At 52.2% G+C, this 115,343-nt stretch carries 107 protein-coding genes (1 of these 107 running past the window's edge); 67 read left to right on the forward strand and 40 right to left on the reverse strand.

All coding sequences use genetic code 11. The features are described from left to right. The 5 genes from ACO0LK_RS07240 to ACO0LK_RS07260 all read right to left on the reverse strand — a co-directional run. Window positions 1-472 (reverse strand): DUF4214 domain-containing protein (locus ACO0LK_RS07240; RefSeq protein WP_422973611.1); only part of this gene is annotated, 472 nt, incomplete at its 3' end. 338 nt (window positions 473-810) lie between these two features. Next, window positions 811-1,551: a LytR/AlgR family response regulator transcription factor gene (locus ACO0LK_RS07245; RefSeq protein ID WP_186945745.1), complete on the reverse strand. Its 741-nt coding sequence runs from the start codon at window positions 1,549-1,551 to the stop codon at window positions 811-813. 35 nt (window positions 1,552-1,586) lie between these two features. Beyond that, complete coding sequence (locus ACO0LK_RS07250; RefSeq protein WP_422973614.1) at window positions 1,587-2,642, reverse strand: sensor histidine kinase; 1,056 nt, start codon at window positions 2,640-2,642, stop codon at window positions 1,587-1,589. Window positions 2,643-2,819: 177 nt separating this feature from the next. Then, complete coding sequence (locus ACO0LK_RS07255) at window positions 2,820-3,320, reverse strand: cupin domain-containing protein (RefSeq protein WP_422973616.1); 501 nt, start codon at window positions 3,318-3,320, stop codon at window positions 2,820-2,822. A 104-nt stretch (window positions 3,321-3,424) separates the two neighbouring features. Further along, a complete protein-coding gene (locus ACO0LK_RS07260) occupies window positions 3,425-3,811 on the reverse strand; it encodes a carboxymuconolactone decarboxylase family protein (protein ID WP_422973618.1) in 387 nt (128 codons plus the stop codon). 391 nt (window positions 3,812-4,202) lie between these two features. On the opposite strand from ACO0LK_RS07260, the gene ACO0LK_RS07265 reads away from it, so the two are divergent. The 5 genes from ACO0LK_RS07265 (at window position 4,203) to ACO0LK_RS07285 (ending at window position 8,514) form a co-directional block, all read left to right on the forward strand. After that, window positions 4,203-4,775: a TlpA family protein disulfide reductase gene (locus ACO0LK_RS07265; protein ID WP_422973620.1), complete on the forward strand. Its 573-nt coding sequence runs from the start codon at window positions 4,203-4,205 to the stop codon at window positions 4,773-4,775. Then, window positions 4,775-5,026, forward strand: a complete 252-nt coding sequence (locus tag ACO0LK_RS07270; RefSeq protein ID WP_422973622.1) for a DUF4266 domain-containing protein — start codon at window positions 4,775-4,777, stop codon at window positions 5,024-5,026. The genes ACO0LK_RS07265 and ACO0LK_RS07270 overlap by 1 nt, the downstream gene beginning before the upstream one ends. 43 nt (window positions 5,027-5,069) lie before the next feature. After that, window positions 5,070-6,209 carry a DUF3570 domain-containing protein gene (locus ACO0LK_RS07275; RefSeq protein WP_422973624.1) on the forward strand — a complete coding sequence of 380 codons (1,140 nt, stop codon included), beginning with the start codon at window positions 5,070-5,072 and terminating at the stop codon, window positions 6,207-6,209. A gap of 77 nt (window positions 6,210-6,286) precedes the next feature. Next, on the forward strand, window positions 6,287-7,204 hold the full coding sequence (locus ACO0LK_RS07280) for an FAD:protein FMN transferase (protein ID WP_422973626.1): 918 nt from the start codon (window positions 6,287-6,289) through the stop codon (window positions 7,202-7,204). Window positions 7,205-7,254: 50 nt separating this feature from the next. Further along, window positions 7,255-8,514, forward strand: a complete 1,260-nt coding sequence (locus tag ACO0LK_RS07285) for a DUF4214 domain-containing protein (protein WP_422973628.1) — start codon at window positions 7,255-7,257, stop codon at window positions 8,512-8,514. 132 nt (window positions 8,515-8,646) lie between these two features. On the opposite strand, the gene ACO0LK_RS07290 is transcribed toward ACO0LK_RS07285, so the two are convergent. The 3 genes from ACO0LK_RS07290 to ACO0LK_RS07300 form a co-directional block, all read right to left on the reverse strand. Next, window positions 8,647-10,476 (reverse strand): AMP-dependent synthetase/ligase, encoded by a 1,830-nt coding sequence (locus ACO0LK_RS07290; protein ID WP_422973630.1) that lies wholly within the window; start codon window positions 10,474-10,476, stop codon window positions 8,647-8,649. Between the two features lie 164 nt (window positions 10,477-10,640). Further along, window positions 10,641-10,892 carry a hypothetical protein gene (locus ACO0LK_RS07295; protein WP_422973632.1) on the reverse strand — a complete coding sequence of 84 codons (252 nt, stop codon included), beginning with the start codon at window positions 10,890-10,892 and terminating at the stop codon, window positions 10,641-10,643. A gap of 109 nt (window positions 10,893-11,001) precedes the next feature. Then, window positions 11,002-11,862 (reverse strand): hypothetical protein, encoded by an 861-nt coding sequence (locus tag ACO0LK_RS07300; protein ID WP_422973634.1) that lies wholly within the window; start codon window positions 11,860-11,862, stop codon window positions 11,002-11,004. A gap of 192 nt (window positions 11,863-12,054) precedes the next feature. Here ACO0LK_RS07300 and ACO0LK_RS07305 point away from each other — a divergent pair, with 192 nt between their 5' ends. Next, entirely contained in the window at window positions 12,055-12,696 is a 642-nt protein-coding gene (locus ACO0LK_RS07305) for a LysE family translocator (RefSeq protein ID WP_422973636.1), read from the forward strand. 166 nt (window positions 12,697-12,862) lie between these two features. On the opposite strand, the gene ACO0LK_RS07310 is transcribed toward ACO0LK_RS07305, so the two are convergent. Next, window positions 12,863-13,321, reverse strand: a complete 459-nt coding sequence (locus tag ACO0LK_RS07310) for an Lrp/AsnC ligand binding domain-containing protein (protein ID WP_110254407.1) — start codon at window positions 13,319-13,321, stop codon at window positions 12,863-12,865. 165 nt (window positions 13,322-13,486) lie between these two features. Here ACO0LK_RS07310 and putA point away from each other — a divergent pair, with 165 nt between their 5' ends. Next, window positions 13,487-17,131 (forward strand): trifunctional transcriptional regulator/proline dehydrogenase/L-glutamate gamma-semialdehyde dehydrogenase, encoded by a 3,645-nt coding sequence (gene putA, locus ACO0LK_RS07315; protein WP_422973639.1) that lies wholly within the window; start codon window positions 13,487-13,489, stop codon window positions 17,129-17,131. A gap of 246 nt (window positions 17,132-17,377) precedes the next feature. Here the strand turns inward: putA and ACO0LK_RS07320 are convergent, their stop codons facing one another. Beyond that, complete coding sequence (locus tag ACO0LK_RS07320; RefSeq protein WP_422973641.1) at window positions 17,378-18,241, reverse strand: helix-turn-helix transcriptional regulator; 864 nt, start codon at window positions 18,239-18,241, stop codon at window positions 17,378-17,380. Window positions 18,242-18,338: 97 nt separating this feature from the next. Between ACO0LK_RS07320 and ACO0LK_RS07325 the strand changes: the two genes are divergently transcribed. Beyond that, on the forward strand, window positions 18,339-19,223 hold the full coding sequence (locus ACO0LK_RS07325; RefSeq protein ID WP_422973643.1) for an SDR family oxidoreductase: 885 nt from the start codon (window positions 18,339-18,341) through the stop codon (window positions 19,221-19,223). 554 nt (window positions 19,224-19,777) lie between these two features. Here the strand turns inward: ACO0LK_RS07325 and ACO0LK_RS07330 are convergent. From ACO0LK_RS07330 to glpK, 7 genes are all read right to left on the reverse strand, one after another. Beyond that, complete coding sequence (locus ACO0LK_RS07330) at window positions 19,778-20,221, reverse strand: hypothetical protein (RefSeq protein ID WP_422973645.1); 444 nt, start codon at window positions 20,219-20,221, stop codon at window positions 19,778-19,780. An 87-nt stretch (window positions 20,222-20,308) separates the two neighbouring features. After that, on the reverse strand, window positions 20,309-20,815 hold the full coding sequence (locus ACO0LK_RS07335) for a DUF2059 domain-containing protein (protein WP_422973647.1): 507 nt from the start codon (window positions 20,813-20,815) through the stop codon (window positions 20,309-20,311). Window positions 20,816-21,822: 1,007 nt separating this feature from the next. Next, window positions 21,823-22,947 (reverse strand): hypothetical protein, encoded by a 1,125-nt coding sequence (locus tag ACO0LK_RS07340; protein ID WP_422973649.1) that lies wholly within the window; start codon window positions 22,945-22,947, stop codon window positions 21,823-21,825. Window positions 22,948-22,956: 9 nt separating this feature from the next. After that, window positions 22,957-24,171: a DUF3419 family protein gene (locus ACO0LK_RS07345; protein ID WP_422973651.1), complete on the reverse strand. Its 1,215-nt coding sequence runs from the start codon at window positions 24,169-24,171 to the stop codon at window positions 22,957-22,959. A 180-nt stretch (window positions 24,172-24,351) separates the two neighbouring features. After that, entirely contained in the window at window positions 24,352-24,735 is a 384-nt protein-coding gene (locus tag ACO0LK_RS07350) for a hypothetical protein (RefSeq protein ID WP_422973653.1), read from the reverse strand. 41 nt (window positions 24,736-24,776) lie between these two features. Then, window positions 24,777-25,310, reverse strand: coding sequence for an SRPBCC family protein (locus ACO0LK_RS07355; RefSeq protein WP_422973655.1), 534 nt, complete (start codon window positions 25,308-25,310; stop codon window positions 24,777-24,779). A 189-nt stretch (window positions 25,311-25,499) separates the two neighbouring features. After that, window positions 25,500-26,969, reverse strand: a complete 1,470-nt coding sequence (glpK, locus tag ACO0LK_RS07360) for a glycerol kinase GlpK (RefSeq protein WP_422973657.1) — start codon at window positions 26,967-26,969, stop codon at window positions 25,500-25,502. A 271-nt stretch (window positions 26,970-27,240) separates the two neighbouring features. Here glpK and ACO0LK_RS07365 point away from each other — a divergent pair, with 271 nt between their 5' ends. Continuing rightward, entirely contained in the window at window positions 27,241-27,495 is a 255-nt protein-coding gene (locus tag ACO0LK_RS07365) for a hypothetical protein (RefSeq protein WP_422973659.1), read from the forward strand. A 37-nt stretch (window positions 27,496-27,532) separates the two neighbouring features. Here the strand turns inward: ACO0LK_RS07365 and ACO0LK_RS07370 are convergent, their stop codons facing one another. From ACO0LK_RS07370 to ACO0LK_RS07385, 4 genes are all read right to left on the reverse strand, one after another. Further along, window positions 27,533-28,012 (reverse strand): FKBP-type peptidyl-prolyl cis-trans isomerase, encoded by a 480-nt coding sequence (locus ACO0LK_RS07370; RefSeq protein ID WP_422973661.1) that lies wholly within the window; start codon window positions 28,010-28,012, stop codon window positions 27,533-27,535. Between the two features lie 77 nt (window positions 28,013-28,089). Continuing rightward, complete coding sequence (locus ACO0LK_RS07375; RefSeq protein ID WP_422973663.1) at window positions 28,090-28,371, reverse strand: hypothetical protein; 282 nt, start codon at window positions 28,369-28,371, stop codon at window positions 28,090-28,092. After that, window positions 28,371-29,099: a substrate-binding periplasmic protein gene (locus ACO0LK_RS07380; RefSeq protein ID WP_422973665.1), complete on the reverse strand. Its 729-nt coding sequence runs from the start codon at window positions 29,097-29,099 to the stop codon at window positions 28,371-28,373. The genes ACO0LK_RS07375 and ACO0LK_RS07380 overlap by 1 nt, the downstream gene beginning before the upstream one ends. A gap of 153 nt (window positions 29,100-29,252) precedes the next feature. Next, window positions 29,253-30,137 (reverse strand): LysR family transcriptional regulator, encoded by an 885-nt coding sequence (locus tag ACO0LK_RS07385; protein WP_422973667.1) that lies wholly within the window; start codon window positions 30,135-30,137, stop codon window positions 29,253-29,255. A 113-nt stretch (window positions 30,138-30,250) separates the two neighbouring features. On the opposite strand from ACO0LK_RS07385, the gene ACO0LK_RS07390 reads away from it, so the two are divergent. The 10 genes from ACO0LK_RS07390 (at window position 30,251) to ACO0LK_RS07435 (ending at window position 42,952) form a co-directional block, all read left to right on the forward strand. After that, the gene (locus tag ACO0LK_RS07390) at window positions 30,251-31,747 is read left to right on the forward strand and encodes a CoA-acylating methylmalonate-semialdehyde dehydrogenase (RefSeq protein ID WP_422973669.1); all 1,497 of its coding nucleotides are present in this window, start codon (window positions 30,251-30,253) and stop codon (window positions 31,745-31,747) included. Window positions 31,748-32,927: 1,180 nt separating this feature from the next. Next, on the forward strand, window positions 32,928-33,968 hold the full coding sequence (locus ACO0LK_RS07395; RefSeq protein ID WP_422973671.1) for an NAD(P)H-dependent flavin oxidoreductase: 1,041 nt from the start codon (window positions 32,928-32,930) through the stop codon (window positions 33,966-33,968). A 17-nt stretch (window positions 33,969-33,985) separates the two neighbouring features. Further along, window positions 33,986-35,605: a GMC family oxidoreductase gene (locus ACO0LK_RS07400; RefSeq protein WP_422974133.1), complete on the forward strand. Its 1,620-nt coding sequence runs from the start codon at window positions 33,986-33,988 to the stop codon at window positions 35,603-35,605. Window positions 35,606-35,801: 196 nt separating this feature from the next. Continuing rightward, entirely contained in the window at window positions 35,802-36,575 is a 774-nt protein-coding gene (locus ACO0LK_RS07405; RefSeq protein ID WP_186945774.1) for an ABC transporter ATP-binding protein, read from the forward strand. Beyond that, window positions 36,572-37,291, forward strand: coding sequence for an ABC transporter ATP-binding protein (locus tag ACO0LK_RS07410; protein WP_422973673.1), 720 nt, complete (start codon window positions 36,572-36,574; stop codon window positions 37,289-37,291). The genes ACO0LK_RS07405 and ACO0LK_RS07410 overlap by 4 nt, the downstream gene beginning before the upstream one ends. An 84-nt stretch (window positions 37,292-37,375) precedes the next feature. Next, entirely contained in the window at window positions 37,376-38,596 is a 1,221-nt protein-coding gene (locus ACO0LK_RS07415; RefSeq protein ID WP_422973675.1) for an ABC transporter substrate-binding protein, read from the forward strand. Between the two features lie 327 nt (window positions 38,597-38,923). Continuing rightward, the gene (locus tag ACO0LK_RS07420; protein WP_186945777.1) at window positions 38,924-39,808 is read left to right on the forward strand and encodes a branched-chain amino acid ABC transporter permease; all 885 of its coding nucleotides are present in this window, start codon (window positions 38,924-38,926) and stop codon (window positions 39,806-39,808) included. Window positions 39,809-39,821: 13 nt separating this feature from the next. Beyond that, on the forward strand, window positions 39,822-40,802 hold the full coding sequence (locus ACO0LK_RS07425; RefSeq protein ID WP_422974135.1) for a branched-chain amino acid ABC transporter permease: 981 nt from the start codon (window positions 39,822-39,824) through the stop codon (window positions 40,800-40,802). Between the two features lie 114 nt (window positions 40,803-40,916). Next, entirely contained in the window at window positions 40,917-42,071 is a 1,155-nt protein-coding gene (locus tag ACO0LK_RS07430) for a hypothetical protein (protein ID WP_422973678.1), read from the forward strand. 212 nt (window positions 42,072-42,283) lie between these two features. Beyond that, the gene (locus ACO0LK_RS07435) at window positions 42,284-42,952 is read left to right on the forward strand and encodes an O-methyltransferase (protein WP_422973680.1); all 669 of its coding nucleotides are present in this window, start codon (window positions 42,284-42,286) and stop codon (window positions 42,950-42,952) included. Window positions 42,953-43,289: 337 nt separating this feature from the next. On the opposite strand, the gene ACO0LK_RS07440 is transcribed toward ACO0LK_RS07435, so the two are convergent. Both ACO0LK_RS07440 and ACO0LK_RS07445 read right to left on the reverse strand, forming a co-directional pair. Then, window positions 43,290-44,447, reverse strand: coding sequence for an iron-containing alcohol dehydrogenase (locus tag ACO0LK_RS07440; RefSeq protein WP_422973682.1), 1,158 nt, complete (start codon window positions 44,445-44,447; stop codon window positions 43,290-43,292). Between the two features lie 81 nt (window positions 44,448-44,528). Beyond that, window positions 44,529-45,404, reverse strand: a complete 876-nt coding sequence (locus ACO0LK_RS07445) for an alpha/beta hydrolase (protein ID WP_422973684.1) — start codon at window positions 45,402-45,404, stop codon at window positions 44,529-44,531. Between the two features lie 261 nt (window positions 45,405-45,665). Between ACO0LK_RS07445 and ACO0LK_RS07450 the strand changes: the two genes are divergently transcribed. The 19 genes from ACO0LK_RS07450 to hemE all read left to right on the forward strand — a co-directional run bounded on the left by ACO0LK_RS07450 (window position 45,666) and on the right by hemE (window position 62,302). Beyond that, entirely contained in the window at window positions 45,666-46,424 is a 759-nt protein-coding gene (locus ACO0LK_RS07450; RefSeq protein WP_422973686.1) for a TSUP family transporter, read from the forward strand. 185 nt (window positions 46,425-46,609) lie between these two features. Next, window positions 46,610-48,553 (forward strand): tRNA uridine-5-carboxymethylaminomethyl(34) synthesis enzyme MnmG, encoded by a 1,944-nt coding sequence (gene mnmG / locus ACO0LK_RS07455; RefSeq protein ID WP_422973688.1) that lies wholly within the window; start codon window positions 46,610-46,612, stop codon window positions 48,551-48,553. Further along, window positions 48,550-49,203 (forward strand): 16S rRNA (guanine(527)-N(7))-methyltransferase RsmG, encoded by a 654-nt coding sequence (rsmG, locus tag ACO0LK_RS07460; protein WP_422973690.1) that lies wholly within the window; start codon window positions 48,550-48,552, stop codon window positions 49,201-49,203. Before mnmG ends, rsmG begins: the two co-directional genes overlap by 4 nt. Before the next feature lie 17 nt (window positions 49,204-49,220). After that, entirely contained in the window at window positions 49,221-49,997 is a 777-nt protein-coding gene (locus ACO0LK_RS07465) for a ParA family protein (protein WP_186945789.1), read from the forward strand. Between the two features lie 2 nt (window positions 49,998-49,999). Then, window positions 50,000-50,893, forward strand: coding sequence for a ParB/RepB/Spo0J family partition protein (locus ACO0LK_RS07470; RefSeq protein WP_422973693.1), 894 nt, complete (start codon window positions 50,000-50,002; stop codon window positions 50,891-50,893). A gap of 13 nt (window positions 50,894-50,906) precedes the next feature. After that, complete coding sequence (locus ACO0LK_RS07475) at window positions 50,907-51,464, forward strand: RBBP9/YdeN family alpha/beta hydrolase (RefSeq protein WP_422973695.1); 558 nt, start codon at window positions 50,907-50,909, stop codon at window positions 51,462-51,464. 302 nt (window positions 51,465-51,766) lie between these two features. Then, window positions 51,767-52,105 (forward strand): ATP synthase subunit I, encoded by a 339-nt coding sequence (locus ACO0LK_RS07480; RefSeq protein WP_422973697.1) that lies wholly within the window; start codon window positions 51,767-51,769, stop codon window positions 52,103-52,105. A 2-nt stretch (window positions 52,106-52,107) separates the two neighbouring features. Further along, a complete protein-coding gene (gene atpB, locus ACO0LK_RS07485; RefSeq protein WP_186945793.1) occupies window positions 52,108-52,938 on the forward strand; it encodes a F0F1 ATP synthase subunit A in 831 nt (276 codons plus the stop codon). 91 nt (window positions 52,939-53,029) lie between these two features. Next, a complete protein-coding gene (gene atpE, locus ACO0LK_RS07490; protein ID WP_110254369.1) occupies window positions 53,030-53,272 on the forward strand; it encodes a F0F1 ATP synthase subunit C in 243 nt (80 codons plus the stop codon). Between the two features lie 65 nt (window positions 53,273-53,337). Then, on the forward strand, window positions 53,338-53,808 hold the full coding sequence (locus ACO0LK_RS07495; protein ID WP_186945794.1) for a F0F1 ATP synthase subunit B: 471 nt from the start codon (window positions 53,338-53,340) through the stop codon (window positions 53,806-53,808). A 2-nt stretch (window positions 53,809-53,810) separates the two neighbouring features. Then, a complete protein-coding gene (locus ACO0LK_RS07500; RefSeq protein ID WP_422973700.1) occupies window positions 53,811-54,344 on the forward strand; it encodes a F0F1 ATP synthase subunit delta in 534 nt (177 codons plus the stop codon). 26 nt (window positions 54,345-54,370) lie between these two features. Next, window positions 54,371-55,912, forward strand: coding sequence for a F0F1 ATP synthase subunit alpha (atpA, locus tag ACO0LK_RS07505; RefSeq protein WP_162044016.1), 1,542 nt, complete (start codon window positions 54,371-54,373; stop codon window positions 55,910-55,912). Between the two features lie 29 nt (window positions 55,913-55,941). Further along, a complete protein-coding gene (gene atpG / locus ACO0LK_RS07510) occupies window positions 55,942-56,811 on the forward strand; it encodes a F0F1 ATP synthase subunit gamma (protein ID WP_422951670.1) in 870 nt (289 codons plus the stop codon). Window positions 56,812-56,841: 30 nt separating this feature from the next. After that, window positions 56,842-58,248, forward strand: a complete 1,407-nt coding sequence (gene atpD / locus ACO0LK_RS07515; RefSeq protein WP_186945797.1) for a F0F1 ATP synthase subunit beta — start codon at window positions 56,842-56,844, stop codon at window positions 58,246-58,248. 73 nt (window positions 58,249-58,321) lie between these two features. Then, entirely contained in the window at window positions 58,322-58,744 is a 423-nt protein-coding gene (locus ACO0LK_RS07520) for a F0F1 ATP synthase subunit epsilon (protein ID WP_422973703.1), read from the forward strand. A gap of 95 nt (window positions 58,745-58,839) precedes the next feature. Then, window positions 58,840-59,256 carry a CoA-binding protein gene (locus ACO0LK_RS07525; RefSeq protein WP_422973705.1) on the forward strand — a complete coding sequence of 139 codons (417 nt, stop codon included), beginning with the start codon at window positions 58,840-58,842 and terminating at the stop codon, window positions 59,254-59,256. Between the two features lie 32 nt (window positions 59,257-59,288). Continuing rightward, on the forward strand, window positions 59,289-60,113 hold the full coding sequence (locus ACO0LK_RS07530; protein WP_422973707.1) for a PPK2 family polyphosphate kinase: 825 nt from the start codon (window positions 59,289-59,291) through the stop codon (window positions 60,111-60,113). Further along, on the forward strand, window positions 60,110-60,883 hold the full coding sequence (locus ACO0LK_RS07535) for an SGNH/GDSL hydrolase family protein (RefSeq protein WP_422973709.1): 774 nt from the start codon (window positions 60,110-60,112) through the stop codon (window positions 60,881-60,883). The genes ACO0LK_RS07530 and ACO0LK_RS07535 overlap by 4 nt, the downstream gene beginning before the upstream one ends. Window positions 60,884-61,213: 330 nt before the next feature. Next, window positions 61,214-62,302, forward strand: a complete 1,089-nt coding sequence (gene hemE / locus ACO0LK_RS07540; protein WP_422973711.1) for a uroporphyrinogen decarboxylase — start codon at window positions 61,214-61,216, stop codon at window positions 62,300-62,302. A gap of 115 nt (window positions 62,303-62,417) precedes the next feature. Here the strand turns inward: hemE and ACO0LK_RS07545 are convergent, their stop codons facing one another. Then, complete coding sequence (locus ACO0LK_RS07545) at window positions 62,418-62,558, reverse strand: hypothetical protein (protein ID WP_422973713.1); 141 nt, start codon at window positions 62,556-62,558, stop codon at window positions 62,418-62,420. Between the two features lie 274 nt (window positions 62,559-62,832). Between ACO0LK_RS07545 and ACO0LK_RS07550 the strand changes: the two genes are divergently transcribed. From ACO0LK_RS07550 to ACO0LK_RS07560, 3 genes are all read left to right on the forward strand, one after another. Beyond that, the gene (locus tag ACO0LK_RS07550) at window positions 62,833-64,869 is read left to right on the forward strand and encodes a primosomal protein N' (RefSeq protein WP_422973715.1); all 2,037 of its coding nucleotides are present in this window, start codon (window positions 62,833-62,835) and stop codon (window positions 64,867-64,869) included. A 112-nt stretch (window positions 64,870-64,981) separates the two neighbouring features. Then, window positions 64,982-65,521 (forward strand): gamma carbonic anhydrase family protein, encoded by a 540-nt coding sequence (locus ACO0LK_RS07555; RefSeq protein ID WP_422973717.1) that lies wholly within the window; start codon window positions 64,982-64,984, stop codon window positions 65,519-65,521. 298 nt (window positions 65,522-65,819) lie between these two features. Further along, window positions 65,820-66,269 (forward strand): GNAT family N-acetyltransferase, encoded by a 450-nt coding sequence (locus ACO0LK_RS07560; protein ID WP_422973719.1) that lies wholly within the window; start codon window positions 65,820-65,822, stop codon window positions 66,267-66,269. A 40-nt stretch (window positions 66,270-66,309) separates the two neighbouring features. Here ACO0LK_RS07560 and ACO0LK_RS07565 read toward each other — a convergent pair whose 3' ends face one another. Then, entirely contained in the window at window positions 66,310-66,768 is a 459-nt protein-coding gene (locus ACO0LK_RS07565) for a hypothetical protein (protein ID WP_422973721.1), read from the reverse strand. Between the two features lie 308 nt (window positions 66,769-67,076). Here ACO0LK_RS07565 and ACO0LK_RS07570 point away from each other — a divergent pair, with 308 nt between their 5' ends. The 10 genes from ACO0LK_RS07570 (at window position 67,077) to ACO0LK_RS07615 (ending at window position 76,483) form a co-directional block, all read left to right on the forward strand. Continuing rightward, window positions 67,077-67,805 carry a L,D-transpeptidase gene (locus ACO0LK_RS07570; RefSeq protein WP_422973723.1) on the forward strand — a complete coding sequence of 243 codons (729 nt, stop codon included), beginning with the start codon at window positions 67,077-67,079 and terminating at the stop codon, window positions 67,803-67,805. A 102-nt stretch (window positions 67,806-67,907) separates the two neighbouring features. Beyond that, window positions 67,908-68,552 (forward strand): LysE family translocator, encoded by a 645-nt coding sequence (locus ACO0LK_RS07575; protein WP_422973725.1) that lies wholly within the window; start codon window positions 67,908-67,910, stop codon window positions 68,550-68,552. Between the two features lie 42 nt (window positions 68,553-68,594). Beyond that, window positions 68,595-68,936, forward strand: a complete 342-nt coding sequence (locus ACO0LK_RS07580; RefSeq protein ID WP_422973727.1) for a YkvA family protein — start codon at window positions 68,595-68,597, stop codon at window positions 68,934-68,936. Between the two features lie 111 nt (window positions 68,937-69,047). Then, window positions 69,048-69,383, forward strand: a complete 336-nt coding sequence (locus ACO0LK_RS07585; RefSeq protein WP_186945809.1) for an antibiotic biosynthesis monooxygenase family protein — start codon at window positions 69,048-69,050, stop codon at window positions 69,381-69,383. A gap of 15 nt (window positions 69,384-69,398) precedes the next feature. Continuing rightward, window positions 69,399-69,986 carry a hypothetical protein gene (locus tag ACO0LK_RS07590; RefSeq protein ID WP_422973729.1) on the forward strand — a complete coding sequence of 196 codons (588 nt, stop codon included), beginning with the start codon at window positions 69,399-69,401 and terminating at the stop codon, window positions 69,984-69,986. 87 nt (window positions 69,987-70,073) lie between these two features. Further along, window positions 70,074-71,150: a hypothetical protein gene (locus ACO0LK_RS07595; RefSeq protein ID WP_422973731.1), complete on the forward strand. Its 1,077-nt coding sequence runs from the start codon at window positions 70,074-70,076 to the stop codon at window positions 71,148-71,150. A gap of 2 nt (window positions 71,151-71,152) precedes the next feature. Then, window positions 71,153-73,000, forward strand: a complete 1,848-nt coding sequence (locus ACO0LK_RS07600) for an AAA family ATPase (RefSeq protein ID WP_422973733.1) — start codon at window positions 71,153-71,155, stop codon at window positions 72,998-73,000. Then, window positions 72,997-73,653, forward strand: coding sequence for a 4Fe-4S single cluster domain-containing protein (locus tag ACO0LK_RS07605; protein WP_422973735.1), 657 nt, complete (start codon window positions 72,997-72,999; stop codon window positions 73,651-73,653). The genes ACO0LK_RS07600 and ACO0LK_RS07605 overlap by 4 nt, the downstream gene beginning before the upstream one ends. After that, window positions 73,654-76,068 (forward strand): protein kinase domain-containing protein, encoded by a 2,415-nt coding sequence (locus ACO0LK_RS07610; RefSeq protein ID WP_422973737.1) that lies wholly within the window; start codon window positions 73,654-73,656, stop codon window positions 76,066-76,068. It abuts the gene before it with no gap. A 16-nt stretch (window positions 76,069-76,084) separates the two neighbouring features. Beyond that, a complete protein-coding gene (locus ACO0LK_RS07615) occupies window positions 76,085-76,483 on the forward strand; it encodes a hypothetical protein (RefSeq protein ID WP_186945814.1) in 399 nt (132 codons plus the stop codon). 15 nt (window positions 76,484-76,498) lie between these two features. Here the strand turns inward: ACO0LK_RS07615 and ACO0LK_RS07620 are convergent, their stop codons facing one another. Then, the gene (locus tag ACO0LK_RS07620) at window positions 76,499-77,257 is read right to left on the reverse strand and encodes a helix-turn-helix domain-containing protein (RefSeq protein ID WP_422973739.1); all 759 of its coding nucleotides are present in this window, start codon (window positions 77,255-77,257) and stop codon (window positions 76,499-76,501) included. Window positions 77,258-77,380: 123 nt separating this feature from the next. Between ACO0LK_RS07620 and ACO0LK_RS07625 the strand changes: the two genes are divergently transcribed. The 8 genes from ACO0LK_RS07625 to ACO0LK_RS07660 all read left to right on the forward strand — a co-directional run bounded on the left by ACO0LK_RS07625 (window position 77,381) and on the right by ACO0LK_RS07660 (window position 91,139). Continuing rightward, complete coding sequence (locus ACO0LK_RS07625; RefSeq protein WP_422973741.1) at window positions 77,381-78,928, forward strand: S41 family peptidase; 1,548 nt, start codon at window positions 77,381-77,383, stop codon at window positions 78,926-78,928. 287 nt (window positions 78,929-79,215) lie between these two features. Continuing rightward, entirely contained in the window at window positions 79,216-80,691 is a 1,476-nt protein-coding gene (gene xdhA / locus ACO0LK_RS07630) for a xanthine dehydrogenase small subunit (RefSeq protein ID WP_422973743.1), read from the forward strand. Window positions 80,692-80,712: 21 nt separating this feature from the next. Beyond that, window positions 80,713-83,088 (forward strand): xanthine dehydrogenase molybdopterin binding subunit, encoded by a 2,376-nt coding sequence (xdhB, locus tag ACO0LK_RS07635; RefSeq protein ID WP_422973745.1) that lies wholly within the window; start codon window positions 80,713-80,715, stop codon window positions 83,086-83,088. 25 nt (window positions 83,089-83,113) lie between these two features. Then, complete coding sequence (xdhC, locus tag ACO0LK_RS07640) at window positions 83,114-84,244, forward strand: xanthine dehydrogenase accessory protein XdhC (RefSeq protein ID WP_422973747.1); 1,131 nt, start codon at window positions 83,114-83,116, stop codon at window positions 84,242-84,244. Window positions 84,245-84,412: 168 nt separating this feature from the next. Then, complete coding sequence (gene guaD, locus ACO0LK_RS07645; RefSeq protein ID WP_422973749.1) at window positions 84,413-85,744, forward strand: guanine deaminase; 1,332 nt, start codon at window positions 84,413-84,415, stop codon at window positions 85,742-85,744. A gap of 75 nt (window positions 85,745-85,819) precedes the next feature. Further along, window positions 85,820-86,008, forward strand: a complete 189-nt coding sequence (locus ACO0LK_RS07650; protein WP_422973751.1) for a 4-oxalocrotonate tautomerase — start codon at window positions 85,820-85,822, stop codon at window positions 86,006-86,008. 1,457 nt (window positions 86,009-87,465) lie between these two features. Beyond that, window positions 87,466-89,862, forward strand: a complete 2,397-nt coding sequence (locus tag ACO0LK_RS07655; RefSeq protein WP_422973753.1) for a TonB-dependent receptor plug domain-containing protein — start codon at window positions 87,466-87,468, stop codon at window positions 89,860-89,862. After that, window positions 89,859-91,139 carry an aminotransferase class V-fold PLP-dependent enzyme gene (locus ACO0LK_RS07660; protein ID WP_422973755.1) on the forward strand — a complete coding sequence of 427 codons (1,281 nt, stop codon included), beginning with the start codon at window positions 89,859-89,861 and terminating at the stop codon, window positions 91,137-91,139. The genes ACO0LK_RS07655 and ACO0LK_RS07660 overlap by 4 nt, the downstream gene beginning before the upstream one ends. Window positions 91,140-91,232: 93 nt before the next feature. Here ACO0LK_RS07660 and ACO0LK_RS07665 read toward each other — a convergent pair whose 3' ends face one another. The 3 genes from ACO0LK_RS07665 to uraH form a co-directional block, all read right to left on the reverse strand. Beyond that, window positions 91,233-92,456 (reverse strand): M20 family metallopeptidase, encoded by a 1,224-nt coding sequence (locus ACO0LK_RS07665; protein WP_422973757.1) that lies wholly within the window; start codon window positions 92,454-92,456, stop codon window positions 91,233-91,235. A 59-nt stretch (window positions 92,457-92,515) separates the two neighbouring features. Next, on the reverse strand, window positions 92,516-93,736 hold the full coding sequence (locus ACO0LK_RS07670; RefSeq protein WP_422973759.1) for a urate hydroxylase PuuD: 1,221 nt from the start codon (window positions 93,734-93,736) through the stop codon (window positions 92,516-92,518). A 371-nt stretch (window positions 93,737-94,107) separates the two neighbouring features. Further along, a complete protein-coding gene (gene uraH, locus ACO0LK_RS07675) occupies window positions 94,108-94,461 on the reverse strand; it encodes a hydroxyisourate hydrolase (protein WP_422973761.1) in 354 nt (117 codons plus the stop codon). A gap of 217 nt (window positions 94,462-94,678) precedes the next feature. On the opposite strand from uraH, the gene ACO0LK_RS07680 reads away from it, so the two are divergent. Next, entirely contained in the window at window positions 94,679-96,448 is a 1,770-nt protein-coding gene (locus tag ACO0LK_RS07680; RefSeq protein ID WP_422973763.1) for an allantoate amidohydrolase, read from the forward strand. A 7-nt stretch (window positions 96,449-96,455) separates the two neighbouring features. On the opposite strand, the gene ACO0LK_RS07685 is transcribed toward ACO0LK_RS07680, so the two are convergent. The 5 genes from ACO0LK_RS07685 to ACO0LK_RS07705 all read right to left on the reverse strand — a co-directional run bounded on the left by ACO0LK_RS07685 (window position 96,456) and on the right by ACO0LK_RS07705 (window position 103,554). Beyond that, entirely contained in the window at window positions 96,456-97,265 is an 810-nt protein-coding gene (locus tag ACO0LK_RS07685) for a hypothetical protein (RefSeq protein WP_422973765.1), read from the reverse strand. A 134-nt stretch (window positions 97,266-97,399) separates the two neighbouring features. Next, complete coding sequence (locus tag ACO0LK_RS07690) at window positions 97,400-100,147, reverse strand: bpX6 domain-containing protein (RefSeq protein ID WP_422973767.1); 2,748 nt, start codon at window positions 100,145-100,147, stop codon at window positions 97,400-97,402. Beyond that, window positions 100,137-101,984: a hypothetical protein gene (locus ACO0LK_RS07695; protein WP_422973769.1), complete on the reverse strand. Its 1,848-nt coding sequence runs from the start codon at window positions 101,982-101,984 to the stop codon at window positions 100,137-100,139. The genes ACO0LK_RS07690 and ACO0LK_RS07695 overlap by 11 nt, the downstream gene beginning before the upstream one ends. Continuing rightward, window positions 101,981-102,400 (reverse strand): hypothetical protein, encoded by a 420-nt coding sequence (locus ACO0LK_RS07700; protein WP_422973771.1) that lies wholly within the window; start codon window positions 102,398-102,400, stop codon window positions 101,981-101,983. The genes ACO0LK_RS07695 and ACO0LK_RS07700 overlap by 4 nt, the downstream gene beginning before the upstream one ends. After that, on the reverse strand, window positions 102,400-103,554 hold the full coding sequence (locus ACO0LK_RS07705) for an AAA family ATPase (protein ID WP_422973773.1): 1,155 nt from the start codon (window positions 103,552-103,554) through the stop codon (window positions 102,400-102,402). The genes ACO0LK_RS07700 and ACO0LK_RS07705 overlap by 1 nt, the downstream gene beginning before the upstream one ends. A 232-nt stretch (window positions 103,555-103,786) precedes the next feature. Here ACO0LK_RS07705 and ACO0LK_RS07710 point away from each other — a divergent pair, with 232 nt between their 5' ends. Together ACO0LK_RS07710 and ACO0LK_RS07715 are read left to right on the forward strand one after the other, a co-directional pair. Further along, complete coding sequence (locus ACO0LK_RS07710) at window positions 103,787-105,124, forward strand: hypothetical protein (RefSeq protein ID WP_422973775.1); 1,338 nt, start codon at window positions 103,787-103,789, stop codon at window positions 105,122-105,124. A 39-nt stretch (window positions 105,125-105,163) separates the two neighbouring features. Beyond that, the gene (locus ACO0LK_RS07715) at window positions 105,164-105,982 is read left to right on the forward strand and encodes a basic secretory protein-like protein (protein ID WP_422973777.1); all 819 of its coding nucleotides are present in this window, start codon (window positions 105,164-105,166) and stop codon (window positions 105,980-105,982) included. Between the two features lie 30 nt (window positions 105,983-106,012). On the opposite strand, the gene ACO0LK_RS07720 is transcribed toward ACO0LK_RS07715, so the two are convergent. The 3 genes from ACO0LK_RS07720 to ACO0LK_RS07730 are packed head-to-tail and all read right to left on the reverse strand — an operon-like array spanning window position 106,013 to window position 108,125. Further along, a complete protein-coding gene (locus tag ACO0LK_RS07720; RefSeq protein ID WP_422973779.1) occupies window positions 106,013-106,819 on the reverse strand; it encodes a LytR/AlgR family response regulator transcription factor in 807 nt (268 codons plus the stop codon). A gap of 49 nt (window positions 106,820-106,868) precedes the next feature. Then, window positions 106,869-107,756, reverse strand: a complete 888-nt coding sequence (locus ACO0LK_RS07725) for a sensor histidine kinase (RefSeq protein ID WP_422973781.1) — start codon at window positions 107,754-107,756, stop codon at window positions 106,869-106,871. A gap of 51 nt (window positions 107,757-107,807) precedes the next feature. Next, window positions 107,808-108,125, reverse strand: coding sequence for a hypothetical protein (locus tag ACO0LK_RS07730; protein ID WP_422973783.1), 318 nt, complete (start codon window positions 108,123-108,125; stop codon window positions 107,808-107,810). Between the two features lie 212 nt (window positions 108,126-108,337). On the opposite strand from ACO0LK_RS07730, the gene ACO0LK_RS07735 reads away from it, so the two are divergent. Both ACO0LK_RS07735 and ACO0LK_RS07740 read left to right on the forward strand, forming a co-directional pair. Next, window positions 108,338-108,709 carry a GtrA family protein gene (locus ACO0LK_RS07735; RefSeq protein ID WP_422973785.1) on the forward strand — a complete coding sequence of 124 codons (372 nt, stop codon included), beginning with the start codon at window positions 108,338-108,340 and terminating at the stop codon, window positions 108,707-108,709. 72 nt (window positions 108,710-108,781) lie between these two features. Beyond that, on the forward strand, window positions 108,782-109,168 hold the full coding sequence (locus ACO0LK_RS07740; RefSeq protein WP_422973787.1) for a VOC family protein: 387 nt from the start codon (window positions 108,782-108,784) through the stop codon (window positions 109,166-109,168). 9 nt (window positions 109,169-109,177) lie between these two features. On the opposite strand, the gene ACO0LK_RS07745 is transcribed toward ACO0LK_RS07740, so the two are convergent. Together ACO0LK_RS07745 and ACO0LK_RS07750 are read right to left on the reverse strand one after the other, a co-directional pair. Continuing rightward, window positions 109,178-111,184 carry a hypothetical protein gene (locus ACO0LK_RS07745; protein ID WP_422973789.1) on the reverse strand — a complete coding sequence of 669 codons (2,007 nt, stop codon included), beginning with the start codon at window positions 111,182-111,184 and terminating at the stop codon, window positions 109,178-109,180. Between the two features lie 194 nt (window positions 111,185-111,378). Continuing rightward, a complete protein-coding gene (locus ACO0LK_RS07750; protein ID WP_422973792.1) occupies window positions 111,379-112,647 on the reverse strand; it encodes a glycerate kinase type-2 family protein in 1,269 nt (422 codons plus the stop codon). A 376-nt stretch (window positions 112,648-113,023) separates the two neighbouring features. Between ACO0LK_RS07750 and ACO0LK_RS07755 the strand changes: the two genes are divergently transcribed. Further along, entirely contained in the window at window positions 113,024-113,623 is a 600-nt protein-coding gene (locus ACO0LK_RS07755) for an SIS domain-containing protein (protein WP_422973794.1), read from the forward strand. Then, window positions 113,616-114,101, forward strand: a complete 486-nt coding sequence (locus tag ACO0LK_RS07760) for a GNAT family N-acetyltransferase (protein WP_422973796.1) — start codon at window positions 113,616-113,618, stop codon at window positions 114,099-114,101. The genes ACO0LK_RS07755 and ACO0LK_RS07760 overlap by 8 nt, the downstream gene beginning before the upstream one ends. 36 nt (window positions 114,102-114,137) lie before the next feature. Here ACO0LK_RS07760 and ACO0LK_RS07765 read toward each other — a convergent pair whose 3' ends face one another. Next, entirely contained in the window at window positions 114,138-115,061 is a 924-nt protein-coding gene (locus tag ACO0LK_RS07765) for a LysR family transcriptional regulator (protein ID WP_422973798.1), read from the reverse strand. Window positions 115,062-115,201: 140 nt separating this feature from the next. Between ACO0LK_RS07765 and ACO0LK_RS07770 the strand changes: the two genes are divergently transcribed. Next, window positions 115,202-115,343: the start of an NAD-dependent epimerase/dehydratase family protein gene (locus ACO0LK_RS07770; protein WP_422973800.1), read on the forward strand. 818 nt of this gene lie beyond the right edge of the window; 142 of the gene's 960 nt are visible here — the first part of the coding sequence; the start codon lies at window positions 115,202-115,204; its stop codon lies beyond the right edge, outside the window.

The raw sequence follows: 115,343 nt of genomic DNA on the forward strand, positions 1-115,343 counted from the left end.
TGGCCAGTGTCGCTGCGTCAACAACTTTGCTCAGCCATACTTTGGCTGTGGCGTTGGCATCTACACCTGCGTAGGCGGTGATTTCTTTGGTGGTGTCAACAGCTGTGGTGAAGGATGTTGCAGCAGTGACTTTGGAGTCAACGGCTGTTTTGTCTGCACCAGTGGCGCCAGCGAGGATGGACAGGGCGGCTGCGCCAACTGTCACTGCGCCGTTGGCGATCTGGCCTGCCCAGTAGGTCAGACCTGCTGGATCGGCTTCGTGGCCGAACAGGTTTTTGTAGATGGTGTTGACGGTTTGCGCTGTGGTCAGGTTGGCATACGTGTCTGCGTATTCTTTCTGAACGGAGAAGCTTTGCGCGATGTCTTTGAGGGACAGGTTGGAGGCTGTCCAGTATGCCAGGCCCAATGGGTCCGCTGGACGGTTGAAATAAGCGATGTAAAGCTTTTGGATGTCTGCAGCAGAATTGGCCATTTAAGTTTCCTAACTTGTTGATTTGAAAGTATGCATTACTAAAGATTCACGCAATTACCCAGATTTTAGCGAAGCGAGGTTAGCACACACTTTTTAACAAAGATGTGACTTCAATCACAAAATTGAATTAATTTCAAGAAATTATCTAATCGGCGGCCCAAGTTGATGTTTCACAAGTATTTTTGGGCTAATCAAAATGGTCTGATCTATCTATTAAGGGTATTAAGATGGGAAATTTATCAAATTAACACCAGCCTCCTGCCTCACTGTGTCGCCGGGTCGGCTTACACTACGCTTGTGCTGACTACGGAGTAAGGTCACCAATATGAACTGAATCATCAAATCGACATATCCCGCAGCATCCTCGACGCTTCCCGGTTGGCTAGCAAAACACTGCCATCGCGCATGTGCAGGCGTAGTTGCGATTGTTCGTCGGCTTTCATGGATTCGACAAAATCCAGGTTTACCAGCAGCGAACGGTGTATGCGTATGAAACGTGCCGGATCGAGCCGGGTTTCCAGTTCTGAAATACCCAGCCTGACCAGATGGGTCTTGTCACCGACAATGATGGCGGTGTATTTGGCGTCGGCTTTCAGGTAGGCGATATCGTTGACATTCACCGGGAAGATATGGCCACGGTCACGCACCAGTATTCTTTCCAGGCGCCCCACATCACGACCGGCGGCCAGGTTCAGTGCATGTTCCATCGCTTGCAGGGACGGCGGAGCCTCCAGCAGGCGATCTACCGCTGCTTCAAAACGCTCTTGCGAAAACGGCTTGAGCAGATAATCGACGGCATGCAGTTCAAAGGCGGTCACCGCATACTGGTCATACGCCGTAGTAAAAATAATCTCCGGCAAATGGCTCAGGCGGCGCAAGACTTCCAGCCCTGTCATTTCCGGCATCTGTATATCCATGAACACCACGTCGGGCTTCAGCAAATTGATTTGCGTCAGCGCGCTAACACCATCGGCGGCTTCACCGATGAGGCTGAGTTCCGGGCGGTTGCAGATGGCATCGCGCAAGACTTCTCTTGCCAGTGGTTCATCTTCTGCAATAAAGACGGTTTTTTGTTTCATGGTGCCGTTTAAGGTATGGGAGTAGATAGTGAAGCTCAAATCGAAGTCAGCGGCACGGTCAGGCATATTTCAAAGCCTTGCCCCGGTGCCGTCTGTATCTTGAAGCTGGCGCGCTTGCCATATTCAAGCTGCAGGCGTCTTTCCACGGTTTTGACACCGATGCCGCTGGATACCTGTACCTGCGCCATGTCAGCCCCCGGGCCATCGTCCCTGATGGTGATATCGACTTCGCTTTGCAAGGCCCTGAGCTTGGTACGTATCAGCAAATTGCCGGGCTGGCTACGCGGATTAAAGGCGTGCTTGATGCTGTTTTCCACCAGGGGTTGTATGCTCAGGGCTGGCACGCCATAGCCGGCAGCGGCTTCATCCAGCGACCAGCTCACATGCAGTCTTGGCCCCAGGCGCAGGGCTTCCAGATTCAGGTAATCGCGCACGAAATTCAATTCTTCTTCCAGCGTGACATGGGTAATGCCGGTTTTTTCTGTATCCAGCACATAGCGCAGCATATCGGAAAAGCGGAACAACGCCGCCTCTGCCGCTTTGCCATCCTTGCGCATCAGGGCGATGATGGAATGCAGGGTGTTGAACAGGAAATGCGGATTAAGCTTGTTGCGCAGGCTGGCCAGTTCCACCTGTACCAGCAGGCTCTGCGCCTGGCTGGCCGCCAGCACCTGCAAGCGCCTGCCTTCGCTGGAGCGCACAGTATGAAAAATACTGGCGACCACTCCATACATCATCAAACTATACAGGAAGGGCCAGATGGCCACGCTTAAGGGCCGGTCGGCTGACAGGTAGTCAATGTGCACAATGGTACGCATGAAAAAAGTCACCAGCAGATGCCAGAAAACCCCAAACACCAGCGACAGCAAGACATGGATGGTGGCAATGGTGAGAGGCCGGTATCTCTTGCGTTCTATCAGGCCGGTCAGAGGCCAGATAAATGCCAGCAACACTGCTGCTGGCACCGTACTGATTTCTGACATCAGCGCCACTTTGAAATCGAACTGGGCCTTCGATAACCCATCTATCTGTACAACGAAACCGATGAGTATGGAATAGGCAAGCCAGGCCAACGTATAAAAAAGCCACATGCGACGCATCCACTATCCTTTCCCTGTGAGTGATGCAATGCCTGAAGTATCCGGTAATTCAGGCATGCCGGGGGTGGATATGTCACCAAATGAGGAAACAGGAACCCGGATTGTCAAAATAATGACCATCTGTCACTTGCTTACCTGATTTACCTGGTCGCATGGTGCCGTCGTGCATCAATCCTTTTCGGCTTCCCAGTATTCCATGATGGCTGACTTGTTATAGCCTTCACCGGTCAGACGCACGCTGACACGGTTGCCGTCGGGATAGACAATCACGTCATGTGGATTGCGTTCGCCTATGAGCAGATAACGGCAGGGGGCGTCGGTATGGTTGTACAGGCTGTGCCCGGCCTTTTGCCCGGCGGGAAACACCACATAACTGCCTGCCGTCATGATATAGGTCTGCTCGCCCAGGCGCAGGGTAAGGCTGCCTTCCAGCAGCATCATTTGCTCTTCTTCCAGATGATGATAATGGTTGGGGCAGGCTTGTTTGCCGGGTGGCAGTTCTTCCATGCAGACCCCTATGTGTTTACTACCACCATATTCACCCAGTTGCTGGTAACGGGAACCGAAACTTTGGCCGTGTTCATAGCCATCCCAGGGTACGTCCTTGATCTCAAAAGGCTTGGTGATGCCCTCTTCAGTTAATGCAACAGCTTTGCTGGCTTCAGTCATGGCGGGCTTTCAATTGTGGATAAATGTCATGGTGACAAGCATGATTTTTGCACATCTTTAGCATCCACGCTGCTTTCCACTCTGTCTATGCCAGCCAGGCTACATCAGGTCCCATCTATCTTGCCCATTTCCTGCAAGACTTCATGGGCTGAACGGAATGCATCTATCGCCAGCGGCATGCCGCAATACACGCTGGCATGCAGGAGGACTTCCTGGATTTCCTGCATGCTGGCGCCGTTGTTGACAGCCCCACGCACGTGACCACGGATTTCATGTGAGCGCCCCATGGCGGTCAGCATGGACAAGGTGATCAGGCTGCGGGTTTTCAAATCAAGGCCGGGCCGGCACCAGGTGGTACCCCAGGCATTGCGGGTCACAAATTCCTGTAGCGGTGCAGTGAAGGCATCGGTATTGCTGAAGGCTTTTTCGACAAAAGCCTCACCCATGACTTGCTTGCGTATCTGCAAGCCTGCTTCAAATTGCTGATCCATATTCCGGCTCCCATATTTGTGAAAAAACATGCTAGCCAGATAATAGCCCAGGGTCAATGCAGGCCAGGGGCAAATAAACTGAGCTTTCGCCAGATAACCGGAATGTTGTTTTTTGTATGAAAACAGCTTGCAGCCTGGCATATCTTTCGAGCAACAAGTCTGATAGCAGACCAGGATGCAGACTACAATAAGTAACTTTACAGGTTACATTCATTTACAGAAATAAGCTGCTTATTTACGACGGGCAAGCTTGTTTTGAAGAGTGATGCGCTTATGATGGAAGTGAAAAACGCTGTAGTAATAAGCGCCGTTCAAGAGCACTGCCATACATGCTACTGATGCTATTGATTTTACCAAGGCTTTTTATTAAGGCTTACTTGAGGCTGCTTTCATGATTTCTGCACGCTCGCTACCATACCACCGCAACGCATATGCACCGGCATGGCTGGCCACATCTTTCACTGTCGCACTGGTGATCGCCCTCGGATGCTGGCATCTGTCAGCGCGTGCGCTGGATGCAGGCAAACCCGCGCCGGAATTTTCGGTACAGGGTGGCAGCGGCCCCAGCCCCAGCCCTGGCCCCGCCCATATACAACTGGCGGATTACAAGGGCAAGTTGCTGTACCTGGATTTTTGGGCATCATGGTGCGGGCCGTGCAAGCAATCCTTTCCCTGGATGAATGCACTGCAATCGAAGTTCGGCGCACAAGGTTTGCAGGTGCTGGCGATCAACCTGGACAGCAAGGCGGAAGACGCCGCCGTATTTTTGAAGTCCGTTCCGGCCAGTTTCCAGATCGGCTATGACCCTAAGGGTGTCACGCCGCGCCAGTATGACGTCAAGGGCATGCCCAGCAGTGTGCTAATAGACAGGGATGGCAAAGTCTTGTCGCTGCATGCGGGTTTCAATGAAGGCAGCAAGGCAAAAATCGAACAAGCCATCGTGGCTGCTCTGGGAGGAAAATAATGAAGCACATCAATCTGCGGACATCTGCCCGCTGGCTTAGCCTGATGCTGCTGGCATCTGTCTGTTCCGCCTGTAGCGTGGTGAATGTGATACAGCCAGTGCAGGCCTGGGAAAAAGGCAAGCTGGCAAAAAAGGAAATGACGTTTGATGGCGACCCGCTGGAAAACAAATATGCAGAACATACTTATTCCAGCAAAGAATCCGCGTTTGGCGGTGCTGGTGTAGGTGGTGGTGGCTGTGGATGCAATTGAAATTGAAATTGAAAAACAGCTTGGAATGAATAAGGACCGCAGAATGAAATCAGCCAGCACTCGTCCGTTACGCAATAACGAGCAACTTGGTTCAGCCTTGCTGGCCGCAGCCCTGGCTTTGCCTTTAGCTGGCGTGGCGCATGCCGAATCGGCACCAGACAAAGGCTCAATCAGCCTGAAAGTGCTGGATTACCAGGATAGCCAGCCCGGCGAAGACCGCGTCAAGGTCAGGGCCAATGCCTTGAAGATCGTGACGCCGATAGGTGATGAATGGTCGGTCGGCGGCAGCTTTATCACCGACAGCATATCCGGTGCATCGCCCGCGTTTCACAGCTACGCGCTGAGCAAGCTCAGGGATTTCCGGCGCGCCATGGATGCCGAGGTGACACGTTATCTGCCGCATCACACGGTGACCCTGGGTGCCAGTTATTCCACAGAATCCGACTATATCTCGCGCGGCGTGTCAGTGCAGGGTAGCCAGTTCAGCGAAGACAAAAATACTACCTGGACTGCAGGCATGGGCTTTGCCAACGATACCGTGAGCGCCTCTACCGGCAGGGTCAAAGGCGAAAACAAGCAGGTGTTTGATGCCCTGTTGGGTGTGACCCAGGTGCTGACGACGAATGATATCGTGCAATTGAATGCCAGCCTGGCACGCGGCCGAGGTTACCTATCTGACCCGTACAAGGCACTGGACAAGCGCCCGGATGAACGCAACAGCTATACCGTGCTGGCACGCTGGAACCATCATTTTGACGCTACGGGCGGCAGCAGCCGTGTGAGCTACCGCTATTTTGCAGATTCGTGGAAGATACGCGCGCATACCTTCACTGCCGAATATACGCAGCCATTTGCAGACGGCTGGAGCATTACGCCGATACTGCGCCTGTACACACAAAGCGCGGCCAGTTTTTATGTTGATGCTGATCCTTCCATCTATCCGTTTGCCCCCAGTCCAGCGGCTGGTGCCTTGAATTATTCCGAGGATCAACGCGTGTCTGCCTATGGTGCGCACACTGTCGGCATCAAGCTGGCGAAACAGATAGGGGAAGACTGGCAGGCCGATATCAAGCTGGAAGAATATGAACAAAGGGCATCATGGAGATTGTTCGGCAGTGGCAGCCCGGGTTTGTTGCCTTTCCGTGCACGCAGCATACAGCTGGGAATTTCGAAGCAGTTTTAACGATCCGTTTTGAGAGCCGGTTTAAAAATAAGCGTGCCTGGTTTGCCTTCCAAAACCCGGCACTGATGTGAGCAATTATGCAGATTTACCGTATTCCTTTTCAAGCCATGGCCTGTGCCTGCGAAGTTGTCATCGCGGCAGAGGAAGAACAGGCCATGTTTACCATCGCACAGGAGGCGATTGCAGAAGTCAAAAGGATAGAGAGCAAATATTCACGTTACCGGGCTGACAGCATCGTATCAAGAATCAATGCACAGGCTGGTAGCGAGGCCGTGCTGTGTGATGCAGAAACCAGTTCACTGCTCGATTATGCGCAGGCCCTGCATGCTGCCAGTGATGGCCTGTTTGATATTACCGCCGGTATCTTGCGGCGTGCCTGGAATTTCAAACTTGCCCAGGTACCGGCAGCAGCCGATCTGGCTGCGCTGTGCGCGCTGGTAGGCTGGCACAAAGTGGAACGTAGTGCAGACAGCCTGCGGCTGCCAGCGGCTGGCATGGAAATCGATTTCGGCGGTTTTGGCAAGGAATATGCTGCCGATCGCGCCGCTGCGCTATTGCTGGAACGGGGTGCTACCCACGGTTATGTGAATCTGGGGGGAGATATACGCGTACTTGGCCCCAAGCCGGATGGGCAAGCCTGGACCATGGGCATACAAGATCCCCGGCAACAGGAAAAAATCGTTGCCAGTATCCCGGTACCGGAAGGCGCACTGGCCACCAGTGGCGATTATGAAAGATATATTGAAGTGGCTGGTCAGCGTTATTGCCATATCCTCAATCCGCACACCGGTATGCCGGTGCAGTACTGGCGCAGTATCAGCGTGCGTGCGCCGCTGGCTTCACTGGCGGGTAGTTGCACCACCATCGCCATGCTGAAAGAAGAGCAGGGCCTGGCTTACCTGAAAGCGGCGGGCGTGGCTTACCTGGCGATAGACCAGCAGGGCGAAATGCATATGCATGCGCCACCGCGAGTAATGGAAGCAGTACCTACCTAGTATCGCACTGGCAGGGCAATAAATTAAGTGATTTACCTGGAGAACACATCATGGCAACTATACCCGGCACCGACGGCAATGATAACTGGACCGTCGTCAACCCCTCGACATTCACACTGGATGGCAAAGGTGGCACTGATACCCTGAGCCTGGGCACGTCGCTGCGCTCCAGCTATCTGATTACCAAAGCAGCGGACGGTTCGGTGCATGTCGACAGTATCTCCAGCGCCAGCGGTGCCTTGCATGCCACCCTGATCAATATGGAGATACTGGTATTCAACAATGGCCAGGACGTGCTCAATCTGCTCACTTATTTCAGCGATACGACGCCTCCCTCCGTGATCAGTTTCAGCCCGGCGACACTGGCGACCAGTGTTGCCACCGGCAGTGACATTGTGCTGACTTTCAGCGAAGCCGTTACCGCCGGTACCGGCGTCATCAATTTGCAGAGTGCTGATGGCACCACCGTTGCCAGCTACGACATCAGCAAAAGCAGCAATGTCACCATATCCGGCAGCAAGGTCACGATTAACCCTACCAATGATCTGAGCAACGGCACCACGTATAAACTGTCGATACCATCCGGGGCCATCAAGGATATCGCAGGCAATAATTTTGTCGGTACCAGCAGTTATTCCTTCACCACAGTTGCGAAAACTACCGTAGGTGGCATCGTTGGCACCACCGGCAATGACAATCTGACCGGCACCAGCGGCAATGATGTATTTACGGGCCTGGCCGGTAATGACACCATCAATGGCGGCGCTGGCCTGGATACCGCCGTGTATGCCGGCAAACGCGCCGACTTTACGATTACGGCATCGGGTTCAAATTTTACCGTGCAAGACAAGACCGGGGCCGAAGGTACGGATACCGTCATTCAGGTTGAGCGCCTGCAATTTGCCGATATGTCAGTGGCACTGGATATCAGTGGCAATGCTGGTATTGCCTATCGCATCTATCAGGCTGCATTCAACCGCACACCGGATCTGGCCGGCCTGGGTTACTGGATAGGACAGATGGACAAGGGTCAAACCCTGGCCGATGTCGCCAAGAGCTTTGTCGCCTCCGCCGAATTTCACGCGCTGTATGGCAACAACCCGACCGATCAGCAGGTTATCACCGCCTATTATCAAAACGTCTTGCACAGGACACCCGACCAGGCCGGCATGGATTACTGGCTGGGACAACTGGCAAGCGGTAAAGATACCCAGGCAACTGCACTGGCTGGTTTTAGTGAAGGCACAGAAAATCAGGCGCAGGTAATAGCCAAAATCCAGAATGGTATTGATTTCATACCGTTTGGCTAAATACACTAAATGCAAGATACACATGCGGATGATGCCAGCATGTGTATAAGCCGGGATTTATTAACAGGCTTAATAAAAATTTGATCAAAGATGGTCTGATCAGCGCTTAACCAGTGCTTAATCAGCGTTTGATCAGCGTTTGTATATCGCCTTCATATCTTCCTCAAAATACGCCAGCAGGTTATTGCGCTTGAGTTTCAGGGTAGGCGTGATCAGGGTGTTTTCGACTGTCCATGGTTCCAGCGTCAGAATCGCAGCACGTGGCTGTGCATAGTAAGGGAAATTGCTGGTCAAGCCATGTATGCGTTTGACCACGGCAGCCACGGCTTCTGGCGATTTCAGGCTGGCCTTGTCACCCGGATTCAGGCCCAGCGAACGTGCCAGCTCCAGCCAGTAGACCCGGCTTAACACCACTGCACAGGCGATGAAGGGTGAATTTTCACCGAAGGCATAGGCCTGTTCAAATACTGCATCATTGGTAATCGCCAGTTCCAGATCAACCGGGGCAATTTTTTCACCGGTCGAAGTGACGATGATTTCTTTCACCCGCCCCAGAATACGTACACGCCCCGCCACGATAGAAGCCTGGTCGCCGGTGCGCAGCCAGCCGTCGATAAAGGTCTTGGTGGTATCTTCTTCGCGCTTCCAGTAACCACGCATGACGTTCGGGCCACGTACCTGCAATTCTGCATTGTCACCGATGCGGACTTCAACCCCGTCCACGGCACGGCCTACGGTAGCCGGGTCATTGTCATCGGGTGCATTGAAGGCGACCACGGGTGCTGTTTCGGTCATGCCATAACCCTGGACGATGGGAATACCCAGGCCAAGGAAGCATTGGGAAATCGCCTGTGACAGCGCAGCGCCACCACTGACGGCAACACGCAGGCGGCCACCAAACTGGTTTTTCAATTTGCTGGCGATCAGCGGTTCCAATACCAGCCAGCGCAGGCTGTCCATGAACGCTGTCAGGCCATCTCCCTTCAGCAAACCCTGGCTGCGACTGAAACGACGCCAGCCGGTAGCGATAGCCATATTGAACAGGCTTGCCTGAAACGCTGATGCAGACAGCCTGGTCTGGATCACACCATACACACGCTCATAAATACGCGGCACAGAAATCAAAATGGTGGGCCGTACCTCCAGCAAGTCTTGCGGCAATTGCTTGACCGAGCGCGAAAACGCGACGCAGGCACCAGCCGCAATTGGCAGGTAATAACCGGCGGTACGCTCGAAGGTATGCGACAGCGGCAGAAAGGACAGGAATACATCCGTGATTACCGGCGATACGCGCGACACCACCGCCTTCACATTCGACATCACATTGGTATGCGTGAGCATGACACCCTTGGGTTTGCCGGTAGTACCCGAGGTATACACCAGCGCCGCCAGATCATCTGCCTGCGGTCCTTTTGGGTTCACCTGCAAATGCGCTGCGCCGGATAGCCATTCGTCGATATGCATTACCGGGCAACTGGCTGGCAATGCCGCAGCATCCAGTGTTTTTTGCAAGACCACCACCTGGCGCAGCGCTGGCAGATCAAGGCCGGCAGCAGCAATTTCTTTCCATTGCTGATCGGTCGCCGCAATTAAGAACGAGGCATCGCTGTCACACAGGATGTAGGCAATACTAGCCGGATTATCCAGTGCATGCATGGGCACCGGTACAAAGCCACAAGCCTGGGTAGCCTGGTCCATGCACACGGCATGCAAGCCATTCGGCAGCAGGATGGCAATACGCGAGCCATGTTCCAGAGCCAGTGGCGACAGTGCTTTGATGAATCCGGCGACGCGCTCTTGCGTCTGTTGCCAGGAGTAGGATATCCACTGTCCGGCCGCATCATCGAACTGACGGTAGGCTTCGGCCTCTGGTGTTTGTGCCACCCGCCAGGCAAATAATTCTGCCAGGGTTTGCACTGTGGATAAGTCAGGAGGTGTTGCTGTTTGCGCTGAGGTAGACATGAAATGCTGGAAAAATGAGATCAATAGCCGTTCACCGGACTTTAACCTTGCCTTATGGGAAGAAAAGTCAGGGAATTTTTGGATTTACCAGAAAATACCGGCTGAAAGCATCATTATGCAACAAATTAGATCAAGGCTTATTGCGTGACGACAAATTGACTACATCATGCGCCGGCTATGAATTTCAAAAATACAGCGATGGTAATCACTGCTGACCAAAACAAGACCCGAACTGCCTGTTCACGCGCCAGGCTGAACGCTGGCTTGCGCGCCGTATTGGCATGACTTTCCATTTCATCTACGCCAGCAAAAGCAGAACATCCACAGGCATGACATTGCCGTAGCTGTTTGTCGTTTTCAGCCGCGCAGGCATGGCAAACCCAATCGTAGGCGATGGCTTGGTGTTTGTTTTTCATTGCAGTATTTTTATTAACAATTTCTTCCATACTACTACTGACCCTTAGGGTGCAACATGTGCACCATGTGCACCGTCTGTTTTAAATGTGCACAGGCCTGCTGAATAGATTAATCATCTATCGCTATAAACCTTAACATCGCCACCGAAGCATCATCCGCCTTCTTCACCGCCATGCCACCAGACTTGCCAACTTCATGTTCACGCAATTCCTGCATCATGGTTTGCAGCCCGCGTGTTGCACAGGCTTGCATCAAACCTGCTGTGTCATACAGGTGGTAGCTATCAACAAGCCGATAAAAACCATCGGTCATGATCAGCACGCGGTCAGACTGTTTCAGCTTGATCTGATGTTCTCTTGCTGCAAAGCGGCCTTGTGGATAAAGGCAAAGTATCGATGGCTGCGGGTTCATGTTTTGCGACACGCGGCGTTCTCTCAACATGGGCAAGAGCCGGGCCCAGCGCGCCTGCTCATCCAAACCTTCGTGCCGTAATGTGTCTATCGCAGATTTGAGTATGCCTTCTTGCGGATTATCGTAAGGATCCAGATCAATGACGCGGGCATTCGCTTCCAGCAAGAAGCTTTTGCAATCGCCCAGAGCATAGATGCTGGCCTCCTCGCCATTGGCATGAACGCGCAACCAGGTGAGCGCTGCAATGGGCCAGGCATAACAAGGCATGGCAACAGCTTCGAGCAAAGCATTATATTGTTCACGCAAGACTTGCAGGGCGAGCTGCATGCTGTCGGCCTGGTTGAGTAGCGGCGTGGCGACTTGTTTCAACGCGGCAGCAAATTGCTGGACAAACCAGGCTGGATCACCGAGAACGGCATCCAGGTAATGGCGGTCCGACACCGAACTGGCACCGTCAAATACCAGCAGTTCCAGCGTGCCATCCGAATGGCGGAAGCTGGTCACGAGGTCTTCGTTTATATTCGTACTGGCGGCGGTGGATAGAGAATCGATGTGCATGGGTGCCGGTGCTTAATGATGATGCGTGATGATGCGTGGAGGGTGATTGCAGAATATAGCATTGGCATATTGCAGGAAAATTTCTATTTTCCAAAAACGGTGCGCGGGGCACACCCTACGAGTCGGCGGATAGCTCGAATGCCCATTATAATCAATCCCTTGTCTGCACTATTTCAACTCAGGAGCTTCGCCATGTTTGGCACGCAAGATCTTACCCAATTCATTATCGCCGGAATATTACTGAATATCGCCCCTGGTCCTGATTCTTTATTGATCATGACGCGCAGCGCGACGCAGGGGTGGCGTGCCGGGTCGGCAGCGGCGCTGGGCATAGGTGCGGGTACGCTGGTGCATATCATGGCAGCGGCGCTGGGTTTGTCGGCCCTGCTGGCAACGTCTGCCACGGCGTTTACCATCGTCAAGCTGGCGGGTGCTGCTTATCTTTTATATGTGGGTGTGTCGCTATTGCTGAGCAAGGCAAAAGCAAACAGCAGTAAAGAAACCGCACCCGTCTTGCCTGCGCTGAGCCATGGGAAAATTTTTGCCCAGGGCTTTTTGACGAATGTGCTGAACCCCAAGGTGGCGATCTTCTTCCTCGCCTTTGTGCCGCAGTTTATCGCCGCAGATGCCAGCAACAAACCACTGGCGCTGATTGTCCTCGGTTGCATTTTCAATTTCAACGGCATGCTGTGGTGCCATTTGCTGGCAGTGTCAACCGCATTTGCCAGGCAGCGGGTACGCATCAGCCAAGCTGTCACGCTGTGGCTGAACCGTTTTATCGGTGTGATGTTTATTTCTTTTGGGATCAAGCTGGCGCTGGCCAACCGGCACTAAAGCGGCTTGGCTAATTTTGACCAAGCCAGCCCGGCTGCGTTGCCACATGCAATACTCTTGGCAAATCCGGGCATTTATCCACAAGCTGCAAAAAAAACAAGGCACTGACTTAAGGTCAGTGCCAGATTATTGCCAAGCCTGTCTTTAAAACAGCGATAACGCGTTTTTACTTGATTGGCAGGCAGCTGGTATTTTTAACTTCTTCCATTACTGCATAGGTATGCGTTTCACGCACGCCATTCAATTGCAGCAGGGATTTGCCGAGGAAATCACGGTAGGCATTCATGTCCTTGACGCGCGCCTTGACGAGATAATCAAAACCGCCAGCCACCATATGGCATTCAAGCACTTCGGGGATGGCTTGAACGCCTCGCCGGAAAGCATCGAAGACATCAGGCGTGGTGCGGTCAAGCACTACCTCAATAAACACCAGCAGGGCCACATCCAGAAGATGGGGATTGAGCTGGGCTGTATATCCTAGTATGTAGCCGGACTCTTGCAACTTACGCACGCGCTCCAGGCAGGCAGCAGGGGACAGATTGACCCTTGTTGCCAGTTCTACATTACTGATACGGCCGTCGTTTTGCAATTCGGCCAGAATTCTTTTACTGATTTTGTCGAGCATAAGAAGTCAGAAATCGTCGATGGGGTGATTAATAAAATTCGGCATAATTTTCTCACAAAATAGAAAATTTCGATATATGTTCTGATTTCCAGAATTAATCCTCGAAGAGCATCTATACAATGAAATCTAATTTGTTTTGATAATTTCTCTAGGATTGCAACTATCGTGCCAACCAACAACCTCCCATTTTCTGCCTTGCAGGCTGAACTCCTGAGCCCTGCTACGCCCTTGAGAACTGCCATTACACAAGCATACCGCCGATCAGAACCGGATGCCGTGCAATGGTTGCTGGGACAGATTGATCCGCATGAAGAACAGCAAAAGACTGTTGCGGAACTGGCACACCGGCTGGTCACGAATGTTCGTCAGCAACGTACCCGTGCTTCTGGCGTTGATGCCCTGATGCATGAATTTTCCTTGTCGTCCGAAGAAGGGGTGGCATTGATGTGCCTGGCCGAGGCGCTGTTGCGCATCCCCGATCACCAGACGGCTGACCGCCTGATTGCCGACAAGATCAGCAAGGGCGACTGGCGCAAGCATCTGGGTGAATCACCATCGCTGTTTGTGAATGCTGCCACCTGGGGCTTGCTGGTGACTGGCAAACTGGTCAGCACGAATAGCGAGCACGGTCTGGGTTCTGCCCTGACACGCCTGATTGCCAAAGGGGGCGAACCCTTGATACGCAAGGGTGTGGATCTGGCCATGCGGATGCTGGGCAACCAGTTTGTCACTGGCCAGACCATAGAAGAAGCCCTGAAAAACAGCCAGGACAATGAAAAACGCGGCTACCGCTATTCTTATGACATGCTGGGTGAAGCCGCGCTGACAGCCAAAGATGCGGCTTTTTATTACCAGGCGTATGAAACTGCCATTCATGCCATAGGCAAGGCATCCAACGGGCGAGGCATTAAAAACGGCCCTGGTATTTCCGTCAAACTGTCGGCCCTGCACCCGCGTTATTCACGCGCCCAGCGTGAGCGCACGATGACGGAATTGCTGCCGCTGCTGAAGAAACTGCTGCTGCTGGCCAAGCAATACAATATCGGCCTGAACATCGATGCCGAAGAAACCGACCGGCTGGAACTGTCGCTGGACCTGATGGAAGCGCTGGCCTTTGATGCTGATCTCAAGGGCTTTGAAGGCATAGGTTTCGTCGTGCAAGGCTACCAGAAACGCTGCCCGTTTGTGATCGATTACCTGGTGGATCTGGCGCGCCGCAGTGGCAGCAAGTTCATGGTAAGGCTGGTCAAGGGTGCGTACTGGGATGCTGAAATCAAGCGTTCACAGGTGGATGGCATGAGCGGCTTCCCGGTCTACACGCGCAAGGTCTATACCGATCTGTCTTACCTGGCCTGTGCACAAAGACTGCTGGCGGCCACTGATGTGATTTATCCACAGTTTGCCACCCACAACGCATTGAGCTTATCCACCATTTATACCTGGGCACAAAAAGCCGGCATCACGGACTATGAATTCCAGTGCCTGCATGGCATGGGAGAAACTTTATATGACCAGGTGGTAGGCAAAGACAAGCTGGACAAGCCTTGCCGTATTTATGCACCAGTTGGGTCACATCAGACTTTGCTGGCTTATTTGGTGCGCCGTTTGCTGGAAAATGGTGCAAATTCATCCTTCGTGAATCAGATCGTGGATGAGAATGTGTCCATCGCATCTATGCTGGCAGACCCTATTGCTGTCTCGCGTGAACTGGGTGGTTTGGCGCATCCTGGCATCGCCTTGCCCAGGGATTTGTTTGGCAAGGAAAGAAAAAATTCTGCCGGACTGGATTTTTCCAATGAACTGGAACTGCAACACATCAGCGACCGCTTTGCTGACAGCAGCCAGCAAACATTGACTGCCGGCCCCATCCTGCATGGCCAGGTATCGGCCAGCCAGACCCGGCCTGTGAATAACCCGGCCAACCAGCTCGATCTGGTCGGCCATGTTATCGAAGCCGATGCCCAGGATGTGGAAACCGCCCTGCATGCGGCCGAAGAATATGCGATGGACTGGCAAACCACGCCACCGGTAGAACGTGCTGCCATATTGAAAAAAGCGGCCGACCTGCTGGAAACGCAAACCCTGGATTTCATGGCCCTGGCCATACGCGAAGCCGGCAAATCCTTGCCGAATGCCCTGGCAGAAGTACGTGAGGCAGTCGATTTCCTGCGTTATTACGCCGCCCAGGTAGAAGGCCTGCCAAATACCCAGGCACTGGGCCCGGTGGTCTGTATCAGTCCATGGAATTTCCCGCTGGCGATTTTCATTGGTGAAGTCAGTGCAGCACTGGCGGCTGGCAATGTGGTACTGGCCAAACCGGCAGAACAGACACCGCTGATCGCTTATCGCGCCATCCAACTGCTGCATGAAGCTGGCGTGCCGCGGGGTGCAGTGCAATTCTTGCCGGGTACGGGCGAAGTGGTCGGCGCACAACTGGTGGCGGACCGTCGCGTCAAGGGTGTGATTTTCACCGGTTCTACCGAAGTGGCGCAGATCATCAATCGCACCCTGGCCAAACGTGCGGTGACGGAAGGCATAGACATTCCCCTGATCGCTGAAACCGGTGGCCAGAATGCCATGATCGTTGATAGCAGCGCCTTGCCTGAACAGGTAGTCAATGATGTGCTGTCATCCGCCTTTGACAGCGCCGGCCAGCGTTGTTCTGCCCTGCGCATACTGTGCTTGCAGGAAGATATTGCCGACAAGACCATAGAAATGCTGCACGGTGCCATGCAGGAATTGCGCATAGGTCAGCCAGACCGCCTGGCCATCGATATCGGCCCTGTGATTGATGCTGAAGCACAAAACAATCTGCTCAGCCACATTAACACCATGCGCGGCAAGGCCAAGTCCTTCTACACGCTGGATTTGTCCAGCAGCTGCCGCAGCGGCACGTTTGTGGCACCAACGGTATTGGAAATTGCCAACCTGGCTGATTTGAAAAAAGAAGTATTCGGCCCGGTACTGCATGTCCTGCGTTATCGGCGTGATGACTTGCCGCAATTGATAGACCAGATCAATGGCACCGGTTTTGGCCTGACCCTGGGCATTCATTCACGCATAGATGAAACCATCAACTTCATCACTGATCGCGCCCATGTCGGCAATATCTATGTGAACCGGAACATCGTCGGTGCCGTGGTCGGCGTCCAGCCCTTTGGTGGTGAAGGCAAATCCGGCACCGGCCCCAAAGCCGGCGGCCCGCTGTACCTGAAACGCCTGCAACGCACGCCTGTAGTTGGCCTGGGTGGCCATACCGTGTATGAACGCCAGTCACCACCGGCTCTGGAAGCCTTGCTGGTGTGGGCCAAAACCCATGGCCACCAGCGCATAGCCGAACTGGGCGAACATTATGCCCACACCAGTCCTTACAAACTGACCCAGGTCCTGCCTGGCCCTACGGGGGAACGCAATACCTTGTCTTTCGCCCCGCGTGGCCGCGTTTTCTGCGCTGCCAACAGCATCAATTGCCTGATCAACCAGTTGGCAGCGACACTGGCCACCGGCAATACCCCGGTATTACCAGCACAAACCCTGGCCATGCTGCCAGGCGGCCTGCCGGTAGAAGTCAGCAAGCTTATCGTCGCTGCCGAAGCCGAACAGTGCGGTGCCCAACTGGCCCTGGTAGAAGGTGCCTTGCTAGCCCACTACAAGTTGCTGTTTGCAGCTCAGGATGAAGCCATCGTGTCTGTGCTTGAAACCCAGGACCATGTAGAAATTCCGCTATGGCGTCTGGTCGCTGAACGTGCGCTGTGCGTGAATACCACGGCAGCAGGCGGGAATGCGAGTTTGATGACTTTGGAGGGATGAATCAGCTTGTAATTTAGCTTGTAATTTAGCTTGTAATTTAGCTTGTAATTTAGCTTGTAATTTAGCTTGTAATTTAGTCAGGCGTATTACGCTGATTACACTGAAACAAAGGCCTCGCATTTTTGCGAGGCCTTTGTTTTTTAAACTGCCGTCAATTGCTTGTCTCAGGTATCCATTCTCAGGTATCCATTCTCAGGTATCCATTCTCAGGTATCCATTCTCAGGTATCCATTCTCAGGTATCCATCTATGCAGCAAACGCTGTCATTGCGGCACTTCCACTACTTGCAGCATCAGCGATGAGCGTACGAATCCGGCTGGCGTCTGCACTGGTGCTTGGGTTATACACAACCATACCCAAATCGGGACGACCATCGACAGCAAACCCTGAATATTCCAGCTCTATAAGTCCTATGCTTGCATGGTTCAGGCGCTTGGTCCCTTCTCCATAGACGCGAACATCCTTGTCTTTCCATAGGGCTTCAAACTCCGGGCTGAGTTTGATCAATTCTTCTACCAGAAGCTGAACCTCGGCGCTTGCTCCTGCGCGCGTTACATCAGCCCTGAAAGTGCTGACCACAAAGCGGGCGACGCCTTCCCAGTCTGTCTGTGCACGACGAACACGGGCATTGCAAAAGATGAGACGCAGGATATTTCTCTCTTCGGGCGGCAAGCTGCCGTAATCAGTCAGCACCGCTGCTGCGGCCCGGTTCCACGCCACAACATCCCAGGTCGCAGTCCTGATAAAAGCCGGACTGACTTCCAGCGCATCGAGCAAGCGCTGCAATCGCGGTGTTACCCCTTCGGTGGGCCTGTATTTCACGTCAGGCGGGTGGCCACGGCCAAGCATGAAAAGATGTTCCCGCTCCTGTTCCGTCAGCATCAGTCCGGCAGCGATACGATTGAGTACATCGACCGATGGCGCTCCTCCCCGACCTTGCTCCAGCCAGGTATACCAGGTCGGACTAATGTTTGAGAGTTGTGCAACTTCCTCCCGTCGCAAGCCTGGAGTGCGGCGCCGGATTGTTGAAAAGCCGAAGGTGGTGGGGTCAAGACGACTTCTGCGGTCTTTCAGGTAAGACCCAAGTGCGTTCTCCGTGTTTGTCGTCATGTCTGTCCAGTTGGTTTTTATACCCCTATAAGATCACTACTTTAACATAATAGATTGCTGTTGCATGATAGAAGCCTGACAACCAAGGAGAACTACAGTGCGTATCTTTCTGACAGGCGCAACCGGATTTATCGGTTCAAAAATTATCCCTGAACTCATCAACGCAGGACATCAGGTTCTTGGTCTGACCCGTTCCGATGCTGGCGCGCTGGCACTTGCAGAAGCAGGGGCAGCAGTACATCGTGGCGATATTGAAGACCTGGACAGCCTGCGTGCCGGGGCTGCCAAATGTGATGGCGTGATTCACACGGCTTTCGACCACAACTTCCAGCACTTTGTCGCCAATTGCGATAAGGATCATCGTGTCATCATGGCCTTGGGCGAAGTGTTGGACGGGTCTGAACGTCCACTGGTGATAACCTCGGTAACACCGGTAGGTATGGCAATCCCTGGTCAGGCTGCCATAGAGGATTATTTCAATCCCGCACATCCAAATCCGCGTAAGGCATCGGAGCTGGCAGCGTGGGAATTACTCCAGCGTGGAATTAATGTTTCAGCAGTACGCCTGTCTCAAATACATGATGCGGACAAGCAAGGCCTGGTGACCAGCATGATTGCACTGGCACGCGAAAAAGGGGTGTCGGCTTACGTAGGCGAAGGACTGAATTGCTGGTCTGCCGCGCATGTTTCTGACACCAGCCGGCTTTACAGACTCGCTCTCGAAAAAGCACAAGCTGGTGTGCGATATCATGCAACGGCAGAAGAAGCTATCAAGTACAAAGACATTGCAGAAACCATAGGCGAACGCCTTGCCATTCCTGTGCTGAGTCTGTCTAAAGAAGAAGCTCCCGGACATTTCGGATGGCTGTCAATGTTTGCCGACAAGGACATGTCTGCTACGAGTACAAAAACACGTGAGCTATTGCAATGGTATCCGGCTGGCCAGGGTTTACTTGAAAGCATCAGGCAAATTAGCCTGTGACGGTAAAACGAGTAATTTGATCTGGTCGTTGAATCAAGCAGTACAAATCGCGCATGTCATCGGATGAAATTTCTCGCGAGGTTCAATAGCTGACATGTCGACTTGCGCATTTGTATTGATCTGCAACCACCGGGAAGCCGGTGCGTTGTTCAGATTATTCACACAGTTTGGGAAGGTGGAATCACCTAAGCAAAAACTAATTGCACGAGCGAGCTTTTTTACCTGAGATATATTCATGGTTGATTTAGAACTTTGGAAAGAATTCGAGACCTTTTTTTACCCGCCCAAATCCATCTCATGCGATATTTGAATTTCCCTGATTTTCTTCGCAACCTCTAAATTCTTGACCAAAAATTTATGTACCCGCCCAGTCTTATAAACGAATAAGCTCAAATTCAGATCTTGAATATATTTTGTAAGTTGTGTCACCGTCATCGCCCTGAGTTCGTTCTTGCTGGGGTAAGTAACAGCTGCTCGGGACATAGTTAATATTCAATTTTTTTGTCTGATTGCAAATTAAAAATTTTTAAAACTTTATTAATTTATTACGACAATTAACGCTGCACGCAGGTCTCAGTACCAAAATTTCCACCTTTGAATTCAGGCTCGTAGTAATACTTGCTGAATGTCCATTTGCCAGTCTTGTTTTTCTTAAATGTGGCGATGCCGGTACCAAAGTCTTTGGTGCTTGGATCGATGAGGGCGAAATGCATGGCCATTTGTTGCTTGTCTGCTGCTGCCTGGCCCAGATAGGTGCCATATTCTGGTACCTCGAGTTTGAAACTGTAGGCACCGTACTTGTCGAAACTTTGTGCTGCAACCAGATCCAGAGTGACGGTGCCGGTGTAATCACCTTCGTGGCTGTCATTGCCCTTGCAGTCGTACACGCCGCTGTAATTGTTACCAGTAAAAGCTGGCTTGGTCGCTGCAGTTGCTGTGTCAACCAGGTTTGCAGCCACCAAAGCCAACAGGCAGATCAGGGCAGGACGTATTTTCATGACTGATACCTGTTGATATCTTTTGATTTTTCCACAGGTCTGATGCTGTTTTGAGCGGTTCAGACCTGTTTATAAGTTCCTTGGGGCTTACTTTTTATTTGCTTTGGCCAGGTCTTCATCCAGTTCTTTGCCTGCCTGCATCATTTTGTCCATCATGGGTGCCATCAATTTTTGCATGGAGGACATGGATTCTTGCATCATCGCTGGCATTTTGCTGACGTAGGATTTGCCGGCCGGGGATTTGTAAAAAGCAACAATACCGTCTACATCTTCCTGTGTCAGGGATTTGCTATAAATTTCTATGAAAATGGGCTCGAGTTTGTCCCAGCTCATCTCTTGCTTGCGAACAGCAATGACTTTTTCCCTGAATTTATCCAGCGCTTTTTGACCTTGCTCATTGAGCGGTTTGTCTTTAGTGACTCTTTGCATCATGTTTTTCATCATGCCGTCCATCTGTCCTTCGACGGCAACCAGCATTTGCTGGGTATTTGTCGCTATCAACAATTCTTTCAAGGACGCTTCTGTTGGCTTTTCTGCATGGGCAGATCCACAAACCAGCAATGCCGATAACAATAATTTTGACCAGAGTTTCATGGAAATCTCTTTGTGATTGAACGAGTTACGAATTCTACGGTAGTTCTGGCAAATTGTTTTTTCGATTTTTTTTGCCTGTGGATACCCTTAAATTGAATAACTTTATATATACATGGTAATGATTGTTAACGCAGGCACCTGTCTGTGGATAAGTCGGTAAACATCCACAGAATCAAAAGTTTAAGCAAATGATAAGGCGGTGATAAACCTCTGTATATCCACAGGACAAAATCTGAACAGTAAACCTTGCAGTGAATAATTTATGGCTTACACACAATGCATACAGTGGATATCAGGTAAGTTATCCACAAAGTTTTTTTGTATTTTGTGGTTTTTCCGCTGAATTTCTTTCAAAAAGACCTGGCACGCAGCGTTAGCAAGAGAATTTTTATATTTTAGGAAGCGCAATTTGCAGTCAGGGACCTTTTTTGAGTCACAAATTCGCTTGCATGTCTTCAAAGCTTGTCGCTTTTGGTCATGTTGTTGGGTTGGTGGTAATTTTTTTCGATTGAGGCAAATCAAAAAGAAACTTTTTTTGCAAGTTGAGCAAAAAAATTGCAGAGGCTTATTTTTTTGTAGGGAATAGTTCAAATCACAAGTAATTTTTTTGACGGCGTGTTTTGGTTTAAGGAATAGAAATTTTTTTATCCAAAGAGCAAATGTTTTTTTTAAAAAAAGAAGAATCTCTTTCAGGGGCTGAAGGCCGTTCAATTAGATAACTTAGTTTATATATACATAGTAGTAGTAGTTAACGGCGCGATTTTTTGTGGATAAGTCTGTATTTGTTCACAGAATCAAAAGCTTAGTCCATGTATAGATGTTCTTATAAGTCTTGTATGAAAGAAGAACAGTTTTGGGATAAAAATCCGCATTGGATAAGTCAGGGTGGTTTTGCACAGTTCGTCCTGGGGATATGCATAGACTTGTCCACAGGGCTTTTATTGTGCGCTTACTATGTTTACTGTCTTTTTTTGCGTATTACCGGTCTTTTTGAACTTGCCAGCCTGCTATAAATGGTCTGCGCGTTTGAGGATAGCCGGGGCACAGTTTTGCAAAATGCTGGCAAACAGGCGGGTCGATTGGTGGCAGGATGTGGATAAGTGTTGGCTATAGACAGCTGTATATTCAAGATGGGGAAGGCCACCGCGTGCCCGTTTGAATTGGCTGGCACCAGAGCTATAGTGCAGTTTCAGTTGTTTTTCTTTAGCTTTATGCAATAACAAGGCCATCAGGCGGCGATATAAACCCAGTTCTTGTGGCAGGCTGGTGTCATATCCGATGAGTGGTGTGGTGATATAGCCGCTTTCCGGATGCGCATATAAGCCTATGACGCCGACCAGTTTGCCTTGCCAGCGCAGGGCAAACAGTTCAAGAAACTGGGTTTCCAGGCATAGTTCAAAAAATGCAGGACTGAAATCCGGGTTCAGGTAAGAGTGTTTGTCTATAAATAGTTGACGGAACAATTGCCGCAAAGCGGGTAAATCCTGGATCTGTATGGCTTCATGCGGCAGGATTTCTACCTCGGTATTGGCCAGTAGGCGGGCATCCTGTTTGACGTGGTTGTGTTTCCAGACTGATTTTTCTTGTGGATCACACAGGTAAACCATACGCGAAGGCAGCATTTGCCAGCCGCTGTGGATAAGTTGTTGCGCCAGTGCAGGGTGTAGTGCCGGGCAGATATTGCGCATCATCAGCGGACGTTGTGGATATTTTTGCAGCAGGCTGTCTGTCGCCTGTTGTACGGCAGATGCTGACCAGTCAGGATACAGGTTGGTGGATATCAGGTGATTACCACAGATGGCAGCCTGATCCAGTTTGCTGGCATTCAGTAATGCAGATACCGGGCCGAATAGAATGCAGGAAAGCAGTTGGCCCAGTGCAGCCAGGCCGGGGCTTAACTGGCGCAGCATTTCCTGCCGGGCATATCTTAGCCAGGTTGAACGTGGGCTGGCGACATAACTGTCTTGCCAGTTGCTATGGTCAAGCAGACTGACTGGCTGGCTGTGACCGGCAATCTCGATTGCATCTATTGCGCAATCGGTATTGCTGACCCAGTGCTTGCCGCCCCGGGAACGGGCCGTCAGCAGCCACAGGGCATCGGCCACCACATGCGGTGGTAGGGATGTGTTCAAGTCTGAAAATCAGTATTTGGTGTACAGGTGCATGCCGCCATAGATCGCAGACCGGTCTGTCTTGTACAGCTTGCGGTTATGTTCTGCGTCGGTATGCCAGGCGGCCAGGATGTCTGCCGGCAATTGTGCTTCCAATGGGGATTCGCTGCCGCCGGTACGGAATACGACTTTGGCACCCGGCGCTGCCGTGCGGGTGACTTCTTGCCACAGCTCTGTCAATTGTTGCTGATCCATCCAGTCTTGTGCATCGAGGAAGAGATAGGCATCCATCGAGGCGCGTGGCTGGCCGAGCAGGAAATCGGTCAGTGTCGTGTGGTGCGCATGCAGCCTGTCTATGTTCTGGCGCAGACTGTTGAAATGCTGTTGTTGCAAATACATGGGCAAAGCAGTTTGCTGCCGGGTGTCATAACGACGGGCGAAGGCTTGCTGGGCGAAACAGTTGTGGTCCAGCGGGAAATCACAGGCCAGATGGCGCATTCTTTCCTTGAACAGGACGTGCAGGCCTTCTTTTGCATCTTTTTTAAGTGCTTCAAACTGGGATGGCGGAATACCCAGGCTGTACAGCGCCAGCGGCTGGCTGGCAATCAGGCGGAATAAACGAGTTTCAAATATCGGTGCCACATATTGTTCAAACAGTTGCGCCTGTTCCTGCATGTTGCGGGCTTGCATGAGCTGGCTCATATCGCCACCCATCAGGCGTACAAAAAAATGGGCAAATCCGATGAAGTTGCCCAGCAGGCCATGTTGATAGGCTTCACTGGCGAAATAATGGTAACGCGCTTTGCCGGACAGGGAACGGCTTTCCCAGAAATTGCTGGCGTCGTCGGACAGGTGATTGCGGATATGTCGCTTATAGCGTTTCAGGTTATCGGCCTGGTTGGCATTGCCAAGATAGGCCAGTACTGCCTGGTAGTCGGGCAAATGCTTGATGGCCATTTGTTTCATGTTGAGCATGGCTAGGTGGGCAGCATTCAGGTCCACGGCATGCACGGCAGCCGGCTCGGCAGACAGATAGGCCAGGGCATTGCAACCGCCGGAAGAGATGGTCAGGATATTTGCACCAGGCTTGAGTTGCAGCGCATCCAGATCAGATTGCGGATCTTCCCAGATCTGGGCATACACCAGGCGGCTGAACCAGTGGGCGAACAGCTTGTCTGCCAGACCTTTGCGGCCGGACGTGGTGGAATTGAAAACGGCGCTGTCTATCAGGGCTTTGGTGGACATGCTGGTCTCCACTTATGGTTTAGATAAGGAAGACTGTAGGATGTGCAGGTGACAGGCTGGTGACAGGGAGATGAATTTTCAATGAAAAACAACTAACCATATAAGGATTTGTCAGTAAACCACTCCACAGATGTTGTGGTTTCAGTACAGTTGTTTTTACAGGCTATTTGACCTGTTTTTTTAACTGCCACGTTCTGTGGATAACCTGCGGCGGCGTGCCTTGATGAACATCAGTAACTGGTAAGCAAAGTACAGCGAAGCCAGTACCGGCATGGAGGCAACCAGTATCCACAGGCCACCCGCCAGCGGTACCGGCCCGGACCAGACCAGGATGGGGGCATCGGCTTTATTGCTTTTGGGGATGGCTTTCTGTTTGGGCGCGTCGATTTGCACACCGCTATTTTGCTTGGGCAAATCTTCCGGGGCAACCACAAAGACGGCTTGTGTGCCCTGACTAGCCTGGGCGGGAGGGGCAACTTTGCCGGTTTCAGCAGCAAAAACGGATACACCTGGCAATGCGGTCAGCAGTGGCAAGGCCAGGATCAGGGCAAACTTGAGTTTCATTAATGCAATCGGATTAAAGTATTCTTTACAGCCTGAGCTTGTCAGGTCGTCTTTTCAGCCAGTTTTTTTAAGTTAGCCAGACCGGCTTCAAAGTCGGGGCCCACCATTTTATCCATAAATGGGGCGAATAGCTTCATCATCAGGTTTCCTTCGCTGCTGCCATGCATATCCCAGGTGACTTTGGTACCGCCAGCTTGTACTTCCAGCACCATCGCACCGACCGAAGGTTTGCCCATGTCTTCGAAGTGCAGTTCATATTCGAGTTTCTGGTCGGTAAGAACCTGACTGAACTTCATGCCGCCATTGCCCTGGCTTTTGCTTTTCCAGTCCCAGGCAGCGCCGGGGCCGGATTCTGGTCCGGAATACTGCATTTCCATGGAAGGGTCACGCTGGTTCCATACGGACCAGTTTTTCCACGCCTTAGGTGCAGAAATCAAGGGAAAAATTTTGGCGGGTGGGGCCTGGATAACGATACTACGGCTGACGCTGTATTCATTCGGCAGGGAATAGGCAATACCCAGCAGGACGACGACAAGAGTGACAAGAATACCGGCTACCCATTTGATGATTTTCATTTTCTGCTCCTGTAAGGGGAAGGTAAAAATGCCTACGACCGTGATGGACGTAAATCTAAAGCAAATTCAGTCGCTTATCTATCACTTATCTATCATTATCCACCGCTTATCCACATATTATTCATGGCTTATTGATAGCTTTTTGATAGCTTACTCACAACTTGTCCACACACCTTACCAAGCTATTTATCAACGAATGCGGCCTACGGCAATTTCCCATTCCCGCATGAGGCTGGCTGCCTGATCCCTGCTCATGGTGGGGAAAAACTGTCTGTCCATTTGCCATAATGCAGCACATTCATCGGTACTTTGATAAATTCCTGTTCCCAGCCCGGCCAGGTAGGCCGCGCCAAGTGCCGTGGTTTCTGTCACTTTGGGGCGTATCACGGGTATGCCCAGCAAATTTGCCTGGAATTGCAGCAAGAGATTATTGGCTGCTGCACCACCGTCCACTCTTAGCTCACTGATGGGGGAAACGGCATCCCTGGTCATGGCTTGCAACAGGGCGGTGCTTTGGAAGGCAATCGATTCCAGGGCGGCGCGGGCAATGTGGCCAACGGTACTGCCGCGGCTAAGGCCCAGTATGGCACCCTTGGCGGACGGCACCCAGTAAGGCGCACCCAGGCCGGTGAAAGAGGGCACAAAGACCACGCCGCCAGAATCTGGCACGCTGGCTGCCAGTTCTTCGACATCGGTGGAATGCTGTATGGCTTTTAAACCATCGCGCAACCATTGCACGACGGCACCACCAATAAATACACTGCCCTCAAGGGCATACTGGGGTCGCGTATCGGTCTGGCAGGCGGCAGTGCTGATCAGGCCATTTTGCGATACCGGGCAATTGTCACCCGTATGCATGAGCATGAAGCAGCCGGTGCCATAGGTATTCTTTGCCATGCCAGGGGTAAAACAGGCCTGGCCAAATAATGCTGCCTGCTGGTCACCGGCAATACCGGCGATGGGAATGGCATCTCCCAGCAAGTTGGTTTCACCAAAGCGATGGCTGGACGGCAAGACTTGCGGCAGTAGCGATGGCGGGATGTCAAACCAGTCCAGCAGATCCTGATCCCATTCACCGCGATGGATGTTGTACAGCATGGTGCGTGAAGCATTGCTGACATCGGTGACATGCAGTTTGCTGGCGCTGAGTTGCCAGGCCAGCCAGCTATCAACGGTACCAAAGGCCAGTTCGCCAGCATCGGCACGGCGTCTGGCACCGGGAATCTGGTCCAGCAGCCATTTCAGTTTGGTGGCAGAAAAATAGGGGTCAAGTACCAGGCCAGTCCTGGCCTGTATCTGTTCAGCTTTGCCTTGTTGCCGCAGTTGTTCACAATAGGATTCGGTGCGGCGGTCTTGCCAGACGATGGCATTGGCTAAGGGCTGGCCGGTTTTCCTGTCCCACAGTATGGTGGTTTCGCGCTGGTTGGTAATACCCAGGGCAGCAATGTCACTGGCTTGCAGTCCGGCATTTTGCAATACCTGCGTGCAGGTGGCGAACTGGGTTTGCCAGATTTCGTTGGCGTCATGTTCTACCCAGCCCGGCTGCGGAAAAATCTGGCGGAATTCCTGCTGTGCCGAGGCGATCAACTGACCGCGTTCATTGAAAATGATACTGCGGGAACTGGAAGTGCCCTGGTCTAAAGCAAGCAGATAAGTCATGGAAGATCCTGATTTGTCCCTGTGCCTTCGCTAAGCGATGGTTTATATGTTTTTTTGCGGCTGGTCTTGTGATGCTTGCTACTTGCTGTAGTTTATCTACGCTGACATCTGCTTACAAATTCTTTACTTAGGAACACAGGCAAATATATTGGTATTTGTTATAGTTGAAATATTAATTAAAAGTCGGCATTTGTCGTATTTTTTGCATTTCTAAATCAATACGAGCTCATTCAGGAAAGGTCAGTTTGTGCCCGGTCTCATCAATTTTTCATTGTCTTTACTTATACTGATCCTGATCGCTTTTGGCACCATGCGCAAGAGCCGTCGCCTGATTATGATGGCGTTTTTTTGCATGGTGGTGATCACCTTGCTGGGCTGGTATCAGTATATTTTTCCAACCGGACTAAGTGCCCTGTTCATCACCGGAACCTTGGCTACCGTACTGGTCATCTGTAGCTTTTTCTATGCTGTGTATTCGAATGAAACGGTGTGGTTTGATGTTCAGGACAAGGCTCAGGATAAGTAGGGCAACACAACCCGGTGTTTCTTTGCCCTGACTTGCCTTATTTCACATCCAGCAATTCAATATCAAAAATCAGTTGCGCGTTTGGTGGTATCAGGCCATTGCCTGCCCCTTTGGCACCATAGGCCAGTTCGGGTGGAATGATCAGTGTGCGTTTGCCGCCGACCCGCATGCCAGCCACGCCTTGTTCCCAACCCTTGATCACACGGCCAGCACCGAGGACGAAGCTGAATGTTCCACGGCCTTTTGAACTGTCGAACAGCTTGCCACGTTCCTGCTTGGCGAATGGGTCATGCAGCCAGCCGGTGTAATGCACGACTACGTTGCGGCCAGCGATGGCTTCAAATCCCTTGCCGATTACCAGGTCAATCTTTTGTACGCTGGGCCCTTCTGTCGGTACTGGCACACTTGCTTCTGTTGCCTGGCTCTGGGCTGGCGTTTCCGGGGCAGGGTTTGCATACACGGGTAATGCCTGCAAAAGACTGGTTGCCAGGAGGCTGATGAGCAGACGAGACTTCATTCTTTTATCCTTATGGTTGCTGGAAGTAGGTGCAAGTGTGTGCAATAAGCAGGTGCAAGAAGTAGATGAAGCGGGCATCAGCCGTTTTTGTCTTTGGATGCCTGGATTTTTTTCTCAAACGCAATATCGAGCTTGCTGGCTTTTTTTGGGGCCTGCTTGTGCACATTATTGACGTAGGCAACAAATTCATCCATTTCCATGGGTTCGCCCAGCACTTGCGGTGCGGCATTTTCATCGTCAATGTTTGCCAGGGTCAGGTAAAACCGGCCATCGGCCATGCTGACCATGGAATAGGGGGCATTGTTGCTGCGTTCACGCAGGCGGTTGACAGCATAGCTGGCTTTGGTGGAGCGTGCCATTATTTCAATCCATATTTACGCATGATTTTTTCCATGGTGCCGTCATTGTCCAGTTCTTTGTTGAGCTTGTTGTATAACTCTATACGTTGTTTGTCCATACGGCTATTGCACAGCATGTTCAGTTCCATGGTTTTATATTTGACGGCACGCACAATATCATTTCCAAAGCCTTGCTGCTGGGCCAGAACCATGCCGTGCGATTCTGACACGATCCAGTAATTGAGCCTGTTGTTGACCAGTAGGCGCGGATTGTCTTCATCCTGGTTGGAAAATTCTATCTTGTAACCCTGCTCACTCAGCTGTATGCCGGTAGCGGCATTTTTGTAAGAGCCTATGGAATAAGGTTTGGCATCTTCGAGGGTTTTTAATACCCGGGTGTCGGTTTTGCGCGCATACAAGACCCAGGTATCATTAGTCAGCGGACCTACCCATTTATATAAATTTTCACGGTCGACAGTACGGCGAAAACCGAACAGACAGGTATTGTCTTCATTCAGGGTGGAATTGAGGCCACGGGCCAGCGAGGTACTGCTGATGGTGGAGGTATCACCTGCACGTTTCAGGATTTCCTGTATTTTTTCAGTCAATATGCCCTGGATTTCACCTGTTTTGGGATCTGTGTGAGTGAAGGGTGCATACTCCTGTATCAGCAGTTTGATGGTTTCTGCGTGGCTTAGCTGTGGGGTAAGCGTCAGGCAAAATACGAAGCAAGGTACGAACAATTTCACGACTTGGGTCCCGGTATATTTTTTTAGTGTTGGAAATATACCGCTGAATTTCACGATTTGGCAGTTATTTAGCAGCTATTTTCGCTACATGACGTGGCAATTCCCTACATCTGTCTCTTTATCAGGACTTGGGTGATATGGTCCGCACGAGCATTATTTCCAGATGGCATTCAATAAGGCAAAGCTGGCGGCAATCATGGCTTCGTGCTGACGTTTTTCCTGACAGATGAAACTGAGTTCAGTCGGTACGCTGACTGCATCAGCAATAACCAGGCCATGGGCATGGGCTTCGCGGATGGCGATGGAATCGCGTATCAGGCTGAGGCCGACGCCAGATTTGACCAGATCGAGCATGGATGGCTCCTGATCGACCAGGGCGACGATATTGGCGCTGACGCCGTGTTCATTGAAAATCTTGCTCAGCAGGCGGTGATGGGCCGATTCTGGCGGTGTCCATAGCCAGGGCAGGCGGGCAAGACTGGCCCAGCCCTGGCCTGCTACCCGGTTTTTCCAGCCGCTGGGGGCTACCACGCGGTAATTGAAAGTGGTCAGCGCCAGGCTGTGGCAGGGAGTTTTGCCATCGTCTGGCGGTTGCCCCAGATAAAAGCCGACATCCAGCGTGCCGGCACGGATTTGTTGCAGTACCGTACCCGACATGCCTTGCTGCAACTTTGTGGATAACTGTGGATAAGTCTCAACCAGGCGCTTCAAAAATACCCCCAGGCGGGTGAATTCGGGGTCGAGTATGGTGCCTATCGCCAGCTCGCCAGAAATGGTGTTGTGCAAGGCGTAGGCGGCCTGGCGAAACTCGCTCATGCCAGCCAGTACTTTCTCGGCATAAGGCAGCAGTTTTGCACCATCATTGCTGAGGCGCATGCCGCTGGCGCTGCGTGTGAATAACTGTAGTTGCAGGTAATCCTGCAAGGCTTTAATTTGCAGGCTGACTGCCGGTTGCGTCACATGTAACTGTTCCGCCGCCCGGGTCAGGTTGCCTTCTTTGGCCACAGCGACAAAAGCACGAAGTTGTGTCAAGTCCATTATTAGTGATCCTTATATTGCCATTGATAATAACTCATTGGATTTACGATGAAGAGTGAATTAATCTCATCGGCACCAAGACACAAACATCAATTTACCCCTAAGGTTTACTTATGACATCCACACTATCGCATTATATGAATGGGCAGGCTTATGCCTCCAGCAGCGGCCGCCAGCAGGATGTGTTTAATCCTGCCACGGGCGAGGTCACGGCCCGCGTTGCCCTGGCCAGTCTGGATGAAGTACATGCCGTTATCGCTGCCGCCAAGGCAGCCGCACCGGCCTGGGCAGAAACTGCACCACTGCGGCGTGCGCGTGTGATGTTCAAGTTCAAGGAATTGCTGGACCAGCATCACAAGGAAATGGCCACCCTGATCACCCGTGAACATGGCAAGGTCTTGTCGGATGCCATGGGTGAAGTCACACGCGGTATAGAAATCGTCGAATTTGCCTGCGGTATGCCGCAACTGCTGAAGTCGCAATTTTCTGACAATATCGGTGGCGGCATAGACAATTACAACTTGCGTCAGCCGCTGGGTGTGACGGCCGGTATCACACCTTTCAACTTCCCCTTCATGGTGCCGATGTGGATGGCACCGCTGGCGATTGCGACCGGCAATACCTTCATTTTGAAACCGTCCGAGCGCGATCCTTCCTGCTCTTTGCTGATTGCCGATCTGCTTAAAAAAGCCGGTTTGCCAGATGGTGTTTTCAATGTCGTGCAAGGCGATAAAGTGGCGGTTGACGCCTTGCTCCAGCATCCGGATGTGTCTGCGATTTCTTTCGTCGGTTCTACCCCGATTGCCGAATACATCTATAGCGAAGGCACCCGCATGGGCAAACGCGTGCAGGCTTTGGGCGGTGCAAAAAATCACCTGGTGGTGATGCCCGACGCCAATCTGGAACAGGCCGTGGATGCCCTGATGGGTGCTGCCTATGGTTCTGCCGGTGAACGCTGCATGGCGATCTCGGTCGCCGTTGCAGTGGGCAATGTCGCGGACAAACTGGTGGAAGCCCTGGTGCCACGCGTACAGGCCCTGAAGATCAAAAACGGCATGGAAGCCGATGCCGAAATGGGCCCGGTGGTGACCGCACAACACAAGGCGAAAATTGAATCTTATATCGCTGAAGGCATAGCCGAAGGCGCCCAGTTGCTGGTCGATGGACGTGAGCTGACAGTGCCTGGCCATGAAGGCGGTTTTTTCCTTGGCGGCTGTCTGTTTGATCATGTCAGAGAGGGCATGAAAATCCATCGTGAAGAAATTTTTGGCCCAGTGTTATGCGTAGTCCGCGTGCCTGATTTTGCGTCAGCGGTAGAACTGATCAACCGCCACGAATTTGGTAACGGCGTTTCCTTGTTCACCGCAGACGGCAACACTGCTCGCGAATTTTCCCGCCGCATCCAGGTTGGCATGGTAGGCATCAATGTACCAATTCCTGTGCCGATGGCCTGGCATTCTTTTGGCGGCTGGAAGCGCTCGCTGTTTGGTGATGTGCATGCGTATGGTGAAGAGGGGATACGGTTTTATACGCGTTATAAATCGATTATGCAGAGGTGGCCGGATAGCATAGGAAAAGGGGCGGAGTTTACGATGCCAGTGGCGAAGTAATGGCGTGCCTTGCACCTTCTCCTTCAAGGAGAAGGTGGGGATGAGGATGGGGTTCTGTCGATGAACGGCAATCATATTGTTGTCGCTGTAGGTTGGGCTACGCTTTATCAGCCCAACACTGGGCGCATCAAGCACGTATTCGTTAATTCATGTCGAACCCAAGACCTCTCACCACAGAGGAAGGAAAGACTTCTTGCAAGAAGCCTTCGTTACGCAGGCGTGTGGCATGCCAGACGAATTCCCTGCTACACCACGGAGACACAGAGGAAAAGCGGAGAAATGCCAGTAGATGAACGGTAATCATAATTTCGTCGCTCCAGCGAAGGCTGGAGCCCAGAGGCGTTTGTTGTATACTTGTGTCGCGTGTAAAACGATTGCCCTTCGTGGATGCAAGCCGGGACTCGGCCCGGCGGCCGAATTCCTTTCTTTGCTTCGCCAAAGAAAGGAATCAAAGAAAGGCGACCGCAGACTCGCCCTACGGGTGCTTACGCTGCGCTTCAGCATAATTTGTGCATCACAAAAAATGGGAAAGCTTCGAAACTCGCTACGCTCAAACACGAAGCTTTCTGATCCATTTTCTGTGACGCACAAATTACATCGTCCCAAGCGGATTAAAGTCAAAAATAACAGCAACATCAACGTCAATGCAGCCGGAATTTAAATTGAAATGAATACCGTTAATTAACCTTGGTTTTGGGGGTGTCGTTGTTTTTGACGTTGATGTTGTTTTTGACTTTTCTGCTGTTTTTGACCTTTGCAGTTCCGCTGTGGCGATGCCGTTTGTGCGGTACAGAAAATGGAAAAAGAAGGGCCGATGTTTGAGGTGTAGCTGGGGTTTCGAGGTGCCTGCACCTCGCCAGCGTAACGGCAATCGCTTGCAAGCGATTGTGCGCCCTGCAAGGGAAGCGAGTTGCGGACCTTCCCATTTTTTGTACCGCACAAACGGGGACCCCGAAGGGGCAGCGACGCCGCGGGCGCATTCTTTTGCTTACTTTTCTTTGCAAGAAAAGAAAAGTGAGTAGCTGTCGGGCTACCCCCGACCTGCAATCGTAATGCAGTGACAGAAGTGAATAAATGAGTTAGCGTACAAACACGAAAATCATACCGTAATGATGAAAGCTTGATTTAACTAGCGCAAACCTTTAAACCACTACTCTGACAACCAACCCGGAGCCCTCTCATGTCCCCCATGCAAACCCTCTGCCCCCACCCCATCATCCAGGCCCCCATGGCTGGTGGTGCCACCACGCCCGAGCTGGTGGCGGCAGTGTCGAATGCAGGCGGCCTGGGCTCTCTCGCTGCCCCCTTGCTGACTCCACTGGCCATCATAGAGCAGGCAGAACACATCAGAAGACTGACGGACAAACCCTTCGCCATCAACCTGTTTGTACAAACCCGGCCACAAATCGATTTTGCGGCATTGGAAGCGGCCAAGCTGTTGTTGCAGCCGGTTTGTCAGGAACTGGGCTGGGATAGCCTGCCGACGCCGACACGCTGGTGCGAAGATTTTGAAGCTCAGCTTGATGCCCTTATCACGGCGCGGCCAGCGGTGGCCAGTTTTACCTTTGATGTATTGCACGGCAGCCAGCTGCAACGCCTGCATGATGCGGGCATTCTGGTGGTCGGTACGGCCACCAATGTGCAGGAAGCCATCGTCTGGCAAGCCATGGGGGCGGATGCGGTGTGCCTGCAAGGGGTGGAAGCGGGAGGCCACAGGGGGACCTTCATCGGCGCACAAAAGGATTCGACCCTGGGCCTGTTTGCCTTGCTGGAAGCCTGTAAAGCGCATATCGAGGTGCCATTGATAGCGGCTGGCGGCATCATGGATGGCAGGCAGATCAAACAGGCGTTGCAGGCGGGGGCGCAATGGGTGCAGATGGGCACGGCATTCCTGACGACGAAGGAATCGGCCATCCACCCGGCCTATAAACAGCGCCTGCTGGAAAGCAGCAGCGATACCACGCGTCAGACCCGTGCTTTTTCCGGACGTATTGCGCGTGGTCTGGACAATCATTACATGCAGACCATGGCAGCCCTGGCCGATAAGGTACCTGCTTACCCGATACAGAATGCACTGACTGGCGCCATACGGGCAGCAGCGGCAAAAGCAGGCAATACCGGCCTGATGTCGATGTGGGCCGGGCAGGGCGTGGCCGCAGCAAGGGATTTGACGGTCAGTGAGCTGATGGTCGCACTCGTCGCAGAAATGCAGGACTCATGAATAACAAGGAAAACGGTATGGAAGCAGCAGGACAATATGATTACATCGTTATCGGTGCCGGTACGGCAGGCTGCGTGCTGGCAAACCGCCTGAGCAAGAATCCGGACAACCGGGTCTTGCTGATCGAGGCCGGTGGCAAGGATGACTATGTGTGGATACATATCCCGGTTGGTTATCTGTACTGCATCAATAATCCCCGTACCGACTGGATGTTACGTACCGAGGCAGAAGCGGGCCTGAATGGCCGCAGCCTGATCTATCCGCGTGGCAAGGTATTGGGTGGCAGTTCATCCATCAATGGCATGATCTATATGCGTGGGCAAGAGAGGGATTACCAGCAATGGGCAGACCTGACAGGTGATGACAGCTGGCGCTGGGAACATGTCTTGCCGCTGTTTAAACTGAGTGAAGACCACTACAGCGGTAATACGGAATTCCATGGCAGCGGCGGTGAGTGGAGGGTGGAAAAACAAAGGCTGTCATGGGAAATCCTGGATGCCTTCCGCGAGGCAGCGGCCGAAGTTGGCATACCCAAAAGCGATGACTTCAACCGTGGCAATAATGAAGGTTGTGGTTATTTCGATGTGAACCAGAAACGTGGTGTGCGCTGGAATGCATCCAAGGCATTTCTGAAACCGGCAGCAAACAGACCTAACCTGACCATCATGACCGGTTGCCAGGTGCAAAAGCTGTGCATCAAGGATACGGAACAGGGCAAGCGTTGTACGGGAGTTGAATTTATCGGCGGTGGCCGTAGCTGGTTTGCTGAATCCGTGAAAGAAACGGTGTTGGCGGCGGGGGCCATCGGTTCACCACAGATTCTGCAATTGTCAGGCATAGGTGATGGGGCACATTTACAACAGGCTGGTGTTGCTGTTGTGCATGATTTGCCGGGTGTGGGTGCTAATCTGCAAGATCATTTGCAGATTCGTTCTGCTTTTAAAATCAGCGGTGCCAAAACCCTTAACAAGATGGCCAACAGCTTGCTGGGCAAGGCGCGCATAGGCCTGGAATATGCACTGTTCCAGAGCGGCCCGATGTCGATGGCACCGTCGCAACTGGGTGCGTTTACCCGTTCGGATGCCAGCCAGGCGACCCCCAACCTGCAATACCATGTACAGCCTTTGTCACTGGAAAAATTTGGTGATCCCCTGCATGATTTTCCGGCGTTTACCGCCAGTGTCTGCAATCTGCGCCCTACTTCCCGTGGCCATGTGCGCATCGCCAGCAATGATGCTTCTGCGGCACCGAAAATCGTGCCGAATTACCTGACGACACCGGAAGACCGCAAGATAGCTGCGGATTCCCTGACGCTGACGCGCAAGATCATTGCTGCACCGTCCCTGCAAAAATACAAACCTGAAGAAATGAAGCCAGGCGTGCAGTTCCAGACGGAAGAAGAACTGGCCAGGGCTGCGGGTGACATAGGGACGACGATTTTCCATCCGGTCGGTACTTGCAAAATGGGCCGTGTAGACGATACTGGGGCAGTAGTCGACAGCGCCTTGCGGGTGATCGGCATTGCCGGCCTGCGCGTGGCAGATGCTTCCATCATGCCGACTATAACCTCAGGTAATACCAACTCACCGACTGTGATGATTGCGGAGAAGGCAGCGAGGAGTATATTGGGCGCCTGAACGGTAAAAAAACTTGTAAAACAGTGGAGAGTTTTTCTGCGTGAAACTACTTATAGTAGTTATACCGTATTGTTTAGAAATTGATTTGCTGGTTACTATGAAAAGCTAACATAAAAACTTCCACTTAAATAAAGGAAGTGTTGTCGCATTGGACGTAGTGGATTACACACCATAAGCCAGACAATAAGGAGAAGAGATGACCGACGTCATCCTGGAGACAAAGCGCCTGACCAAAGAGTTCAAGGGCTTTACAGCTGTAAGCGAAGTGAATTTGCAGGTGCAGCGTGGGCATATCCACGCCCTGATCGGCCCTAACGGTGCCGGTAAGACTACCTGTTTCAATTTGCTGACCAAATTTCTTGTCCCGACTTCGGGACAAATCCTGTTCAATGGCCGCGATATCACCTCGGCCAAACCGGCCCAGATTGCGCGGCAGGGCATCATACGTTCATTCCAGATTTCAGCTGTGTTCCCGCACCTGACGGTGATGGAAAACGTACGCATAGGCCTGCAAAGAAAACTGGGTACATCCTTTCATTTCTGGAAAAGCGAACAATCGCTGAACCAGCTCAATGCCCGTGCCATGGAATTGCTGGCCGAGGTCGACCTGACTTCGTTTGCTGATACGGTGACCGTGGATTTGCCATATGGCCGCAAGCGCGCCTTGGAAATCGCCACCACGCTGGCCATGGAACCCGAAATGATGTTGCTGGATGAACCTACGCAAGGCATGGGCCATGAAGATGTGCACAGAGTGACCGAACTCATCAAGAAGGTGTCGGCGGGCCGCACCATACTCATGGTGGAACACAATATGAATGTGGTGTCGGGTATTTGCGACAAGATTTCTGTCTTGCAACGCGGTGCCATGCTGGCCGAAGGTACTTATACAGAAGTATCGACCAATCCCAAAGTCATGGAAGCCTATATGGGCAGTACCAGCGGCGAACTGGAAGGAGCGCACGCATGAGGGCTGCAAATGTTGCTGCACTGGAAATTACCGGCCTGCAAGCCTGGTATGGCGAATCCCATATCCTGCATGACGTGAACCTGAAGGTGAACCAGGGCGAAGTCGTGACCATACTCGGTCGCAACGGCGCTGGCCGCACCACCACCATGCGTGCCATCGTCGGCCTGACGGGCGCACGCAAGGGGTCGATCAAGATCAACGGGCAAGAAGCCATCCACCTGCCTACCCACAAAGTGGCACATCTGGGCGTTGGTTATTGCCCGGAAGAACGGGGGATATTTTCATCCTTGTCCACAGAAGAAAACCTGATGCTGCCGCCGTCTGTGTCGAAAGATAACAAGGGCATGTCGGTTGCCGAGATTTACGAGATGTTTCCGAATCTGGCGGAGCGTAAAAACAGCCAGGGCACGCGCCTGTCTGGTGGCGAACAGCAGATGCTGGCGGTAGCGCGCATCTTGCGCACGGGCGCCCGCCTGTTGCTGCTGGATGAAATTTCTGAAGGTCTGGCACCGGTCATCGTGCAGGCTTTGGCACGCATGATCACAACCCTGAAAGCCAAGGGTTACACCATCGTCATGGTGGAACAGAATTTCCGCTTTGCTGCTCCGCTGGCGGACAGGTTTTACGTCATGGAGCATGGTCAGATCGTGGAGAATTTTGCGGCTGCCCAATTGCAGGAAAAAATGCCGGTCTTGAATGAGTTGTTGGGTGTGTAGGTATGCCTGGTTTTGGTCTGTAAAGTGACTGCCTCGCTGTCTTGGTGACGCAGGGTTGAATAAAAATATGATTGGAGAAGACGCATGAAAGCAACATTCACAAAATTAAAAGTAGCAAGTCTCGCTGTTTCTGCTGCACTGGCTGGCTTTGCGCTGAATGCAAATGCGCAGGTTTCTGGTGATGTGGTCAAAATCGGTTTCATTACCGATATTTCCGGCCTGTATTCTGATATCGACGGCAAAGGCGGTGCTGAAGCCATACGTATGGCGATTGCCGATTTTGGCGGTACAGTACTGGGCAAAAAAATTGAACTGGTCACTGCGGATCATCAAAACAAGGCAGATATCGCTTCTGCCAAAGCGCAGGAATGGTTTGACCGTGACGGCGTTGACATGCTGATAGGCGGTACCAATTCAGGCACATCGTTGTCCATGGCAAAAGTCGCATTGGAAAAGAAACGTGTGTTCATTTCTATCGGTGCAGGCTCGGCCCGCCTGACCAATGAAGAATGCACCACACATACAGTTCACTATGCGTATGACACGGTGGCACTGGCCAAGGGCACAGGTTCTGCAGTCGTCAAACAGGGTGGCAAGAGCTGGTATTTCCTGACCGCCGATTATGCGTTTGGTGCGTCGCTGGAAAGTGATACCGCCAATGTGGTGAAAGCCAGTGGCGGTACTGTGGCCGGTTCGGTCAAACATCCTTTGTCGGCTTCCGATTTTTCTTCTTTCCTGTTGCAGGCGCAGGCATCCAAGGCACAGATTCTTGGCCTGGCCAATGCCGGTGGTGACACGATTAATGCAGTCAAGGCAGCGAATGAATTCGGCGTCACCAAGACCATGAAGCTGGCTGGCTTGCTGATGTTTATCAATGACATCCATTCGCTGGGTTTGAATGCCACCCAGGGCATGTACCTGACCGATAGCTGGTACTGGAACCAGAACGAAGAAGCACGCAAATGGTCACGCCGCTATTTCGAAAAAATGAAGAAAATGCCTTCCAGCCTGCAGGCTGCAGATTATTCCGCCACGCTGACTTACCTGAATGCAGTCAAGGCTGCCGGTACCGACGATACCAACAAGGTCCTGGCGCAATTGAAGAGCATGAAGATCAATGACATGTATGCCAAAAATGGCTACATCCGCGGCGACGGCAGCATGATTCATGACATGTATCTGATGCAGGTGAAATCGAATGCCGAATCCAAGGAACCATGGGATTACTACAAGGTAGCGCAGACTATTCCGGGTGAACAGGCATTCACCACTAAATCAGAATCCAAATGCGTCCTCTGGAAATAATTGAAATCCAATTCTCGGGCGCATAGCGGCGTTGCAAAGCCTCGCAATACTTATGTATTGCTATGTTTTGCGCCTTGCTCTGCATCCCGGTAATTGAATTTTAAAATTGCCGTTGTTTTACTTACGTGAAGCATCCTTTTTAAAGGATGCTTTGACTTTGTAGAAAGTAAAGTTCTCTTAGTCAGATGGACAGGAAGAATGAACAGAGTTTGCCAATAAGATTTGCTCTTCTCTTTGACTTTCTCTGTGTCTCCGTGTCTCTGTGTTGAGAGGTCTTTCCCCTTTTCACCCACCCGTGCATCATCGGGTCATTTTATTTAGAGTGCCATGGAAATATTTGGTATTCCGCTACAGGCGATGCTAAGCCAGCTGTTGCTGGGCTTGGTCAACGGCTCGTTTTACGCGATGCTGTCTCTTGGGCTGGCCGTGATTTTCGGCTTGCTGAATGTGATTAACTTTGCCCATGGTGCGCTATACATGATGGGGGCCTTCCTTGCGTGGATGGGCATGAATTATTTTGGCATCAATTACTGGGTGATGCTGATTGCTGCACCTTTGCTGGTTGGGCTGTTAGGCATCGTCATAGAAAAAACCATGCTGCGCTGGCTGTACAAGCTTGATCACCTGTATGGCTTGTTGCTGACTTTCGGTATTACTCTGCTGCTGGAAGGTTTGTTCCGCTCGGTGTATGGCGTATCAGGCCAGCAGTATTCGGTACCTGAAGCACTGACTGGGGCGACCAATCTGGGTTTCATGATCTTGCCGAATTACCGCGCCTGGGTGGTGGTGGCTTCGCTGGTGGTGTGCTTTGCGACCTGGTTTGTGATTGAAAAAACCAAGCTGGGTGCCTACCTGCGTGCCGGTACTGAAAATCCAAAACTGGTGGAGGCCTTTGGTGTCAACGTGCCGCTGATGGTCACCCTGACCTACGGTTTCGGCGTGGCACTGGCGGCCTTTGCCGGCGTGCTGGCAGCACCGGTGATACAAGTGTCGCCGCTGATGGGTTCCAACCTCATTATTACCGTCTTTGCGGTGGTGGTGATCGGCGGCATGGGTTCGATACTGGGTTCGATACTGACCGGCCTTGGCCTGGGCATTATCGAAGGACTGACACGGGTGTTTTATCCCGAACTGTCGGCCACCGTGGTATTTATCGTCATGACTATCGTGCTCATGATCCGCCCTGCCGGCCTGTTCGGTAAAGAAAAATAAGGGAGCACCCATGATGAATAAAAAGATCGGTTACGGTATCGCGTTTGCGTTGTTGCTGGCAGCACCGTTTGTGGTGTATCCCGTGTTCCTGATGAAGTTATTGTGCTTCGCCCTGTTTGCCTGTGCCTTCAATTTGCTTATCGGGTTTACCGGTTTGCTGTCGTTTGGTCATGCAGCGTTTTTCGGTGGTGCCGGTTATATTACCGGCTGGGCATTGCGTGACGCTGGCTTGCCGACCGAGTTGGGCATTCTGTTGGGAGTAGGGGCCGCGGCATTGATCGGTTTGTTGATGGGTATGCTGGCGATACGGCGCCAGGGTATTTACTTCACCATGATCACGCTGGCGCTGGCGCAGATGCTGTATTTTGTGTTTTTACAGGCCAAGTTTACCGGCGGCGAAGATGGCTTGCAGGGCATACCGCGTGGCAAGCTGCTGGGCATGATTGATCTGAGCGTGGACCTGAATCTGTATTACCTGGTGCTGGCCATTGCCGTTGGCGGTTTCGTCATCATCATGCGCACGGTGCAGTCACCGTTTGGCCAGGTATTGAAGGCGGTGAAGGAAAATGAACCACGTGCCATCTCGCTCGGTTATGACGTCGATAAATACAAATTGCTGGCCTTTGTCCTGTCTGCTGCACTGGCCGGTTTGGCAGGTGCCACCAAAACGCTGATATTCAGCTCAGAGACGCTGACGGATGCACACTGGTCCATGTCAGGCCTGGTGGTCCTGATGACCCTGGTGGGCGGTCTGGGCACGCTGGTGGGCCCTATTGTTGGTGCCGTCATCATCATCGCCCTGGAAAACAAGCTGGGCGAACTGGGCAACCTGCTGGCAGATGTGACGACGGTGGAATGGTTCCGCAGTATCGGTGATTCTGTCACCATCGTCACCGGCCTGATTTTCATCGTCTGCGTACTGGCTTTCCGGCGCGGTATTGTGGGGGAATTTATTGCTTTTGTTGGACGAACTGGGAAAATAAAAGTTGGTTGAAGTTTTGAGTCGCTAAAGCCTAAATTTTAGCCGTAAATATAGTAATCTCAAGTGTTGAAAGCGTAATCAGTATTAATAGTTGTATTGTTTAACGTACTTCTTGTGAGGGCGATTATGGCTAGAGAATCTGTAATTTATCAGATATTCCTTGCATCTCCATCGGACGTCGCTGAAGAGAGAGCGATATTGGAAACTGTAGTTACACAATTGAATCAAATATGGAGTTCCACGCTTGGAATAAGTTTTGAAGTTTTGAAATGGGAAACAAATGTTCGCCCCATCTTTTCAGACGATCCACAGCACGCTATCAACGAACAAATCGCTCTTGAATATGATGTATTCATTGGTATTTTTTGGGGGCGTATAGGCACGCCAACCCCGCGTGCGGAATCTGGCTCGATAGAAGAATTTAATAGAGCATATTCGCGCTTTAAAAGTACCGAAAATACACCACAAATAATGATTTATTTTAAGGACGCTCCAATAGCGCCATCAAGAATCGATGTAGATCAATTAAAAGAGGTGAAAAGGTTTAGGGAGTCACTCCCGAGTAAAGGTGGTCTTTACTCAGTTTTTGAAGATTTGAGTGGATTTGAATCATCTCTACGTGCGCATCTCTCCATGGTTGCACAAAATCTTTCCACAAAGTCTCGCCGATCTCACGTGGAGGTGATGTCTCAAACAGATGGTGCGCAAATTGCACATAACTATTCAGAAGAAGATGACTACGGGTATATTGATTACATTGAAATTTATGAATCTAGACTCGCTGACATGATAGCTGCGTTAACAGTCGTGAACGAGGCGACTGTTAGAATAGGCGAGCAACTGACTCAACGAGCACAAGAATTTAATATTCGTGATCAAACTGATTCGAAAGATGTTCGGCGACATATAAAGCGAGCTGCGGACGACATAACAATCTATGCGGAAATTGTGAGTACTCAAAATTTACTTATATCTGCTTCAAGAAAAGAGGCATTCGCAGCGTTGAGTAACGCATTGGCGCTTCAAAGCAATTTTTCAACAAAAGATGAAGAGATTCATGGCCTTAAAGGAACATTAGTCTCGCTAATTGAAAGTACATTCACTGCTAAGGAAGGTATCACCAGTCTGCGAACTGCGGCAGATAGTCTTCCTAGAATTAGCAAAGAGCTCAATAAAGCGAAGCGTATTGTAGTTACTGAATTAGATTTATTTATTGCAGAGATTGATAACGTAAGATCTACTGTAAACAATATTCTTGAGTCAATTGATCGAATTGAATAATGTGCCTTTTATTGTGTTTGATTTATCTAAGGTGAAATTTTTAATAAGTAATTGTTTTTTAAATTTATTGAAAAACTGAAATTGTTTGAAAGCTTTGAATAGTTTGTTTCATGAAAAGTCCTGTATCTGATTGAACTGCAGGGCTTTTGCATTTTTGCCGCGCGTTTGTTTTGTGCCAGAATATGGCATCCCATCATTTCAATATTTCGACTATGAACCAAGCCACCTGGTCTGCTGTTGACAATTATTTCTGCGACTCCCTGATCCCCACCGACACTACGCTGACGCAGGCGCTGCTGGACAGTGATGCTGCCGGTCTGCCGCAACATCATGTGGCACCCAATCAGGGTAAGTTCTTGCACCTGCTGGTAAAGATGCAGGGGGCACGCAAGATCCTCGAATTTGGTACCCTGGGCGGCTACAGTACCATCTGGCTGGCGCGTGCCCTGCCTGAAGGCGGACGTGTCATCACGCTGGAAGCCAACCCGCAGGCAGCCGCAATTGCTGCGGCAAACATCGCCAGGGCAGGGGTGTCGCATCTGGTCGATATCCGTATCGGCAAGGCACTTGATACCTTGCCCTTGCTGGAACAGGAAGGACTTGGCCCTTTCGATTTTATTTTTATCGATGCCGACAAACCGAATAATCCGCATTACCTGGAATGGTCGCTGAAACTGTCACGTCCCGGCACCGTCATCATCGGTGACAACGTGGTACGCAATGGCGCGGTGGCTGATGCCGATAGTCAGGATGCCAATGTGCAGGGCGTGCGCCGCTTCTTTGAACTGATGGCCGCCAACCCGCGTTTGTCGGCAACCGCCATACAGACCGTAGGCAGCAAAGGCTTTGATGGTTTTTCCATGGCGATTGTGAATGCCTGATTGAGAAATTGAAACCGTAGCGAAATCGTCGGCAGATAAATACTGATCCCAGTTTTTGGGACAGACTTTCTTTTTCAATTTTGGGTGTAATGCCTGGAGCGATTGTGCATCGGTCATTTACATGGCAATCTTTGTTGTAACCGTAAGCGCCTTCCCCTTCAAGGGGAAGGTTGGGATGGGGATGGGTTCCCCGCGTAAAGTCATTTGTCGTTAATTGACCGAAACCCATCTCCACCCTATCCCTCCCCTTGAAAGGGAGGGGATCTAAAAGTCATTCTGTTTTGAGCAAATTATTCTGGGCCGCTATGCGTGGCATCTGGCCTATGCATATTCTGACTTACAAAGCCGCGGCGTAAATCGCCCGCGCATCTTCCTTCGTCACTTCACGTGGATTATTCCCCAGCAGGCGCGTTTGCAGCATGGCGTCGCTGGCGAGCTGGTCCAGGTCTTTCTCAGTGATGCCTACCTGGCTCAGGCGGGTTTCTATGCCTACTCTTACTGCCAGGTCTTCCATGGCCTTGATCATGGCGTGGCAACGCTGTTCTGCTGTACCTGTGGCTTCTGGTGCGATGATGGCGGCCAGTTCTGCATACAGTTCAGCCGCATGGCTGGCATTGAAGCGCAGCACGTGCGGCAAGACCAGGGAATTGGATAAGCCATGTGGTACATGGAAGATACCGCCTACCGGATAGGCCAGTGCGTGCACTGCTGCGCAGGGGGCATTGGCAAAGGATTGCCCGGCCAGCATGGCACCCAGCAACATGGCCTGGCGTGCTGCCAGGTTGCTGCCGTTGGTGCAGGCTTCATCGATGTTGTTCCACAGCAATTTCAAAGCCTGCACTGCCAGCATGTCCGACAGCGGATTCTTTTTATGCTTGGTCGTATAGGCTTCTATCGCATGCACCATGGCATCGATGCCTGTAGCAGCAGTGACCTTGGGCGGCAAGCCGGTAGTCAGTTGCGCATCGAGGATGGCGATGTCGGCATACAGTTGTGGCGCGACTACACCCATTTTGGTGGTGGCACCGGTGGTGACGATGGAGATAGGTGTCACTTCAGAACCGGTACCAGCCGTGGTCGGGATTTGTATCAGTGGCAGGCGTTTGCCTTTGACATTGCCTATGCCATACATGGTGGACAGGCTCTGGTCGCTGCCCGCCAGGATGGCAATGAGTTTGGCCACGTCCATGGAACTGCCGCCACCCAGGCCGACGACCAGTTCTACCTGCAAGTCACGGGCATTGTCTACGGCCTGCAAGACCACTGCTTCTGGCGGATCGGCAATCACGTCGGAGAAAATGCTGACTTTGAGTTGTTCCGTTTCCAGGCTATCGATGACAGGCTGGACCAGGCCTGTACGCAGGAACCCGGCATCGGTCACCAGCAGTACGTGGCTAATCGCTGGAAATTCCTGGCGTATGATTTTGCCCAGGCGCGCTGCTGCACCGGTTTGGCTGATCAGGCTGGGGACGGTTCTGAATTCAAAGTCATTCATCTTTATCTCATTTTCATTAAGACCGTAAACACGTTCTTAGCTCGTTATTGGGATATCTACCTTAGCACAAGCCGGCATTCTCTATTTATCCAGCAATTTCAACTCGCGCATCCAGTCGGCGTACAGGCTGGTCCAGTTGCGTACGCTGCCGCTGGTGGGTGTCATGCCAAAGCCATGGTCGCCGCGGCGGAAGGCGTGCAGCTCAGCCGGGGCACCGGCTTCCAGCAATTGCTGATAGATTTTGGCGGCAACCACCGGCACTGCCTTGGGGTCATCTGAGGCGTGGACAATAAATACGGGAGGTGTGTTCTTGCTCATCTTTGGTATTTTATTGCCAGGCAGGCCGGTGTAGACCAGGGCGATGAAGTCGGCCCGGTTGCTTATCTGCTCTACTGTGTCGGTGGCACTGCTATCACCGTCATTCTGGTCCGTCAATAATTGCAGGGCCATGATGCCGCCGGCAGAAAAGCCGAGTACGCCTATCTTCTTGCTGTCGATTTTCCAATCACTGGCATGCTGGCGCAGTACACGCATGGCGCGGCTGGTGTCCGCTGTCAGCGGTAGGATGGATTTCCAGTTGCGGTCACCGTCTGGTGCCAGCGTGCGGTATTTCAGTACTGCTGCGGTAATGCCTTGGGCATTCAACCAGTGCGCGGCTTCTATGCCTTCCTTGTCTATGCAGACATAACGAAAGCCGCCACCGGGTATCACCAGTACGGCGGTACCTGTTGCCTTGTCGGCAGGGGCAGGGTAGATCGTCAAAGTCGGTTTGCTGACGTAGCTGATGTATCTGTCCAGGCGACCGGTTTCATGTCTGTCTTCTGCTGTCTCGGCATGTTCATGTTGCAGACCAGGCGCGCCGTTTTGCCACAGGGGGATTTCAATTTCGGCTTGCGCTGAACAGGTGCTGCTAAGGAAGATCAGGCTGGCAAAGAGGGACGACAGGCAAATTTTCATTGTTAATTCCTAAGGATGGGAATGCAGTGTAAATCGACAGGTGCTGGCGGACGAGGATGGATGTCATCAGCCGGATTTGCATGTTGTCTGATTTGTAGCTGCTAGTCAAACAGGCAGCATGGCTTTACAACTGTTATGGCATAGGCTGTACCTTGTTGACGACAGCAGGCTTCTGTATAAAGGTCTGTGCTGCATTTTGCTCGTATTGTCTTGCCGGGCTGCAATAGCGCAATCTCTAAAACAAATCAAATAAAACTCAATATGGATATTTTTCTGTTAGCACTGGCGGCTTTTTTTGCCGGTTTTGTGGATTCTATCGTTGGTGGTGGTGGGCTGATACAAGTACCGGCCTTGTTCTCTTTCATGCCGGGAACCGTACCTGCGACGCTGTTGGGTACCAATAAAATGGCCGGTATCTGGGGGACGACGGTAGCGGCAGCGCGGTATATGAGGACAGTCAGCCTGCGCTGGAACATGGTTGCTCCGGCTGCCTTGATGGCGTTCATGTTTTCTTTTGCCGGGGCTTTCCTGGTCACACATATACCGCCTACCTATTTGCGCAAGGCTTTGCCTTTGATCTTGCTGGGCGTCGCCATCTATACCTTCAAGAAAAAAGAGTTTGGCGCGGACAATACACCTGTGTTTGCTGGCAGCAAAGAGACATATATGGCCATGCTGGTTGGCGCGGGGATAGGTTTTTACGATGGCTTCTTTGGCCCGGGCACGGGTAGCTTTTTCATGTTTTTGTTTGTGCGCTTCTTTGGCTACGACTTCCTGCGGGCTTCTGCTGTTGCCAAGGTATTGAATGTTGCCTGCAATACGGCGGCCCTGATCTGGTTCGGATATAGCGGTCACGTACTGTGGATGCTGGGTTTGACGATGGCAGTATGTGGCGTCGGCGGTTCTATTTTAGGTAGTCATTTGGCAATAAAACATGGTACTTCATTTGTACGCAAGATGTTCCTTGGCGTGGTTGTGGCCTTGATCTGCAAGACTACCTATGATGCCTTCTTCAAATGAACTGTTTCACGTGAAACAATCCGACGGTTAAAAATGGGGCTTCGGCCCCATTTTTTATGTCTTGATGCCAGTGTTTCACGTGAAACATAGGTCTAAATGAAAAGAGAATCTTTAGTTGGCTAAAGTTTGTTCGCAAAACAAACTATAATCGTGCCTCCCAGATCCAAGTTTCTCAGAAATCCATCATGTTTTATCCTAAAGAATTCGATGTTATCGTCGTCGGCGGCGGTCACGCCGGTACCGAAGCCGCCCTGGCTGCCGCCCGTATGGGGCAGACTACCCTATTGTTGACCCATAATATTGAGACTCTTGGTCAGATGTCCTGCAATCCATCCATAGGTGGAATAGGCAAGGGGCACCTGGTCAAAGAGGTTGATGCCATGGGTGGTGCCATGGCGATTGCCACGGATGAGGCAGGCATACAGTTTCGCATCCTGAATTCATCCAAGGGGCCTGCCGTGCGCGCTACCCGCGCCCAGGCGGACCGTATCCTGTACAAGCAAGCCATACGCAGTCGCCTGGAAAATCAGCCTAATCTGTGGCTGTTCCAGCAGGCGGTCGATGATTTACTGGTTGAAGGCAATCGTGTCGTCGGTGCCGTGACCCAGGTTGGCATCAAGTTTCGTGCCCGTGCTGTCGTGCTTACGGCAGGTACTTTCCTGGATGGGAAGATCCACGTGGGCTTGAATAATTACTCGGCAGGTCGTGCCGGTGATCCACCAGCCATATCCCTGTCTGCCCGTTTGAAAGAATTGGCGCTGCCACAAGGGCGATTGAAGACAGGTACGCCACCCCGTATTGATGGCCGCAGCATCGATTTTTCGCAGATGCAAGAGCAGCCGGGTGATCTGGACCCGGTGCCAGTGTTCTCATACATGGGCAATACCAGCATGCATCCAAGGCAGTTGCCATGCTGGATTACCCATACCAATGAAAAAACCCACGATATTATTCGTGCTGGTCTGGACCGTAGCCCCATGTACACCGGGGTTATTGAAGGGGTAGGGCCACGCTATTGTCCATCGATAGAAGACAAGATACACCGTTTCGCCAGCAAGGAATCGCACCAGATTTTCCTGGAGCCTGAAGGCCTGACGACGAATGAGTTTTACCCCAATGGTATATCTACCAGCCTGCCTTTTGATGTGCAGCTGGACCTGGTACGCTCCATGCGCGGTATGGAAAACGCTTACATCCTGCGCCCTGGCTATGCGATTGAATATGATTACTTTGACCCGCGCGGTTTGAAATCCTCACTGGAAACCCGTCAGATCGAGGGCCTGTTCTTTGCCGGACAGATCAATGGTACGACTGGTTACGAAGAAGCGGCGGCACAGGGTATGTTGGCTGGCCTGAATGCCGCACTGAAAACTCAGGGCAAGGAAGCCTGGGTACCGCGCCGAGATGAAGCATATCTGGGCGTGCTGGTGGATGACCTCATTACCAAGGGAGTACAAGAACCCTATCGCATGTTCACCAGCCGTGCTGAATTCCGCCTTAGTCTGCGTGAAGATAATGCCGATATGCGCCTGACCGAGATAGGTCGCAAGCTGGGCTGTGTCAGCGATGCGCAGTGGCAGCAGTTTGAAGAAAAGCGTGAAAGTGTTTCACGTGAAATGGAAAGGCTACGCTCGACCTGGGTCAATCCACGCATCCTCGCAGATGTTGAAGCCGAGCGTGTCGTTGGCAAGGCTTTGGAGCGTGAGTATTCCCTGGCTGATCTATTGCGTCGCCCGCAAGTGACCTATGAAAGCCTGATGAGTCTGCATGGTGTGGAAGGGCAGGCGCTGGCTGGCCCGGGTGTGCTCGATCCGCATGTGCGCGAACAGGTTGAGATACAGGTTAAATATGCCGGTTATATCGACAGGCAGGCCAAAGAGGTTGAACGCCATGCGCATTATGAAAACCTGAAAATGCCGGTCGCTTTTGATTATATGGAAGTGAACGGTCTTTCTATCGAGGTCAGGCAAAAACTGAATAAACACCAGCCCGAAAGCCTGGGCCAGTGTGGCCGTATTTCTGGCGTGACGCCAGCGGCGATTTCCCTGCTTTTGGTACACCTGAAAAAACGCGGTTTTAAAGAGTTTATGGTGAATACGGATGTTTTAGTCGAGGGCCAGGCGGAATGATTCACGTGGAACATGCACTGACAGACATGCTTAAAAGCGGTATTCAGGAATTACAACTGGATATCCCAGATGAGCAAATAGCTAAAATGATTGCTTATTTGTTATTATTGTCAAAATGGAATTCAGTTTATAATTTAACATCAATCCGCGATCCCAAAGAAATGGTGAAGCAGCATTTGCTGGATTCGCTGTCGGCAGCGCCCGCCTTCAAGGATGCCAAAAATGTGCTGGATGTGGGCGCAGGTGGTGGCTTGCCCGGCATGATGCTGGCTATCGCCTACCCGGCGATCAAAATTTCCATGATCGATACCGTCAGTAAAAAGACGGCTTTTCTGACCCAGGCCAAGACCGAGCTTGGCTTGAAAAACGTGACGGTGCATACCGGCAGGGTAGAAGCGCTACAGGTGAAAGAGCCATTTGATGTCATCACGTCGCGGGCTTTTTCTGAACTCTGCAATTTCATCAACTGGTCAGGCCATCTGCTTGCCGATGGTGGACAGTTCATTGCCATGAAAGGCATCGCCCCGAATCAAGAGATTGAACGTCTGCCAGATGGCTGGCAGGTAGAAAAAATGCAAGCCCTCACGGTGCCAGGTCTACAGGCCGAACGCCACCTCGTCTTTATCAAAAAACAGCTGGCCCCGGCTTGATCCTACGGAAATCTTTTATGGCAAAAATCTTTTGTGTTGCAAATCAAAAAGGTGGCGTGGGCAAAACCACGACCACTGTCAATCTCGCCGCAGGGCTGGCACAACTTAATCAACGTGTCTTGCTGGTAGATCTCGATCCTCAGGGTAATGCCACCATGGGCGCGGGTATCAACAAGTCAAAACTGACAGCTTCCATCTATGAAGTTTTGCTGGGCATGTCGGACGTGACAACGGCGAAACTGCGTTCCGAATCCGGTCGTTTTGATGTCTTGCCCGCCAACCGCGAGCTGGCTGGTGCCGAAGTCGAAATGGTGTCCCTGGATAACCGCGACAAGCGCCTGCGTGAAGCGCTGTCCAAGGTGGATGCAGATTATGACTTCATCCTCATCGATTGCCCACCGGCCTTGTCCTTGCTGACACTGAACGGCCTGTGCGCTGCGCATGGCGTAATCATCCCCATGCAATGCGAATACTATGCGCTGGAAGGTTTGTCTGACCTGGCCAATACCATCAAGAAAGTCTCTGCCAACCTGAACCCGGATCTGAAAATTGTTGGTCTGCTGCGCGTGATGTTTGACCCGCGTATGACGCTGTCGCAACAAGTGTCTGATCAGCTGGAACAGCATTTTGGCGACAAGGTTTTCAAGACCCTGATCCCGCGCAATGTCCGTCTGGCAGAAGCACCTTCCTACGGTATCCCCGGCGTAGTGTTTGACCCGGCATCCAAGGGGGCGCAGGCGTATATCGCTTTTGGCGCGGAGATGGTGGAAAGAATTAAACAACTGGATAAATAAGTATGTCGATCAAAAAACAAAAAGGCCTGGGCCGTGGCCTCGACGCCCTGCTCGGCAACGCCGCCGACTTTGCAGAAGCTGTACCAACCGTGACCGGTGCACCTACAAGCCTGAACGTAGCCCACATGCAGGCCGGTAAATACCAGCCGCGTACCCGTATGGACGAAGGCGCGCTGGCCGAGCTGGCTGCGTCCATCAAGGCCCAGGGCCTGATGCAACCTATCCTGGTACGGCCAGTAGGGCAGAACAATGGCGTAACCCGTTACGAAATCATCGCCGGTGAGCGCCGTTTCCGCGCTTCCCAAATGGCAGGTCTGGAAGAAGTGCCGGTACTGGTCAAGGATGTGGATGACCAGGCCGCCGCCGCCATGGCCCTGATTGAAAATATTCAGCGCGAAGATCTCAATCCGCTGGAAGAAGCGCAGGGCATACACCGCCTCATCACGGATTTTTCTTTCACCCATGAACAGGCGGCTAACGCCGTAGGGCGTTCACGCAGCGCCGTGTCGAATCTTTTGCGTCTGCTGAACCTGGCGAAGCCGGTGCAGACCATGCTGATGGCTGGCGACATTGACATGGGCCATGCCCGTTCGCTGCTGGTGACAGATGCTGCCACCCAGATACAGCTGGCCAACCAGATCGTTGCCAGACGCATGTCGGTGCGAGAAGCAGAAAAGCTGGTGGCAAAAACCACGGCTGAAATGAGTGCCACCGGCAAGCCGCGTGACAAGGCAGAAAAATCACGCGACATCACCCGCCTGGAAGAAGAGTTGTCCGATTTGCTGGCGACCCAGGTTGCCCTTAAATTAGGCAGCAAGGGCAGGGGGCAGATGCTGATCGACTTTGCTGATTTGGATAGCCTCGATGGCATCATCCTGAAAATACGCGGACAGTAAAAAGATTACACCCATGCAGATACTGATCTTACCCGGCCTGTATAACTCCGGCCCCGGTCACTGGCAAACGCTTTGGGAAGCCGAATTACCGGATGTCAAAAGAGTAGAGCAGCAAGACTGGGATCATCCGGTCAAGGATGCATGGGTTGCCACTTTGTCAGCGGCTGTGAATGCGGCTACTGACGAGGTGGTGCTGGTTGCCCATAGCATGGGTTGCGCGCTGACTGCCTGGTGGCTGGCTTCCGGCATGCCGGGTGTGCTGAATAAAAGCAAGGTCAGGGCGGCGCTACTGGTGGCGCCACCGGACGTGGGCCGGGCAGATTTTCCTGCGCCGAGTTTTAGTCCCATGCCTCTAATCCCTTTTCCTTTCCCTGTTGCGGTAGTGGCATCGAACGATGATCCCTGGTGTGATTTGTCAGTTGCACAAGACTGGGCAAAGGAATGGGGTGCCGAAATGCACATTATTGGTGCAGCAGGACATATTAATGGCGAATCTGGTCTGGGCAGCTGGAAGCAAGGCCAGGACTGGCTCAACGCATTAGTTGCAAAAACGGAAAAAGTGAAACAATAGTAAAATAAGCACCAAAATGTTGCATTTTTATGCAATGCACCAAACGTATGACCTTATGCATCAAACGTTTGACGTTACAACGCACTAGCACGTATAATTCCGTGGTTTTGATCGGCGAGGATTTGCGCTGCCCGGTTATATCGTGGCAAGCCAGACAAATTCAACGGTCACATGAATAAATATTAGGACTTACGCAAAATTGTCCCCCGCATAGCCAGGTAAAGGCGACTGTAGCCAGGTCGGACCTGCGGCTTGACCAAGCCGGCGAAATTTTGCGTAAGTCCTGGATAAATGAGGGAAGCATGACACGCATCATACTGCTGCAACTGGTGGCAGCGCTGGTCGCGGGCTTGCTGGCTGGAATTTTTGGCAATATTTCTTACGGTCTCTCCGCCCTGTTTGGGGGATTGTCCTGTGCGATTCCAAATGCCTTGTTCGCGTTGCGCCTGACCATAAGCGCCCGGAGGCCCGGAGGAGCAAATCCGATGAGTTTTTTCATCGGGGAATTTTTCAAAGTTATATCGACAGTCGCGCTGATGGCAGCGGTTGTCTTCTGGTACCCCGATGTCAACTGGCCGGCCTTTTTGATCGCCTTCATCGTTGTACTGAAAAGCTATTTCATTTTACTCTTTAGGCACTGATCATGAGCTCAGCTGAACAAGTCACTCCGTCAGAATATATCACCCATCACCTTGGGCATCTGACTAACCATGGCCACCATGCGCAAACCTCATTGTGGGATATGTCGTATCTGAATATTGATACGGTTATCTGGTCCGTCGTTTGCGGCTTGCTGGGTTCCATCATTATGTACATGGCAGCACGCAAGGCAACTTCTGGTGTGCCAGGTCGTTTCCAGTGTGCAGTTGAAATGCTTATCGAAATGGTGGACAACAATGCAAAAAGCATAGTTCACGGCAACACCAGCTTCATCGCTCCTATGGCTTTGTCCGTATTTGTCTGGGTATTGCTGATGAACTCCCTGGATTTCCTGCCAGTCGACCTGTTTTCCCAATGGTTGTTCCCTGTTCTGGGTCTGGACCATGAAATGCCACACCGCGTTGTCCCTACTGCTGACTTGAATGGTACTCTGGGTATCTCCATCGGTATCTTTGGCCTGATGATGTACTACAGCTTCAAGATCAAAGGCGTAGGCGGCTTCATCAAAGAATTGTTCAGCGCACCGTTTGGTCCAATGATGTTCCCGTTCAATTTTATGTTGAACGTCGTTGAATACGCAGCCAAGACTTTCTCACTCGGTATGCGGTTGTTCGGTAACATGTTCGCCGGTGAATTGTTGTTCCTGTTGATCGCAGCTTTGCTGGGTGCCTCTGGTTCTCTGTTCGGCGGTATTGGTCATCTGGTACTGGGCTCTGCCTGGTCCATCTTCCACATCCTGATCGTACCTCTGCAAGCGTTTATTTTCATGATGCTGACACTGGTTTACATGGGTCAGGCTCACGAAGCGCATTAATTAAGTTTTGAAGTTTCAGGTTTTTGGTTTTAGTTTTGGTTTTAGTTTTTTGATTTTGGTATTTTAATTTTAACTTTCTAGGAGTTTTCTCATGACTAACGTCGCTTTCGTTGCATTGGCTTGTGGTTTGATCATCGGTTTGGGCGCTTTGGGTGCTTGTATCGGTATCGCTATGATGGGTGGTAAATATCTGGAAGCGTCTGCTCGTCAACCAGAATTGATGGAAAAACTGCAAGGTAAAATGTTGTTGCTGGCTGGTCTGATCGATGCTGCGTTCATTATCGGTGTTGGTATCGCCATGTTCTTCGCAACTGCTAACCCATTCAAAGGCTAATAGCTTTCCTTTTTCTACCGCAGGCCCAGTGCCTGCGGAACGATTAATTTGATAAGGAAACTAAAGTGAATCTGAATCTATCCATGTGGTACCAGGCAGGGGTGTTTATCATCCTGGCCTTGTTTACTGCAAAATTCATCTGGCCACCAGTTATTGGTGCGATCGATGAGCGCATGAAGCGCATTGCAGATGGTTTGGCTGCAGCTGACAAGGGCAAGGCTGAACTGGTCTTGGTCCAAAAGCAAATGCAAGCTGAATTGGCAAAAGCTGGTGAAGAGAGCAAAACACATATCATCAACGCAGAAAAACGCGCTGCTCTGATCGTTGAAGAAGCTCGCAACACTGCTGCTGCTGAAGCTGCCCGCATTATTGCTACAGCAAAAGCTGATGCTGACAATCAAGTAACCAAAGCACGCGAAGAATTGCGCGACCAGGTTGCCGCGTTGGCAGTCAAAGGTGCAGAACAAATTCTGAAACGTGAAGTTAATGCATCTGCTCACGCTGATCTGTTGACCCAACTGAAAACCGAGCTGTAATCATGGCCGAAATCGCAACGATCGCTCGTCCTTACGCAGAAGCGCTGTTTCGTGTTGCCCAAACCGGTAACCTGTCCGCCTGGTCGGAACTGGTTACCGAGATGGCACAGGTAGGTGCGCATCCCGATGTACAAGCTCTTGCACACAACCCCAAAGTCTCGGCTGATCAAAAAGCTGAGATTTTCTTGTCTGCGATCAAATCTCCAGTGACTGCTGAAGCGAAAAACTTCATCAACACACTCGCTGATTATGACCGTCTGACTTTGTTGCCGGAAATCGCTTTCCAGTTTCATGCTCTGAAAAACGCCCTCGAAGGCGCTGCAGATGCTGAAGTGACTAGCGCATTTGAAATCTCGGCAGCTCAGTTGAGCGAGCTCTCAGTGCTGTTGGAAAAGAAATTTGGCCGCAAGTTGCACCCTACAGTCAAAGTGGATTCCTCTTTGATCGGTGGTGTACGCATCGTGGTTGGTGATCAGGTGCTCGACACGTCGGTACGCGCGAAGCTGCAGAAAATGCACGTCGCCCTGACCGCGTAAGAACGTAATAAATATTAGGAGTTAGTATGCAACTCAACCCATCTGAAATCAGCGAGCTGATCAAGAGCCGGATTCAAGGCCTTGGCGACACAGCTGAGATTCGCAATCAAGGTACGGTTATCTCCGTTACCGACGGTATCTGCCGCATTCACGGTCTGTCTGACGCGATGCAAGGTGAGATGCTGGAATTCCCAGGCAATACATTTGGTCTGGCACTGAACCTGGAACGTGATTCCGTTGGCGCCGTTATTTTGGGTGACTACGAGCACATCTCCGAAGGCGATACAGTTAAATGTACCGGCCGTATTCTGGAAGTGCCTATCGGTCCTGAACTGCGTGGTCGTGTAGTTAACGCGCTGGGTCAGCCTATCGACGGCAAAGGTCCTATCAATGCAAAATTGTCCGCGCCGATCGAAAAAATCGCGCCTGGCGTTATTGCACGTCAATCCGTTTCTGAACCTATGCAAACTGGCCTGAAGTCTATCGACTCCATGGTTCCGGTTGGTCGTGGTCAGCGCGAATTGATCATTGGCGATCGTCAAACTGGTAAAACAGCTGTTGCGATCGATGCCGTGATCAATCAAAAAGGTCAAAACGTTACATGTATCTATGTAGCGATTGGTCAAAAAGCGTCTTCCGTTAAAAACGTTGTGCGCGCTCTCGAAGCCCACGGCGCCATGGAATACACCATCGTTGTTGCTGCTACTGCTGCTGAATCTGCAGCGATGCAATACGTATCCGCTTACTCCGGTTGCGCGATGGGTGAATACTTCCGTGACCGCGGTCAAGATGCACTGATCATTTATGATGATCTGTCCAAACAAGCTGTTGCTTACCGTCAGGTATCCCTGTTGCTGCGCCGCCCACCAGGCCGCGAAGCTTACCCAGGTGACGTATTCTATTTGCACAGCCGTTTGCTGGAACGTGCAGCTCGCGTGAATCCAGACTACGTTGAAGCTTTCACCAAAGGTGAAGTTAAAGGTAAAACAGGTTCTTTGACAGCATTGCCTATCATTGAAACTCAAGCTGGTGACGTTTCCGCTTTCGTTCCTACCAACGTAATTTCGATTACTGACGGTCAGATCTTCCTGGAAACATCCTTGTTCAATGCAGGTATCCGTCCAGCGATTAACGCTGGTATCTCGGTTTCCCGCGTTGGTGGTGCTGCTCAGACTAAAGTTATCAAAAACTTGTCCGGCGGTATCCGTAATGACTTGGCGCAGTACCGTGAATTGGCTGCGTTTGCCCAGTTCGCTTCTGACCTCGATGAAGTAACACGCAAGCAGCTCGATCGTGGTGCCCGCGTTACTGAATTGTTGAAGCAAGCTCAATATGCTCCACTGTCTATCTCCCTGATGGCCGTTACATTGTTCTCCGTGAACAAAGGCTTCCTGGATGATGTACCGGTCAAGCAAGTGCTGGCATTCGAAGCAGGCGTGCACAATTTCATGAAAACGAGCCATGCAGCATTGCTGCAGAAGATCGAAGAAACCAAGCAACTGGACAAAGATGGCGAAGCTGCCATGGCTGCCGCAATTGCTGATTTCAAAAAATCCGGCGCCTATTAATTTACTGTAGCTAGAAGGAGTCAATACTCATGGCTGCAGGCAAAGAGATACGTGGCAAGATCAAAAGCGTAGAAAATACGAAGAAGATCACGAAGGCGATGGAAATGGTCGCCGCATCCAAAATGCGTAAAGCGCAAGACCGGATGCGTGCGGCTCGCCCGTACAGTGAAAAAATTCGTACGATTACGGCTAACTTGTCACAGGCCAACCCAGAGTACACGCATCCTTTTATGGTGCAACAAGATCTGTCCAAGAAAGTTGGCGTGATTGTTGTAACGACAGATAAAGGTTTGTGTGGCGGTCTCAACACCAACGTGTTGCGTCTGGTCACCAGCAAAATGCGTGAACTCGAGGGCAAGGGTTCAAAGATAGAAGCAGTCGCAATTGGTAATAAAGGTCTCGGCTTCCTGAACCGCGTAGGTGCGCAAGTTGTTTCCCATGTCACACAATTGGGCGACACTCCTCACCTCGACAAACTGATAGGTCCAGTCAAAGTTTTGCTGGACGCGTATCAGGAAGGCAAGCTGGACGCGGTTTACCTGAGTTATACAAGATTTATCAACACCATGAAGCAAGAGCCGGTGATGGAGCAGTTGTTGCCCCTGACAGCGGACAAACTGGCGACAGATAAAAATGCCCATACCTGGGATTATCTGTATGAGCCAGATGCTGCAACGGTTATTGATGAATTGTTGATACGTTATGTAGAAGCACTGATTTTCCAGGCTGTAGCGGAAAACATGGCATCTGAACAGTCGGCCCGTATGGTGGCGATGAAATCAGCAACTGATAACGCAGGTAACGTGATTGGCGAACTGAAACTGGTTTATAACAAAACCCGTCAAGCCGCCATTACCAAAGAGCTCTCCGAGATCGTCGCCGGCGCGGCAGCGGTCTAAACTGAATTTAAATATTAAGAAGGAACGAACATGGCTAATGGCAAAATCGTTCAGTGTATCGGCGCTGTTGTGGACGTTGAATTTCCACGCGACGCGATGCCTAAGATTTATGACGCCTTGAAAATGGAAGGCTCCGAGCTGACATTGGAAGTTCAGCAGCAATTGGGTGACGGCATTGTCCGTACCATTGCTCTGGGTACTTCTGATGGTCTGCGTCGCGGCATGACTATTTCCAACACTGGCAACCCTATCATGGTACCAACCGGCAAAGCAACGCTGGGTCGCATCATGGACGTACTGGGTAACCCTATCGATGAATGCGGTCCTGTCAGCCACGAGCAGACAGCATCCATCCACCGTAAAGCCCCTGCATACGACGAACTGTCCCCATCCCAGGAATTGCTGGAAACCGGTATCAAAGTTATTGATCTGGTTTGCCCATTCGCTAAAGGTGGTAAGGTCGGTCTGTTCGGTGGTGCGGGTGTGGGCAAGACCGTGAACATGATGGAACTGATCAACAACATCGCCAAGGCACACAGCGGTTTATCCGTGTTTGCCGGTGTGGGTGAGCGTACTCGTGAGGGTAATGACTTCTACCACGAAATGGCTGACGCAAAAGTGGTTGATCTGGAAAATCCAGAAAACTCCAAAGTTGCGATGGTGTACGGTCAGATGAATGAACCACCAGGTAACCGTCTGCGCGTTGCTCTGACAGGTTTGACGATTGCTGAAGGTTTCCGTGACGAAGGCAAAGACGTTTTGTTCTTCGTGGATAACATCTACCGTTACACACTGGCCGGTACTGAAGTATCAGCTTTGCTGGGTCGTATGCCTTCCGCCGTGGGTTATCAACCTACGCTGGCTGAAGAAATGGGCCGTCTGCAAGAGCGTATTACATCCACTAAAACTGGTTCGATCACATCGATCCAGGCCGTGTATGTTCCAGCGGATGACTTGACCGATCCATCTCCAGCAACCACGTTTGCTCACTTGGATTCCACCGTTGTTCTGTCCCGTGACATCGCTTCCCTGGGTATCTACCCTGCGGTTGATCCACTGGATTCAACATCCCGTCAGCTGGACCCACAAGTGGTTGGTGTAGAGCACTATGAAACAGCCCGCGCTGTTCAAGGTACTTTGCAGCGCTACAAAGAATTGCGTGACATTATCGCGATTCTGGGTATGGATGAATTGGCTCCTGAAGACAAACTGCTGGTCGCACGTGCACGTAAGATGCAGCGTTTCCTGTCTCAGCCTTTCCACGTTGCTGAAGTGTTTACCGGTGCTCCAGGTAAATACGTTTCCTTGAAAGAAACGATCCGTGGTTTCAAAATGATCGCTTCCGGCGAACTCGATCACCTGCCAGAACAAGCGTTCTACATGGTAGGTACTATCGACGAAGCAATCGAAAAAGCGAAAAAACTGGCTGCTGCTTAATTAATTAAGCGCACTGGCGGTGCGGCTGAAAGGTCGCACCATAGCTTTTTTGAGCGAATAATAAGGGTCCAACATGGCACACACTATTCACGTTGACGTGGTTTCCGCAGAAGAGCTGATCTTCTCCGGTGAAGCCGAATTCGTCGCGTTGCCGGGTGAGGCTGGTGAATTGGGTATCTATCCGAAACATACACCACTGATTACCCGCATCAAGCCGGGCGCGGTGCGCATCAAGGTTCCAGGCAAGGCCGAAGACGAATTCGTATTCGTTGCCGGTGGCCTGCTTGAAGTGCAACCGAATGCAGTGACAGTTTTGGCTGATACTGCGATTCGCGGTCAAGATCTGGACGAAGCCAAAGCCAATGAAGCCAAGAAACTGGCAGAGCAGGCTTTGGTTAATCGTGATTCCAAAATTGACTATGCGCAAGCACAGGCAGAACTGGCATCCGCGATCGCCCAATTGGCAGCGATACAAAGATTGCGTCAAAAGCGTTAATTTCGCTGCGAAAATTTTTTCGCGTCGAAAGCAGTACAATGAAAGGCAGCTCAGGCTGCCTTTTTTGTTTTTCCATCATTTGAACCGAGCTGCCTATGCAAGTGGAACAAGACCTGATCACCGAAATGCTGGGCAACAGCAAGATCATCGCCGTCGTTGGCCTGTCACCCAAGCCGGCACGAGCCAGTTATGGCGTGGCGGCGTACATGCAGGCACAGGGTTACAGGATCATTTCTGTGAATCCGCGTGAGGCAGGTAAAACCATATTGGGTGAACTTTGTTATGCGGATCTGATCACTGCTGCGGCAGATCACCGTATTGACATCGTTAACTGTTTTCGCAATGCAGACGACATCCCGCCTGTTGTCGAAGAGGCGATACGCATCGCTGCACCATATTTATGGATGCAGCAGGGTATAGTGAATGTACCTGCCGCAGAAAAGGCAGAAGCTGCCGGTATCCGCGTCGTGATGGACAAGTGCCTCAAGATAGAACACCACATGCGTTTTTAATGTAAGAACAGAATACCAATAAAGGGTACAGCATGAGCATTGCCGAACAATTCCGCATTACCAAAGCGTTTCAAATCAAGGAAGCCAATGCCAAAAAGAAATTGCTTGGTGCAGCGGCGGATGACAAGAACGAAGCCAAAGCGGCCGACAGATTGGCCACCTTGAAATTCGCCGGGCAAATTGAAGAGCTGCAAAACCTGTTATATGCCGAGCATGACCGTAAGCTGCTGATCATATTGCAGGGCATGGATACGGCTGGCAAGGATGGCACGGTCAAGGGTGTGTTTGGGCAAATCAATCCGCTGGGCGCACGCACGGTAGCCTTCAAGGCACCCGGTACGGATGATAAAAACCATGATTATCTATGGCGTGTGCACAGGGAAGTGCCGGGCAAGGGCGAAATCACCATCTTTAACCGTAGCCATTATGAAGATGTGCTGATTACCCGCGTGCATGACTGGATTGATGCAGCTGAATGCAAGCGCCGTTATGCACAGATATGCGATTTTGAGCGCATGCTGGCCGAGACCGGCACGGTGATACTCAAGTTTTTCCTGCATATTTCCAAGACAGAGCAAAAGGCGAGGCTGGAAGAACGTCTGGCTGATCCTGACAAACACTGGAAGTTTGATCCACAAGACCTGGCAGAACGCAAATACTGGGATGCCTATCAAGAGGCGTATGAAAACGCCTTGCTGGCTACCGATGCCGATCATGCACCGTGGTACGCGATTCCAGCCGATTCCAAGACCCAACGCAATCTGGTGATCGCCAGCATCGTGCACGAAAAAATGCTGGGCATGAAACTCAAATACCCACCAGGCAATCCCGATTTCGCCAAGCTCAAGGTGGAATGAAATTCGTTTATTTGCCGGAACTACTGGCTGCTACGCTATACCCACTATTGGCCTGGCAGGGCCGGCGTACCCGTGCGATGACACCACGTTTGCCCGAAGCTGTCGGGCAGACCTGTGGCTTTGCTGGCGATGCAGGTCAGGTCACTGGTCGCATGCGGATCCTCGGCATAGGTGAATCACCAGTGGCCGGTGTCGGTGTTGCCAGCCAAGAGCAAGCCATTACCGCACAACTGGCGCAAGCACTGGCTGGCAAGCTCAATCTAGCTGTGGAATGGCACGCCCTTGGCCAAAACGGTGCCAGACTGCACTGGGCCAAAAATGCTTTGCGTCAGTTTGTGAATGCCGGGGATAGCGACAATTCAGCTTGGTCAGCCTGGGATGTGGTGTTGATTGCCTTTGGTGTGAACGACACCACCAGCTTTTGCCCAGCCAAAACCTACGAACGAGAACTGGCAGCGTTATTCAATGAACTACAAAATACACATATCCGGGCAGATTGCATCATTCTTGCCGGTGTGCCGCCCATGCATGTTTTTCCTGCCTTGCCACAACCTTTGCGACTGGTATTAGGCATGAAAGCGCGGGTGCTGGATCAGGTTCAGGCAAAGATCGCAGCATCACTAAGCCATGTGCTGCATGTCCCCTTTGCCGGGAATTTTGAAGATGAGCGCCTGATGGCCGAAGATGGCTACCATCCGTCAGCACTTGGCGTCAGTATTTGGGCGGAAGAATTAGCGAAAATAGTTATTGAAAATCGTCAGGAAAAATAGTACTGGTCTGCTACTTATGCACAATTTGAGCAATAAGCTATTTATCCACAAAAATCAATTATTTTATGAAATTAGCGTTTCAAACCAATAAAATCAATGACTTACGCAATATTCCTGTTAACCGAATTTAAAAATAATCAGTAAACCAGCATTCTGTCATTTCTATCCACAAAGTTATCCACAGTTTATTCCAGGGAAATTTCGCTGAAAATATGTTCAGTTGTTGCAGATCAGATGCCTATCCTGCCTGCATAGGCGATAATGTGGCCTGAATAGAAATTGACTGCGCCGGATGATGGTTTGTACGGCATGGTATTACTGAAAGCACTTATGTCCACGAATTTTGCCCCACTCAAGAACGACACCTTCCTCAAAGCCCTGTTGCGCCAGGAAACCGATTACACGCCTTTGTGGCTGATGCGTCAGGCTGGCCGCTATTTGCCGGAGTACCGCGCTACCCGCAAAGGTGCTGGGTCGTTCATGAGTCTGGCCAAAAATCCTGGTTTTGCTACCGAAGTGACTTTGCAACCGATAGACCGCTATGGTCTGGATGCGGCCATCCTGTTTTCGGATATTTTGACAGTGCCGGATGCCATGGGCCTGGGCCTGTATTTTGAAGAAGGTGAAGGCCCGAAGTTTGAGCGTCCGCTGAAAGACGAAAAAGACGTCATGGCACTCAAAGTGCCAGAAGCAGGCAGCCTGCAATATGTATTTGATGCGGTAACGCAAATCCGCACTGCACTGGATGGCCGTGTGCCGCTGATCGGTTTCTCCGGCAGCCCATGGACCTTGGCCTGCTATATGGTCGAAGGCCAGGGTTCGCGTGAATTCCATACCGTCAAGACCATGATGTACAAGCGTCCTGACCTTATGCACCACATCCTGCGCACCAATGCCGATGCGGTGGCGGCCTACCTGAATGCGCAAATTGATGCCGGTGCCCAGGCTGTGATGATCTTTGACAGCTGGGGTGGGGCGCTGGCAGATGGCGCTTACCAAGAGTTTTCGCTATCTTATATGCGTGATATCGTCAGTCAGCTGCAAAAAGAAAAAGATGGCAAGCGCATTCCCGCCATTGTCTTTACCAAAGGCGGTGGCCTGTGGCTGGAACAGCTTGCCGATATCGGTGCCGATGCGCTGGGTCTGGACTGGACCATGAACCTGGGCCAGGCCCGCGCCAAGGTCGGCAACAAGGTCGCATTGCAAGGCAATCTTGATCCGGCAGTGCTGTTTGCCGAGCCAGAGCAGATCCGCAAACAAGTCATTGCTACGCTGGATAGCTATGGCAAGCCAACAGCAGGGCATGGCCATGTGTTTAACCTGGGCCACGGTATTTCGCAATTTACACCGGTCGAGTCTGTCAGCGTGCTGGTCGAAACGGTGCATGAATATAGCCGCAAACAACGTCAGGCAAGCTGAAACCTGAGTTATGTATTTAAAGCCTGCATGTGCAGTCGGCACCTGAAGCAGGCTTTAATCCATCAGTTACCCCTCAGTTACCCATCAGTTATTCAGGCGCTGCTAAAATATTAAGTCATTGATCAATCGCAACAAGGGCCTGCCGTGCTTGTCGGATCGTCATGTTGCTATGCAAAACATAGAATTGGCGCGCTTCTCCGGCCCAAAAGCTGTGGAAAACGAATGGATTAGCCGCAGTAATTTTTTGCATTTTCATGCACGTTTTCTGTCACTTATGCACAAAATCGGGGCGGCAAAAAATAATTTTAAAAATATTTTTTTGTCGCCAAGCATTTTTTCCAAGTGATTGATTTTAAAGGACTAAATTCTATGCTGTCAGATTGGGCATTTGGCCGGAACCCGCGTAAACGCTAGCGAATACCGTTGTCAAGTGACCTTTCTCCACAAAGTTATCCACAGGATCTGTGGATATGTCAAAAAGCCTTATGAAATCAATAGTTAGCGCTAAACTTCAGGCCTTACATTAGATCGTGACACAAATTTATCTACGCGTTGCGCTCGATACGCCACTTGACACCAGCTTCGATTATCGATGGTCAGCACAAGAAGCGGGAGCCGAAACTGCAGCCTTGCCCCAAGTTGGGCAACTGGTTGCCTTGCCCTTTGGCCGGCAAGAAGTGGTGGGCCTGATTCTTGAAATCCTGACCGAAACGGACGTGCCACCGGCCAAGTTGCGCGACGTGCTGGCCGTACGGCATGAATTACCGCCGCTAAACAAGGAATGGCTGGCGTTATGCCAGTTCGCTGCCGAATATTATCAGCGTCCGCTGGGTGAAGTGGCTTTGCCAGCCTTGCCAAAAAACCTCAAGGCCATCAAAACCGTTTCCTTGCAGCGCGCCATCAAGAAACTCGACAAGCTGCCACAGCAGGCCGATGTCAGCACTAGTCATGAGCCGGTATTAAATGCAGAACAGCAGGCTGCGGTCGATGCCGTAGTGCAGTCCCAGGGCTTTGCCCCACATCTGCTGTTTGGTGTCACCGGCAGCGGCAAGACCGAAGTCTATTTGCAGACAGCGGCTAGGATACTGGCGCAATCGGCAGATGCCCAGGTTTTGATACTGGTGCCGGAAATCAATCTGACGCCCCAGCTTGAAGCCCATATCCGCGCCCGTTTCCCTGGCCTGATGCTGTCGACCTTGCACAGCGGCATGGCAGAAGGTGAGCGCTTGCTTCACTGGCTGGCGGCACATACTGGCCGTGCCCGTATTGTCCTGGGCACACGTCTGGCAATGCTGGCATCGCTGCCCAAGCTGAAATTGCTGATCGTCGATGAAGAGCATGACCCTTCCTACAAGCAGCAGGAAGGCTTGCGCTATTCCGCCCGTGACCTGGCAGTCTGGCGCGCCTGGCAATTGTCCATCCCGGTTTTGCTGGGTTCGGCCACACCCTCGCTGGAAAGCTGGCAGGGTGCGCAAAGCAACCGTTACCGCTTGCTGGAATTGCGTGAACGCGCAGTAAAACTGGCAGTATTGCCGGTGATTAAATTGATCAACCTTGAACGTGAAAAACCCAGCGAAGGCTTGACGCAAAGACTGATTGCCGCCATCAAATTGCGTCTTGAGAAAGGTGAGCAATCACTACTATTTTTAAACCGGCGCGGTTATGCGCCGGTGCTGGCCTGTGATGCCTGCGGCTGGATCAGCAATTGCACGCGTTGTACCGCCCATCTGGTCTTGCACAAGGGTGACCATCGATTGCGTTGCCATCACTGCGGGCTGGAACAACGCATACCGCGTTCTTGCCCGACTTGCGGCAATATTGACCTGCAACCCTTGGGCCGTGGCACGCAAAGGCTGGAAGAAAGCCTGGCAGCTATTTTCCCCGAGGCAAGGGTGTTTCGTATCGATGCCGATTCCACCCGTCTGAAAGGCAGTGCCGCTGCCGCTTTTGAACGTGTGCATGCCGGTGAAGTGGATATTTTGATCGGCACCCAGATGGTGGCCAAGGGCCATGACTTCAAACATCTGACCCTGGTGGCCGCACTGAATCCGGATGCAGCCCTGTTTTCCCAGGATTATCGTGCCAGCGAACGCCTGTTTGCCCAGCTCATGCAGGTGGCGGGCCGGGCCGGGCGGGCGGCGCAAAAAGAGGGTGGCAACCTGTCCGAAGTGCTGGTGCAGACACGTTATCCTGACCACCCGCTCTACCATGCCTTGATGGCGCACAATTACCCAGACTTTGCCAAAGACTTGCTGGATGAACGCCAGCAAGCGCATATGCCACCCTTCATGTACCAGGCTTTATTGCGGGCAGAAGCCAAAGAACTGGAAACCGCGATTGCTTTTTTGAAAGAGGCGGCAATCTGTACCGAACACCAGGGCATCATGATCAATGACCCCATCCCCATGACCATGACGCGGGTGGCCAATGTAGACAGGGCGCAATTGCTGGTGGAGTCGGTATCACGCCCCGCACTGCAAGCCTTCGTCAAAGCCTGGATCGCCGATTTGCGCGCCATGAAAAGCCGGGTCAAATGGTCGGTAGAAATTGATCCTGTGGATATCTGAGCGGATATCCACAGCAACTGACACGGGCTATATTCAACAACCAGGCAAGCAGACATATCAGTGGCATCAGGTAAAATCGGCACTTTCCTGTATCAACGATATCCTGAAATCCATGCCACTCAGCTCCTACCTGAACACTTCTCCGGATATTGCCGACACGGCCTATATCCACTCCAGCGCCCAGATTATTGGTGATGTGCACCTGGGCAAGGACAGTTCCGTCTGGTGCAATGCCGTATTGCGCGGGGATGTCAATCACATACGCATAGGTCATAGCAGCAATGTCCAGGACCTGGCTATGTGCCATGTCTCCCATAAAAATGCCGCCAAACCCGACGGCTCGCCACTGATCATAGGCAATTACGTCACCATCGCCCATGCCGTGATCCTGCATGGTTGCCAGATCGGTGACGAATGCCTGATAGGCATGGGCAGCATCGTCATGGATGACGTTGTCATCCAGCCCCAGGTCATGCTGGGTGCGGGCAGCCTGGTGCCGCCGGGCAAGGTACTGGAAAGCGGCTACTTGTATCTGGGACGGCCAGCAGTCGCAGTGCGCCTGCTGACGCCGGAAGAAATCAGCCATCTGCGTTATTCGGCAGAGCACTATGTGCGTATCAAAAATAACTACCAGCAATCAGAGCAAAACTGAAATCTGAACTCGTACCGGCAAGCAATGTCAGACTAAGATAATTAAGTAGGACTTACGCAAAATCGCCCCAGCTGCGTTGCAGCTCCTCTCCTAGGAGCCGCGTACTATTCGTACTGTCTTCGTCGCTACGGTGTAGTCGGGGTTTCAGACAGCATGCTGTCTGCCGACGTAACGGGCCTCCCTTTAAGGGAGGTTTCCTAGAGGCGATAGCCTTGCTGGGACAATTTTGCGTAAGCCCTATTAGGGTGATACCTAGCAGAAAGCGAAACGCTCAATCAACACTAAAGGGAACAACAGCATGGAAGAGAAGCAGGCGAAAGCGGGCGAATACCGTATCAGTACCGATACCAGCGAAGTGGATGTCGATGTCGTGCATCACTTCCTGTCCACCCAGAGCGCCTGGGCAACCGGGATATCCCGTGAACTGGTAGAAGAATCTCTGCGTCATTCCCTGTGCTTCAGTGTTTTCCAGCAAGACCGCATGGTCGCCTTTTGCCGCCTGGTGACTGACATGGCTACCTTTGGCTACCTGGTTGATGTCTTCGTCGTGACCGATATGCGCGGCAAGGGCCTATCGCGTTTGTTGATGGAAGCCGTCATGACACATCCGGCAGTCAAAAAATTCCGCCGCTTCACGCTGGCAACGTCAACAGCCCACGGCCTGTATGAAAAATTCGGCTTTACACCTTTGAGCAAGCCGGAATCCTTCATGGAAGTCTATAAACCAAAAATCTACCTCGAAGGATAGCGCGCCGTTCTGGCGGCAGACGCCGCCAAATGGGAAACTGTTATTCCAGGTCAGGCACGTCAAAATAGAACATCATCTGATGATGGTCAGCGGGTTTGATCGTGGTGGCTTTTTTGACCTGTTGATCGATGCGCATGGTTTTTTCGTGAAATACAGCTTCTACTTCATACTGGCCAGCGGGCAAGCCCAGGAATAACCATGGTCCATCCATGACAGTAATAAATACGACCCGTTGATCTTTGCTATCCCGCACAACAATCTTCGTGTCAGACAAAAACGCACCGGTTTTCTTTGCCGCCGTGCTTATCCACAGGCTGTATTGACCAGCCTGCTGGCGTAATTCTTCCCGCTCTGGCGCACCGATACCGCCAGAAAGGCAGGCGATGCCCTTGGCCGAACAATTCAGTCCGGCAGCCGACACGGTTGATGGCAGGCTCGCAGAGCCTATCGTGAGCATGCATAAAAGCACGCATTTCCCAATTTCTTGTACTGATTTCATATCAAATTCTCCACATCAAATCTTGTCCCATGTTGTCCTCAATATAGAAGTCGGCCATGCAGCGATGTTGACTTGAATCAAAATTGCAACATGTATCCCATTTCCTTGTGCATGGCGCTTGTCTGCGCGGCGGGTGTTGCGGCATATTGAAGCTGTATCAGACTTAGACCATCAACTCACATTTTGATTCCATGCGTATGCCTACCCAACTGGCCAGGCAATGTTTTGCCAGCGCTTTTTTGCAGTACCCGCTTTTTATCTTTGCAGCCCTTGTTTTTGCTCTTCCAGCCCATGCTCTGGAATCGGCAATGAAGATGAAAGAGATTTATGAAACTACAGTGGAACAGCAGCTGGCCCCACCCTCAGAAGAGCTACAGACCTATATAGACCAGATGAGTGGTGCGCTGACGAATGCAGGCACCATCAATTTACCCTCGCAATTCATCTTGCTGGTCGACCGCAATCCCAAAGTACAGGCCGCCATGTTGTTCTGGATTGATGAAGAAGGGCAGTACCAGTTCATTGGTGCGTCGCCGGTATCGACAGGACGTGCCATCGGCTTTGAGCATTTTCAAACGCCGACGGGTGTTTTTGCCCACACACTGGCCAATCTCGATTATCGCGCCGAAGGCAGTAAAAACAGCAAGGGCATACGTGGTTATGGTGCCAAGGGGCGGCGGGTGTTTGATTTTGGCTGGCAAAAAGCCAAAAAAGGTTGGGGTGATCGCCAGATTGCCGATATGCGTCTGCAAATGCATGCGACTGATCCTGATTCGCTGGAAAAACGTCTGGGCAGCGTGCAATCCAAAGGCTGTGTCCGCATACCGGCAAGCCTGAACGTGTTGTTCGACCGTTATGGCTTGCTGGATGCTGACTATGATGCTGCGCTGGCGACCGGGCGTAAATTCTGGGTACTGGACAAAAACCGGCAAGATAATGCCTGGGCCGGGCGCTATATGGTCGTCATCGACAGTGACCGGCAAGAAAAACCGGAATGGGCAGGCATCTCCATTCGCAAGCAGGTGAAAGTGCAGTAAAGCGGTTTTGACTGTTACATTGAGGCTCAGGCCGTTACACCAAAAATGTAATACCATGCGATGGAAGTGCTATGTTCCATCTCTATTTACCCGGAGCCGTATATGTCTATTGATACCTGGTTGTTGTATGTACTTGCCGTACTGGTGTTGACCATCACGCCTGGCCCGGCGGTGCTGATGTGTGTGACCAACAGCATCAATAGCAGCGCCCGCATGACGCTTTATCCGGCGTTGGGAAATATCACTTCGCTGATCGGCATCATGAGCTGCTCGGCAATCGGCATTGGCGCTGTACTGGCCAGTTCGGCCGTGGTGTTTACCGTCATCAAATACTTGGGGGTGTTGTACTTGCTGTACCTGGGCATTTCCAGCCTGCGTTCGAAAGCCAGTGATTTTGAGTTGCCGGCAGATACTGATATTAGTGGCGCCCGCAATAACCGCTTGCGTCTGTATGTCAAAGGCATGCTGGTTGGTGCCAGTAATCCCAAGGCGCTGTTGTTCTTTACCGCGTTTTTCCCGCAATTCATCAATCCGGCTGCTGCTAAATTACCGCAATTTCTGGTGCTGGGCCTTACCTTTGTATTCTTTGAATTCAGCGTGCTGATGTTGTATGCCATATTTGCCGAACGCATGGGGCCGTGGCTGCGTTCCAGAGGCAAGGCCAGGATGTTCAACCAGCTATCCGGCGGCATCTTTGTTGCTGCCGCTATGCTGCTGGCGACCGTCAAACGCGCCAACGCAGATTAATTTACTGATATTGCAACAGCATCAGAATCAACCGGAGGAACAATGACGACAGAAACCCACTATAGCGAAAGCGGTTTTTGGGACAAGCTTAAACACTTTGCCCTGACTGCCGGTAGTAATGTCGTCGAAAAATCCTTGTGCCTGTATTACGCTGCCCAAAGGCCGGAAACCCCGGCCTGGGCCAAGGTCGTCATTTTTGGCGCACTGGGCTATTTTATTTTCCCACTGGATGCGATTCCAGATGTGGTACCCGTATTGGGTTATAGCGATGACATGGCCACGCTGGCCGCAGCAGTCGCCACCGTCAGCCTGTATATCACCGATGAAGTCAAACAGCTGGCGCAACAGAAAATGCAATCCTGGTTTGGCCACAAGCTGACATAGCTTCATTGTCGGGGCTTGATGGTCAATGGTAAAAATCATAATGTATTACCATCCGCCAGATGCATAATTTCGGTATGATCGGTGCCTTGTTTGATCAGACAGGCACCAACCATGTACACCTCGACTTTTACTTTCCAGAAAAAACAGTACGACGCTGCGTTTTACGCGCTGGATGAACAGATTGCCAGTCTGGCAAAAGCCATCCCCGGTTATCTGGGAGAAGAAAGCTGGGAAAACGCCGATACCGGCCTTATCTCCAACGTCTATTACTGGGACAGTCTGGAATCCCTGCAAGCTTTGATGGCTAACCCCATACACCAGCAAGCCAAGGCCGCCCAGGCCAATTGGCTGGATGGTTACCAGGTTGTCGTCGCCCAGGTTCTGCGCAGCTATGGTGACGGCAAGCTGGCGCATCCCTGTGCTGAGCTGCATGGTGCCATTACTTAAAACATGGGAATAACAATGAAAACTCTTTGGCTGACAGGCATCATGACTGCACTGCTTGCATGCGCTGCACCGGCATCTGCATCTGCCAGTACAGCAGATGAACAGGCGCTGATGGCGCGTGTTCAGGGTTTTTATGGCTGGGTATTAAAGAATGGCACACAGGTGAGCAAGTTACAGCCTGCGATCAAGGATATCCCTGGCAGCAATAAATTCCAGCTCGATACCAAAAATATCAAGGTTTTCAGCGGCAAGTTCATGGCTTCGGGCTATTTTTCGCCGGAATTTCCGGCGGCAATTGAACGTTACTATGGCAAATACCAGCAACAGTTTGCTGCCTATACACCGGCAGAATTTGCGCAAATGGCCAAGGATGGCCGTGGGCCGCTGATGGATACGGAAGATATGGATATCTTCTTTTGTGGGCAGGAATATGAATACAAGAAATCCTTCATCAGTAAAATGAAGGCCAGGAATATCAAGCTGGACGGTGATAAGGCCAGCATGATTGTGGTGTCGCCGTATCAATGGGAAACGGAGTTCCGCTTTGCCAGGATCAATAGCAATAGCCAGTGGATGATTACCGGCTATTGTGTGTTTCAGTAAAGCCAGGGCCTGTGGTTTGGCGCTGGCTGTGGCGTGCTATATTACTTCTACTTGACCTCTAATCTCTACTTCACCTGAGTCTGGCTTATGAGCGGTCCTACTACCGTTTTGACAACTGCCGATGTATTGAGAGTTCTGCTGTCTGCCGCAGGGATACGTGCGGCAATGGCTGTGGCTCAAGCGCGCCAGGATGCAAAGCTATTACGTGGACAACAGGATCAGCGACAATTTGAATTGCAGCAACGATTGCGCGAGGCAAGCGAGATTGGTCAACTTGCTTTGCAAGAGCAATTGCAAACGCTTGAGCAGGACTACATTCTATTGCAGAGTCTTGCTGAAAAAATTGGATGTAGCGAGCAAGTCAGTGCCAGCAGGCCAGTGTTGCCCGCAGGTGCGACCGAAGAGCAAATCATAGAATATCTTCAAAACTTGCAGGCACTTGTGCATGAATTACGCCCTGTCTTGCTGCAAGAGGCAACAAGTCGTTCCGAAGCCATGTTCGATCAAACGGATTTTGATTTGCAGGCAGCCAGTTCCGCAAGCTTGCCTCAAGACCGTCTGGCACGTCTTCTGAAACGCCTCACGCATCTGACGGAACTACCACAACATATCGCACAACTGGCGAAAGAACTCGAAAAATCCCTGCCTGGCGAACGTGCTGATTTGCTTGCTGCCGAATTGCGTCTGCAAATTCAGGCCCTGCTTGCAGCAGAGAAAAAACGTCAGGTCGAAGAAGCCCAGGCCCTGATACTCGAACAGACTTTACAAGACCTGGGTTACCAGGTCGAGGAAGTGACCCATACTCTGTTTGTGGATGGTGGTGTCGTGCATTTCCGTCGTGCAGGTTGGGATAAATACATGGTGCGCATGCGCATGGATGCCAGGACCGGACAAGCCAATTTCAACGTGGTGCGTGCCGTGAAAGAAGGCGAGAACGAGCGCAGTGTACTTGATCACCTGGCAGAAGATCGCTGGTGTAGCGAATTTCCGGCCTTGCTGGCGGCGATGGAAGCGCGCGGCATCCATATGCAGGTCACACGCAGGCTGGAAGCGGGTGAATTGCCCGTGCAACTGGTGCTGGAAGACAAGTTGCCGCAATTTTCTGAAGAAGAGCAAACACAAGAACATAGCCAACCAAGGCAACAAACTTTGTCGAAAAAATAGCCATGAACATTCCGGAAACTAGATGGATGCAGGACTTGCAGCGCCTGCTGCCTATAAGATCACAATATGTGGTGTCCGGTAGCATCCGCGATAGTTTTTTGCTTTCTCTGGAGAGTGGGGCAAACGGCGCCACACTGGTTCCTTTCAATCGCGCACTGTGGGAGTTCCTGAAACGTAACGATTATCGTCTGTTGCTGTTCTATGACCCTGTTGACGGAATGCGGGTGTATCCCGACGAAGATTCTCAAAGAGATTTGGCTACACGCTTGTTTGATTTTAAGCTGACGGACGGTTGCCAGCAAATGAGTCTCGAAAGCCTGAGTAAGTTGATGAAAAAAGTCAGCGCTGAAAGGGAAATCCGGTGTGCTCTGGTGCTCGATTTTGCTTCACGTATTACGCGCAAGGCGGATCAACTCAGTGAGGCTGAACATCGATTTTTTGTCGCCGCAGAAAAAATTTCTCTGAATGCAAATGCAATTATTCCTCGCGAAACTGGCGGTGCGCCGCAATTCAACCCAATTTTCTGGTTGGTGAATCGCGCTCAGGATTTGCCTTCCTGGTTCACACTGGATAGTGAGCGTGTTGCGACTTTGGTCATCAGCAAACCGGATTTTGAAATTCGGCAGGCTGCCGCCTTGCAACTGGCGCCTTTATTTGCAGGATACGCAGACGCATCTCCAGAAGTGCGGACACAATTTGTAAAAAGCTTTACCGAAGGCACGGAAGGCATGTCTCTGTCCGCGCTTGCGGATATAACGGAACTGGCAGACAGGCAAAAACTTGCGATTGGGGATATTGAAGATGCTGTGCGCTGTTACAAGGTTGGTGTTTTAGATAATCCCTGGCGCAAGGATTATCTACGCGAAAAAATACGCGGCGCTGAGAGTTTTATCGAGGACCGCGTTAAAGGGCAACGCCCAGCGGTGACCAAGACATTGGATATTTTAAAGCGTTCGGTCATGAGTCTGACAGGGGCGCAGGCTCGTTCCAGCGGCAGTCGGCCACGTGGGGTCCTGTTTTTCGCTGGCCCTACCGGTGTGGGCAAAACCGAACTGGCGAAAACCCTGACGCAACTGGTGTTTGGTGATGAACGTGCTTATTCACGTTTCGATATGAGCGAATTTGCCGAAGAACACACCAGCGCCAGATTACTGGGGGCTCAACTTGGATTCATTGATTCTGCCGCAGGTGGTGAGCTGACCAACGCAGTACGGCAAAAACCGTTTTCCGTGGTCTTGTTCGACGAAATTGAAAAAGCCCACCCGCGCATACTCGATAAGTTTTTGCAGATACTCGAAGATGGTCGCCTGACAGATGGGCGTGGTGATACCGCCTATTTTTCTGAAACCATACTGATTTTTACCTCGAACCTGGGTATTTATGTAGAAGACGCACAGGGCCAGCGTAACCAGAATGTGAAGCCTGGTGATAGCTATGAAACCGTGGAATTCAAGGTGCGTGAAGCCATAGGAAATTACTTCAAGTTCAAACTGTCACGGCCAGAATTATTGAATCGTATCGGTGACAATATTGTTGTCTTCAACTTCATTTCTGCCGATGTCGCAGCCAAGATTTTTGATGGCATGTTGCGCAATGTGGCGCGCCGCCTGCAAGAAGAATTGAACCTGCAACTGGCCATGCCTGCCAGTGTGCGTGATGAACTGTTGCTGCGCTGTACACGGGATTTGAGCAATGGCGGACGTGGGGTTGGCAATCAGCTGGAATCGAACTTTATCAACCCCTTGTCGCGTGCGCTGTTTGAGCAAGAGCTGGAAGGCAAGCAGCGTGTCACCGTCACCGCCATCAGTGAAGCCGATAAAGTCATCAGCCTGACTCTGCAACTAGCATGAAGATTGCCATCAATAAAGCGCATTACCCGGTCACCGTACTGGGGCCGGGGCGACGCATAGGAATCTGGTTGCAAGGCTGTGGCATAGGCTGCAAGGGCTGTGTGTCGCAAGATACTTGGGCGACGGATTCCGGCAAGGAAATGACAGTTGCCGGCTTGCTGACCTGGTGTCGCGATGTCAGTGCTGGCCACGTTGATGGCATCACCATTTCTGGTGGCGAACCATTTGACCAGCCGCAGGCGCTCAATGTCCTGCTGGATGGCTTGCAGCAATGGCGTGCCAGTACAGCGCAGGATTTTGACATTCTGTGCTATAGCGGTTATCCACTGGCAACGCTGCAAAAAAAACATGCGAGCCTGCTGCAAAAACTCGATGCTCTGATCCCCGAACCCTTTATCGACAACAAACCCCTGACCCAGGCATGGCGCGGTTCATCCAACCAGCCACTGGTGTTGTTGTCGGACCGGGGCCGGGCGCGTATGCAGGCCTATGTCGACGCACCTGTTGATGAACAGGACAAGCGCATACAAACCATGATCGACGGCCAGCGCGTCTGGTATGTAGGCATACCTGCGCGTGGCGACATGCAGGCGCTGGAACAGCGCTGCGCCGAGCGTGGCCTGAAACTGGATAGCGTCAGCTGGAGGCCCTGATTGAATCCGGTCTATATACGTCGCTGCCCCGCATGTGAAACCGAAAATGCGCCAGAAGTCATGCGCTGCGCATGTGGTACTTTGTTGTCCGGCATCGATTTGATGGAGAAAAAATCTGCGCCTGTGGAAATCAGTGTTGTGCAGGCCATTCCAGAAACGACAAAATCAGCAGAAGCATCTGCCGATCTGATCTGTGGATATGAAGATTGCGCGCAAAGCAATCCGCCGGGTAGCACACTATGCCTGTATTGCAACCGGCCACTGATGGCCGCAGCAGGCCAATCGTATGCACAAAGCACTTCAAACCTGGCGAAGACGGTCGACGCCGGGCAAATCCAGAGTCTGGTTGCCCTGCCTGTGGCACTGCGTGATCGCTATCAGATAGTGCGTCCTTTGCCCACGCAGGGGGCAGAGGCAGAACTCCTGCTGGTACAAGAGCAAGCCAGTGCCTTGCTGCATGTGGCAAAAATTTATCGCCACGGCATCTACGCCAAATCGGAAGTCAGAGAAAGACTGAAAGCCATCCCGCCAGAACATTGTGTGATAGTGCTGGAAGCAGGCGTGTCCGAAGGCCATGCGTATGAGCTCATGGAATATTGCGAGCTCGGTTCATTGCGACAACTGGCGCAGCAAGGCAAGCCCACACCTGCCGTGCTGGAAAGCATAGTGCGTGAGCTGGCCACGGCAATTGCCAGCGTGCATGCGGCGGGCCTGATTCATCGTGATCTGAAGCCGGAAAATATCCTGATACGCACGCAAGAACCGCTGGATCTGATACTCACTGACTTTGGTATTTCATCCGTGCTGGATGCCACCCAAAGACTGACCGGCATGGCGCGTACCCTGCCTTACGCCTCGCCAGAAAGCCTGTCTGGCATGATTGATGTCAAGGCTGATTACTGGGCGCTGGGCATGATCCTGCTGGAACTGGCGCTGGGCCAGCATCCCTTTGCCAGCTTGTCGGAAGCCGTCATCCTGCACCACCTGACCACCCGCGAGATAGAACTGCACGCCGTCAGCGATCCGTATCTGCGCAAGCTATTGCGTGGCCTGCTGCTGCGCGACCCCAAGGCCCGCTGGGATGAAGCACAGATACTGCGCTGGCTGGCGCGCGACCGCAGCCTGTCCGATGCGGTGGAAACCATCGCCATGGGCGGCTTTCGCGAGCCTTATCACATAGGCCGCGATATCTGCCATTCCAAGGAACAACTGGCGGTCGGGCTGGCCCGTAACTGGGATGATGGTGTCCGGGACATCTCGAATGCACAATTGCTGGCCTGGTTCCGTGATGTGCAAAAAGACCAGAATGCCGTGCGCATCTTGCTGGCCTTGCGCGAAGACAAAAAGCTTTCGGTTGATGTGCAGTTGCTGCGTCTGATTTTGCATCTGGCCCCTGGTATACCGCCAGTCTGGCGCGGCGAAACTATAGAATTGCCGGGCATCCTGACTTATGCAAACAAGTCGCTGAAGGGGGATGAAGATGCCGGTAAATGGCTGCACCAGATTTATTCCTATGGTGTGCTGGAAGCCTATGCCGATGCCGGTAACAAGGAAGTTGCCAGCATCGTGCAGAAATGGCAGGCCTGTTGCAGGCAGATCCAGCATGCCTGGCAAGATGCCCACAAACTCATGAAAGAGCATGCCGGCAAGCATTTGCCGGGCGAATATTCCAATATAGACAAACTCTTATATGGTCTGGAAAGCAATGACAATGCGCCGATCTACAAGCTACATGCGCGTGTACTGGCCCTGGCCTATGACGAACGCTGGCCGGAACGCCTGCGCAAGCGCCTGGTCGTCGCTTATGCCGGCATGCAGGCATATTGCCCGTGGTTATCGGTGCTGGGCGAAATAGAACAGATGCCGGTGGCATCCCTGCTGGTGCTGGAAGCCATGTTGCCGGATGCACAGAAAGCCGTGGAACGGCAACAAAAGGCCGAAGCCTGGCAACGTACCGCCGACCAGGAAGAGGCGCAGGCCATACGGCAAGAAGTACAGGCCAGCATCAGGGCGATACGCTCTGCTGCCACTGACAATTTGTGGTCAGATACGGCAGCCACCGATTTGCGGGTGGCGATTGATCACTACAATGAATTGCTGGAAAGATTGCGTGCTTCTGCCAGTACAGACGTAGCGTGGCAGGAAGCAAAGAAAGCTGCTGCCAGGGTTGAGCGCAACATTGCCAAATTGAGTCTGCTGGTAGATACTTTAACGGTAAGGCGGGTAGAAAATGAGGGCTGGACAGGTACGGAAATGCAAGTATTTATTGCTATCGCAGCGATAGGCGTCCCGCTATTTTTCCGTTTTGTGAATGTGTACTGGATGTTACTGGTATTTGCCGGAATTGCCGCCTGGCGGTTTTTGCCGAATTATTTGCTGACACAAAAGATCCGCACCCTGGGTGAACAACTTTAAATACGAGGGTAAGCACATGTCTGCCATTTTTCAAAAACTCAATTTGAAGACACAAAGCGATATCCTGGTGTTGCAGGCACCGGAATCGTTTGAACCAGAAATTGCCGCGCTGACCGGTGTCAGGGTGCACAGGAATCTGTCTTCCATCAAACAGTGTGAATTTTCGCTGGCCTTTGTCAGCAAGCAAAAAGAGCTGGACCAACTGTCGCTGAAGCTGAGCAAACTCGCCAGGGACGATGCTTTATTATGGTTTGCCTATCCCAAGAAAACATCCAGACGCTATGAATGTGAATTCAACCGCGATACCGGCTGGGATGTCTTGCGTGCTGCCGGTTTTGATTCAGTACGCATGGTCGCCATTGATGAAGACTGGTCTGCCTTGCGCTTTCGCCGTGTGGAATATATCAAGGCCTGATGAGATATTTGCAAATCAGAATTGCAGGCGATAGGCTGATGGCGTCATCGCATACGCGGCCCTGAAGCTGCGGCACAGGTTGGCGTGGCTGGCAAAGCCACAGCTCAGGGCAATTTCCGAGAGTGGCAGTTTGCCTTCCCTGAGCAGACGTGCTGCCAGTTCCACTCTTGCACGTCGCTGGTAATCACCTATGGTCAGGCCGTAGTAGCGTTTGAATTCCCGCGCCAGATGCACAGGATGGTGCCTTACTTCCTGCGCCAGCTGTTCCAGCGTGATACTGTGTTCATAGTGGGTGTTGATATAGTCGCGCGCAGTTTTCAGCCATGCGGGCACGGTGGACGGAGAGCCGCTTTCATGCTCGCGCGCAAATGCGGCAATCAGTTCAAGCGCCAGACCTTCCCTGACCAGGCTGGTATACGGGTCGTCATTCTGCAATTCATGGATGAGCCTGGCACCGAGTTGCAAAAAATGCTGCGAGCGGTGACAGGGGGCCTGATCCAGCCGTATTCCGTGTCCGGCCAGATACTCCAGGGATATCTGGCCAGGTGCAAAAATCAGTTTACGGGCCCCCTTGCTGCCTATTTGTTGTGCATGGGGCGTGGCATCCGGGCATACCAGAAAGTCACCCTGTCCATGCTCAGAAACACGGGAACGTATCGTTTCCTGATAGCTTCCGCCTATGACCAGACAAAACAGGGTTTCGTCGTGCACATGCTCTTGCAGACAGGCACCAGCCTGGTAATGGGATAGATGGATATTCAGCCCAGTGTGCATATCAGGTTCCGCAAAAAATCAGACGCTAAGCCAGGGAAAAACGCTAGTTGCAGGAAAGACAGACAGGTATTTTATCTATAAAGTTCCGTTACCCCATGAGGGGCTTTTGATGGGACGACTGCCATGTGGATGACTATTTTGACGAAGACCAACAAAACCTGCCAGCTTGTTCTGGCTATGGCCTTGATGGCTGCTAGCTGTTCCCTTGCGCATGCTGCACCACTGGTGACAGCTTTTGATGCCCGTGCCTGGCAAGATGATTATGTTTTTTTGAAACAGCAATTGCAAAAGCAGTATGCAAATCTGGCATGGTTTGCCAGCCCGCAGGCTAAAGTCAATCTGCCTCAACTCGATGCGTATACACGCAAGGCGCTGGCGCTGGCAGAAAACGATGAACAGGCGAAAGCAGTACTGCGTAATTTTATCGATGCTTTTCATGACGGGCATTTACGCCTGATTACGCGCTCTTCAAATACTACACCCACACCAGCTAACGCGACAGAGAGTGAACCGCTCGCCGTCGCAATTGAAAACATGGATGTGGAGAACGCCTGTGCAGCCATCGGTGTCGGCTCTACCAGCCGCGTGCCATTTTCATTGCCGCTGGAAAGCCTGCCAGGCTTTGCCCTGTTGTCGGATGGTGCGACACAGGCTTTCCGGGCAGGCATCATCACCACGGAACAGGGCAGCAAACTGGGGGTAGTGCGCATTCCGCGTTTTCGCGAGGCAGAATATCCGGGCTTGTGCGCGCAAGCCTGGAAGACACTGAGCGCTGGCAAGCAAAACATCACTGCAAAACAACTCAGGAATGCAATGGCAGATGCCTGGTTTGAGGTTTTGGCGGCACATCTGGTCCGTATAAAAGCCGCCGGTGTGCAGGCGGTGCTGGTTGATGTGGGCGGGAATGGTGGTGGCAATGATTTTGGCGACTGGAGCGCCAGGTTGTTTACATCCCGTGCCGTATATTCTGCGCCCTTGTTGATGGCCGCAGGCCCGATTGCGCAGGCGTATCTGGAAGAAGAATTACAAGCTATGCGCAAGGCATATGAGGACAGCAAATTTGCCCATACTGCACAGCGCAGCACGATGCAGGCTGCAATCGCCCTGTTTGAAAAAGCCCGGGCAGACATGCCTGCCAGTTCCTGCGACCTGTCCTGGGTATGGCAAGAACAAAGACCTTGGCAGGCAGACGGGTGCGCCAACCTGGCGAAAGTTGGCTTTGCCAGTGGCCCGTATGCCTATCTGCCAACCTCAACGGATACAGAAACCAGCTATGCCAGCCGCATGTACTGGGCTGCCAATGTGGACAAGTACAGAGGTAGTTGGACCGGCCCGGTCTACGTGCTGACTGACCGTGGCGTTGGTTCTGCTGCGGAAGCCTTTGTTGCCATTATGAAAGACAATGCGGTGATAAAAACCATAGGTACGGTCACTGGTGGGTCTGGTTGCGGCAATATGCAAGCTATCAGGCCTATTGTGTTGCCGCATTCCGGACTGAGTTTCCAGGCCCCGGACTGTGTACGCCTGCGCGCCGACGGCAGCGATGAAGTCATGGGTATCACACCAGATTTGCCAATCGACGCCATCACTGGCGAAAGTGAGCGCGCCCGTGCCGCCCGTGTCATCAAAACTATGGAAAGGGACATGTCCGGCATTAATCCTGCACGTTAAACACGGGCACGCTGTTGCTGCTCCAGAATGGGGAAAGTGTATGGGGTACTTATTAAAACACTAAATAAAACACTAAAAATACTGCTTTTGGATGAAGACCGGCAAACTGCCTATACTTGTAACTGAGTTATAAGTTGGTTAGAGTTGGCTAGCGGCGGAATGTTGGCGGTTGCTTCCGCCTGGCGCTCATATTTTGGGGTGCGGATAGTCAACATCATGTTGTACGTATGGATGCTTGCCCCGTGGATGCTAACCTCGCCCTATAGGAATTTCATTCTGGAGCATTCATGTCTGACCCCATCCGTTTCTACTTCCAGGGCCAAATCCAGCAGGTCGGGGATGTGGCACCGACACGTACGCTGTTGCAGCATTTGCGCGAAGACCGCCATTGCACCGGTACCAAGGAAGGTTGTGCCGAAGGGGATTGCGGTGCCTGTACTGTTGTCATCGGTGAAATGAAACAGGGCAAGCTGGAATTACAGTCCGTCAATTCCTGCATACAGTTCTTGCCGACGCTGGATGGCAAGGCCGTGTTTACCGTTGAAGATCTGCAACAGGAAAATGGAGATTTGCATCCCGTGCAGCAAGCACTGGTCGAATGCCATGGCTCGCAATGCGGCTTTTGCACACCCGGGTTTGCCATGTCACTGTGGAGCCTGTACCTGAAAAAAGAAGGCAACACAGTCCCGCCATGCCGTAAGGAAATCGACGAAACCCTGTCAGGTAACCTCTGTCGTTGCACAGGTTATCGCCCAATTATTGATGCGGCAAAGCGCATGGGTGAGTTGCCTGCAGCTAAATTTGACCGCGCTGCCGTCATCAGCGGCCTGCAAGGCTTGCAGCGTGGTGAGATGTTCACTTACAGCGCAGATGGCCAGACTTTCTATGCACCGCGTACGCTGCAACAACTGGCGCAGGTGCGCGCCGAGCAGCCACAGGCGACCATACTTGCCGGGTCCACGGATGTTGGCCTGTGGGTCACCAAGCAAATGCGCGACTTGGGCAATATCATTTATGTGCGCGAAGTCGATGAGCTACAGCACATCAGCGAGGTGAATGGCAAGCTGGAGATAGGGGCTGCCGTGTCGTTGAATGATGCCTATGGCGCTGTCTGCCAGCATTATCCGGATGAACTGACCGAGATGTGGCAGCGCTTTGCCTCGCAATCGATACGCAATACCGGCACTCTGGGTGGCAGTGTCGCCAATGGGTCGCCGATTGGCGATTCTGCACCGTGGATGATTGCCCTCGGGTCAGAAATCGTCTTGCGCAGCGTGCATGGCCAGCGCGTACTCTTGCTGCAAGATTTTTATCTCGACTATATGAAGAAGGATATGCAGCCAGGCGAATTTGTCGAAGCCGTGCGTATCCCTCTGCCAAAAGCCGGGCAGCAATTCCGCACTTATAAACTGGCGAAACGCCATGATCAGGATATCTCTGCCGTTTGTGCAGCCTTTGCCATCACGCTGGATGGTGACATCGTGCGTAATGCACATATCGCTTTTGGTGGCATGGCCGCGACATCGCGCCGCGCACCGCTGGCAGAAGCGGCACTGAACGGCCAGATCTGGAATGAAGCCACATTGAAGCAGGCCATGGCTTTGCTGACACAGGATTACACACCGCTGACCGATATGCGCGCCAGCAATACCTATCGCATGCAGACTGCGCAAAATCTCTTGCGTCGCTTCTGGCTGGAAACCCGGCCCACGGCCCCTTTGACATTGCAGGCCGTGAACGTGTTTGCATCTGTCACTGAATAAACTATAAGCTCAGGAGAAAACATGAATACCCAAACTGAAGCTTTTCTGACAGATAAAAACCAGGCTGGTACGGAAGTAGACTGGGCCGAAGTCGGCAAATCACACCCGCATGAATCGGCAGTTTTGCATGTACTTGGCGAAGCGCGCTACACCGATGACATCCCCGAATTGCAGGGTACCTTGCATGCAGCTTTGGGTTTGTCCAGCAAGGCGCATGCACATATTCTGTCCATGAATTTTGATGCAGTAAAAAGTGCACGCGGCGTGGTGGCGGTATATACCGCCAAGGACATACCCGGCACCAATGATTGTGGCCCCATCATCCATGACGACCCCATCTTGTCTGCGGGCTTGGTGGAATATGTAGGCCAGCCCATTTTCATCGTCGTCGCTGATACGCATGACAACGCCCGCCGCGCAGTGCGCAAGGCCGAAATCGTCTATGAAGAATTACCAGCCATACTGACACCGCAGGAAGCCAGACAAGCCCAGTCTTTCGTCGTGCCACCCATGAATTTGCAGCGAGGTGATGCGCAGGCAGCGTTCGAGAGATCGCCACGCCACGTCAAGGGGGAACTGTATGTGGGCGGGCAAGAACAGTTTTATCTCGAAGGCCAGATTTCTTACGCGATACCCAAAGAAGACAGAGGCATGCTGGTCTTGTGTTCTACCCAGCATCCCAGCGAAATGCAGCACGTGGTTGCGCATGCGCTGGGTGTACACAGCCATAACATCGTGGTTGAATGCCGTCGCATGGGTGGTGGTTTTGGTGGCAAGGAATCACAGTCTGCACTGTGGGCAGCGGCGGCGGCAATTTCTGCCGCCCATCTGAAGCGGCCAGTTAAACTGCGTGCCGACCGTGACGACGACATGATGGTCACCGGCAAGCGTCATTGTTTTTACTATGAATATGAAGTCGGTCATGACGACGAGGGCCGTATCATTGCTGCCAGAGTCGAAATGGTGTCACGTGCCGGTTTTTCTGCTGATCTGTCGGCCCCGGTGGCCACCCGTGCCGTCTGCCATTTCGATAATACCTACTATCTGGGTGATGTGGATATCCGCGCCATGTGCGGCAAGACCAATACCCAGTCGAACACTGCTTTCCGTGGTTTTGGTGGCCCGCAGGGTGCGATAGCGATTGAATACATCATCGATGAAATCGCCCGCAACCTGAACAGGGATGCGCTCGATATCCGCAAAATCAATTTCTATGGCCGTAACGATGCCGAAGGCCGCAATGTCACCCAATATGGGCAGACCATCGTTGATAACATCATTCATGAACTGACGGCTGAACTGGAAATCAGTAGCGATTATCAGCAGCGCCGTGCCGACATCAAAGCCTTCAATGCCCATAGTCCGGTATTGAAGAAAGGCCTGGCCTTTACACCGGTCAAGTTTGGCATTGCCTTCAACGTCACCCATCTGAACCAGGCCGGTGCACTGGTGCACATCTATACCGATGGCTCGGTGCTGGTGAACCATGGTGGTTGTGAAATGGGGCAGGGCGTGAATACCAAGGTATGTCAGGTGGTGGCGCATGAACTGGGGCTGAACCTGGACAAGGTGCGCGCTACCGCCACCGATACCAGCAAGGTCGCCAATACTTCGGCCACCGCAGCGTCTACCGGTGCCGACCTGAACGGCAAGGCGGCACAAAATGCCGCGCATACCCTGCGCCAGCGCCTGGCAGAATTTGCAGTGAAAACCTATGGCGGTGAACCGGCGGACGTGCGCTTTGCAGCGGGCCTGGTCAGCGTCAATGGTCTGGATATTCCGTTTGAAGCACTGGTACAAAAAGCTTACCTGGCGCGGGTGCAATTGTGGTCTGACGGTTTTTATGCGACACCCGGCCTGCATTGGGACCCAAAAACCATGAGCGGCAATCCTTTTTCTTATTTTGCCTATGGTGCTTCGGTATCCGAAGTCATCGTCGATACCCTGACCGGCGAATGGAAACTCTTGCGTGCCGATGCACTGTACGACGCCGGTAATTCACTCAATCCTGCTATCGATATCGGCCAGGTCGAAGGCGCTTTCATCCAGGGCATGGGTTGGCTGACGACGGAAGAATTGTGGTGGAACAAGGGCGGCAAACTGATGACGCATGCGCCTTCGACGTACAAGATACCGGCGATATCGGATTGTCCTGAAGATTTCCGCGTCAGCCTGTACAAGAACAGGAATGTGCAGGACAGCATACACAGGTCCAAGGCCGTGGGTGAACCACCGTTGTTGTTGCCGTTCTCGGTATTTTTTGCGATACGGGATGCGATTGCCAGCGTTGCCGGATATCGCCATAACCCGCCGCTGAATGCACCGGCAACCAGCGAAGCAATCCTGAATGCCATTAACTCTGTCGAGAGCATGGCTGCGGCCGTGCAGACAGCCTGAACCGTGAAACCAGAGTGAGCCTGCCATGTACCATTGGTTAAACGCTATTGCCAGCCAGCCTGCACCAAAGATTCTGGTGACAGTTGCCAGGGTATTGGGTTCTGGTCCGCGTGAACCGGGGGCCAGGATGCTGGTCACGGCGGACGAATTGTTTGACACCATAGGTGGTGGTCATCTGGAAATGAAGGCGACAGAAATTGCCCGCAGCATGTTGGCCATGCCAGAATCTGAGCTGGCCGCACAACGCCGCCTTGAACGGTTTCCGCTTGGCCCCAGTCTGGGTCAGTGTTGCGGTGGGATTGTGCATCTGGCATTTGAACGCGTGCAGGCTGATAGCCTGACGTACCTGAACAAGCTGAACCAGCGCTGGCGCCTGGGGCAGGATAGCTGGCGTTTACTGGCGCTGGACAGCGACCTGCCACCGACGCTATGTGATGCCGATGGCAAGCATCTGGCTGGCCCGGCCTGGCCTGCTGACCTGCCCTTGCAAATCGATCTACAGACACCCTGCCAGGTCTTGACTGACACGGCAGGGCAGCGCTGGTTGCTGGATTCTTGCCTGGCCTACCGCGCCCACCTGATGTTGTTTGGTGCCGGCCATGTCGGTGCGGCCATTGTGCGTGCCCTGGCAGATCTGCCTTGCCGTATCACCTGGGTGGATGAAAGGGAAGATATGTTCCCGACCAGGCTGGCGGCGAATGTCACGGTCGAAGCGACCGATACGCCAGAAGCATTGATCGCTGCTGCTGCACCAGGCACATCCTTCCTGGTCATGACGCATAGTCATGGGCTGGATCAAAAACTGTCCGAACATATTTTGCGACGTCATGACGCGAGCTGGTTTGGTCTCATCGGTTCACAAACCAAGCGCGTGCAGTTTGAACGCCGCCTGCTGGAACGCGGCATACCGGCCGCATGGCTGGATGACATGGTCTGCCCCATAGGCTTGCCCGGCATCCACGGCAAGCAACCAGCCGTGATTGCGGCATCGGTGGTGGCCCAGCTCTTGCAGGTATGGGAAGAGCACGAAATCCGCCAACAAAATGAACTTGGCCGTATGCTTGCGCGCGCAGATGCGCAGGTTGGCCAGCATCTCTCCGTAGCAAATACAGAAAAACTGGCCCCAGATACGTGCCACTTGCTGGCTAAGCGTTAAACTCTCGCTGTTAGCGCTTAGCACCCAATTACACAACTAACTGCGAATGTGATACCAGATCAGTTTGCCTGATTGCTTGATTACGTGATTGTTTGATAAGCAGCAGTCTGGTTTGATTGCGCCTGCAAGACAAGATTTCAGAAAAGACCACAGCATGAGTAGCATTTTATGAGCACCATTTCACCAGACAGCCTGCACCAGCCCGGCCTGCAAGCCTACCGCGCCAGTGTGCTGCATTTTCAGCAAGATCCGGCTTTTCATGAAAAGGCCTGTGCCTGGCATGAAGACGGCCTGTTAATTGTGAACGAGGGAAAAATTCATGCCGCCGGCGACTATGCACAATTGCATGCCAGCCTGCCCGCAGGAACAGAAATTATTGATTACCGTGGCAAGCTCATCGTGCCGGGTTTTATTGATACCCATATCCACTATCCACAAACAGACATGATTGCCTCGCCGGCACCGGGTTTGCTGCCCTGGCTGGAGACGTATACCTTCCCGACTGAACGCCAGTTCGGCGACATCAATCACAGCGCCGATGTGGCACGCTTCTTCCTTGACGAACTGCTGCGCAGCGGTACCACTACCGCCATGGTGTATTGCACCGTGCATCCGGAATCTGTCGAAGCCTTCTTCACCGAAAGTGAAGCCCGCAATCTGCGCATGGTGGCCGGCAAGGTGCTGATGGACAGGCATTGCCCCGAATTTTTACGCGATACCGCAGAAGGCGGCATACGCGACAGCGAGACCCTGCTCAAGAAATGGCATAAACGCGGCCGCCAGTTATATGCGATCACGCCGCGTTTTGCACCAACGTCCAGCGACGCGCAAATGCAACTGGCCGGTGAACTGGCACAAGCCTATCCCGACGCCTTCCTGCAGACCCATGTGGCAGAAAATGCCGACGAAGTGGCCTGGGTCAAAGCCTTGTACCCCAAGGCCCGCAGTTATCTGGATGTGTACGACCAATACGGCATGCTGCGTCCACGCGCCATGTACGGACATTGCATTTGGCTGGATGATGCAGACCGCGCGCGCATGGCAGAAACACAATCGGCAGTGGCGATGTGCCCGACCTCGAATCTCTTTCTCGGTAGTGGCCTGTTCAATTTCGAACGCGCCGATGCCCAGCAGGTCAGCCTGTCACTGGCAACCGATGTGGGGGGCGGCACTTCATTCTCCATGCTGCGCACCATGAATGAAGCCTATAAAATGGCACGCCTTGGTGGCACATATCTGCCTGCCTTGCGCATGTTTTATCTGGCGACATTAGGCGGTGCCCGCAGCATGCAACTGGAAGGCACGATAGGCAATTTCGTCAAGGACGCCGAAGCCGATTTCATCGTCCTCGACCCACAAGCCACACCCTTGCTGGCACGTCGTACAAGTCATACAGAAAGTCTGGATGAATTATTGTTTGCACTGGCCTTGCTGGGCGATGACCGCACTGTACTGGCAACCTATGCAGCGGGCAAATGCGTGCATCAACGCCAGGCGTGAAATCCTGCTGCAACTGACATATGATACTGGCTACTGCATCAATTTGAATCGCCCGTATTTTCATAAGGACACATCATGCCCACCATCAATGTACAAATGTTTGAAGGCCGCACGCTGGAACAAAAGCGTGCCTTTGTCAAAGCAGTGACCGAAGCCAGTTGCCAGACTTTGGGTTGTTCGGCAGAGGCGGTGGATATTGTTATCCAGGAAGTGAAGCGGGAGGATTGGGCGTCAGGGGGGATTTTGTGGGCTGACAAGAAGTGAGGGGTGGTTTCTTTTTCTTGAGCAGTGTTCTGATTGAAATGATTGTTCTTCGCAGACGCGAATTTGATCCCGGTTGATCAACGGCAATCACAAATTCGTCGCTCCAGCGAAGGCTGGAGCCCAGAGGCGTTTGTTGCATGCCGTACTTTGATTAAAAGATTGCCCTTCGTAGACGCAAGCCGGGTCTCGGCCCGGCGGCCGAATTCCTTTCTTTGCTTCGCCAAAGAAAGGAATCAAAGAAAGGCGACCGCAGACTCGCTCCCTACGGGAGTGCCCATTTATGTAGTGCAAAAAATGGGAAGGTCCGCAACTCGCTTCCCTTGCAGGGCGCACAATCGCTTGCAGGCGATTGCCGTTACGCAGGCGTGGTGCATGCACCACGAAACCCCTGCTACACCTCAAACATCGGACCTTCTTTTTCCATTTTCTGCACTACACAAATGGCTTCGTCCCAAGCGGATTAAGTTCAAAAGCAGAGTCAAAAGCAACAACAACCCCAACGTCAAAAACAACTACAACCCCCACACAATCGTTAATTGACGGCATTCAAATAAATATGAATGAGGATGTATTGACGCTGGTTTTGACTTTGTTGTTGTTCTTGATTTTGGAGTTGTTGTTGAAGTTGTAGTTGTTTTTGACGTCAATCCGCTTGGGACGATGTAATTTGTGCATCACAGAAAATGGATCAGAAAGCTTCGTGTTTGAGCGAAGCGAGTTTCGAAGCTTTCCCATTTTTTGTGATGCACAAATTATGCTGAAGCGTAGCGTAAGCACCCGAAGGGCGAGTCTGCGGTCGCCTTTCTTTGAATACGTTCTTTGGCGAAGCAAAGAAAGTATTTCGGCCGCCGGGCCGAGACCCGGCTTGTGTCCACGGAGGGCAATCTTTTAATCAAAGTACGGCAGACAACGAACGCCGCTAGGCTCCAGCCTACGCTGGAGCGACGAATTTATGATTGCCGTTGATCGACCGGAATCAAATTCGCTTCTGCGAAGGGCAATCGCTTTAATCAACAGCACGGTATGCCACGACAGACAAGTACGGCACACAACGAACGCCGCTAGGCTCCAGCCTTCGCTGGAGCGACGAATTTATGATTGCCGTTGATTGACCGGGATCAAATTCGCTTCTACGAAGGGCAATCGCTTTAATAACGACTCAAGCATGCAACGAACCCCACTGGAGCGCCAGTCCGGTAGATTCCAGCCTTCGCTGGAGCGACGACATGGTGATTGCCGCTAAGTGTCTACGACAATTCAAACGTGCGGCATCATTATGCTCCCTACAGATCCACCGACACCCCGACAGGCCACTTGACTGCGGTAATAACACTGTCACACAGACTCGTTAAGCTCTCGGCAGTTTATTTCCACGAATAAATATTTCATTGAAAAAAATTCATTGAACAAGTCTCATGGAAATTGTCGCCGATTCTTACCATACCTGAAAAGTACCGATGAACATCAAACGTAGCCAAATTGCCAGCGCCGCAGCGTTTTGCGCCTGCAATGCATTGATCAATGCTCATGCACAGAATACCTCCGCGCAAGCTGCACAAATTGCCAGTGCCACTGATACGCCGCAAGCGGTGGTCGTGACCGGTACACGGGTCAGTAACCGTACCCAGTTTGATACGCTGGCACCGGTCGATGTCTTCAGCCGTGAAGATATTGCTTCCGTCGAATCGTCGGATCTGAACGATGTACTGGCACAACTGGTGCCATCCTACGTGGTGCAGCGTTTGCCTATGGCTGATGGCCAGGTATTCGTGCGTCCAGCTACCCTGCGTGGGCTGTCGCCGGACCAGACGCTGGTGCTGGTCAATGGTCGCCGTTTCCACCGCAGTGCGCTGCTTGGTTCACGCGGGGCACAGGCGGCTGATCTGGCGCAGATACCGACCAGTGCGATCAAACGTATTGAGGTATTGCGTGATGGCGCATCGGCACAGTATGGTTCAGATGCCATCGCTGGCGTCATCAATATCATTCTTGACGATACGCCGGGTACAGAAATAACAGCGCAGCATTCACAATATGGCGAAGGTGACGGCAAGTCCAATGAAGTGCGTTTCAAGCATGGCTTTGCATTCGGAGATAACCGCGTGCTGGTGTTTGCCGAAGCCATGCAATCTGACCCAACCTCGCGTACCCGCCAGCGTGCGGATGCGATTGCATTGCAGGCAGCGCATCCCGAATTGAAGGTGCCAAATCCTGTACAGCGCTGGGGCCAGCCTGACCTCAAGAGTCAGCGTATAGGTTATAACTCCAGCTTCAATCTGGGCGGTGAAACCGTGTTGTATAGCTACGGTCTGCTGGCACATAGCGATGGCACGTCCGACTTCAATTGGCGTAATCCGGATACCAGCACCACGGTGTACAAAACCAGTACGGTGTTTCCAGGCTGGGATGTACGCAGCATTTATCCAACTGGCTTTAGCCCGCAGTACAGCAATGAGCAAAACGATGTGCATTTGCTCGCCGGCCTGCGTGGCCGTTTCAGTGATGAGCTGGCGTGGGATGTCAGTGCTTCTTATGGCCGCAATGCCATCGACTACAGCATGAGCAATTCCATCAATGCCTCCATGGGGCCACTCAGCCCGACTGCATTTTACCTGGGGCGCCTGACGCAGGAAGAAAAACTGCTCAATGCCAATTTCAATTACGAATGGCGCATGGCAGCACTGGCGCAGCCTGTCAACCTTGCCTTTGGTGCCGAGTTCCGTAATGAAACCTACAAAGTACGCGCCGGTGATGTCGCCTCGTACACCGTAGGTCCGGGTGCTGCGATTGGTCTGGATGCCAACTCCAACGGCGCACCAGGCTTTAGTGATCGTCAGGCTGGCAAATGGGGTCAGGACAGTTATGCGGCTTACCTTGATATCGAAGCACCCGTGAGCAAAAGCTTCACTCTCGGTGCAGCATTGCGTTATGAAAATTTTTCTGAATTTGGTAATACCACCAATGGCAAACTGTCGGCACGTTATGCAGTGACACCCGACTTCGCCATTCGTGGTTCTTACTCGACTGGTTTCCGTGCTCCTACACCCGGGCAACTCAACACCAACAGCACTACGCAGGGTCTCGATACCAAGACCTTGCTGGTGTTCACCAGTGGCCGTTTATCGAATACCGATCCGTTGGCCATCGCCCTCGGTGCCAAGCCGCTCAAGCCGGAAGAATCGAAAAACCTGTCACTGGGTGTAACGTGGAAGACGGCACTGGGTCTGTCTGGTTCGGTCGATTTTTATGACATCAAACTGAGTGACCGCTTCAGTACATCGGCATCGTTTGCAGTACCGGCAGGTGTTGCCAATCCCTTGCGCTATACATCCATTAACTACTTCACCAATGATTTCGACACCACTACACGCGGTATCGACGTGGTTGGCAATTACCTGACGCTGATTGGTAGAGACAAACTGAACTTCACGCTGGCATACAATTACAACCGTACCACAGTTGATGGTGGCAGATCGAGTATTGCCACCAACAGCAGCCAGCGCACCATATTCGAAGAACGCCTGCCGCGCCAGAAGGCAACACTGAGCACCACTTATGATACCAATTCATGGAGTGCTTTGGCGCGGGTGCGCTATTATGGTGCCTGGACTGACAGCACAGGTAATGCCACTGGTGACATCTTCCAGCGTTTTGGTGCGATGCATTTCTTTGACCTGGCGGGCAGCTACAAGATCACGCCCAAGCAGTCGCTGCGTTTCGGTATTGACAATGTATTCAACAAGTATCCGGACGAAGCCGTGTTTCAGGCCAGCCGTGGCCTGATTTACTCGCGCAACGCACCTTACGATACAGATGGTCGCAATCTTTACATCGACTATACGGTGAAGTTTTGAAACAGCCTGATCCAAAACGTCGCGCCTGGCTGCGCGCCGCAGCTTTGATGCCACTGGTACCGGCCAGCGCGCAGGCAGCAATGCCGTCGCGCCCGGCGCTGTTGCCAACGGCACTGGCGACCGATGCCGCTTACTGGAATGCCGTTGCGTCCATGTACGACATCACTGACGAAGTGGTGATGCTTGACAATGGTTATTGGGGATCAATGGCACGGCCCGTGCTGGAAACCTACCAGCGTCACACCGCCAGCGTCAATCGCAGCAACGCCTATTATGGCCGGGCACAGTTTCCTGCCGACTTTGAAGCAGCGCGCGCCAGGACTGCTGCAGCGCTGGGTGTCGGCACTGATGAAATCGTCTTCACGCGCGGTGCCACCGAAGCCTTGCTGGCACTGATAGGTGGTTACAATCGCTTGCGTCCTGGTGATGTGGTGTTATGTGCCGATGTCGATTACGACAACATGATCAAGGGCATGCACTGGCTGAAGGAAAGACGTGGCGTCGAGGTCGTGTCGATTTCCATGCCGGAGCCGGCCACGTATCAGTCGCTGATTGATTGCTATGCCCAGGCGATGGCGCGCTACCCAAAACTGCGCATGATGCTGCTGACGCATGTCAATCATCGCAACGGCATGGTGCTGCCGGTGGCCGAGATCAGCCGCATGGCACGCGAGCGTGGCATTGACACCATTGTTGATACAGCGCACGGTTTCGGCCAGCTGGACATGCGTATCCCTGATCTTCAGGCCGATTTTGTTGGAATAAATCTGCATAAATGGATAGGTGCACCGGTAGGCGTAGGCGCGGTGTATATCAGGCGTGGCCGGGTACGCGATATTGACCCTTACATGGGCGAGACCAATGGCGACGATATCAATACCCGTGTGCATACCGGTACCATCAACTTTGCGGCTTACCTTAGTTTGCCAGCAGCATTTTCCCTGCATGATGAGATCGGTGTCGTCAACAAGCAGGCCAGGCTGCACCGCCTGCGTAACCGCTGGGTGGATGCAGTGCGAGGGATAGCCGGTATCGATCTACTGGCCTCATCCGATCCGCGCCTGACCAGCGCGATTGCATCGTTCCGCCTGCGTGGACGTCACTCTGTGGCTGATAATGTCACCCTGGCGAAGCGATTGCTGCAAGAACATCAGGTGTTCACGGTCATGCGCAATGGGCTGGCGTCTGGTGCCTGTGTGCGTGTGACGCCATCCATCTTTACCTCTGAGGCGCAGATGGATCGTCTGGCGGCGGCATTGAAGGTTGTTGCTGCCTGATTGGTTTTGCTTCGTGTGTTGGACAAAGCCTGGAGAGGGAACTCGGCCGCAGGGCCGGGTTCCATTATCACCTATCACCCATCACCCATTACCTTAGCCCAGCAAATCCACCAGACTGCGCGCTACCACCTTGGTCGCCTTGCGCAAATCTTCCAGGTTCAATCTTTCATCGGCGCGCTTGGCATGCGACTCCAGCACCGTGCGTGGTCCCGCACCATAGATGACGCCGGGAATACCCACTTCTGAAAACAGGCGCACGTCGGTATATAACGGTGTGCCCAATGCAGGTATCGCTTCGCCAAACACTTCACCACCATGCTTTTGTATCGCTTCCACCAGCGGCGTATTGCCGGGCAGGGGGCGCATGGAGTTGGCCAGCAGCAGGCGTTTGATATCGACGCTGATGCCGGGCAGGTCGTTGGCGGTGTCGGTGATGAGCTGGCGCAGGGTGGCTTCCACTTCTGCCGGATTTTCTTCCGGGATCATGCGGCGGTCCAGCTTGAAAGTGACGCGACCAGGGATGACATTGGTATTGGTACCGCCTTCTATCGTGCCCACATTCAGGTAAGGGTGGGTAATGCCTTCCACTTTCGACGTCACCTGTTTGTACAGCGTGTTTTGCGCATACAGGGCGTTCAGAATCTTGACAGCAGCCTGTAGCGCATCAACACCAGAATCCGGGATTGCTGCGTGCGCCATCTTGCCGTGTACCGTCACTTCCATTTGCAGACAACCATTATGGGCAGTGATGACCTGGTAAGAAAAACCGGCGGCGATCATCAGATCAGGCTTGATCAGATTGTGTTTCAACATCCAGCCGGGGCCGACCTCACCACCGAATTCTTCATCATAAGTAAATAACAATTCCAGCGTACCTGCCTTGGGTTGAACAACGGCTTCCAGCGCGCGCAGGGCAAAAGTGTAGGTAGAAAAGTCAGATTTGCTGACAGCAGTCGCACGGCCATAGATGTTGCCGTTTTCTATTTCACCGCCATACGGGGCCTTGGTCCAGCCTTCACCGGGTGGCACTACATCGCCATGGGCATTCAGCAAGATGGTCTTGCCAGGACCATACACACGGCGTACCAGCAGGTTGGTAATGCTTTGCAGGCCAGCGGCTTTGACTTCACCGTCGGGGACCACGTGTTTTTCTGCGGTGATACCCATGTCCTGCAACAGATCGGCAGTGCGGTCTGCATGTGGGGCATTGTTGCCGGGCGGGGTGTCGGTGGGCACGCGTACCAGTTCTTGCAGGAATTTAACCTGTTCATCAAAATGGGCGTCGATCCAGGCGTCGAGTTGTTGGTAGTGATTCATTGAGCTTGCTTTCTATTGTGCTGACTTGTGCTGACGTATTGCCGGGCTTATTGTCGGGCTTATCTGGCACCGGCCTGAAACCAGGCACCGATGACGGCGCGTTCGTCTTCAGTCATTTGCGTCAAATTCCCTATGGGCATGGCTTTTAACTGCACAGCTTGCATATTCACCTTGACGGCGTTCTGATGTATCAGTTCAGCAGTGTCGAGCCGGATACCCGCTGGTGCGGCGGCAAAACCGGGCTGTGTCGGTGCTGTCGCGTGGCAGGTGGCACAGCGCTGACTGATGATGGATTGTACTTTGGCAAACTGGCTTGCTGCGGCATCCGGGGCCGTCGCTACGGCTTGCGCTGCCGGTGGTTTGGGGGCGATGGCAATCGCTACTGCCAGCAACAAGACCACGCCAACGGCAGGGTAAGCCCAGTTGGTAATGCCCTTGTGGCGCAGGTTGAAAAAATGACGTATGGACACGCCCGCAGCCATGATGACGGCCAGCACCAGCCAGTTATAGGCATGGTTATAGGTCATCGCATAGTGGTTGCTGATCATGATGAACAGCACCGGCAATGTGAAGTAATTATTGTGGACGCTGCGTTGTTTGCCCTTCTGGCCGTGTATGCGGTCTGGCGATTTGCCCTGTTTCATGGCTTCGACCAGCTTGCGCTGGCCGGGGATGATCAGCATGAGCACATTGCCAACCATCATCGTGCCCATCATGGCACCGACATGGATGTAGGCAGCACGTCCGCTGAGCAATTTGGACAATACGAAGGCCACGGCAACAATAAATACAAACATGACGATGCCGAGCAGGCCATCGCGCTTGCCCAGGGGGGAACGGCACAACAGGTCGTACACGGTCCAGCCCACCAGCAGGGTGCCCAGACCTATACCTACGGCTTGCCAGTTGGACAGGTCGGCGACAGACTTGTCTATCATCATCGCCGATGCATTGAAGTAATACACGATAAACAACATCGCGAAGCCTGATAGCCAGGTGGAATAGGCTTCCCATTTGAACCAGTGCAGTTCTTCCGGCAGTTCCTTGGGGGCGACCAGGTATTTTTGTGGATTATAAAAACCGCCACCATGCACGGCCCACAGTTCGCCGGAAACGCCCTTGCTGGCCAGATCAGAACCGGGCTTGGGTGGGCGGATGGTGTTATCCAGCCAGACGAAGTAGAAGGAGGCGCCGATCCAGGCGATGCCGGTGATCAGGTGCAGCCAGCGCACGATCAGGTTCAGCCACTCTGTGCCATACGCAAGTAAAAAAGCTTCCATGTGTTCTCTCATGTTTGAAGCTCGTCTGCCTCCGCGGGCTCTTCAGACGAGAGGGATAAAAAATCCCAAAGTGGTCGCGAACCATGACAGCTCCGCTGCGACCAGGACAATGACTTCCAGAAACGTCATTTTTGTTTACGAATTTAACACCGAAAAACCACAGTTGTTCTTTAGTTGTTCTTTATTTACAGCAGATTTCACTATGGCCGCCTGCCGACTTTTGGTCGGCGAGGGCAATAGGAAAAAACTTGAGGATGTTTATCAACAATAAACTTTTTCCCAGCAAACTATATAGACAACACAGTATAGTAAAAATACGGATTTCCATATAGGCAAGTGCCTGCGAGGCTAATGCTTCATCACATCATCAATTAACTACCCCGGTAGGTCGAATACGCCCACGGTGATACTACCAATGGCACATGGTAATTCTGGCTCGCATCTGCCACGCCAAATGCCAGGGTCACGCGGTCTATGAACTTGGGGCTGGGCAGCTCCACACCCTGTTTATCGAAGTAGTCACCAGCGGCAAAGACCAGTTCGTACTGGCCGGGTTTCAGGCTGTCGCCTTCCAGCAGGGGCGCATTGCAGCGGCCATCATGGTTGGTGACCTCGGTTTTCAGCAAGGTCTTCTGGCCTGCTTCAACCGCGTACAAGGCCACCTGCACACCCGCACCGGGTTTGCCTATGCTGATATCGAGCACATGTGTACTGAGCTTTCCCATCGTGAACTCCTATATTGATGTCTTGAAATACGCTATCAGCCAAATCTTATACTCCCGGCAGTCTATCAATATACTATCGAAGATATATAGATCATGAAGATGGCATGAAGTCAGAAATGCGTTGCTGTGTCTGAATTGTGCGGAGTTGCGTTCATGCTACATGATCATGCCTGGATAATATCCGTGCCCATTTTCAACATTTAGCCAAGGCTGAGCGATGACGACTACCACCCTGGACCATCTGAACCATCTGAACAACTGCACGGCGGCGGATTTTGTGCAAATTTTGCATGGTATCTATGAGCATTCCCCCTGGATACCGGAAAGAGCCGCCACACACAGACCTTACACCAGCATCGCCGCACTGAAACTGGCCTTGCAAACCGTGGTCACCGCAGCGACGCAAGATGAACAACTGGGCCTGATACGCGCCCATCCGGAACTGGCGGGCAAAGCAGCCATAGCAGGGGAACTGACCAAGGAATCAACGGGTGAACAGGCCAAGGCCGGTTTAAACAACTGTAGCCCGGAAGAATTCGCCACCCTGCATCAGTTGAATGCTGATTACAACAGCAAGTTTGGCTTCCCCTTCATCCTGGCCGTCAAAGGGCCGGATGGCAAGGGTTTTACCAGACAGGCCATCATTGCCACCTTCCAGCGCCGGTTTAAAAACCAGCGCGAAGATGAAATGGCAGAATGCCTGCGCCAGATAGGCCGCATCGCTGAACTGCGTCTGAATGATTTGCTGGGCCATACACTGCAATTCGGCCCAGCCATCATGGAATGGTCAGAAACCCTGGCAAGCTGGAGCGATGATGCCGACGGCCTGACCTGCGCCTATATGACGCCCGCGCACCAGAAAACCGCAGGCCAATTGGCGACCTGGATGCGCGAAGCCGGCATGCAGGTGCACATTGATGCCGTAGGCAATGTGGTGGGGCGCTATCTGTCTGACGTGCCGGATGCCAAGACCCTCATGACCGGGTCCCACTATGACACCGTATGCAATGGCGGTAAATATGACGGGCGTGAAGGCATATTGCTACCTATCGCCATCATCAGATACTTGCATGAAAGAGCGGAGAAACTGCCTTTCCATGTGGAAGTCATCGGCTTTTCCGAAGAAGAAGGTGTGCGCTATAAAAGCACCTTCCTCGGCAGTAACGCCATCATCGGCCAGTTTGACCTGGCCTTGCTGGACAAAACAGATGTTGCCGGCATCAGCATGCGCGATGCCCTGACAGCTGCCGGACATGATGGCGGCCAGATCCCCGCCATAGCGCGTGATCCGGCACAGATACTGGGATTTGTTGAAGTGCATATAGAACAGGGACCGGTCTTGCTGGGGCGTGACCTGCCTGTGGGCATAGTTACTTCAATTGCCGGTAGCTGCCGTTATCAGGTACAACTGCAGGGCGTGGCCAGCCATGCCGGTACCACACCCATGCATATGCGCAAGGATGCCGCTGCCGCTGCGGCAGAAATCATCCTGTACGTGGAACAGCGTTGTGCCAACGGGACATCCCTGGTGGGCACCGTGGGGCAATTGCAGGTACCGCATGGTTCGGTGAATGTGATACCCGGTGCCTGCAATCTGTCGCTGGATATACGTGCTGCCGATGATGCCCTGCGTGACGCTGCTGTGAATGACATCCTGGCGCATATCACAACCGTCTGTCAGCGCCGCAATATCGAAGTCAATGTCGTCAGGGCAGTGGCTGCCCCGGCTGCCCCCTGCGCACCCTGGCTGATGCAGCAACTGGCTGCCGCCACGCAAAGAGCGGGTTTGCCAGCTTTTGAATTGCCCTCAGGGGCAGGACATGATGCCATGGCCATCGCCAGGATGACGGATGTGGCCATGCTGTTTACCCGCTGTGGTAATGGTGGCATCAGCCACAATCCGCTGGAAACCATGACTGCCGATGACGCTGAAGTATCGGCGCAGATCTTGCTGGATTTTTTGCGGAACTTTAAGGCAAAAGTTTAAATGTTCACTATGCGGCAATTGCTTTGCGTAGCTCGGTTTTTTCTTGTTCGGTAAAATCCAGCACGGTCAGTTGTTCATCCAGCAGGATGAGGTGATTGGTTTCCGGAACCTCGACCGCCAATGCCAGAGCCTGCTGTTCAGACAGAAATAGCGGGCGCTCTTTTTTGCGCATGAAGTTACTATGTTCTTTCTTGATGCCACCGATATGGGTTTCAAAGCTAACGCTGCGCTCGTTTTCAATTTTGGTGACGCCGACCAGTATCGGTTTCAGTACCAGTTTGTGTTTAATAATGCTGCGCAGTTTGTAGTCTTGCCAGGCAACCAAAAAACTGCTGACAAAAAGCGCACCAAATATCAGGCCAACGACCAGTATCATCAGAAAGCGATTGGTAATATGTTCGGTCGCCATTGATGTGGTAATCATCGACGGGTCTTTTCTGTATCTGAGTACTTCGGTTTTCATCGAAGGGCTGAAACTGACAAACCAGAAACTGTGTTCGATTTCCTTGATGGTACTGTCTCCCGGTGTGGCCAGGTATCGGATCTTGACATCACAATCAACAAAAATGAATTTTCGTGTTTTGCATGAACCATGTAGTTCAGATTGCGTGTCTATAACAGGGTCTTTGGATACCTTATAGTCATAGACCAGATCTGGCACCATGAAGTACGCGATCACCGCCGTTAGGGCCACAAATAGCAAGCCCAGACCTATACTGATCAGCAGGTTCTGCTTGCCAGTGGCAAGTACAGACATGCGGCGTTTAGGGAAGGCGGAGGTAACGCTGGCGAAATGATCAGTCGCAGTTGTGGACATGTTGTGGGTTCCCTGAAGTGTTTTGAAATAATTCCGCCTGTACCGACGGTAAGCTTAAAGTATTGTGGAAGATTTATTTTCAAAAAAGCACTATTTCAAATTTTTACAAATCGCTGCTTTGAGTCTGGCAGCCTTCAACTAACTGTCATGCTATGTACCTGCCCGGTTTGCCGGTCTATATCGATCAGTTTTCCGCATTGATCAAAGATCAGTATGTGGTTTAACTGCACGTGGATGTGTGCCTGCACTGCTTTGCTCAAACTGATATTGGCAAGTATCTGGTTCAGGGTGGCATGGATGATCATGATGCGTGTTTCATCCGCAGAAAACAGTTTCACGAACAGATAGCCATCCTTCAATTCCACTTCGGGCTCGCTGTCCAGTTTGCCCAGGGTGAACTGATGTTGACTGCTGGTGCCAAATTTCCGGACGACCAGTGATGTGATGTCCTTGGCAAACATCAGATACAGGCGTAGCGGTTCTTCTGAAATGGCAACGGGAAATACTTTCCAGACATCAGAATCCGGTACTGCCCAGGCATCACGTTGATTCAACTGTCGCTTGGGTAACAGGTAACGCCATTGTTCCAGTTCCCGCTCAGTGGCGATCAGCATGGTCTGTGCATTGACAGTTTCGACAAAGGCAATGATCTTGCCAGGAAGATCAGCCACCTGCCAGTGGGTCGTCAGATGGGTGCTACTGGTATCCACCGCCAATAATTTATTGTGCATGACGATATTCCAGTTGATACCGTCGTAGCGGTCAGACCAGAAACTGAGTGGCAGGCTCAGCCAGTCAATGACTTGATGACCCACCAGGTCCAGGGTGCTGATACGTTTTACCGTATCACGTCTGGCCAGCGCCAGTGCACGCAAGCCATTGTCTGCGATGACCAGATGATGGGCAGGCACCGGAAAATGCATCAACTGACGCCCACGCCGGTTGATCTGTATGACACCGCTTTCGCCCAGTGCCAGCAAATAGTCGCCGCCAGGCAAATGGACTGCATCGTGGATGGTGGCCAGACCCTTATCCTGTAACTTCAGTTCGAGGGGGCTGGTTCTTGCCACGAAAGAACTGGTCCGCATTTCCTGCCCCGAAAACTTCAGTTCGGGCAAATCAGCTTTCAAAACATCGGAACTCGCCAACTGATGCAGTTGCCGGATTTCTACGGCAGTCAGGCTGCTTTGATCGGCCTGCTTTTCTGCGATTATATGTGGCAACAGGGCTGTTGCCACGCGTCTGCTGGCCTGGGAATGATTCTTTTGCTGTATCAGTTCCATGGCAAGACGGCTTCTTTGTATGATGCCGTCGTCGTCCTGTTGATACAGCAGGTCTTGTATCATGAAGGCACTGTCTGCCAGTCCTTCCGGATACAGACATAGTTTTCTGACCAGTGCGCGCAAGCTGATAAAACCACCTGCCTGTTCGGCCTGCAATAGCCATGACATTGCCTGCATGCGGTGTTCGGCCAGGGGCCAGATGGCTTCTGCTGCTTCGCACAAGTCACCACGAGCAGCCAGGTATTGTGCCCAGTGCAGGCGCAGATCGTTAGCCGTACCGGCATGCTTTTTTTCCAGCAGTTTGATGGCTTCCGCAAAGGCATTGTACATGCCGGCTATCTGTATCGCCCGCTTGCTGTCGCCGGCCAGCGTCCACAGACGTATCATGATTTCCGGGGCCAGATTCAGGGTTTCAGCAAGTTCGGCTGCCTGCCTGATGCGTCCTTTTTTCTCCAGATAATCAACCGCCTCGCCGCCTGCTCTCAGCAATTCAGCCAGTACAAATACGGCTTCGTCTATTTTGCCTTCACGATCAAGTCTTTCGAAAGTCTGCCTGTATGTTTTTCTCAGGTGCAGTTCCAGTGGATCTGCAATGTTGATCCGGCCGTTTTGGCCCGAGTTGCCGAAGATGGCAAAACTATCCCGGCGACGGGGGACAGAAAAAGCCTGCTTCGAAGGTTTGCCGCCTAGCGTATCCAGTTTGCTTAATGGAATGGCGTGTCTTAAGGCCTCCATCAGGTCACCTTGGTCAAACATGTCGAGCATCTTGCGCAGATAATTCGCCTGTCGCTGGCTGAGTATTTTCGATACACCCGTCATCACTGCTGCTTTGCTCAACATGTCATTGAGCTTTTGTTCGAAGGCGGATGGTGCAGATGAACGGCCTGGCACTTGTACCTCGCCATCACCGCTGACCTGGCGACGCTGTAGCATTCTGGCGACCCAGCCCATGGCTTTTTCGGCAGAATCTCTTGCCATGGCACGTGCGCCGGCGAGCAGCGCCTGCTTCACATCCAGCTTTTTCGAATTACCGGGCTTGGTGAAGTTCTTTTCTTCATCCAGAAACCCCTGCACATGTGCCGTCGCTTCAGGGCTATCTTTGCCCAGTATGTCGCGCAAGGTCTTGCCGGGTTTCACCTCCATCTCGGCACCGGTTTGTCGCTCCTGGGGAAATTCCATAGGGACCAGAAGCGGCAATTTGCTCAGGTCCAGCCACAATGCGGGGTCGATTTTTTTTGCTGTGGTCAGGTTCTGGGTATGAATCTGCGCCCCGCGTACCAGACAAAAACCGCCGGGCTTTACTTGCCGGCGTTCTTCCGTACTCAGTGGGGCGCTGCTCAAAATGCCGTTGACATCGCAGATGGCAAGGCCATTCAATGTGGCGCAGTGCGTGCGCAAGGCTTGCGGAAATTCCAGAAAATAGCCATCGAATATCTGATACAAACGTGACCCGGCACGCCATGCATGCAGCACGCGGCGTTTGCCTTCGGCGTCGGACATCATACCTAAATCAAACCACAGGCCGCGGATGTGTTGCGTGCCTTCAAATACCGGTCTTTGTACTTTGGCTTGCATCTTATTTTCAGTATTACTGAGCATGATGCACCTTTTCTGCGCTGACACGCAGCAGCGGGCGTTGTTCATACAGGCTGCAGACATGTAGCTCCAGTGTCGCTTCCACTACCCATGCCAGTTTGCCGCACAAGGCATCCATGCTGATGTGGAGGATGGGCTGGGGTGATTTGTGCAATACATGCAGACCGCGCAGGCTTTTGAAAAAGATGGTTTTTCTATCCTTGTGCAAAACCACCAGACCATACTCAGCCTGCTCGGTTTCGTGATAGCGGACGACCCCCACCACCTGGGCAGCATCCACTACCTCAATCTTGTGGTTGCTGCCTTCACGGCTGATCAGCCATTCTGTATAACTCAGTTGCAGGGCCAGCAAGCCCGCTTTCTTGTTGTTCCAGGATGATTGATCACCAAACAGCAGGCGCGTGCCAGAATAGGCCAGTTTTTCCATCAATACCGGTGTTTCCTCGTGCGCATACCAACGGTGTATCAGAATACCGGTCTCAGTACTGGTTCCAAAAATAAATTTTTTGTCCAGGTATTCTGTACCAAGGACTTTTTCCGCCAGCACAGAAAATTCTGGCGTGGTTGAATCACCACTAACTGGATTCCACGACTTGGTATTGCCGAATGTCCAGCACACCAGACGTTGTTCGGTGTCCACCGCCAGTACCCGACTACGGTTGGTACCCGCAACTTTGCCTGGCAAGAAATAACTAGTCAGCATCCTGTCAGCATCAGTTGGTGGCTTGAAAGATGTCGGATCGGGCAAGCTGATCGATACCCGCTCCTGGTAAAAATATTGTTTCGGGAATCCCACAAAAAACAAATCCTCTTCGTTGAGGATAAAGTAGGCCGGATTCTTGCCGAACAAATCAAAACTGATGATCTGACCCAGGGTCGGTATATTGACCGTACGTGGTTTGCCCGGTGCTGCTCGCGGAGAATTGGGGACGTGATAAATTTTCAGTCGCTTATCTTGCTGAGCTATGGCTACCCAGCCACCGCCGGGTGACAGACGCGGGCTGTGTTTGTCTGAAGGACGGGCATCAGCGTCTGCGATATGTCCCAGCAAGTCGAAACGTCTGAATGGTTCACGCAGCAGACGCACGCTATGGCCAGCTTCTGGAAGTTCAAGTTCAATGTCTTTCCGGTTGCTGGCAGCCGACATTTGCAGGCGCAGACTATTTTTCAGCAAATCCACGTTGATACTGACCAGCGCCGTGGCTTTCTTGACAGAGCCGGGTGCAGGTGACGATATTTGCCAGCAATCGCAATTGACCGTGATGTCGTCTATGGCCTTGTTCCATGCCTGTAGATGCGATTCAGTGGGGCTGACCAGGGTCTTGGCTGCCAATAATTTTTGTATGCCTTCTTTGCCGTTGCTGTCATGCAGGACACCAGGTTGTTGCAATATGCCCCATTTGAATTCTGCACCAGCCTCATGCGCTCGCCTTGTCAGTATGATGAACAGGGCCATATGGGCCAGGCGGCATTCACCCAGTTGCAGCGGGCCAGCATCGAACAGGGCAAGGCATAATTGCGAACGCAGGCGTATATCAGGTTCCGGACCAAGAAAAAGTAACTCATTGCTAGCCGCACGGCGCAAGAACTCGTCCGGTTCGGCATCAGCAAACAACCATTCTGTCATCAACAGACGATCGTAGCTGCCACGCCGCACAATATTGCCGACACCTGTCAGGGCATCCCGGTTGGGGGTGGCCGCGGCCTTCAATTTGCCTACCAGCGGGTGCAGGCGCAATAGCAGTTGTCCCATGCTTAAGCCCAGCTCCGGTGGAAACAGGCTCAGCCATTGTCGCCATTCTTCCAGTGCAGGAGGCAGACTGAGTGGTGCAGGATTCATCCCAGCTCCCTTGTCAGCCAATGCAGCAGACCCTGGTGTATTTGTGCCGGTCTGGCCAGCGGGACGATACAGGCAGGATCATGCCATAGCAAAATGGCCTGTGCGCCTGTGCGTTGCGCCAGATGGGTTTGCAACAGGTCGCCCGGCAAGGTGGGCCGGCATAGCGTCGGTAGCCAAAGATTGCGTGCAGTTTCATGCGGCGCGCAATAGCGTACACCATCGACCCAGGGCAGATCAGCGGCGTTTCCCAGTACAACCATCAGGCTGCGGGTGGCGACGATGGACAGCATGTGTAATTCATCGTCATGCAGTTTTTGCATGCGCTTTAACAAGGCGCCTGCATATTTGCCGTGCGCGACCACACCGCCAGGTGGCGGTGCATCACCATCTGTAGAAACCCATTTCAAATCATCCATCAATTTGCTTCCAGCAAGCCCATTAATTGCTGACGACGTGCTTGCAGTGTTTCAGGCATGCTGCTTTGATCAAAATTGGCATCAATTTCACGCAGTAGCGCTTCGACCGGTTTAACTTTATTTGCGGTATCGGTTTCCGCCAGCAGTTGATCCGCAGTTTCCAACAGCCGGCCCAGCCTTGCCATGGGTTGCTGGCTGGCGACTTCGACCACCGCATGCAATAGCGGATGCTGGGCATGTGCCAGTGTGTCACGCAAGATTTCCCTTGCGTTGCGTTGTCCCATCGCGGTCGGGATGACATAAATCAGTGGCCACAGGTCTGCCTTGCTGGCGATCTGCCTGCCCGCCAGTACCGTTGCTGCCGCAATTAACTGCTGTGCCTTGACAATGCGGCGATCAGACAAACTGATATTCGCCTGCCGTAACTGGCGTATTGCCTGCGCCAGGTCGCTACGTATCGCATTCATGTCGACCAGCGGCACGGCCCGGTTCAGTACATCCAGTGAGGCCAGATCGGCATAGGCATTTACCTGGCGACGATTCATTTGCCAGCCACCTTCCAGCAAGTCTTCCAGTCTGGCATCCGGTACTGAGTCGATAAATACATGCAGCAGAAAGCGGTCTGCAAAGGCTGCCAGGCCTTCATCGTCTGGCAAATCATTGGCGGCGCCTACGCAGATGCGCAAAGGGCAGCGTATGCGCGTGTGGCCACGGCGGAATTGGCGTTCGTTCAGCAAGCCCAGCAAACTGTTCAGAATGGCGGTGGAGCCAAGAAACACTTCATCCAGAAACGCTATTTCTGCTTCTGGCAGCATGCCCGCAATATCTGTTTCTACCGTGCCTTCGCGCAGCTTGTTCAGATTGACGGGGCCAAACAGTTCAGCCGGCTCGGTAAAGCGCCCCAGCAGGTATTCAAAATATTGCCCACCCAGGCTTTGCGCCACCCGCCTGACAACCGCACTCTTGGCCGTACCCGGTGGGCCGATGACCAGTACGTGTTCTTGCGCGACAGCGGCCAATATCATGAGTTCTGCCAGGTGATCACGGTCGATCAAGCCTGTGGTGGCTTCGCGCATGGCGTTCCTGAGTCGTTGCGCAGCTTCACTGATGGCTACTTTGAGACGTGCATTTGCTTCATTGACGGTGGTGTTCATTATTCTTGTGCGTGAGCCGGTACGAGTGATGGGTGGAATGGCATGAAACTTTTGTCTGAACTGCAAACGGGATGATTCAGTTTTCCGGCCAGTGTTGCTCAATCAGACATAGTAAAATGAAAAGCCCATAACTTCAACTGGCACAGTGCATGCGCTGCCAGCTTGATTCATGCCCAGACTGACGGCATCTGCATTTTATCCGTATCGTTTGCTTGAACTTGCCAGTACCTCCATGAAAAAACAGACTTCTTTAGATCCAGATAACATCGCAGCATTGCAAAAACAATTTTTTCATTCCCTGACGCTGGGAACGGGCAGAACGATGTTGCTCATGAAGGCGTATCCCGCTGTTGATTTTTCAAAAGAGCTTATTGCGGCGGCGACTAAAAATCTGGCATTTGACCCTCAATGCGAAGGCAGCAGGGCAGATTATTTATTTCGCCTGATTAAACGATCCAGGCAAAAAGACCTGATTATCAATGTCTTGCTTCGAAAGCTGAAAACCAGGAAGCGTGGAGACTATGACCTTAATCAGCTTTGTGACCTTGCCGTCTTGTTTTACAAAGATGGAATTGTTCGTGCGAAAGAGGTGCTTATACAGCGATTTGAAAAATCTTTCCATGCCGATTTTGACGCTTGTGGGGAAGCTCAAATATTGCAACTCGATGGTTTACATGGTTTGTTCAGGTTAGCTGAGGATATCGGAAAACGTCCTCTCGACGAGCGAGAAAATTGGGAAAACCGTTGGTTGGTTGAAAATTTTCAAGAAGAAAATAAATCTCTCAATGTATTGTTGGAGTTAAGCAAAGCTGCAAAAAATAATTCTTTTATTCAAAATTACTTTGAGCTGATCAGAGGAGCAGAACCGTTTACGTCTTCTGCTCGGATAAAGATGCCACCATATACTGTGAATGAGGTGGAGGAGATTATTCATAACCAGAGACCGCGTGCTTTTTTTAATCGCGCCCGGATTCAAAAGATGACAGTTGCAGAAATTGAACAGGTTGCCAGGAATTTTCTGGAAACAAGGGACGATGCAAAGAAATTCAAGTATCTGCAGTTTTTCTACGCTACCAAGTTCCCATTTTCTTATGCGCCTCTGTTAAAAATAGCGCGCGGAAAGATCGATTTTCAGACGCGCGCTGTACAGCATGCGGTACTGGCATTGAGTCATCTTAACGGCGCCAATATCCGCGCACTGGCGCTGAAGAAATTCACTACAGTAAGGATACCCTGGGTTTATCTGCGACTGCTGGTCAGTAATTATCAGCATGGTGACGCTGATATGTTGCTTGAAATCATGAGCCGCTCAAAAAATGCTGATGAATTGCACCTCTTCGTGTCAGGGCTAATTGCTATTTATGAAGCCAATCCAGGGGCTGACTGTAAGGCCCCGCTGGAGCTGATGTACCATAATATGAACTGTGGATTGCATAGACGCGAGCTGGTTGAATTATTGTTTGAAAATGGCGTGCTGTCTGATGAAATATTGCCTGAGCTTGCTTATGACTCTGAAGATAGAATCAGAAAATTCTACAGATACGTTCAGCGCGAACGCGCCAGACTATAGGCGACAAATCATGCCTGACAACTTGAGATATTCATCAAAATGAAAAACCGATTAGCCCGCTGTTTCGTGCGCCTGACTTTGCCAATCTTGCTGGGCTGTTTCATGCCGGTGGCGAGTCATGCTGCTGACAATGTGGACGAGCCAGCTAAACCGGCACAGGTCGAATTCAAACCCAGCCCAGCAGTGTTGGCCCGTGTGGAACAAAGCCAGCGGCTGGTGGAGACCTGGTATCCGTTGATCAATAGTCTGCTGTTTGATGAAGGACATGCTTTACCTTTTGCGGACGTTGAAATTGTGTTGATGCCGGGATTTGGGCCGGAACTGGCAAATGTTGTTGCCTATGCCAGCGACAATAGCATTTACATTTCTGCTGAGCAGGTGGCGGTCATGCCTGACAATTTTCAGGCCATGATGGTGCATGAGATTACGCATATCAACCAGCAATACCCGCCTTCGAAGCAACAGGTGGGCTGGCTGGTGGAAGGTGTTGCTGATTATGTACGCCACAAGTATTTTGAAAAAGATATCAGCGCCACTTTGCAGATCAATGCGCAAGACCAGTTGTCAGGCTATCAGCCTGATGCGCCGTATTTTTTTATGCTGGAAAAGCAGGGCGTCAGTTTGAAGGAGCAGGGTTATCTGAAGGCTTACACCGTAGCCTCCAGTTTCCTGTACTGGCTGGAAGTCAGCAAGGACAAGGACATCGTCAAAAAGCTGAACGTGGCGCTCAGCAAGGGTGAATATACGCCGGAGCTGTTTGTTGTGTATGGCGGTGCCACGCTGGATGTCTTGTGGCGGGAATTTGTCGGGGCATCCAGGGCGGCAACGCTGGTGACAGCGGCGACCGCCAAGCCCTGAATACTGTCGAAGGCAGGCAAAGCTTCTACCTTACATCTGCTGGAACAGATGCATATGGTTACGGCTGACTTCCAGTTTTTCTGCATGGCCTTTCAGTGTGATGAGCTGGCGGCCACGAAAATCCCGCGTTACTTCGGCAATAGCAGAAACACGTACCAGGGTGGAACGGTGTATGCGCCAGAATTCTTTGGGGTCAAGTTCGTCTTCCAGTTCCTTCAATGATTTGCGTATCAGGAATTCTGCCTGTTCGGTTTGTACCAGGGTGTATTTTTCGTCGGAACGAAAAAACAGGATTTCTTTGGTGCTGACCATACGCAGGCTGCTGCCTACGCTGGCCTGTATCCAGCGCAGGTATTCGCGGCTTTGTGCCTGATGCTGCATCAACTGTGTCAGCAAATGTTCTACCTGTGTTGCCTGGTTGTGCACGATGGTGGGTGCTTGTTTATCTTGTCGGCGCTGTTCCAACTGTTGTTGTAGACGCTCACAGGTGCCAGCCAGGCGTTCGGCCTCTACGGGTTTCAATAAATAATCCATGGCACCGCGTTCGAAAGCCTGTATCGCATATTCATCATAGGCGGTGACGAAGACGATCAGCGCCTGTTTGGCGAGGATGCTGGCAGCTTCTATGCCGTTTTTACCTGGCATGCGTATGTCCAGGAAGATGATGTCGGGCCGGTCAATTTCAGCCTGTTCGATGGCGGCAATACCATTCGCCGCTTCGGCAATGATGGACAGTTGTGGCCATGCCTGTTGCAGACGTGAGCGCAATTGCTCGCGCATCGGGGTTTCATCATCAACGATCATTGCGGTTGCTACCGCGCTTGCTATTGCTGACATGCTTTGGCCTTATGTTGAAAACGCTTCGTTAGTGCTGTACTTTATTACGTCATCCGGCTTTTAAGTCCAGAGGTATCTGTATGGCTACCATGCTGCCGCCGTCTTGAGGTGCTTCAATGATGAGTTGTGCCTTGCCCGCATACAGCACTTTCAGGCGTTCACGGATATTGCTCAGACCCAGGCCATCGTCTGCATGCAGATTGAAACCCATGCCATTATCAATGACTTCGACCCGCAATTGCTCATCCATTTTTTTTGCGGTGACGCAGATATGTCCGCCTGTGGTCTTGGGTTCCAGTCCATGCTTGATGGAATTTTCCACCAGGGTTTGTATCATCATGGAAGGGAAGGGCAAGAACTCCAGTTCGGCAGGTAATTCTATCTGATACGTCAGGCGCTCTTGCATGCGTGCCTGCATGATGTTGAGGTAAGCGCGACACATTTCCATCTGCTGCCCCAGCTTGCCATTGCCCTTGTCGCGCATTTGCGGCAGGGCAGAGCGCAGGTATTTGATCAGGTGCTGGTGTACCTTGCTGGCTTCCGCCGGATTGGTTTCTATCAGTTGCCCTATCAGGGCCAGTGTATTGAACAGGAAATGCGGTTCTATCTGGGCTTGCAGCGCAGCCATTTCGGCTTCCAGCAATCTTCTTTCCAGTGCTTCTACATCGGCGCGTGTGGCGGCTGCGGTGGCAGCAATTTCGGCCCGTCGTTTGCCGCCAGCCAGGATCTTGACGATGATGGAAACGATAATCAGCAAGAACACCGGCCCGCCCAGGCCTATCATGCCAAATGCGATCAGGGCCAGTGGTGCGATGATTAGCAGGTAAGCCCATGACTTGACTGCCAGCCAGTCAAAGAATTTCCACCACAGTACCTTCACCGTTTCGGTGACATCCGTGATTAAATCCAGCACCTTATTGTCGTCGCGGTGGTTCATGATCATTTCTCGATATCTTGTTCACTACCAGCCTGTTTGCCTGGTCGGTCATTAAACCTGGGAAGAAGTCTGTTTGTCTTTATTGACAAACAGTTTCACCAGAATGGCACCAAAGACTGCGGTATTCGCCAGCGATGACAGATGGATCAGGCCGCCAGTGAAAATGGTCAGCAAGGATACCAGCAACAGCTTTTTCCAGGATGCCTGCATGATCCAGTCGAATGCATGTTGACCAACGTAGGCCAGTGTTTCACCCAGATCTTTGATAAAGTTGAGTGTAGAGTTGTTGTTTGCGTTGTTCATGGTGTTTTCCTCTGTGTTGGTGTGTTGGACGGTAATCAAGTCATTGCCTGGTGTGTGAGCGTTCATTTTCTTCTCCCTCTTGTTTGCTGCCATGTAGTGACTATAGCGACACCCATTTGCAGGTGACAGCAGCTTGCGACCAAGTGCGTAATGACGAGGTTTAATGGTAATGGGGGAAGATAAGTGGGGTGCGGGTATTCACCCTGCTATGGAAAGCAGGCGTAAGGATGCTGGCTTTTTTAGTTAGAATGACGGTTTCTGCTTAAAAGAATAATAAGATGATTATCAAGGAACTCATTAAATTTGCCATGGTCGGCCTGTGTGGCACGGCAACCCAGTACATTACGCTATGGCTGGGGGTTGAGTATTTGCATATTTCTCCTACAATTTGTTCGGCGACGGGCTATCTGTTGGGGTCGCTCTTAAATTATGCATTGAATTATTTCTTCACCTTTGAAAGTGATGGCGAGCATCTGTCATTGGCCCCCAAATATTTTGCCGTGCTGGGTGTGGGCTTTCTGTTTAATGTTGTGGCAATGTGGTTCCTGACTTCACATCTGCAAATCAATTACTGGATTTCACAGATATTCATTACCGGCATTGTTTTCCTGTGGAATTTTATGGGCAGCAAAATATGGGTTTTCAAGTGATTCCTGGTACGTGTTAGCCCGTTTATCTCTAAATTGCTTCGTTGATAAGTAACATGTTGACCGGAGGTACACATGCATAAAAGTCGATTGGCAGGTCTGGTGATAGATTGCCAGGTGGATGACATCAATCCTGCTGCCACGTTCTGGGCCGGTGCACTGGGATATACGGCGATAGCGTCTAATGAAGAATGGGCATCCAAGTATGTCCACCTGGATGTGCCAGAGGCAGAGGCAAGATTGCTGGTGCAAAAGGTTAGCCACCCCAGCCGAGTGCATCTGGATATAGAAACAGATAATATCCAGGCCGAAGTGCAGCGCCTGGAAAAGCTGGGCGCCAAAATCGTCCAGGTCATGGAGCGCTGGACGGTGATGGAAGCACCTACCGGGCACCGCTTTTGTGTCGTCAATCCCCAGCGTTCAGATTTTCATGAAGCCGGGGATGTTAATGTCTGGAAGTGAGCCGGCAGTTTAGAAGGGAAATCCTGCATTTTCATACGCCTGCCACGCCACGCCTTCTGGCGGTGCGCGATAACCAGGTACGGTGGCTACCGATAATTTCCAGCCGTTCTGGCCGGTAAAGAAATCCAGCGGCGTGGTACGCAAGGCAAAAATTGCTTCCATCAGTTTTTGATTCGGAAAAGGGCCATCGGTTTGCTGTTCGACACCGGCACCGATTTCCGTGCAGGCCCACCACCAATAGATTTTATTCTGTTTGTCATCGCTGACCGTTTTGAACATCAGGGAATAGCGTGGCACATTGCGCATATACGGGTTGAGCGGCGGCTGGTAAGTCTGCACGCCCTGGCACAGTATAATTTTCCATTTGACTGGCATCAGGGACTGATAAAAATTCAGTGCAATTGATGGCCCCAGGTTTTTGATTTCTGTGTAATTGGTATCTGGCGACCAGTACCAGACCCCACTGGTTATTGCTTCACCGCAGCCGCTGAGCTTGCCCCAGTCGGTCAGTATGGCTCTTTGATAGGTACCGCGTGCCTTTTCACTTTCAAGGTTGATGTTGTTCAGGATGCCTGCCAGTTCCGAGCAGGCAATAATCAGAGGGACCGTACCATCCGCCAGCTTGTGTTTTTTTGCCATCTCGTCGTTGGCAAACTTGTAGCAGGCCATGGCAATGCCCACCGCTTCTGATCCTATGTAGGTTTTCGCTTTGTCGATCAGTGCACCTTCCAGCTTGTTCGCCAACTGATCCAGTATCACGTTGATGACACCGGATGGTTGCTTGGAGGGTTCTTCTGGCAGGCCCATCAGTTTGACGACCTGATTATAGGTATTGGTATAGATCAGGCCGACGGACTGGTTCAGCAAACCAACATTGATAGACAGAGTGTTGATGGACTGGACATAGGTCAGCTCCTTCCTGAGCTGGTCCCTGACCAATTCCCAGTCTGCGACAGTAAATTCTACGGGACGGACCAGGACCATCAATGTGCTAAACCAGTTCGGAAAGGGGGCATTGATATTGGTATATTGGGAACGTACTCCCTTTGTATCTACCACGCCCAGCTCTTTTGACATGGCTTCATAGATTTGTTCTTGTTCATGGGTCATGCTGGGCCAAGCCTGATCAGGCTGATCCATGATGCCCATTGCTGCCCGCACGAATCCCCCGAGCTCGAAAGAGAAAAAATAACAGGAGCGGACGGTAGCTGCCGCAAATCCCACGGCTCCTTTCGGTATGTTAAAGCTTTTGACAATGGCGTCTTCGCGCATCAGATGCAGTTCGCCACCTTTTTGCATGTCGGCCGTGGCCCACCAATATTCCTTACCCTCACACGCGCCTATCCAGGTCACACCCTGATGCTGCAAGGTATTGTGCTTCACCCATGTGCCATTTTGCAGGCGCAGTAACTGATCCTGACCATCCTGGCGGGTCAGTGCCAGAATGAAATCCGCAGCGCCGACCGAGACCTGTAGCAACCTGGTGCCCGCAGGTGCGGCCAGCTTTTGCCAGCCCTCTGCGCCCTTGTAGAGCCAGGCATGACCACTGTTTCCCAGTACACACATGCAGCCATCTGAACCTGCGCTGATGGCGCTGGGTACGTCATTGTCTGGTAAGGCGGCCAGGGTTTTGACAAAACCATCGTCTTTAGGAAAGTCTTGCCGATATTGCATCACCACGGCAGCATTGTTTTTGGACTGGATAAAAAAAGCCTGCTGAAAATTCACCGGTGCCAAATGCCTGGGAAAGCCAAAAGGCGTGGGTCGGTAGAGTTTGTTATCACAAACCTTGTTCAGCCTGCCCAGACTATGGCTGAATTGTCCGACCGAATTCATGGTCAGTGTCCAGATACTACCGTCAGCCGCTACAGCCAGCGCCTGATTTTCCATGGTTTCCGGATAAGCCAGGGCGGGGCTGATACCGGTACGAAATCCCAACGCCGGTCTGGCCGCATGCGTGCCCGAGGAATTGGAACGGAAAAGAGTAGGCATTGGCGCGGCGACAACAGCATTCATGGACATCCTTAGGGGGAGGGATCAAATTAGGGGGCGCGATGACACGGATATTGCAAAAAGAAGTTTCCAGGATTGTATGCCAGGAAGGCAAGATCTGGCTTGCCAGGAAGTGATTTATTTGTAACGAAGAGGGGTCGCCATGCCTGATGGCGATCCCATTTGCAAATGTGGTCTGGGGGAGCAGGCTTTGTGTTTTACAGTATCAATATCGCCCTGAAATCATTAACATTGGTGCGCGTAGGGCCGCTGACGACCAGGTCATCCAGAGCGCTGAAAAAGCCGTAGCCATCGTTGTTCTCCAACAGGCTGCGGGCGCGTAGCTGTTTTGCTGCTGCACGGGTGATGGAGTCAGGTGCGTACAGGGCACCGGCATTGTCTTCGGAACCATCGATGCCATCGGTATCGCAGGCTATCGCATGGATAGCCGGGTGGCTGTCCAGCGCGACTGCCAGGCTCAGCAAGAATTCTGCATTACGGCCACCACGGCCCTTGCCACGCACGGTGACGGTGGTTTCACCACCGGAAATCAGCACACAAGGTTTTTGAAATGGCTGGCCATGTTTGGCGACCTGCTTTGCGATGGCGGCATGCACCAGCGCCACATCGCGTGCTTCGCCCTCTATGCCATCCGACAAAATATACGGGGTGATGCCGGCTGCACGTGCCGTGGCAGCAGCAGCCTCGAGTGCTTCCTGCGCGGTGGCGATGATGTGATGGCTATGGCCGTTAAAGCGCGGGTCGTCGGGCTTGGGGGTTTCGCCTTTGCCGCTTTCCAGATGCTGCAAAATTTCTGCCGGGATGGCGATGTCGTATTTGCGCAAGATCGCCAGTGCTTCTGCACACGTTGTAGCATCAGGCAGGGTAGGGCCGCTGGCGATGATACCGGGTTCGTCACCGGGCACATCGGATATCAGCAAAGTCACTACCCGTGCCGGGGCGCAGGCCAGTGCCAGACGGCCACCCTTGATGGCCGACAAATGCTTGCGCACGCAATTCATTTCAGAAATCGCGGCCCCGCTTTTCAGTAAGGCTTTGTTGATGGCCTGTTTTTGTTCCAGGCTGATACCATCCGCAGGCAAGGCCAGCAGGGCAGAGCCACCGCCAGAGATCAGGCACAGCACCAGATCATCCTTGCTTAAGCCCTGCACCATGTTCAGTATGCGGGCGGCGGCCTGTTTGCCGGCTTCATCCGGTACCGGGTGGGCGGCTTCCACCACCTCTATCTTGCGACAGTCTGCACCGTGACCATAGCGGGTCACCACCAGGCCGGACAGTTCACCTTGCCAGTGATCTTCTACTACTCTGGCCATCGCTGCTGCACCTTTGCCTGCACCGATGACCAGTGTGCGCCCCTGCGCTGGCGGTGCGGGCAAAAACGCAGGCAGACATTTTTCTGCACTGACGGCAGCAACGGCGCTGCTGTACAGGTCAAGCAGGAACTGGCGAGGGGCGAGGGTGCTCATGGTATGGCTTTCATTACATTGCAGGTGTTTGATATCAAATGGCATAGCGAGCTTGTTGCAACCCCTATCGCCTGCTATTCAAACAAAAATTCAAACAAAATAAAGTATGCCTGACAGGATGCCGTCAAATTGCGAGTCATGGAGTGAAAATTTTTCGTGTATGGCTAGGACATATGACACGCATCAACGGGTAGACATTTTTGTATTCAAGGGTAGTCACCCGTTTTGTGGTTAAATCTTGCATTTGTAGGACTTACGCAAAATTGTCCCAGCAAGGCGTAGCGACGAAGACAGTACGAATAGTACGGCAAGGAGCTGCAACGCAGCTGGGGCGGTTTTGCGTAAGTCCTAATTTGATCAAACTGAGCGGTGCGTTATGACAGTAGAAAACAGACAGCACATATTCGCCAGCCTGCACGAAGCAAAGGTGGCGCTGGATAATTTGCTGGCCAATGAAGAAGCACTTGCCTCGATAGAACAGGCGGCCAGGCTACTGGTCACCGTGTTTGAAAACGAGGGACGTGTGTATAGCTGTGGCAATGGCGGTTCCATGTGTGATGCCATGCATTTCGCCGAAGAACTGACGGGACGTTATCGCAAGGACAGGCCAGCGCTGGCCGCCATGGCCATCAGCGATGCCGGGCATCTGAGCTGTGTCAGTAATGACATGGGTTATGAACAGGTATTTTCCCGTTTCATAGAAGCCCATGGTCGCGCCGGAGACTGTCTGCTTGCCCTGAGCACCAGCGGCACCAGCAAGAATGTGATTCGTGCTGCAGAAGTGGCGCAGGCGCGTGGCATGCACGTCATCATACTCAGTGGCCGACCCAGTGAAGTGCTGGAAAAGTTGAGTAACGCCTACATTTGCACACCTGGCGGACAATTTGCCGACCGCGTGCAGGAGCTGCATATCAAGGTCTTGCATATCCTGATCGAGATGGTTGAACGTCATTTTTTCTCGCACAATTATGCCTGAGCAGCTGGTAAAGCCGGCGGCAATCCGGATACGCCGCGCCGTTCAGCAAGACAACGCCCAGATACGCAAAATCGTTGCTGCATCGCTGGCCGATTTTGGTATCAGTGTTGAATTTTCCGGTCTGGATGTCGCCATAGGGGTTGCGGGTTTGCCAGACAGCAGGAATGCCATAGAACTCGTGGCCGAACTCGATGGTGAAGTGGTCGGCTGTCTGGCGCTGGAAGCCTTGTCTGACGGGCAAGCCAAGCTGTTCGGTTTTCATGTAAGCCAGGCTTGTCGTGGCCTGGGTGTTGGCCGGGCTTTGCTCACACAAGCGGTGACAGCAGCCAGACAGGCTGGCTTCCGGGTTTTGCATCTGGATACCTGGGATAGCATGGGCAGCGCCATTCGTTTGTATGAATCCATGGGCTGGTGTGCGGCAGAAAATCCGCCGCCAGAATCCGGGGCAAACCGTTCTTATCTGCTGCAACTGGCTTGATAATGAGCTTAAAGATTGGCTGAATAACAGGCGTGATTAAAAGCGCTGCTGCAGCAAGCCATCTGCCAGAAAATCAAATACGGTGCGGATGCGTTTGCTGGATTTCAATTCACGGTGGGTAGTCAACCATACCGGCAAGGCTGGCAGAGGCTGGTCCACCAGCACCTGTTCCAGTCCTTCATGGCGTTCTGCCAGCCAGCGCATGGCTATGCCTATGCCCAGTCCCTGCAAGATGGCTTGCCAGTTGACCAGGTGATTGTCACACCTGAAGTCAAAGAAATGGCGATCTATCTGTATGCCTGCATCGCGAAAACCAGCGATGTACTGGTCGGACTGATCCATGCCCAGCCAGCGAAACTGTTTCATCAGCGGCAAGGCAGCAAGCTGATTTTTGTCTGGCACACTGGGTAAACTGGCCAGGTAGTCGCGATGCCCATACATGCCTATCGGCCAGTCAGTCAGGTGGCGCGCGATCAGGGCGCTCTGCACTGGCCTGACCATGCGGATGGCGATATCGGCTTCGCGTTCCAGCAGGTTGCTGACCTGATTGCTGGCGACCACTTCAATCTGGATTTCCGGGTGCTGCCGGGCAAGCTCGCGCAACAAAGGTGGTAGCACAAACGCCGATACCATTTCACTGGCTGTAATCCTGACCGTCCCTTGCAGACTGTTGTCTTGCGAGGCGGCTGCCATGCTGAGGGCGCGGGCAGCGGTCATCATGTGGCGTGCGGGTTCTACCAGTCTGTCACCTGCTGCGGTCAGCTTCAGTCCACGTGCCACGCGTTCAAACAGGGGTGCCCCCAGCGCTTTTTCCAGTTCAGCGATCTGGCGCGACAAGGTTGGCTGGCTGAGTCCCAGCACTTCAGCCGCCCGCGTGAGTGAACCCTGTTCCACCACCGCAATAAAGCCACGGATCAGGTTCCAGTCGGTTTGGCCAGGGTCAAATTGCAGATCGGGCATGCTCATTCCAGACATCAGGGAATTGAAAGTGGTATTCAAATATGCATAAAACCTATGCATCCATGTCGATTGTAAATACTTCTTTGCTGTTTGAAAATACATACCACACCAGTTCATCAATATTTACCAGGGAAACGAATATGAATCTGAATACGCCATCCACATTGCCAGAGCGACCATCCGTATTGGTTCTGGGCGCCCGTGGCCGTTTTGGCCAGGCGGCGGTACAGGCTTTTGCCACTGCTGGCTGGAAGGTGATTGCGCAGGCACGTTCACCCATGA

Origin of the sequence: Undibacterium sp. Ji49W (assembly GCF_049340205.1) — a bacterium.
Classification (GTDB): Bacteria; Pseudomonadota; Gammaproteobacteria; order Burkholderiales; family Burkholderiaceae_D; genus Undibacterium.

Coding starts and splice junctions, on each gene's coding strand:
- ACO0LK_RS07480 (WP_422973697.1), top strand. CDS start 51,767: ATGACACGCATCATACTGCTGCAACTGGTGGCAGCGCTGGTCGCGGGC.
- ACO0LK_RS07735 (WP_422973785.1), top strand. CDS start 108,338: ATGATTATCAAGGAACTCATTAAATTTGCCATGGTCGGCCTGTGTGGC.
- ACO0LK_RS07350 (WP_422973653.1), bottom strand. CDS start 24,735: ATGAAACTCAAGTTTGCCCTGATCCTGGCCTTGCCACTGCTGACCGCA.
- ACO0LK_RS07280 (WP_422973626.1), top strand. CDS start 6,287: ATGCAGATTTACCGTATTCCTTTTCAAGCCATGGCCTGTGCCTGCGAA.
- atpA (WP_162044016.1), top strand. CDS start 54,371: ATGCAACTCAACCCATCTGAAATCAGCGAGCTGATCAAGAGCCGGATT.
- guaD (WP_422973749.1), top strand. CDS start 84,413: ATGAGCACCATTTCACCAGACAGCCTGCACCAGCCCGGCCTGCAAGCC.
- ACO0LK_RS07580 (WP_422973727.1), top strand. CDS start 68,595: ATGACGACAGAAACCCACTATAGCGAAAGCGGTTTTTGGGACAAGCTT.
- ACO0LK_RS07560 (WP_422973719.1), top strand. CDS start 65,820: ATGGAAGAGAAGCAGGCGAAAGCGGGCGAATACCGTATCAGTACCGAT.
- xdhB (WP_422973745.1), top strand. CDS start 80,713: ATGAATACCCAAACTGAAGCTTTTCTGACAGATAAAAACCAGGCTGGT.
- ACO0LK_RS07345 (WP_422973651.1), bottom strand. CDS start 24,171: ATGTCCACCAAAGCCCTGATAGACAGCGCCGTTTTCAATTCCACCACG.
- ACO0LK_RS07535 (WP_422973709.1), top strand. CDS start 60,110: ATGAAATTCGTTTATTTGCCGGAACTACTGGCTGCTACGCTATACCCA.
- ACO0LK_RS07750 (WP_422973792.1), bottom strand. CDS start 112,647: ATGAGCACCCTCGCCCCTCGCCAGTTCCTGCTTGACCTGTACAGCAGC.
- ACO0LK_RS07650 (WP_422973751.1), top strand. CDS start 85,820: ATGCCCACCATCAATGTACAAATGTTTGAAGGCCGCACGCTGGAACAA.
- ACO0LK_RS07415 (WP_422973675.1), top strand. CDS start 37,376: ATGAAAGCAACATTCACAAAATTAAAAGTAGCAAGTCTCGCTGTTTCT.
- ACO0LK_RS07435 (WP_422973680.1), top strand. CDS start 42,284: ATGAACCAAGCCACCTGGTCTGCTGTTGACAATTATTTCTGCGACTCC.
- ACO0LK_RS07665 (WP_422973757.1), bottom strand. CDS start 92,456: ATGAATCACTACCAACAACTCGACGCCTGGATCGACGCCCATTTTGAT.
- ACO0LK_RS07255 (WP_422973616.1), bottom strand. CDS start 3,320: ATGACTGAAGCCAGCAAAGCTGTTGCATTAACTGAAGAGGGCATCACC.
- ACO0LK_RS07305 (WP_422973636.1), top strand. CDS start 12,055: ATGTTTGGCACGCAAGATCTTACCCAATTCATTATCGCCGGAATATTA.
- ACO0LK_RS07390 (WP_422973669.1), top strand. CDS start 30,251: ATGACATCCACACTATCGCATTATATGAATGGGCAGGCTTATGCCTCC.
- ACO0LK_RS07760 (WP_422973796.1), top strand. CDS start 113,616: ATGCCTGAGCAGCTGGTAAAGCCGGCGGCAATCCGGATACGCCGCGCC.
- ACO0LK_RS07370 (WP_422973661.1), bottom strand. CDS start 28,012: ATGAAGTCTCGTCTGCTCATCAGCCTCCTGGCAACCAGTCTTTTGCAG.
- ACO0LK_RS07320 (WP_422973641.1), bottom strand. CDS start 18,241: ATGACGACAAACACGGAGAACGCACTTGGGTCTTACCTGAAAGACCGC.
- ACO0LK_RS07410 (WP_422973673.1), top strand. CDS start 36,572: ATGAGGGCTGCAAATGTTGCTGCACTGGAAATTACCGGCCTGCAAGCC.
- ACO0LK_RS07715 (WP_422973777.1), top strand. CDS start 105,164: ATGAAAAACCGATTAGCCCGCTGTTTCGTGCGCCTGACTTTGCCAATC.
- glpK (WP_422973657.1), bottom strand. CDS start 26,969: ATGACTTATCTGCTTGCTTTAGACCAGGGCACTTCCAGTTCCCGCAGT.
- ACO0LK_RS07730 (WP_422973783.1), bottom strand. CDS start 108,125: ATGAACGCTCACACACCAGGCAATGACTTGATTACCGTCCAACACACC.
- ACO0LK_RS07430 (WP_422973678.1), top strand. CDS start 40,917: ATGGCTAGAGAATCTGTAATTTATCAGATATTCCTTGCATCTCCATCG.
- ACO0LK_RS07745 (WP_422973789.1), bottom strand. CDS start 111,184: ATGAATGCTGTTGTCGCCGCGCCAATGCCTACTCTTTTCCGTTCCAAT.
- ACO0LK_RS07275 (WP_422973624.1), top strand. CDS start 5,070: ATGAAATCAGCCAGCACTCGTCCGTTACGCAATAACGAGCAACTTGGT.
- ACO0LK_RS07690 (WP_422973767.1), bottom strand. CDS start 100,147: ATGCTCAGTAATACTGAAAATAAGATGCAAGCCAAAGTACAAAGACCG.
- ACO0LK_RS07625 (WP_422973741.1), top strand. CDS start 77,381: ATGTGGATGACTATTTTGACGAAGACCAACAAAACCTGCCAGCTTGTT.
- ACO0LK_RS07395 (WP_422973671.1), top strand. CDS start 32,928: ATGTCCCCCATGCAAACCCTCTGCCCCCACCCCATCATCCAGGCCCCC.
- ACO0LK_RS07615 (WP_186945814.1), top strand. CDS start 76,085: ATGTCTGCCATTTTTCAAAAACTCAATTTGAAGACACAAAGCGATATC.
- ACO0LK_RS07445 (WP_422973684.1), bottom strand. CDS start 45,404: ATGAAAATTTGCCTGTCGTCCCTCTTTGCCAGCCTGATCTTCCTTAGC.
- ACO0LK_RS07545 (WP_422973713.1), bottom strand. CDS start 62,558: ATGAAAATGCAAAAAATTACTGCGGCTAATCCATTCGTTTTCCACAGC.
- hemE (WP_422973711.1), top strand. CDS start 61,214: ATGTCCACGAATTTTGCCCCACTCAAGAACGACACCTTCCTCAAAGCC.
- ACO0LK_RS07705 (WP_422973773.1), bottom strand. CDS start 103,554: ATGAACACCACCGTCAATGAAGCAAATGCACGTCTCAAAGTAGCCATC.
- ACO0LK_RS07720 (WP_422973779.1), bottom strand. CDS start 106,819: ATGTCAGCAATAGCAAGCGCGGTAGCAACCGCAATGATCGTTGATGAT.
- ACO0LK_RS07420 (WP_186945777.1), top strand. CDS start 38,924: ATGGAAATATTTGGTATTCCGCTACAGGCGATGCTAAGCCAGCTGTTG.
- ACO0LK_RS07595 (WP_422973731.1), top strand. CDS start 70,074: ATGAGCGGTCCTACTACCGTTTTGACAACTGCCGATGTATTGAGAGTT.
- atpE (WP_110254369.1), top strand. CDS start 53,030: ATGACTAACGTCGCTTTCGTTGCATTGGCTTGTGGTTTGATCATCGGT.
- rsmG (WP_422973690.1), top strand. CDS start 48,550: ATGATTCACGTGGAACATGCACTGACAGACATGCTTAAAAGCGGTATT.
- ACO0LK_RS07265 (WP_422973620.1), top strand. CDS start 4,203: ATGATTTCTGCACGCTCGCTACCATACCACCGCAACGCATATGCACCG.
- ACO0LK_RS07530 (WP_422973707.1), top strand. CDS start 59,289: ATGAGCATTGCCGAACAATTCCGCATTACCAAAGCGTTTCAAATCAAG.
- ACO0LK_RS07475 (WP_422973695.1), top strand. CDS start 50,907: ATGCAGATACTGATCTTACCCGGCCTGTATAACTCCGGCCCCGGTCAC.
- ACO0LK_RS07335 (WP_422973647.1), bottom strand. CDS start 20,815: ATGAAACTCTGGTCAAAATTATTGTTATCGGCATTGCTGGTTTGTGGA.
- uraH (WP_422973761.1), bottom strand. CDS start 94,461: ATGGGAAAGCTCAGTACACATGTGCTCGATATCAGCATAGGCAAACCC.
- ACO0LK_RS07725 (WP_422973781.1), bottom strand. CDS start 107,756: ATGAACCACCGCGACGACAATAAGGTGCTGGATTTAATCACGGATGTC.
- ACO0LK_RS07285 (WP_422973628.1), top strand. CDS start 7,255: ATGGCAACTATACCCGGCACCGACGGCAATGATAACTGGACCGTCGTC.
- ACO0LK_RS07670 (WP_422973759.1), bottom strand. CDS start 93,736: ATGGAAGCTTTTTTACTTGCGTATGGCACAGAGTGGCTGAACCTGATC.
- ACO0LK_RS07250 (WP_422973614.1), bottom strand. CDS start 2,642: ATGTGGCTTTTTTATACGTTGGCCTGGCTTGCCTATTCCATACTCATC.
- ACO0LK_RS07570 (WP_422973723.1), top strand. CDS start 67,077: ATGAAGATGAAAGAGATTTATGAAACTACAGTGGAACAGCAGCTGGCC.
- ACO0LK_RS07575 (WP_422973725.1), top strand. CDS start 67,908: ATGTCTATTGATACCTGGTTGTTGTATGTACTTGCCGTACTGGTGTTG.
- xdhC (WP_422973747.1), top strand. CDS start 83,114: ATGTACCATTGGTTAAACGCTATTGCCAGCCAGCCTGCACCAAAGATT.
- ACO0LK_RS07310 (WP_110254407.1), bottom strand. CDS start 13,321: ATGCTCGACAAAATCAGTAAAAGAATTCTGGCCGAATTGCAAAACGAC.
- ACO0LK_RS07605 (WP_422973735.1), top strand. CDS start 72,997: ATGAAGATTGCCATCAATAAAGCGCATTACCCGGTCACCGTACTGGGG.
- ACO0LK_RS07585 (WP_186945809.1), top strand. CDS start 69,048: ATGTACACCTCGACTTTTACTTTCCAGAAAAAACAGTACGACGCTGCG.
- atpB (WP_186945793.1), top strand. CDS start 52,108: ATGAGCTCAGCTGAACAAGTCACTCCGTCAGAATATATCACCCATCAC.
- ACO0LK_RS07655 (WP_422973753.1), top strand. CDS start 87,466: ATGAACATCAAACGTAGCCAAATTGCCAGCGCCGCAGCGTTTTGCGCC.
- ACO0LK_RS07700 (WP_422973771.1), bottom strand. CDS start 102,400: ATGGATGATTTGAAATGGGTTTCTACAGATGGTGATGCACCGCCACCT.
- ACO0LK_RS07245 (WP_186945745.1), bottom strand. CDS start 1,551: ATGAAACAAAAAACCGTCTTTATTGCAGAAGATGAACCACTGGCAAGA.
- ACO0LK_RS07565 (WP_422973721.1), bottom strand. CDS start 66,768: ATGAAATCAGTACAAGAAATTGGGAAATGCGTGCTTTTATGCATGCTC.
- ACO0LK_RS07555 (WP_422973717.1), top strand. CDS start 64,982: ATGCCACTCAGCTCCTACCTGAACACTTCTCCGGATATTGCCGACACG.
- ACO0LK_RS07400 (WP_422974133.1), top strand. CDS start 33,986: ATGGAAGCAGCAGGACAATATGATTACATCGTTATCGGTGCCGGTACG.
- ACO0LK_RS07695 (WP_422973769.1), bottom strand. CDS start 101,984: ATGAATCCTGCACCACTCAGTCTGCCTCCTGCACTGGAAGAATGGCGA.
- ACO0LK_RS07765 (WP_422973798.1), bottom strand. CDS start 115,061: ATGCCCGATCTGCAATTTGACCCTGGCCAAACCGACTGGAACCTGATC.
- ACO0LK_RS07600 (WP_422973733.1), top strand. CDS start 71,153: ATGAACATTCCGGAAACTAGATGGATGCAGGACTTGCAGCGCCTGCTG.
- ACO0LK_RS07450 (WP_422973686.1), top strand. CDS start 45,666: ATGGATATTTTTCTGTTAGCACTGGCGGCTTTTTTTGCCGGTTTTGTG.
- ACO0LK_RS07740 (WP_422973787.1), top strand. CDS start 108,782: ATGCATAAAAGTCGATTGGCAGGTCTGGTGATAGATTGCCAGGTGGAT.
- ACO0LK_RS07520 (WP_422973703.1), top strand. CDS start 58,322: ATGGCACACACTATTCACGTTGACGTGGTTTCCGCAGAAGAGCTGATC.
- ACO0LK_RS07355 (WP_422973655.1), bottom strand. CDS start 25,310: ATGAAAATCATCAAATGGGTAGCCGGTATTCTTGTCACTCTTGTCGTC.
- ACO0LK_RS07405 (WP_186945774.1), top strand. CDS start 35,802: ATGACCGACGTCATCCTGGAGACAAAGCGCCTGACCAAAGAGTTCAAG.
- ACO0LK_RS07290 (WP_422973630.1), bottom strand. CDS start 10,476: ATGTCTACCTCAGCGCAAACAGCAACACCTCCTGACTTATCCACAGTG.
- xdhA (WP_422973743.1), top strand. CDS start 79,216: ATGTCTGACCCCATCCGTTTCTACTTCCAGGGCCAAATCCAGCAGGTC.
- ACO0LK_RS07295 (WP_422973632.1), bottom strand. CDS start 10,892: ATGAAAAACAAACACCAAGCCATCGCCTACGATTGGGTTTGCCATGCC.
- ACO0LK_RS07465 (WP_186945789.1), top strand. CDS start 49,221: ATGGCAAAAATCTTTTGTGTTGCAAATCAAAAAGGTGGCGTGGGCAAA.
- ACO0LK_RS07375 (WP_422973663.1), bottom strand. CDS start 28,371: ATGGCACGCTCCACCAAAGCCAGCTATGCTGTCAACCGCCTGCGTGAA.
- ACO0LK_RS07500 (WP_422973700.1), top strand. CDS start 53,811: ATGGCCGAAATCGCAACGATCGCTCGTCCTTACGCAGAAGCGCTGTTT.
- mnmG (WP_422973688.1), top strand. CDS start 46,610: ATGTTTTATCCTAAAGAATTCGATGTTATCGTCGTCGGCGGCGGTCAC.
- ACO0LK_RS07300 (WP_422973634.1), bottom strand. CDS start 11,862: ATGCACATCGATTCTCTATCCACCGCCGCCAGTACGAATATAAACGAA.
- ACO0LK_RS07385 (WP_422973667.1), bottom strand. CDS start 30,137: ATGGACTTGACACAACTTCGTGCTTTTGTCGCTGTGGCCAAAGAAGGC.
- ACO0LK_RS07590 (WP_422973729.1), top strand. CDS start 69,399: ATGAAAACTCTTTGGCTGACAGGCATCATGACTGCACTGCTTGCATGC.
- ACO0LK_RS07440 (WP_422973682.1), bottom strand. CDS start 44,447: ATGAATGACTTTGAATTCAGAACCGTCCCCAGCCTGATCAGCCAAACC.
- ACO0LK_RS07680 (WP_422973763.1), top strand. CDS start 94,679: ATGACGACTACCACCCTGGACCATCTGAACCATCTGAACAACTGCACG.
- ACO0LK_RS07620 (WP_422973739.1), bottom strand. CDS start 77,257: ATGCACACTGGGCTGAATATCCATCTATCCCATTACCAGGCTGGTGCC.
- ACO0LK_RS07270 (WP_422973622.1), top strand. CDS start 4,775: ATGAAGCACATCAATCTGCGGACATCTGCCCGCTGGCTTAGCCTGATG.
- atpG (WP_422951670.1), top strand. CDS start 55,942: ATGGCTGCAGGCAAAGAGATACGTGGCAAGATCAAAAGCGTAGAAAAT.
- ACO0LK_RS07525 (WP_422973705.1), top strand. CDS start 58,840: ATGCAAGTGGAACAAGACCTGATCACCGAAATGCTGGGCAACAGCAAG.
- ACO0LK_RS07710 (WP_422973775.1), top strand. CDS start 103,787: ATGAAAAAACAGACTTCTTTAGATCCAGATAACATCGCAGCATTGCAA.
- ACO0LK_RS07425 (WP_422974135.1), top strand. CDS start 39,822: ATGAATAAAAAGATCGGTTACGGTATCGCGTTTGCGTTGTTGCTGGCA.
- ACO0LK_RS07470 (WP_422973693.1), top strand. CDS start 50,000: ATGTCGATCAAAAAACAAAAAGGCCTGGGCCGTGGCCTCGACGCCCTG.
- ACO0LK_RS07260 (WP_422973618.1), bottom strand. CDS start 3,811: ATGGATCAGCAATTTGAAGCAGGCTTGCAGATACGCAAGCAAGTCATG.
- ACO0LK_RS07330 (WP_422973645.1), bottom strand. CDS start 20,221: ATGAAAATACGTCCTGCCCTGATCTGCCTGTTGGCTTTGGTGGCTGCA.
- ACO0LK_RS07755 (WP_422973794.1), top strand. CDS start 113,024: ATGACAGTAGAAAACAGACAGCACATATTCGCCAGCCTGCACGAAGCA.
- ACO0LK_RS07685 (WP_422973765.1), bottom strand. CDS start 97,265: ATGTCCACAACTGCGACTGATCATTTCGCCAGCGTTACCTCCGCCTTC.
- atpD (WP_186945797.1), top strand. CDS start 56,842: ATGGCTAATGGCAAAATCGTTCAGTGTATCGGCGCTGTTGTGGACGTT.